This window comes from Pseudomonas sp. DR 5-09 (assembly GCF_001655595.1).
In the GTDB taxonomy this organism is placed as follows: Bacteria; Pseudomonadota; Gammaproteobacteria; order Pseudomonadales; family Pseudomonadaceae; genus Aquipseudomonas; species Aquipseudomonas pharyngis.
On sequence record NZ_CP011566.1, the window covers coordinates 2,802,210 to 2,913,730 of the forward strand.

Annotated in this window: 114 protein-coding genes, 1 tRNA gene and 6 pseudogenes (1 of these 121 only partly in view); 52 read left to right on the forward strand and 69 right to left on the reverse strand. The window is 59.3% G+C overall.

All coding sequences use genetic code 11. From position 1 onward, the window contains the following. The first annotated feature begins 4 nt into the window (after window positions 1-4). From PDR5_RS12385 to PDR5_RS12450, 16 genes and pseudogenes are all read left to right on the forward strand, one after another. Window positions 5-892: an HpcH/HpaI aldolase/citrate lyase family protein gene (locus tag PDR5_RS12385; protein WP_064595776.1), complete on the forward strand. Its 888-nt coding sequence runs from the start codon at window positions 5-7 to the stop codon at window positions 890-892. A gap of 15 nt (window positions 893-907) precedes the next feature. Beyond that, complete coding sequence (locus PDR5_RS12390; protein WP_064595778.1) at window positions 908-1,309, forward strand: ParB N-terminal domain-containing protein; 402 nt, start codon at window positions 908-910, stop codon at window positions 1,307-1,309. A gap of 160 nt (window positions 1,310-1,469) precedes the next feature. Continuing rightward, the gene (locus PDR5_RS12395; RefSeq protein WP_064595780.1) at window positions 1,470-3,674 is read left to right on the forward strand and encodes a TonB-dependent receptor; all 2,205 of its coding nucleotides are present in this window, start codon (window positions 1,470-1,472) and stop codon (window positions 3,672-3,674) included. Between the two features lie 89 nt (window positions 3,675-3,763). Continuing rightward, a complete protein-coding gene (locus PDR5_RS12400) occupies window positions 3,764-4,135 on the forward strand; it encodes a hypothetical protein (RefSeq protein WP_064595782.1) in 372 nt (123 codons plus the stop codon). 11 nt (window positions 4,136-4,146) lie between these two features. Beyond that, window positions 4,147-4,278, forward strand: a pseudogene (locus tag PDR5_RS30490) (dioxygenase family protein); the annotation flags it as partial. Window positions 4,279-4,291: 13 nt separating this feature from the next. Continuing rightward, window positions 4,292-4,384 (forward strand): annotated as a pseudogene (locus PDR5_RS30135) (PAAR domain-containing protein); the annotation flags it as partial. A gap of 182 nt (window positions 4,385-4,566) precedes the next feature. Beyond that, on the forward strand, window positions 4,567-5,619 hold the full coding sequence (locus PDR5_RS12405) for an isopenicillin N synthase family dioxygenase (RefSeq protein WP_064595784.1): 1,053 nt from the start codon (window positions 4,567-4,569) through the stop codon (window positions 5,617-5,619). Window positions 5,620-5,661: 42 nt separating this feature from the next. Further along, window positions 5,662-6,471, forward strand: coding sequence for a MetQ/NlpA family ABC transporter substrate-binding protein (locus PDR5_RS12410; RefSeq protein WP_039771213.1), 810 nt, complete (start codon window positions 5,662-5,664; stop codon window positions 6,469-6,471). Next, the gene (locus PDR5_RS12415) at window positions 6,468-7,268 is read left to right on the forward strand and encodes a methionine ABC transporter ATP-binding protein (RefSeq protein WP_082934397.1); all 801 of its coding nucleotides are present in this window, start codon (window positions 6,468-6,470) and stop codon (window positions 7,266-7,268) included. Before PDR5_RS12410 ends, PDR5_RS12415 begins: the two co-directional genes overlap by 4 nt. After that, complete coding sequence (locus tag PDR5_RS12420) at window positions 7,265-7,936, forward strand: methionine ABC transporter permease (RefSeq protein WP_064595786.1); 672 nt, start codon at window positions 7,265-7,267, stop codon at window positions 7,934-7,936. Before PDR5_RS12415 ends, PDR5_RS12420 begins: the two co-directional genes overlap by 4 nt. An 8-nt stretch (window positions 7,937-7,944) precedes the next feature. Further along, the gene (locus tag PDR5_RS12425; protein WP_064595788.1) at window positions 7,945-9,501 is read left to right on the forward strand and encodes a sugar ABC transporter ATP-binding protein; all 1,557 of its coding nucleotides are present in this window, start codon (window positions 7,945-7,947) and stop codon (window positions 9,499-9,501) included. Further along, window positions 9,494-10,519: an ABC transporter permease gene (locus PDR5_RS12430; protein WP_064595790.1), complete on the forward strand. Its 1,026-nt coding sequence runs from the start codon at window positions 9,494-9,496 to the stop codon at window positions 10,517-10,519. The genes PDR5_RS12425 and PDR5_RS12430 overlap by 8 nt, the downstream gene beginning before the upstream one ends. Before the next feature lie 31 nt (window positions 10,520-10,550). Continuing rightward, the gene (locus tag PDR5_RS12435; RefSeq protein WP_064595792.1) at window positions 10,551-11,606 is read left to right on the forward strand and encodes a substrate-binding domain-containing protein; all 1,056 of its coding nucleotides are present in this window, start codon (window positions 10,551-10,553) and stop codon (window positions 11,604-11,606) included. A gap of 9 nt (window positions 11,607-11,615) precedes the next feature. Continuing rightward, a complete protein-coding gene (locus PDR5_RS12440; protein WP_064595794.1) occupies window positions 11,616-12,281 on the forward strand; it encodes a sulfite oxidase-like oxidoreductase in 666 nt (221 codons plus the stop codon). A gap of 387 nt (window positions 12,282-12,668) precedes the next feature. After that, window positions 12,669-15,056 (forward strand): TonB-dependent receptor plug domain-containing protein, encoded by a 2,388-nt coding sequence (locus PDR5_RS12445; protein WP_064595796.1) that lies wholly within the window; start codon window positions 12,669-12,671, stop codon window positions 15,054-15,056. A gap of 42 nt (window positions 15,057-15,098) precedes the next feature. Continuing rightward, window positions 15,099-16,562 (forward strand): APC family permease, encoded by a 1,464-nt coding sequence (locus tag PDR5_RS12450; RefSeq protein ID WP_237233833.1) that lies wholly within the window; start codon window positions 15,099-15,101, stop codon window positions 16,560-16,562. Window positions 16,563-16,626: 64 nt separating this feature from the next. On the opposite strand, the gene PDR5_RS12455 is transcribed toward PDR5_RS12450, so the two are convergent. Beyond that, a complete protein-coding gene (locus PDR5_RS12455; protein WP_064595798.1) occupies window positions 16,627-17,088 on the reverse strand; it encodes a DUF3574 domain-containing protein in 462 nt (153 codons plus the stop codon). 390 nt (window positions 17,089-17,478) lie between these two features. Here PDR5_RS12455 and PDR5_RS30140 point away from each other — a divergent pair, with 390 nt between their 5' ends. After that, window positions 17,479-17,988: a hypothetical protein gene (locus PDR5_RS30140; RefSeq protein WP_082934398.1), complete on the forward strand. Its 510-nt coding sequence runs from the start codon at window positions 17,479-17,481 to the stop codon at window positions 17,986-17,988. A 69-nt stretch (window positions 17,989-18,057) separates the two neighbouring features. Here the strand turns inward: PDR5_RS30140 and PDR5_RS12465 are convergent, their stop codons facing one another. Further along, window positions 18,058-18,648 carry a helix-turn-helix domain-containing protein gene (locus tag PDR5_RS12465; RefSeq protein WP_165369529.1) on the reverse strand — a complete coding sequence of 197 codons (591 nt, stop codon included), beginning with the start codon at window positions 18,646-18,648 and terminating at the stop codon, window positions 18,058-18,060. Between the two features lie 53 nt (window positions 18,649-18,701). Further along, window positions 18,702-18,863: a hypothetical protein gene (locus PDR5_RS29855; protein ID WP_170928274.1), complete on the reverse strand. Its 162-nt coding sequence runs from the start codon at window positions 18,861-18,863 to the stop codon at window positions 18,702-18,704. Window positions 18,864-19,197: 334 nt separating this feature from the next. On the opposite strand from PDR5_RS29855, the gene PDR5_RS12470 reads away from it, so the two are divergent. Continuing rightward, window positions 19,198-19,860, forward strand: coding sequence for a hypothetical protein (locus PDR5_RS12470; protein WP_156669326.1), 663 nt, complete (start codon window positions 19,198-19,200; stop codon window positions 19,858-19,860). Between the two features lie 114 nt (window positions 19,861-19,974). On the opposite strand, the gene PDR5_RS12475 is transcribed toward PDR5_RS12470, so the two are convergent. Then, the gene (locus PDR5_RS12475) at window positions 19,975-20,220 is read right to left on the reverse strand and encodes a hypothetical protein (protein WP_039773074.1); all 246 of its coding nucleotides are present in this window, start codon (window positions 20,218-20,220) and stop codon (window positions 19,975-19,977) included. A 163-nt stretch (window positions 20,221-20,383) separates the two neighbouring features. Between PDR5_RS12475 and PDR5_RS12480 the strand changes: the two genes are divergently transcribed. From PDR5_RS12480 to PDR5_RS12490, 3 genes are all read left to right on the forward strand, one after another. Then, window positions 20,384-21,031 (forward strand): hypothetical protein, encoded by a 648-nt coding sequence (locus tag PDR5_RS12480; protein ID WP_064595804.1) that lies wholly within the window; start codon window positions 20,384-20,386, stop codon window positions 21,029-21,031. An 86-nt stretch (window positions 21,032-21,117) separates the two neighbouring features. Continuing rightward, window positions 21,118-21,459: a hypothetical protein gene (locus PDR5_RS12485; RefSeq protein WP_064595806.1), complete on the forward strand. Its 342-nt coding sequence runs from the start codon at window positions 21,118-21,120 to the stop codon at window positions 21,457-21,459. 153 nt (window positions 21,460-21,612) lie between these two features. Further along, a complete protein-coding gene (locus PDR5_RS12490; RefSeq protein ID WP_064595808.1) occupies window positions 21,613-22,005 on the forward strand; it encodes a DUF1801 domain-containing protein in 393 nt (130 codons plus the stop codon). Between the two features lie 51 nt (window positions 22,006-22,056). Here the strand turns inward: PDR5_RS12490 and PDR5_RS12495 are convergent. The 3 genes from PDR5_RS12495 to PDR5_RS12505 form a co-directional block, all read right to left on the reverse strand. Then, window positions 22,057-22,131, reverse strand: a tRNA-Gln gene (locus tag PDR5_RS12495). A 229-nt stretch (window positions 22,132-22,360) separates the two neighbouring features. After that, the gene (locus tag PDR5_RS12500) at window positions 22,361-22,567 is read right to left on the reverse strand and encodes a hypothetical protein (RefSeq protein ID WP_064595811.1); all 207 of its coding nucleotides are present in this window, start codon (window positions 22,565-22,567) and stop codon (window positions 22,361-22,363) included. Window positions 22,568-22,706: 139 nt separating this feature from the next. Further along, the gene (locus PDR5_RS12505; protein ID WP_064595813.1) at window positions 22,707-24,044 is read right to left on the reverse strand and encodes a 2-hydroxycarboxylate transporter family protein; all 1,338 of its coding nucleotides are present in this window, start codon (window positions 24,042-24,044) and stop codon (window positions 22,707-22,709) included. Window positions 24,045-24,175: 131 nt separating this feature from the next. Here PDR5_RS12505 and PDR5_RS12510 point away from each other — a divergent pair, with 131 nt between their 5' ends. Next, the gene (locus PDR5_RS12510; protein ID WP_039773187.1) at window positions 24,176-25,093 is read left to right on the forward strand and encodes a LysR substrate-binding domain-containing protein; all 918 of its coding nucleotides are present in this window, start codon (window positions 24,176-24,178) and stop codon (window positions 25,091-25,093) included. 37 nt (window positions 25,094-25,130) lie between these two features. Here PDR5_RS12510 and leuD read toward each other — a convergent pair whose 3' ends face one another. From leuD to PDR5_RS12525, 3 genes are all read right to left on the reverse strand, one after another. Next, window positions 25,131-25,739, reverse strand: a complete 609-nt coding sequence (gene leuD / locus PDR5_RS12515) for a 3-isopropylmalate dehydratase small subunit (RefSeq protein WP_064595815.1) — start codon at window positions 25,737-25,739, stop codon at window positions 25,131-25,133. A 3-nt stretch (window positions 25,740-25,742) separates the two neighbouring features. Continuing rightward, window positions 25,743-27,164, reverse strand: coding sequence for a 3-isopropylmalate dehydratase large subunit (leuC, locus tag PDR5_RS12520; protein ID WP_064595817.1), 1,422 nt, complete (start codon window positions 27,162-27,164; stop codon window positions 25,743-25,745). 122 nt (window positions 27,165-27,286) lie between these two features. Then, window positions 27,287-27,703: a RidA family protein gene (locus PDR5_RS12525; RefSeq protein ID WP_064595819.1), complete on the reverse strand. Its 417-nt coding sequence runs from the start codon at window positions 27,701-27,703 to the stop codon at window positions 27,287-27,289. Between the two features lie 134 nt (window positions 27,704-27,837). Here PDR5_RS12525 and PDR5_RS12530 point away from each other — a divergent pair, with 134 nt between their 5' ends. Further along, the gene (locus PDR5_RS12530; RefSeq protein ID WP_064595820.1) at window positions 27,838-28,800 is read left to right on the forward strand and encodes a LysR family transcriptional regulator; all 963 of its coding nucleotides are present in this window, start codon (window positions 27,838-27,840) and stop codon (window positions 28,798-28,800) included. 12 nt (window positions 28,801-28,812) lie between these two features. Here PDR5_RS12530 and PDR5_RS12535 read toward each other — a convergent pair whose 3' ends face one another. Genes PDR5_RS12535 through PDR5_RS12550 form a run of 4 tightly spaced genes read right to left on the reverse strand, consistent with a single transcriptional unit; the run spans window position 28,813 to window position 30,442 of the window. Then, window positions 28,813-29,220: a RidA family protein gene (locus tag PDR5_RS12535; RefSeq protein ID WP_064595822.1), complete on the reverse strand. Its 408-nt coding sequence runs from the start codon at window positions 29,218-29,220 to the stop codon at window positions 28,813-28,815. Between the two features lie 31 nt (window positions 29,221-29,251). Then, window positions 29,252-29,629: a hypothetical protein gene (locus tag PDR5_RS12540; RefSeq protein WP_156669327.1), complete on the reverse strand. Its 378-nt coding sequence runs from the start codon at window positions 29,627-29,629 to the stop codon at window positions 29,252-29,254. Beyond that, on the reverse strand, window positions 29,626-30,132 hold the full coding sequence (locus PDR5_RS12545) for a PaaI family thioesterase (protein ID WP_064595826.1): 507 nt from the start codon (window positions 30,130-30,132) through the stop codon (window positions 29,626-29,628). The genes PDR5_RS12540 and PDR5_RS12545 overlap by 4 nt, the downstream gene beginning before the upstream one ends. A gap of 55 nt (window positions 30,133-30,187) precedes the next feature. Beyond that, window positions 30,188-30,442, reverse strand: coding sequence for a FecR/PupR family sigma factor regulator (locus PDR5_RS12550; protein ID WP_064595828.1), 255 nt, complete (start codon window positions 30,440-30,442; stop codon window positions 30,188-30,190). Window positions 30,443-30,666: 224 nt separating this feature from the next. On the opposite strand from PDR5_RS12550, the gene PDR5_RS12555 reads away from it, so the two are divergent. After that, window positions 30,667-32,577 carry a tyrosine-protein phosphatase gene (locus PDR5_RS12555; protein WP_064595830.1) on the forward strand — a complete coding sequence of 637 codons (1,911 nt, stop codon included), beginning with the start codon at window positions 30,667-30,669 and terminating at the stop codon, window positions 32,575-32,577. Window positions 32,578-32,622: 45 nt separating this feature from the next. Here the strand turns inward: PDR5_RS12555 and PDR5_RS12560 are convergent, their stop codons facing one another. The 3 genes from PDR5_RS12560 to PDR5_RS12570 all read right to left on the reverse strand — a co-directional run bounded on the left by PDR5_RS12560 (window position 32,623) and on the right by PDR5_RS12570 (window position 36,103). Next, the gene (locus tag PDR5_RS12560; RefSeq protein WP_373874499.1) at window positions 32,623-33,543 is read right to left on the reverse strand and encodes an AraC family transcriptional regulator; all 921 of its coding nucleotides are present in this window, start codon (window positions 33,541-33,543) and stop codon (window positions 32,623-32,625) included. Between the two features lie 172 nt (window positions 33,544-33,715). After that, window positions 33,716-35,392, reverse strand: coding sequence for an MFS transporter (locus tag PDR5_RS12565; protein WP_064595834.1), 1,677 nt, complete (start codon window positions 35,390-35,392; stop codon window positions 33,716-33,718). Window positions 35,393-35,719: 327 nt separating this feature from the next. Continuing rightward, complete coding sequence (locus tag PDR5_RS12570) at window positions 35,720-36,103, reverse strand: DUF6124 family protein (protein WP_064595836.1); 384 nt, start codon at window positions 36,101-36,103, stop codon at window positions 35,720-35,722. A 460-nt stretch (window positions 36,104-36,563) separates the two neighbouring features. Here PDR5_RS12570 and PDR5_RS12575 point away from each other — a divergent pair, with 460 nt between their 5' ends. The 3 genes from PDR5_RS12575 (at window position 36,564) to PDR5_RS12585 (ending at window position 38,205) form a co-directional block, all read left to right on the forward strand. Then, on the forward strand, window positions 36,564-36,995 hold the full coding sequence (locus PDR5_RS12575) for a hypothetical protein (protein WP_064595842.1): 432 nt from the start codon (window positions 36,564-36,566) through the stop codon (window positions 36,993-36,995). Further along, on the forward strand, window positions 36,992-37,723 hold the full coding sequence (locus tag PDR5_RS12580) for a DUF72 domain-containing protein (RefSeq protein WP_064595844.1): 732 nt from the start codon (window positions 36,992-36,994) through the stop codon (window positions 37,721-37,723). Before PDR5_RS12575 ends, PDR5_RS12580 begins: the two co-directional genes overlap by 4 nt. Before the next feature lie 101 nt (window positions 37,724-37,824). Beyond that, the gene (locus tag PDR5_RS12585) at window positions 37,825-38,205 is read left to right on the forward strand and encodes a RidA family protein (protein ID WP_064595845.1); all 381 of its coding nucleotides are present in this window, start codon (window positions 37,825-37,827) and stop codon (window positions 38,203-38,205) included. Window positions 38,206-38,362: 157 nt separating this feature from the next. Here PDR5_RS12585 and PDR5_RS12590 read toward each other — a convergent pair whose 3' ends face one another. Continuing rightward, window positions 38,363-38,842 (reverse strand): hypothetical protein, encoded by a 480-nt coding sequence (locus PDR5_RS12590; RefSeq protein WP_064595846.1) that lies wholly within the window; start codon window positions 38,840-38,842, stop codon window positions 38,363-38,365. A 233-nt stretch (window positions 38,843-39,075) separates the two neighbouring features. Here PDR5_RS12590 and PDR5_RS12595 point away from each other — a divergent pair, with 233 nt between their 5' ends. Continuing rightward, window positions 39,076-41,064, forward strand: coding sequence for a peptidase U32 family protein (locus tag PDR5_RS12595; protein ID WP_064595847.1), 1,989 nt, complete (start codon window positions 39,076-39,078; stop codon window positions 41,062-41,064). Window positions 41,065-41,124: 60 nt separating this feature from the next. On the opposite strand, the gene PDR5_RS12600 is transcribed toward PDR5_RS12595, so the two are convergent. Further along, window positions 41,125-42,435, reverse strand: a complete 1,311-nt coding sequence (locus PDR5_RS12600) for an MFS transporter (RefSeq protein WP_064595848.1) — start codon at window positions 42,433-42,435, stop codon at window positions 41,125-41,127. A 355-nt stretch (window positions 42,436-42,790) separates the two neighbouring features. Here PDR5_RS12600 and PDR5_RS12605 point away from each other — a divergent pair, with 355 nt between their 5' ends. Then, on the forward strand, window positions 42,791-43,816 hold the full coding sequence (locus tag PDR5_RS12605; protein WP_064595849.1) for a GlxA family transcriptional regulator: 1,026 nt from the start codon (window positions 42,791-42,793) through the stop codon (window positions 43,814-43,816). Between the two features lie 21 nt (window positions 43,817-43,837). On the opposite strand, the gene PDR5_RS12610 is transcribed toward PDR5_RS12605, so the two are convergent. Both PDR5_RS12610 and PDR5_RS12615 read right to left on the reverse strand, forming a co-directional pair. Further along, entirely contained in the window at window positions 43,838-44,902 is a 1,065-nt protein-coding gene (locus PDR5_RS12610; protein WP_064595850.1) for an alpha/beta fold hydrolase, read from the reverse strand. 210 nt (window positions 44,903-45,112) lie between these two features. Further along, complete coding sequence (locus PDR5_RS12615; protein WP_041475233.1) at window positions 45,113-45,307, reverse strand: PLDc N-terminal domain-containing protein; 195 nt, start codon at window positions 45,305-45,307, stop codon at window positions 45,113-45,115. A gap of 167 nt (window positions 45,308-45,474) precedes the next feature. Here PDR5_RS12615 and PDR5_RS12620 point away from each other — a divergent pair, with 167 nt between their 5' ends. Both PDR5_RS12620 and PDR5_RS12625 read left to right on the forward strand, forming a co-directional pair. After that, a complete protein-coding gene (locus PDR5_RS12620; protein WP_064595851.1) occupies window positions 45,475-46,311 on the forward strand; it encodes an AraC family transcriptional regulator in 837 nt (278 codons plus the stop codon). Between the two features lie 52 nt (window positions 46,312-46,363). After that, the gene (locus tag PDR5_RS12625; protein WP_064595853.1) at window positions 46,364-46,960 is read left to right on the forward strand and encodes a LysE family translocator; all 597 of its coding nucleotides are present in this window, start codon (window positions 46,364-46,366) and stop codon (window positions 46,958-46,960) included. A gap of 13 nt (window positions 46,961-46,973) precedes the next feature. On the opposite strand, the gene PDR5_RS12630 is transcribed toward PDR5_RS12625, so the two are convergent. Further along, window positions 46,974-48,284, reverse strand: coding sequence for a PBS lyase (locus tag PDR5_RS12630; protein ID WP_237233835.1), 1,311 nt, complete (start codon window positions 48,282-48,284; stop codon window positions 46,974-46,976). Between the two features lie 245 nt (window positions 48,285-48,529). Between PDR5_RS12630 and PDR5_RS12635 the strand changes: the two genes are divergently transcribed. From PDR5_RS12635 to PDR5_RS12645, 3 genes are all read left to right on the forward strand, one after another. Further along, window positions 48,530-49,237 (forward strand): class I SAM-dependent methyltransferase, encoded by a 708-nt coding sequence (locus PDR5_RS12635; protein WP_064595856.1) that lies wholly within the window; start codon window positions 48,530-48,532, stop codon window positions 49,235-49,237. A gap of 115 nt (window positions 49,238-49,352) precedes the next feature. Next, a complete protein-coding gene (locus PDR5_RS12640; RefSeq protein ID WP_064595859.1) occupies window positions 49,353-50,048 on the forward strand; it encodes a tRNA (adenine(22)-N(1))-methyltransferase in 696 nt (231 codons plus the stop codon). A 54-nt stretch (window positions 50,049-50,102) separates the two neighbouring features. Then, window positions 50,103-50,267: a DUF2986 domain-containing protein gene (locus PDR5_RS12645; protein WP_064595861.1), complete on the forward strand. Its 165-nt coding sequence runs from the start codon at window positions 50,103-50,105 to the stop codon at window positions 50,265-50,267. A gap of 27 nt (window positions 50,268-50,294) precedes the next feature. Here PDR5_RS12645 and PDR5_RS12650 read toward each other — a convergent pair whose 3' ends face one another. The 6 genes from PDR5_RS12650 to PDR5_RS12675 all read right to left on the reverse strand — a co-directional run bounded on the left by PDR5_RS12650 (window position 50,295) and on the right by PDR5_RS12675 (window position 55,569). Further along, window positions 50,295-52,673, reverse strand: a complete 2,379-nt coding sequence (locus PDR5_RS12650; protein WP_064595864.1) for a DUF3772 domain-containing protein — start codon at window positions 52,671-52,673, stop codon at window positions 50,295-50,297. Window positions 52,674-52,790: 117 nt separating this feature from the next. Then, window positions 52,791-53,480 (reverse strand): arsenical resistance protein ArsH, encoded by a 690-nt coding sequence (arsH, locus tag PDR5_RS12655; RefSeq protein ID WP_064595868.1) that lies wholly within the window; start codon window positions 53,478-53,480, stop codon window positions 52,791-52,793. An 11-nt stretch (window positions 53,481-53,491) separates the two neighbouring features. After that, complete coding sequence (locus PDR5_RS12660; RefSeq protein WP_064595871.1) at window positions 53,492-53,962, reverse strand: arsenate reductase ArsC; 471 nt, start codon at window positions 53,960-53,962, stop codon at window positions 53,492-53,494. Between the two features lie 9 nt (window positions 53,963-53,971). After that, entirely contained in the window at window positions 53,972-54,319 is a 348-nt protein-coding gene (locus PDR5_RS12665) for a metalloregulator ArsR/SmtB family transcription factor (RefSeq protein ID WP_064595873.1), read from the reverse strand. A gap of 118 nt (window positions 54,320-54,437) precedes the next feature. Then, a complete protein-coding gene (locus tag PDR5_RS12670) occupies window positions 54,438-55,058 on the reverse strand; it encodes a LysE family translocator (protein WP_064595875.1) in 621 nt (206 codons plus the stop codon). A 43-nt stretch (window positions 55,059-55,101) separates the two neighbouring features. Continuing rightward, window positions 55,102-55,569, reverse strand: a complete 468-nt coding sequence (locus PDR5_RS12675) for a metallophosphoesterase family protein (RefSeq protein ID WP_064595878.1) — start codon at window positions 55,567-55,569, stop codon at window positions 55,102-55,104. 181 nt (window positions 55,570-55,750) lie between these two features. On the opposite strand from PDR5_RS12675, the gene PDR5_RS12680 reads away from it, so the two are divergent. After that, complete coding sequence (locus PDR5_RS12680) at window positions 55,751-59,893, forward strand: hypothetical protein (RefSeq protein ID WP_064595881.1); 4,143 nt, start codon at window positions 55,751-55,753, stop codon at window positions 59,891-59,893. A 185-nt stretch (window positions 59,894-60,078) separates the two neighbouring features. Here PDR5_RS12680 and PDR5_RS30495 read toward each other — a convergent pair. Further along, window positions 60,079-60,174 (reverse strand): annotated as a pseudogene (locus tag PDR5_RS30495) (DUF6124 family protein); the annotation flags it as partial. A gap of 10 nt (window positions 60,175-60,184) precedes the next feature. Next, window positions 60,185-60,286, reverse strand: a pseudogene (locus PDR5_RS29285) (metallophosphoesterase family protein); the annotation flags it as partial. Window positions 60,287-60,558: 272 nt separating this feature from the next. Between PDR5_RS29285 and PDR5_RS12690 the strand changes: the two are divergent. The 3 genes from PDR5_RS12690 to PDR5_RS12700 all read left to right on the forward strand — a co-directional run bounded on the left by PDR5_RS12690 (window position 60,559) and on the right by PDR5_RS12700 (window position 64,732). Then, on the forward strand, window positions 60,559-62,091 hold the full coding sequence (locus tag PDR5_RS12690) for a hypothetical protein (RefSeq protein WP_064595887.1): 1,533 nt from the start codon (window positions 60,559-60,561) through the stop codon (window positions 62,089-62,091). Between the two features lie 360 nt (window positions 62,092-62,451). Beyond that, on the forward strand, window positions 62,452-63,027 hold the full coding sequence (locus PDR5_RS12695; protein ID WP_064595891.1) for a hypothetical protein: 576 nt from the start codon (window positions 62,452-62,454) through the stop codon (window positions 63,025-63,027). Window positions 63,028-63,409: 382 nt separating this feature from the next. Then, window positions 63,410-64,732 carry a hypothetical protein gene (locus PDR5_RS12700; protein WP_064595894.1) on the forward strand — a complete coding sequence of 441 codons (1,323 nt, stop codon included), beginning with the start codon at window positions 63,410-63,412 and terminating at the stop codon, window positions 64,730-64,732. Window positions 64,733-65,040: 308 nt separating this feature from the next. On the opposite strand, the gene PDR5_RS12705 is transcribed toward PDR5_RS12700, so the two are convergent. The 5 genes from PDR5_RS12705 to PDR5_RS12725 all read right to left on the reverse strand — a co-directional run bounded on the left by PDR5_RS12705 (window position 65,041) and on the right by PDR5_RS12725 (window position 68,448). Next, window positions 65,041-65,403: a DUF6124 family protein gene (locus PDR5_RS12705; RefSeq protein WP_064595897.1), complete on the reverse strand. Its 363-nt coding sequence runs from the start codon at window positions 65,401-65,403 to the stop codon at window positions 65,041-65,043. Window positions 65,404-65,855: 452 nt separating this feature from the next. Beyond that, window positions 65,856-66,773, reverse strand: coding sequence for an AraC family transcriptional regulator (locus tag PDR5_RS12710; protein ID WP_064595900.1), 918 nt, complete (start codon window positions 66,771-66,773; stop codon window positions 65,856-65,858). An 81-nt stretch (window positions 66,774-66,854) separates the two neighbouring features. After that, the gene (locus PDR5_RS12715; protein ID WP_039773158.1) at window positions 66,855-67,112 is read right to left on the reverse strand and encodes an Atu4866 domain-containing protein; all 258 of its coding nucleotides are present in this window, start codon (window positions 67,110-67,112) and stop codon (window positions 66,855-66,857) included. Window positions 67,113-67,131: 19 nt separating this feature from the next. Next, a complete protein-coding gene (locus tag PDR5_RS12720; protein ID WP_064595903.1) occupies window positions 67,132-67,506 on the reverse strand; it encodes a hypothetical protein in 375 nt (124 codons plus the stop codon). Window positions 67,507-67,683: 177 nt separating this feature from the next. Next, on the reverse strand, window positions 67,684-68,448 hold the full coding sequence (locus PDR5_RS12725; protein ID WP_039773162.1) for an SDR family NAD(P)-dependent oxidoreductase: 765 nt from the start codon (window positions 68,446-68,448) through the stop codon (window positions 67,684-67,686). Window positions 68,449-68,734: 286 nt separating this feature from the next. Between PDR5_RS12725 and PDR5_RS12730 the strand changes: the two genes are divergently transcribed. Both PDR5_RS12730 and PDR5_RS12735 read left to right on the forward strand, forming a co-directional pair. After that, the gene (locus tag PDR5_RS12730; protein ID WP_064595906.1) at window positions 68,735-69,679 is read left to right on the forward strand and encodes a helix-turn-helix domain-containing protein; all 945 of its coding nucleotides are present in this window, start codon (window positions 68,735-68,737) and stop codon (window positions 69,677-69,679) included. Between the two features lie 181 nt (window positions 69,680-69,860). Further along, a complete protein-coding gene (locus tag PDR5_RS12735; protein WP_064595909.1) occupies window positions 69,861-70,595 on the forward strand; it encodes an SDR family oxidoreductase in 735 nt (244 codons plus the stop codon). 119 nt (window positions 70,596-70,714) lie between these two features. On the opposite strand, the gene PDR5_RS29290 is transcribed toward PDR5_RS12735, so the two are convergent. Together PDR5_RS29290 and PDR5_RS12740 are read right to left on the reverse strand one after the other, a co-directional pair. Beyond that, window positions 70,715-71,275, reverse strand: a complete 561-nt coding sequence (locus PDR5_RS29290; RefSeq protein WP_082934399.1) for a hypothetical protein — start codon at window positions 71,273-71,275, stop codon at window positions 70,715-70,717. 211 nt (window positions 71,276-71,486) lie between these two features. After that, entirely contained in the window at window positions 71,487-72,404 is a 918-nt protein-coding gene (locus PDR5_RS12740) for a bifunctional helix-turn-helix transcriptional regulator/GNAT family N-acetyltransferase (protein WP_064595912.1), read from the reverse strand. A 151-nt stretch (window positions 72,405-72,555) separates the two neighbouring features. Between PDR5_RS12740 and PDR5_RS12745 the strand changes: the two genes are divergently transcribed. After that, entirely contained in the window at window positions 72,556-72,921 is a 366-nt protein-coding gene (locus PDR5_RS12745) for a hypothetical protein (protein WP_156669369.1), read from the forward strand. Here the strand turns inward: PDR5_RS12745 and PDR5_RS12750 are convergent. The 7 genes and pseudogenes from PDR5_RS12750 to PDR5_RS12780 all read right to left on the reverse strand — a co-directional run bounded on the left by PDR5_RS12750 (window position 72,911) and on the right by PDR5_RS12780 (window position 76,023). Next, entirely contained in the window at window positions 72,911-73,414 is a 504-nt protein-coding gene (locus tag PDR5_RS12750) for a GNAT family N-acetyltransferase (protein WP_064595917.1), read from the reverse strand. The two genes, PDR5_RS12745 and PDR5_RS12750, sit on opposite strands and share 11 nt — an antisense overlap. A 35-nt stretch (window positions 73,415-73,449) precedes the next feature. Next, a pseudogene (locus PDR5_RS12755) lies at window positions 73,450-73,994 on the reverse strand (phytanoyl-CoA dioxygenase family protein). Between the two features lie 7 nt (window positions 73,995-74,001). Then, on the reverse strand, window positions 74,002-74,403 hold the full coding sequence (locus PDR5_RS12760; RefSeq protein ID WP_064595921.1) for a hypothetical protein: 402 nt from the start codon (window positions 74,401-74,403) through the stop codon (window positions 74,002-74,004). A gap of 25 nt (window positions 74,404-74,428) precedes the next feature. Next, on the reverse strand, window positions 74,429-74,752 hold the full coding sequence (locus PDR5_RS12765) for a gamma-glutamylcyclotransferase family protein (RefSeq protein WP_082934400.1): 324 nt from the start codon (window positions 74,750-74,752) through the stop codon (window positions 74,429-74,431). A 274-nt stretch (window positions 74,753-75,026) separates the two neighbouring features. Then, complete coding sequence (locus PDR5_RS12770; RefSeq protein ID WP_064595926.1) at window positions 75,027-75,458, reverse strand: bleomycin resistance protein; 432 nt, start codon at window positions 75,456-75,458, stop codon at window positions 75,027-75,029. Between the two features lie 47 nt (window positions 75,459-75,505). Continuing rightward, window positions 75,506-75,832 carry a low molecular weight protein tyrosine phosphatase family protein gene (locus PDR5_RS12775; RefSeq protein ID WP_064595929.1) on the reverse strand — a complete coding sequence of 109 codons (327 nt, stop codon included), beginning with the start codon at window positions 75,830-75,832 and terminating at the stop codon, window positions 75,506-75,508. Beyond that, window positions 75,829-76,023: a hypothetical protein gene (locus PDR5_RS12780; RefSeq protein WP_064595932.1), complete on the reverse strand. Its 195-nt coding sequence runs from the start codon at window positions 76,021-76,023 to the stop codon at window positions 75,829-75,831. The genes PDR5_RS12775 and PDR5_RS12780 overlap by 4 nt, the downstream gene beginning before the upstream one ends. 194 nt (window positions 76,024-76,217) lie before the next feature. On the opposite strand from PDR5_RS12780, the gene PDR5_RS12785 reads away from it, so the two are divergent. Next, on the forward strand, window positions 76,218-76,664 hold the full coding sequence (locus PDR5_RS12785; RefSeq protein WP_064595936.1) for an anti-virulence regulator CigR family protein: 447 nt from the start codon (window positions 76,218-76,220) through the stop codon (window positions 76,662-76,664). 79 nt (window positions 76,665-76,743) lie between these two features. Here the strand turns inward: PDR5_RS12785 and PDR5_RS12790 are convergent, their stop codons facing one another. The 10 genes from PDR5_RS12790 to PDR5_RS12835 form a co-directional block, all read right to left on the reverse strand. Next, complete coding sequence (locus PDR5_RS12790; RefSeq protein WP_064595939.1) at window positions 76,744-77,043, reverse strand: hypothetical protein; 300 nt, start codon at window positions 77,041-77,043, stop codon at window positions 76,744-76,746. A 138-nt stretch (window positions 77,044-77,181) separates the two neighbouring features. Further along, entirely contained in the window at window positions 77,182-78,261 is a 1,080-nt protein-coding gene (locus PDR5_RS12795; RefSeq protein WP_442963855.1) for an NAD(P)/FAD-dependent oxidoreductase, read from the reverse strand. 90 nt (window positions 78,262-78,351) lie between these two features. Further along, window positions 78,352-79,110 carry a sulfite exporter TauE/SafE family protein gene (locus PDR5_RS12800; protein ID WP_064595945.1) on the reverse strand — a complete coding sequence of 253 codons (759 nt, stop codon included), beginning with the start codon at window positions 79,108-79,110 and terminating at the stop codon, window positions 78,352-78,354. Between the two features lie 250 nt (window positions 79,111-79,360). Further along, window positions 79,361-80,551 (reverse strand): MFS transporter, encoded by a 1,191-nt coding sequence (locus PDR5_RS12805; RefSeq protein ID WP_237233838.1) that lies wholly within the window; start codon window positions 80,549-80,551, stop codon window positions 79,361-79,363. Between the two features lie 151 nt (window positions 80,552-80,702). After that, window positions 80,703-81,062: a c-type cytochrome gene (locus PDR5_RS12810; protein WP_143492923.1), complete on the reverse strand. Its 360-nt coding sequence runs from the start codon at window positions 81,060-81,062 to the stop codon at window positions 80,703-80,705. Window positions 81,063-81,206: 144 nt separating this feature from the next. Then, complete coding sequence (locus tag PDR5_RS12815) at window positions 81,207-82,136, reverse strand: LysR family transcriptional regulator (protein ID WP_064595951.1); 930 nt, start codon at window positions 82,134-82,136, stop codon at window positions 81,207-81,209. Between the two features lie 36 nt (window positions 82,137-82,172). Next, entirely contained in the window at window positions 82,173-83,147 is a 975-nt protein-coding gene (locus tag PDR5_RS12820) for a quinone oxidoreductase family protein (RefSeq protein WP_064595954.1), read from the reverse strand. 309 nt (window positions 83,148-83,456) lie between these two features. Next, window positions 83,457-83,816, reverse strand: a complete 360-nt coding sequence (locus tag PDR5_RS12825; protein WP_064595957.1) for a DUF6124 family protein — start codon at window positions 83,814-83,816, stop codon at window positions 83,457-83,459. 357 nt (window positions 83,817-84,173) lie between these two features. Beyond that, complete coding sequence (locus PDR5_RS12830) at window positions 84,174-84,530, reverse strand: DUF7079 family protein (protein ID WP_064595960.1); 357 nt, start codon at window positions 84,528-84,530, stop codon at window positions 84,174-84,176. Window positions 84,531-84,751: 221 nt separating this feature from the next. Next, complete coding sequence (locus tag PDR5_RS12835) at window positions 84,752-84,970, reverse strand: hypothetical protein (RefSeq protein WP_011333849.1); 219 nt, start codon at window positions 84,968-84,970, stop codon at window positions 84,752-84,754. Between the two features lie 354 nt (window positions 84,971-85,324). Between PDR5_RS12835 and PDR5_RS12840 the strand changes: the two genes are divergently transcribed. From PDR5_RS12840 to PDR5_RS29985, 4 genes are all read left to right on the forward strand, one after another. Continuing rightward, window positions 85,325-86,545: an SIR2 family protein gene (locus PDR5_RS12840; RefSeq protein ID WP_064595963.1), complete on the forward strand. Its 1,221-nt coding sequence runs from the start codon at window positions 85,325-85,327 to the stop codon at window positions 86,543-86,545. Then, window positions 86,545-88,416: an ATP-binding protein gene (locus tag PDR5_RS12845; RefSeq protein WP_064595966.1), complete on the forward strand. Its 1,872-nt coding sequence runs from the start codon at window positions 86,545-86,547 to the stop codon at window positions 88,414-88,416. The genes PDR5_RS12840 and PDR5_RS12845 overlap by 1 nt, the downstream gene beginning before the upstream one ends. Before the next feature lie 9 nt (window positions 88,417-88,425). Continuing rightward, a complete protein-coding gene (locus PDR5_RS29295) occupies window positions 88,426-88,635 on the forward strand; it encodes a KTSC domain-containing protein (protein ID WP_082934401.1) in 210 nt (69 codons plus the stop codon). 544 nt (window positions 88,636-89,179) lie between these two features. Further along, window positions 89,180-89,563 (forward strand): hypothetical protein, encoded by a 384-nt coding sequence (locus PDR5_RS29985; RefSeq protein WP_218188774.1) that lies wholly within the window; start codon window positions 89,180-89,182, stop codon window positions 89,561-89,563. A gap of 110 nt (window positions 89,564-89,673) precedes the next feature. On the opposite strand, the gene phnE is transcribed toward PDR5_RS29985, so the two are convergent. From phnE to PDR5_RS12875, 5 genes are all read right to left on the reverse strand, one after another. Continuing rightward, window positions 89,674-90,441, reverse strand: a complete 768-nt coding sequence (gene phnE, locus PDR5_RS12855) for a phosphonate ABC transporter, permease protein PhnE (RefSeq protein WP_064595972.1) — start codon at window positions 90,439-90,441, stop codon at window positions 89,674-89,676. Beyond that, a complete protein-coding gene (locus PDR5_RS12860; protein WP_064595975.1) occupies window positions 90,438-91,265 on the reverse strand; it encodes a PhnE/PtxC family ABC transporter permease in 828 nt (275 codons plus the stop codon). The genes phnE and PDR5_RS12860 overlap by 4 nt, the downstream gene beginning before the upstream one ends. Continuing rightward, window positions 91,259-92,056 carry a phosphonate ABC transporter ATP-binding protein gene (locus PDR5_RS12865; protein WP_064595979.1) on the reverse strand — a complete coding sequence of 266 codons (798 nt, stop codon included), beginning with the start codon at window positions 92,054-92,056 and terminating at the stop codon, window positions 91,259-91,261. The genes PDR5_RS12860 and PDR5_RS12865 overlap by 7 nt, the downstream gene beginning before the upstream one ends. Then, window positions 92,053-92,904, reverse strand: a complete 852-nt coding sequence (locus PDR5_RS12870; protein ID WP_007955223.1) for a putative selenate ABC transporter substrate-binding protein — start codon at window positions 92,902-92,904, stop codon at window positions 92,053-92,055. Before PDR5_RS12870 ends, PDR5_RS12865 begins: the two co-directional genes overlap by 4 nt. 109 nt (window positions 92,905-93,013) lie before the next feature. Then, the gene (locus PDR5_RS12875) at window positions 93,014-93,853 is read right to left on the reverse strand and encodes a type 1 glutamine amidotransferase domain-containing protein (protein ID WP_064595981.1); all 840 of its coding nucleotides are present in this window, start codon (window positions 93,851-93,853) and stop codon (window positions 93,014-93,016) included. A gap of 101 nt (window positions 93,854-93,954) precedes the next feature. On the opposite strand from PDR5_RS12875, the gene PDR5_RS12880 reads away from it, so the two are divergent. After that, window positions 93,955-94,881 carry a LysR family transcriptional regulator gene (locus tag PDR5_RS12880; protein WP_064595984.1) on the forward strand — a complete coding sequence of 309 codons (927 nt, stop codon included), beginning with the start codon at window positions 93,955-93,957 and terminating at the stop codon, window positions 94,879-94,881. A 6-nt stretch (window positions 94,882-94,887) separates the two neighbouring features. Here PDR5_RS12880 and PDR5_RS12885 read toward each other — a convergent pair whose 3' ends face one another. Both PDR5_RS12885 and PDR5_RS12890 read right to left on the reverse strand, forming a co-directional pair. Then, the gene (locus tag PDR5_RS12885; RefSeq protein ID WP_064595987.1) at window positions 94,888-95,880 is read right to left on the reverse strand and encodes a zinc-binding dehydrogenase; all 993 of its coding nucleotides are present in this window, start codon (window positions 95,878-95,880) and stop codon (window positions 94,888-94,890) included. A gap of 116 nt (window positions 95,881-95,996) precedes the next feature. Further along, window positions 95,997-96,893, reverse strand: a complete 897-nt coding sequence (locus tag PDR5_RS12890; RefSeq protein WP_064595990.1) for a LysR family transcriptional regulator — start codon at window positions 96,891-96,893, stop codon at window positions 95,997-95,999. A 164-nt stretch (window positions 96,894-97,057) separates the two neighbouring features. Between PDR5_RS12890 and PDR5_RS12895 the strand changes: the two genes are divergently transcribed. Then, complete coding sequence (locus PDR5_RS12895; RefSeq protein WP_011333861.1) at window positions 97,058-97,807, forward strand: SDR family NAD(P)-dependent oxidoreductase; 750 nt, start codon at window positions 97,058-97,060, stop codon at window positions 97,805-97,807. 11 nt (window positions 97,808-97,818) lie between these two features. On the opposite strand, the gene PDR5_RS12900 is transcribed toward PDR5_RS12895, so the two are convergent. After that, window positions 97,819-98,490 (reverse strand): paraquat-inducible protein A, encoded by a 672-nt coding sequence (locus PDR5_RS12900; protein ID WP_064381884.1) that lies wholly within the window; start codon window positions 98,488-98,490, stop codon window positions 97,819-97,821. Then, a complete protein-coding gene (locus PDR5_RS12905; protein ID WP_011333863.1) occupies window positions 98,487-99,083 on the reverse strand; it encodes a paraquat-inducible protein A in 597 nt (198 codons plus the stop codon). The genes PDR5_RS12900 and PDR5_RS12905 overlap by 4 nt, the downstream gene beginning before the upstream one ends. A 158-nt stretch (window positions 99,084-99,241) precedes the next feature. On the opposite strand from PDR5_RS12905, the pseudogene PDR5_RS30150 reads away from it, so the two are divergent. Further along, window positions 99,242-99,433, forward strand: a pseudogene (locus PDR5_RS30150) (hypothetical protein); the annotation flags it as partial. A gap of 155 nt (window positions 99,434-99,588) precedes the next feature. On the opposite strand, the gene gstA reads toward PDR5_RS30150, so the two are convergent. Then, window positions 99,589-100,203 (reverse strand): glutathione transferase GstA, encoded by a 615-nt coding sequence (gstA, locus tag PDR5_RS12915; protein ID WP_064595996.1) that lies wholly within the window; start codon window positions 100,201-100,203, stop codon window positions 99,589-99,591. A gap of 108 nt (window positions 100,204-100,311) precedes the next feature. Here gstA and PDR5_RS12920 point away from each other — a divergent pair, with 108 nt between their 5' ends. Beyond that, a complete protein-coding gene (locus PDR5_RS12920; protein WP_064595999.1) occupies window positions 100,312-101,214 on the forward strand; it encodes a transcriptional regulator GcvA in 903 nt (300 codons plus the stop codon). A gap of 123 nt (window positions 101,215-101,337) precedes the next feature. Continuing rightward, a complete protein-coding gene (locus tag PDR5_RS12925) occupies window positions 101,338-101,763 on the forward strand; it encodes a cupin domain-containing protein (protein WP_064596002.1) in 426 nt (141 codons plus the stop codon). Between the two features lie 93 nt (window positions 101,764-101,856). On the opposite strand, the gene PDR5_RS12930 is transcribed toward PDR5_RS12925, so the two are convergent. Then, window positions 101,857-102,261, reverse strand: a complete 405-nt coding sequence (locus PDR5_RS12930; protein ID WP_064596005.1) for a response regulator transcription factor — start codon at window positions 102,259-102,261, stop codon at window positions 101,857-101,859. Then, entirely contained in the window at window positions 102,258-103,250 is a 993-nt protein-coding gene (locus PDR5_RS12935) for a response regulator (RefSeq protein ID WP_064596008.1), read from the reverse strand. Before PDR5_RS12935 ends, PDR5_RS12930 begins: the two co-directional genes overlap by 4 nt. 261 nt (window positions 103,251-103,511) lie before the next feature. Between PDR5_RS12935 and PDR5_RS12940 the strand changes: the two genes are divergently transcribed. Beyond that, window positions 103,512-108,653, forward strand: a complete 5,142-nt coding sequence (locus tag PDR5_RS12940) for a trifunctional serine/threonine-protein kinase/ATP-binding protein/sensor histidine kinase (RefSeq protein WP_237233840.1) — start codon at window positions 103,512-103,514, stop codon at window positions 108,651-108,653. Window positions 108,654-108,710: 57 nt separating this feature from the next. On the opposite strand, the gene PDR5_RS12945 is transcribed toward PDR5_RS12940, so the two are convergent. The 3 genes from PDR5_RS12945 to PDR5_RS12955 form a co-directional block, all read right to left on the reverse strand. Then, complete coding sequence (locus tag PDR5_RS12945; protein WP_064596011.1) at window positions 108,711-109,190, reverse strand: helix-turn-helix domain-containing protein; 480 nt, start codon at window positions 109,188-109,190, stop codon at window positions 108,711-108,713. Window positions 109,191-109,301: 111 nt separating this feature from the next. Further along, complete coding sequence (locus tag PDR5_RS12950; RefSeq protein WP_064596014.1) at window positions 109,302-110,414, reverse strand: alkene reductase; 1,113 nt, start codon at window positions 110,412-110,414, stop codon at window positions 109,302-109,304. A gap of 148 nt (window positions 110,415-110,562) precedes the next feature. Then, window positions 110,563-111,521: the 3' end of a xanthine dehydrogenase family protein molybdopterin-binding subunit gene (locus tag PDR5_RS12955; RefSeq protein WP_064596017.1), read on the reverse strand. Its footprint extends 1,279 nt past the window's final position; only the last 959 of its 2,238 coding nucleotides appear in the window; its start codon lies off the right edge, out of view; its stop codon occupies window positions 110,563-110,565.

Below are 111,521 nucleotides of genomic sequence, written 5' to 3' on the forward strand. Positions count from 1 at the left end.
CCCGATGACTGTTCGTCACAGCACCAACGCTACGCTTCCCATCAGCTACCTGTTCGTTCCCGGCAACCGCCCGGAGCGTTTTTCCAAAGCGGTCGAAGCCGGGCCGGACGCGATCATTCTCGACCTCGAAGATGCCGTTCATCCGAACAGCAAAGCCGTGGCCCGGGCGGCGATCTGGGCCTGGCAACAGAGCACGCCTGAAACCGCCTGCCGGCGTTACATCCGGCTGAACAGCGTCGGCAGTTCGCTGTTTCGCCAGGACATGACGTGGCTGGGCGATATGCGCTACCCCGAGCGCTGCGCGGGGATTTTCCTGCCCAAGGCCGAATGCCCGCAGAGCCTGTCCCATGTCGTCGGGCGCCTGCTGGAATGGAACCCAGAGCTGCAGATCGTCGCCATCATCGAGACCGCCAAGGGCTTGCATCAGGTCGAGGCGATTGCGGCGATTCCCGGGTTGGCGCGGCTGGCATTCGGTTCGCTGGATTTTTCCCTGGACATCGATTGCAGCCAGATTCCCGAAGCGTTTCTGTTCGCCCGCAATCGCATCGTGCTGGCTTCGCGGGTGGCCGGGTTACCGGCGCCGATCGATGGCGTGACCCCGGCCATCAGCGACATGGAGGTGGTCGAGCGCGACTCGCGTTACGCCCGGTCGCTGGGGTTCGGCGCCAAGCTGTGTATCCATCCTTCGCAAATCACCACGGTGCAGAAAGCCTTCCTGCCCAACGCCCGCCAACTGGCGTGGGCGGATCGGGTCCTGAGCGCGGTGGCCGGGGGCAGTCACGCGGTGCAGGTCGACGGCGAAATGGTCGATCTGCCGCTCATCGAACAGGCCCAGCGCCTGCGGGACATGGCCAGCCAGTACGCGCTGCTCGCCAACGCGGATGCCTGCTGAAACCGGGGGTGAAGCATGGGACATGGTTACCAGATTGCCTTGCGTGCGCTGTGCGACGTGCGGCAATCCGAGCAGGTCGATCCGCTCAACGTGCAACGTCTGCGCGAGGCGATCATCCAGGCCGGGCATTGGCTGGAACCGATCATCGTCGAGCGTTCCCGGGGCATCGTGATGGACGGCAACCACCGGTTCAACGCAGCGCGGGCACTGGGGTTGAAACGCGTGCCGTGCATCCAGCTCGACTACGCCGACCCACGGGTTTGTGTGCGCCACTGGCAAACCGGACAAGCGTTCGAAGTTGCGCAGATTTTCACCACCATCGAGCGTGGCGAATTGTTCCCGTACAAGACCACCCGCCACGCGTTCGACCCCGCGCTGCCGTTGGTCTCCATCCCGCTGCACTGCCTGTATGACTGACCGGCGTCGGAGGGTGGGTTTCACTGTCCCATCCTCCGGCGTTTTCCCCTGCGGGCGATCCGCGCAAAAAAATATTCGGCCACGCTGATACTTTTTCGATTGTCGACTGGCAAATAGGAGTCATTACCATTTTCAGCCATTCGAGAAGGACCCAATCGTCATGTCTGTTGCACGCCGACCCTGCAGTGAACGCGCCCTCACACTGGCCATTCGCACCGCGATGCTGAGTTCTATCCTGGCCGCAGGAAGCGCCACTGCCTGGGCAGCAGACCCCAAGCAACCCGAGCAACAGGACGCCGCCGCCACCGAAGGGCTGACGCTGGACACCACCAACGTCAACGCCCGTTACAACGGCGCAACCGCATTGCCGGAAGTCCTCGCCGGCGGGCAGGTCGCCCGAGGCGCAAGGCTGGGGATGATGGGCAACAAAGACGTGATGGACACGCCGTTCAGCGTGACCAGCTACACCGCCAAAACCCTCGCGGATCTGCAAACGGTCACCGTGGCTGATGCACTGGAGCGCGACCCATCGGTGCGCTCGACCGGGCAGACCGGTGGGATCGTCGATTCGTTTTTCATCCGGGGATTTGCGATAGGCGAGGGCAACCTCGGCGAGCTGGCCTATGACGGTGTGTACGGCGTTGCGCCCAACTATCGCGTGTTCACCGAATACGCCGAGCGCGTCGAAGTGCTCAAGGGTCCAGGCGCGCTGATGTACGGGATTTCGCCCAACAGTGGCGTCGGCGGCGTGATCAACATCGTACCCAAACGGCCGCTGGCCGAAGACCTGACCCGCTTCACCGGCAGTTACGCGTCGGACTCGCAAGTGGGCGGGCACCTGGACATCAGTCGGCGTTTCGGTGACGAAAACCAGTTCGGCGTACGTTTCAATGGCAGCCTCCAGGGCGGCGACACTGCGGTGGATGATCAGGAGAGGGACCTCAACATCGGTGCCATCGCCCTCGACTACCAGGGCGAGCGCTTGCGTCTGAACCTGGATTTCATCAGCCAGAAAGAGAGCTTCGAGGCGGCGTCGCGCCCGTTCACCATCGCACCGGGCGTCGAGATTCCATCGGCGCCCAACGGCCGCACCAACCTGCCGCAGGACTGGGGCTGGTCGGACACCAAGGAGCAGTCGGCCTTGCTCGGCGGCGAGTACGACCTCAACGATAATCTGACGGTATTCGCCCACGCCGGCGGTGGCCGCTCCGACGTCAAGCGCATGTCCGACCAGGTGCCGCGAATCCTCAACGACGCCGGCGACACCAGCAACATCCCCGGCTACTACAAATTCAACGTCGACCGTTCGACGGCCGATGTGGGCATGCGTGCGCTGTTCGCCACCGGCCCGGTCACCCACACGACCACGATCATGGCGACCCGTTATCAGGACGAGTTGTCCCGTGGCATCAACAACGGCACAGAGATCCGCTCGAACATCTACCACCCGGTGGATGTGCCGAAGCAGTACATCAATTCGCCGAAAGTGCTGCGCGTTTCCGAATCGGAACTGTCCGGCATCGCGTTGACCGACACCCTGGGCTTTCTCGATGACCGGATCCAGTTGACCCTCGGCGTGCGCCGTCAGGACATCGAATCGCGTAACTACAACGCTTCGGGTGCGGTCAGCTCCCGTTACGACGACAACGCGACGACGCCGTTGGCAGGCGTGGTGGTCAAACCGTGGGAAGACGTTTCGCTGTACTACAACTACGTCGAAGGCCTGAGCAAAGGTGATATCGCTCCGGGCACTGCAGCAAACTCCGGCGAAACCTTCGCACCCTACAAGTCCAAGCAGCACGAAATCGGCGTGAAGTACGAACACGGCACGTTCATGACCACCCTGGCGCTGTTCCAGATCGAGAAGCCGAGCGGCGAAATCGGCGCCGGCAACGTGTTCTCGGTGCAAGCCGAACAACGTAACCGTGGTGTCGAGCTGAGCATGTTCGGTGAAGTCGCGCCGGGCACCCGCCTGATGGGCGGCGTGACCTTGCTCGATGGCGAACTGACGGATTCGGCCACCGCCGCCAACCGTGGCAACAAACCGGTGGGCGTGCCGGATGTCCAGGCCAACCTCTGGGCCGAGTGGGATACACCGTGGGTCGAAGGTTTCACCCTGACCGGCGGCGCGATCTACACCGACAGCCAATACGTCAATCAGGCCAACACCCAGGAACTGCCTTCCTGGACCCGCATCGACGCCGGCGCTCGCTACGCCACCAAGATCGAAGGTCGGCCAACGACATTCCGCGCCACGGTGCAGAACGTGTTTGATCGCGAGTACTGGTCGGGTGTGGCGTCCTATGGCGCGTTCTCCCCGGGCTACCCACGCACGTTGCAGTTGTCGGCGACCGTCGACTTCTGATCCGGGGGCGCACTGTCGGGTGCGCCTTCTTCTATATAGAGCTACGCACAGCGGTTGATCATAGAGCCTTCAAGGAAAGGAGTATTCGAATGTTAACCAGCCCGGCATCGACTTCCTCTGGTACGCCATTGCCGATCCCGAAAGTCCAGCGAGCCTTCGATTTTGAGCGCAGCACCAACGAGCATATCCGTGAGCTGCTGCATTATTACGGGCTGCGCACCAGCCTGATCCGGATCAAGGTGATCGATGCCTTGCTGGTTGCCACACGGGAAGGACGCGCCGTTGGCGGGCGCGGGGTGCATGGGTATCTGCAGGCATTTGTCAGGGGCATTCAGTTCATCAGCGTCAGGGAAGTGCTCAAGCGTTTGTGCGAGGAGGGCGTCATCGTGTTTCAGCCCGACAAAAGCTACCGTTTCACCGGCGAGGCCTATGCGATGCTGGAGCAGCATGCCGATCGCTGAGTGATCGGGTGTGCCGGCCAGATCAAACCACCTGTTCGCAGGTGGTTTTTTCGTTGGGGGCCGTCAATTCTGATTCGCGCAAACACGGTCAGCGCCCGGCTCATATTCACTTCTTCATTTCCGCACCGGGGCAGCAGCACCTATACCACCTATACCGTCGATGGCACGCCCATTGCGCTGGGTGGGATGAAAACTGCGTGTGGGGCGGCGCTTATCGCCAGCGGCCCGAAAGGCGTGGTGGTCAGCTGAGTCCCGTAGTCAGACAGACCTAAGCTAATGCAAAAAAGATATTTGTTCGGTTTTTTTAATATCGTTTAGTTTTGTTTCATAGACGAACCAAAAGCATCAAACCGACAGACCCCCGATTGCCATGACGGCACACGCTGAATCGATCACGGACTCTTCAGGTTTGATTCACACGGGAGTGAATCATGCCGCACACCTCAGACATCACCGCATTACCCATCCTCGACCTGTCCCAGCTCGACGGTACGCCGTCGCAACGCCAGGCATTTCTTGATGACTTGCGCCATGCCGCCCGCGATGTGGGTTTTTTCTACCTGACCGGCCATGGCATCGACGCCGGCCTGCTCGATCAAGTGCAGGACCACGCGCGCCAGTTCTTCGCCTTGCCTGACAGCGAGAAAACCGCTGTCGGCATGATCAATTCGCCGCACTTTCGCGGCTACAACCGCGCCGCTTCCGAGATCACCCGTGGCCAGCCCGATCAGCGTGAGCAATTCGATCTGGGCGCCGAGCGTGAGGTCTTGCCGTTGAACGCCGACAGTCCGTTGTGGGCGCGGCTGCAAGGGCCGAATCAATGGCCTAAGGCGTTGCCGCAACTCAAGCCGCTGTTGCTCGACTGGCAGCAGGCGATGACCCAAATGTCGCTGCGCCTGCTGCGCGCATTCGCTCAGGCGCTGTCCTTGCCGGAAGACGCTTTTGACCGGTTGTACGGCGACAAACCCAACGAACACATCAAGCTGATGCGCTATCCGGGGCAAGCCTCGACGGCGAGCAATCAGGGCGTCGGCGCGCACAAGGATTCGGGTTTTCTCAGCTTCCTGCTGCAAGACCAGCAGGCCGGTCTGCAAGTGGAAATCGAAGAGGGGCGCTGGATCGATGCGCTGCCTCGGGACAACACCTTGGTGGTGAACATCGGCGAATTGCTGGAGCTGGCCACCAACGGTTATCTGCGCGCCACGGTGCATCGTGTGGTGTCGCCGCCGGTGGGCAGCGAGCGCTTGTCCATCGCGTTTTTCCTCGGCGCGCAACTGGATGCAGTGGTGCCGCTTTATCCCTTGCCGACGGCGCTGTTGCGTGAGGCGCGCGGCCCGGCGAGTGATCCGCTCAATCCGTTGTTCCGTGATGTCGGCTGGAATTACCTGAAGGGCCGACTGCGCTCCCATCCCGATGTCGCGCAGCGCTTTTACGCCGACGCGTCGAACACCCAGACACCGCTGCGCAAGACCGCCAACGCCTGATCCATCACTCGTAAAAGGATTTTTCCCATGTTGAAAACAGCAGTGTTGAAAAAAGCAGGCCTGACCCTGGCCGTCCTCGGCGCGCTGGTGACTTCGTTCAGTGCTCAAGCGCTGGAGCCATTGCGCGTTGCCGCCGACCCGGTGCCCCACGCGCAGATTCTGGCGTACATCCAGAAACTCGATCCGCAGCTCAACCTCAAGGTGATCGAAATCCCGCAGGGCGTGAACTCCAACGAACTGCTGGTGCACGGCGATGTGGACGCCAACTACTTCCAGCATCTGCCGTACCTGCAATCCCAGGAAAAGGCTCTCGGCGAAAAACTCGCGGTGGCCGCCACGGTGCACATCGAGCCGTTGGGGATTTACTCCCATCGCCACAAAACCTTCGCCCAGGTGCCGGACAAAGGCACGGTCGCGGTGCCGAACAATGTCACCAACCTGAGCCGCGCGCTGTACCTGTTGCAGGACAACGGCCTGATCAAGCTCAAGCCTGGTTTCAATGACCCGGCGGCCGATCAGGCAACGCCCAAGGACATCGCCGAAAACCCGAAACAGCTGAAGATCCTCGAAATCGAATCGCCGCAATTGCCTCGTGCGCTGGATGACGTGGACCTGGCAGTAATCAACGGCAACTACGCGCTGGAAGCGGGGCTGGTGCCGGCCAGGGATGCGCTGGGGCTGGAGAAGGCCGAACATAACCCGTACGCCAACATTCTGGTGACCACGCCGAAACTGGAAAACGATCCGCGCATTCAGCAGCTGGCCAAGGACCTGACTTCGCCGCAAGTCGCCAAATACATCGCCGAGAACTTCAAGGGCTCGGTGATCCCGGTGGCGGATGCCAAGCCATGATCGTCGTCGAGCAGTTGAGCAAGACCTATCCGTCAGCGTCGGCTCCGGCGCTGGATCAGGTGTCGCTGAGCATTCCCGATGGCGCGATCTACGGGATTCTCGGGCGCAGCGGCGCGGGTAAATCGACGCTGCTGCGTTGCCTCAATCTGCTCGAACGCCCGGATGCCGGGCGGATTCTGCTGGACGGCGAAGACCTCACGGCGCTGTCCGACCGTGAGTTGCGCCGCCAGCGTCAGCGCATCGGCATGATCTTTCAGGGCTTCAACCTGCTGCATTCGCGCAACGTGTTCGACAACGTCGCGGTGCCGCTGGAAATCGCCAGGGTTGCCAAGCCACAGCGTCATGAACGGGTTCGCGAGCTGCTGAATCTGGTGGGGCTGGGCGACAAGGCCGAAGCCTTTCCATCGCAACTGTCCGGCGGGCAGAAACAGCGGGTGGGCATTGCGCGGGCCCTGGCGGCACGGCCGGCGTACCTGCTGTCGGACGAAGCCACCAGCGCCCTCGACCCGGAAACCACCGCGTCGATTCTGGAGCTGTTGCGCGACATCAACCGCCAGCTCGGTTTGACCATCGTCCTGATCACCCACGAGCTGGACGTGGTCAAGTCGATCTGCGATCACGCCGCGTCCATGGCCAACGGAAAACTGGTGGAGGCGGGGCCAGTCGCTCGATTGCTGGCCGATCCACAGTCCGCCCTCGGCGCTTCCCTGCGGCCTAGTTGCGGCTTGCCGCTGGGGCATGACGCGCCCGGTTTGAGTTTTCTGCGGCAATACGGCGTACGGGCGGCCCACTCATGAACCGCGTAATCGACTGGAATGAAATCCTGCAACTGGTGCTCAACGCTACCGGCGAAACCCTGTACATGGTGCTGCTCGCTGGGCTGTTCACCTTGCTGATCGGTTTGCCGCTGGGGGTGTTGCTGTTCATCAGCCGTCGTCAGGGTCTTTACCCGTTGCCGAGGCTCAATCAGGCCTTGGGCGCGTTGATCAACCTCGGTCGTTCGCTGCCGTTCGTGGTGATGCTGATTGCCCTGATCCCGCTGACCCGGCTGGTGGTCGGCACTACGTTGGGCAGCACTGCCGCCGTGGTGCCGATCACCATCGGCGCCTTTCCGTTTTTTGCGCGGATCGTCGAGAACGCTTTGGACGAAGTCGAAAAGGGCCGGATCGAAGCGATCCTCGCCATGGGCGGTGACATCCGCCACGTGATTTTCAAAGTGCTGTTGCCCGAAGCGCTGCCGGCCTTGCTGGCGGGCGTCACCCTGACGCTGGTGATGCTGATCGGTTTTTCTTCCATGGCCGGGGTGATCGGGGGCGGTGGACTGGGCGATCTGGCGATCCGCTACGGCTATCAACGATTCAACAATGAAGTGATGGTTGCCACCGTCGTGGTGTTGGTCATCCTCGTCCAGGGTGTGCAAAGCCTGGGCGATCGACTGGTGCGTTCGCTGGCTCATCGACGTTAAGGAATTTTATGGGTGCGCCTGTCGCCGTGGTCTCCGAGCCACTGATTCGTGTACGTGAACTGAGCAAGACCTTTGACTCGAACCGGGCGCTGGACCGGGTCAGCCTGGATATTTTTCCCGCCGAAGTGGTGGCGCTGCTCGGCGCCAACGGTGCGGGCAAATCGACGCTGGTGAAAATCCTCGCCGGCAGCCAGACCCATGATGGCGGCGAGATCTGGATCGATGGCCAGCCCCGGCATTTCAGTTCGCCGCTGTCGGCGCGCCGTTTCGGCATCGTCGCGGTTCATCAGCAGATCAATGAAGGCATCGCGCCCGGCTTGAGCGTGGCGGAAAACCTGCTGCTCGATGAACTGTGCCGCCCAGACGCCGACTTCTGGCTCAATCGCAGACGCCTGCTGGAGCGCGCCGCGAGCATCGCCGCTGGCCTCGGGCTGGTGCTGCCGCTGGAGCAGCCGATCGAACACCTCGGCCAGGCCGAGCGGCAATTGGTGGTGCTGGCCCGCGCCTTTGCCCTGCAACCGCGCCTGCTGATTCTCGACGAGCCCACGGCGGCCCTGTCGGATGCCGAGGCGCAGCGTCTGTTCGGGCTGATCGACAGCTTGCGCAGCCGTGGCGTGGCGATTCTGTACATCTCTCATCGGCTGTCCGATCTGCAACGGGTGGCCGACCGCGCCGTGGTCTTGCGTGACGGGCAACTGGCGGGTGAGTTCAGTGCCCGGCAATTGCCCGAGGCGTTGGAGGCGATGCTTGGTCAGGCGCTGGAGGCTCACGTCTACACACCGCGAGCGGCGGGGCGCGAAGTGCTGAAACTGCGCGGCGTAAAAGTACTGCCGCGCACCCGTGCCTTTGATTTGTCCTTGCACGAAAACGAAGTGGTGGTGCTAACCGGATTGCTCGGCGCCGGTAAAAGCGAAATCGCCGAAGTGCTGTTCGGGCTGCGCAAACCGTTGTCCGGCTCTCTGCAACTGGATGGCATCGAGTGGCAACCGGGCTCCCCACGCCAGGCAATCCAGAATGGCGTGTTCTTCGCCGCCGAAGATCGCGCGAGCCAATCGCTGGTGGCGGATTTTTCATTGCGCCGAACCCTGACCTTGCCGTTCCTCGAACGCTTCACCCGTGGCGGTTTCATCCGCAACCGTGCCGAAGCGGCGGCGGTGGAGGCGCAAGTCTCGGCGCTGGGAATCAAGACCGCCGGCATCGATGTGCCGATGAGCGCGTTGTCCGGCGGCAATCAGCAGAAAGTCGTGCTCGGTCGCTGGCTGCTCGGCGAGGGCAGGGTGCTGATCCTCGACGAGCCGTTTCAGGGCGTCGATGTGCGTGCCCGGCGCGAGATCGGCCAACTGCTGCGCGACAGCGCCGCTGGCCGCGCCACGCTGGTGATCTGCTCGGATGTCGATGAAGCGCTGGAGATCGCCGACCGGATTCTGCTGGTGCGCGATCACGCGGTGGTGGCCGAGTACCCGCGTGCCGGGCTGGATCGCGCCACTCTGGTCGCAGGGCTGGCCGGCAGCGATCCGCAAAATTCTGTTGTTCACGCCGCGCCAAGGAGTAGAGCGAGTGCCTGATTCGAGTTCCCTGTTGTCATCCGCCCTGGCGCCGTCCGAGCGATTCGTGCAAGCGCTGATCCGCTATGGTCTGCTGTGGGTGCTGGCGTTGATCGTGGTGTTTTTCAGTGTGGCGGAACCGGCATTCCTGCGGGTCGGCAATTTGTTCAGCATCTTGCAGTCAGTGTCGATTGTCGCGCTGCTGGCGTTGGGCGTGACGCTGACCATGGCCGTGGGCGGGCTGGATTTGTCGATCGGCGCGGTGGCGGCCATGAGCCTGATGATCGCCAGTTACGTGATGGTGGTGCTCGGCTGGGGCGCGGTGCCGGCGGTGTTGATCAGCCTCGCGGGTGGTGCGCTGGTCGGGCTGCTCAACGGCTGGCTGATCGTGAAGATGCGCGTGCCGGACATTCTCGCCACGCTCGGCAGCATGTTCCTGGTGATCGGCGTGCAACTGATCCCCACGGGTGGACGCTCGATTGCGGTGGGCATGACCCTGCCCAACGGCGACGAAGCCGAAGGATCGTTCAGTGCGTTGTTTCTGGCGCTGGGCCGTGGACGGCTGTGGGACATCGTGCCGATTCCGGTGTTGATCACGGCGGTGGTCGCGGTGGCGGTGTGGCTGTTTCTCGAACGCACGCGCATCGGCCGGTTGTTCTATGCGATTGGCGGCAACGAGCAGGCGGCGCGTCTGGCCGGTGCGCCGGTGCAGCGCTTCAAGTTGCTGGCTTATGTGCTTTCGGCGCTGCTCGCATCGCTGGGCGGCTTGCTGCTGGCGGCGCGATTGGGGCGCGGCGATGTCAGCTCCGGCAACGGTCTGGTGCTCGATGCGCTGGGCGCTGCGCTGATCGGTTTTGCCGTGCTCGGGGCGAAGAAGCCCAATGCGTTCGGCACGCTGGTCGGCGCGCTGCTGGTGGCCTCGTTGCTCAACGGCCTGACCATGCTCAACGCGCCGTATTACGCGCAGGATTTCGTCAAGGGACTGGTGCTGGTGCTGGCCCTGATGTTCACCTTCGGCCTCGCGCATCGGGCGCGCTGAGCCGGTTCATTGAAGCTTCAAGGAAAGATCCATGCACGGTTCAATCAAACAGTTCGCACGTCATTGCCTCGCCGGGGCGCTGCTCTCGGCGCTGGCCTTCAATGCCCAGGCCAAGGCCTTGCCCGGTGCGCCGGCGCCGTTCGATAAAGGTCAGGTACAAATCGCGCTGGTGGGCTATCTGTTCTCCGGGGATTTCCCTGAAGCCTATCTGCGCGGCGTGGAGAAACAGACCGAAGCGCTGGGCGCCAACCTGCGGGTGTTCGACGCGCGGCAACAGGCGGCGAGCCAGGGCGAGATGATCGATCAGGCCGCCGATCTCGGTGTCGACGGGATCATCGTGCAACTGGGGCTGGCGGAAACCCTCAAAGGGCCGATTGAGCGGGCGCTGGCCAAAGGCATCAAGGTCGTCGCATTCGACGTCGACCTGAACACGCCACAGGTGACCCAGGTCGAGCAGGATCACCACGCACTGGCGCGGCTGGCACTCGATCAAGCGCTCAAGGACAACGGCACCCGCTTCGACGCCGGGTATGTCTACATCAGCGGCTTCACGCCGATGGAGCGCCGCGACGAGATCTGGAGCCAGGTCAAGGCGAGCAATCCGGGGATCATCGAGAAGGCGCGCTTCGGCACGCTCAATCCGCCGATTGCCAACTCGGTGGCCGATCAGGCCAGCGCCGTGCTGCGGGCCAATCCGGGGATCAGCGTGATTTTTGCGCCGTTCGACGAGTTTGCCAAAGGCGCGAAGATCGCCGTCGATGAGGCCGGTCTGAGCCGCAAGGTGAAGATCTACAGCGCCGACATCTCCACCGCCGACATCCAGATCATGAAAGAACCGGACAGCGCCTGGGCCGCCACCGCTGCGGTCAACCCGCAAGTGGCCGGGGCGATCAGCGTGCGCAGTCTGGCGATGCTGATTGCCGGGGAAAATCCGGGGCACAAGGTGCTGGTGCCGCCGACTCTCATTACCCGTCAGCAACTGCTGGATCTGGACGTGAAAAACGTGCGCGACCTCGGGCAAAAACTGCCGGCCTTCGGTGACACCGCCAATGTCGCGCGGGCACCGTGGATTCCCGTGGCGAACTGAGGAACCGACATGCACGACAAGGCTGCGCGTCTGCGCAAGAGCCGTTCGCCGAAAGCCGATGTGGCGCTGGGCGAACGGCTGCCGCCGGGGCAGGTGCTCACGGAGCGTTTCCCGATCCTGCACGAAGGCGAGGTGCCGGCGTATGACCTGGCGACGTGGTCGCTACGCCTGTTCGGCACTTTGGCCAACCCGGTCGAGCTGACCTACGCCGATCTGCAAGCGCTGCCACAACGCTCGTTGCAATGCGACATTCATTGCGTGACACGCTGGTCGAAGTTCGACACCCGCTGGAGCGGCGTGCACCTGCAAGACCTGTTGCAGGCCCTGGACATCCGGCCGACATCGTCCTTCGTCATGGCTCACGCCGATCACGATTACCAGACCAACCTTCGTCTCGATGACCTGCTGCACCCGCGCAGCCTGCTGGCCACCCATTACGACGGTCAGCCGCTGACCGCGCAGCATGGCTGGCCGCTGCGGCTGGTGGTGGCGGGGCGATACTTCTGGAAAAGCGCGAAATGGCTGCGCGGGCTCGAGTTCACCGATCAGGAACAACCGGGCTTCTGGGAGCGCAACGGTTTTCACTTGCACGCCGATCCGTTCATTGAACAGCGTTTCAGCGGCGATGCGCTGGACATTGCCGAAGATGCCTGGCGGGAAAAGGACTTCGACTGACGGCCTCTAACTTCGCACCGAAAAAACACAGATTAATAATGCTCTCTACAACAACGTGGAGTGTGTTTTTGTGCGTGATTAGTTATTGGTTAGTTGGGTATTCATGTTGTTGCGCAAACACAAGTGTTGCTCAGGCAACACTCCGTTCGTCGGGCATAACCTAAGCGTTATTGGTTCTTTTGCGGCAGAGGACCGCTCGTCTAGCATCGGTAAACAGGGGGTTCTACTAACTTTGGGGTTCTTGCGCTCTAACAGTCGATAGTTGTTCAACACACTTCGCTGCCTTTCTGAATATCAAAACTACAGCAGAAATTGCCGTGCACCGATTGCCGACACTTCATGATTCGGCGGCGGCCGGTTATTAACTGCGATTCAAGGAGCTGTCGCATGATTCACCGTTCGCGTTCATTACTCGCCATCGCTGTTGTCAGTGCAATCTGGCAACTTCCTGCGCAAGCCGAAGAGTCTTCCGCGCGCGTCGACGATGACACACGGCTGGGTACCGTGCTGGTCACCGGCACCCGGGGCACTGCTCGTACAGTGCTGGATTCGCCGGTGCCGGTGGATGTGCTGACCGCCGAGGACCTGAAGACCGCCGGCGCCAGTGGCGGCGAGCTGGGCCAGGCGTTGCAGACGCTGTTGCCGTCGTTCAGTTTTCCGCGCCAGTCCAACTCCGGCGGCGCCGACCACGTGCGCGCCGCGCAGCTGCGCGGGATGAGCCCGGATCAGGTGCTGGTGCTGGTCAACGGCAAGCGCCGGCACACCTCGGCGGTGGTCAACGACTCATCGAAAATCGGGCGCGGCACGGCGCCGGTGGACTTCAACTCGATCCCGATCAGCGCGATCAAACGCATTGAAGTGCTGCGCGACGGCGCCGGCGCGCAGTATGGCTCGGACGCGATTGCCGGGGTGATTAACATCATCCTCGACGACGCCCCCGAAGGCGGCGAAGTCTCCACCAGCTACGGCGCCTACCACACCCACCAGGACGCCATCGGCAAAACCACCACCGACGGCCAGAACAGCGTGACCACCGCCAAGATCGGTACGCGGCTGGGCGAGGAGGGCGGTTTCATTCGTGGCGGCACCGAGTACAAGGATCGCAATCCGACCAACCGCGCCGGCTACGACGGTTTTGCCGACACCCCGGGCCAGCGCAACTACGTGATGGGTGACGGCGTGGCGCGGGACGTCAACGCCTGGTTCAACGGTGAATTGCCGTTGGCTGGCGGCAAGGCCTACAGCTTCGGCACCTACAACGAACGCCACACCACCGGCGCCGAGTTCTATCGCTACCCGTCCGAGCAGCCGCAGTTCTATCCCAACGGCTACTTGCCGCAATCGCTGGGCGACAATACCGACATCTCCGCCACCGCCGGCTACAAAGGCCTGATCGGCGACGACTGGGATTTCGACAGCAGCGTCACCCACGGGCGCAACCGCTTCGAGTCGGCGACCCGTCGCACCCTTAACGTCAGCCTCGGCGCGGACTCGCCGACCCGTTTCGACACCGGCGATTACGAGCTGCGCCAGACCACCACCAACCTGGATTTCAGCCGCGAATTGCGCCTCGGCGGCCGCTCGTTCGTGCTGGCGCTGGGCGGCGAATATCGCTACGAAAACTACCTGACCTTCGCCGGGGACGAGGCCTCCTGGATTGGCTCCGGGGCCGATGGCGCCAACGGCTTGCGCCCGAGTGAAGAGTCGGATCTGGATCGCAACGTGTTCGGCACCTACGCCGAATTGTCCGGTGATCTCACCGAGCGTTTCTTCGTCGATGCCGCCACGCGCTGGGAACATTACGACGATGCGGGCAGCAAACTCACCGGCAAGCTCAGCGGTCGCTACAAACTGACCGATCAATGGGCGTTGCGCGGTGCGGTGTCGAACAACTTCCGCGCGCCGTCGCTGGCCCAGAGCGGCTTCCAGAACACCACCAGCAACTTCGGCGATGGCGGCACGCTCACCGACATCCGCGTGCTGTCGGTGAACGATCCGATTGCCCGTGCCCTGGGCGCGGAAAAACTCGACCCGGAAACCTCGAAGAACTTCAGCCTTGGCCTGACGTTCCAGTTGAACGAACGCTTCGATGCGTCGCTCGACGTGTTCCGCATCGACGTCAAAGACCGCATCACCCTGTCGCAGCGAATCGGCAGCGACGCGCTGGAAAGCTACATCAACGATAACTTCGGCGTGCCGGGCGTACACGATGTCAACTTCTTCACCAACGCCGCCGACACCCGCACTGACGGCGCCGAACTGGTGCTCAACTACCATCAGCCGTTCTACGACGGGCAACTGGCCCTGACCACCGCGTACACCTACAACCACACCAAGGTCACCAGCACCAAGGGCACGCCGTCGCAGCTGACCGCCTTAGGGATCGGCAATGACGCGCTGGTCGGCGTCGAGGAACGCAACACCCTGACCGACGCCGCACCCAAGGATCGCTTCGTGTTTTCCGCCAACTGGACCAGCGAACACTGGGGCCTGCTCGGGCGTCTGACCCGTCAGGGCGAGACCACCCGGGTGTTCGATTTCGGCGACTCGCAGCCTGAGCAAACCTACGGCGCGGTATGGCAACTGGACGCCGAGGTAACCTATAAATTCACCCCGAAATTCAGCATCGCTCTGGGCGGCAACAACCTGACCGACAACTACCCGGAACGCTCCGGCTCGGCCATCAACTACGGCGGCAACCTGCCGTACGACGTGCTGTCGCCGATCGGCACCAACGGCGCGTATTACTACGCCACCGCCACCTACGGCTTCTGAGTCTTTTCCGCCATGGATGGCGGATCATCAGCGGGAACCTTCATGACTCAAACCAATGGCCCCAAGCGGCACCTGCCGGTGTTCCAGGCATTGCTGATCACGCTGGGCATGGTCATCACTACCGACATTCTCAAAACCGCGCCGACCGTTGCCTTGAACGTCGGGCCGGAACATTTCTATTGGGTCTGGGTGCTCGGCGGATTGGCGTCAATGGCCGGGGCCTTGTGCTTTGCCGAGATGGCCACCGCGTTCCCGCATCCGGGCGGTGACTATCATTTCCTGCGCACCGCTTATGGCGAGCGCATGGGGTTCCTGTTTGCCTGGTCGCGATTCTCGGTGATGCACACCGGGTGGATCGCGTTGTCGGCGTTCATGTTTGCCGACTACTTCAATGCGGTCGTGCCGTTGGGGCATTACGGATCGGGGCTGTTTGCCGGTGCGATCATTGCCGCGTTGGTGCTGTTGAATCTGACGGGCAAGCACGTTGGTTTCATCACCCAGACGGTGTTGGTCGGGTTGCTTGCCGTGGGCTTTTTGAGCATTGCCAGCGCCGGTGTGTGGCTGGTGTGGCAGGGCGTTGAGCCGCTTGCACCGAGTGCGCCGGCCACGCCTGAGCACACCGGCGCGGCGGGGTTTTCTGCGGCGATGATTTTTGTGTTCCTGGCCTTCGGCGGCTGGAGTGATGCGGCGACGTTATCGGCCGAAGTGCGCGACGGTCGACGCGGCATTTTCATTGCCATGCTCGGTGCGCTGGCGGTGCTGATGGCGATCTATCTGGCGCTGAACTGGGCGTTCGTCCAAGGGCTGGGATTCGAAGGCCTGGCGGCGAGCAACGCGCCGGCGGTGGAACTGTTGAACCGCGCTTTCGGTGCCCCCGGTGTTTTGCTGATCCTGCTGATGGTCGGCATCGCGGCCATCGCCACCATCAACTCGACCTTGCTGGTCGGCGCCCGCACCACCTACGCCGCCGCCCGCGATGTGCCGCAACTGCGCCGCTTCGGTGAATGGGACGAGCGTGACGGTGTACCGCGCAAGGCGTTGCTGGCGGAGGGGGCGGTCGCGTTGTTGCTGGTGTTGTTTGGCAGTTTTACCCAGAGCGGTTTCAACACCATGGTCGAGTACCTGACACCGGTGTACTGGTTGTTTTTGAGCTTGAGCAGCCTGGCGTTGATCATTCTGCGGCGGCGTTTCCCCGAGATCCCCCGGCCGGTCAGGGTGCCGTTTTATCCGGTTTTGCCGCTGCTGTTTTTTGGCTTGTGCGTTTACATGTTGTATTCCAGCGTTACGGTGGTTGGTTTTGGCGCTTTTCTGGGGATTGGGGTGTTGCTGGTGGGGGCTGTGCTTTTGGCAGTGGTGGGGCGACTGACGCCAGGCCCTCATCGGAACGCCGCCCGCCCATCCCTCTCCCGGAGGGAGAGGGGGCCGACCGAGGTGACTTGCGAGATACATCGACCTGAGAGAACGAGTCGATTACGGATTCAGAAGGGCAGGTTCAGGTCGACGTAGTACTGAAGCATCCCGCGTCCGGTTCCCTCTCCCCCCGGGAGAGGGCTAGGGTGAGGGCAGGCGATCAGAAGGACACCGCCGCCGGCTGAGATAACCGTAGCACCGACAAATCCCCGGTAATCCGCTTGTAAGCCAAACGAATCGCCTCAATGTCACTCTCACGTTTCGCGCTGCTCTCGTGCAGGATCACAATCACCTTGGTCGCCAGCCGCTCGGGCACTTTCGCGTCGTGGTCCTTCCACTGCCCATACGCATCGAACACGCTGAACCCGTCCGGGAACCGCGTCGTCACTTCCTGATCGAGAAACTCGCGCCAGCGCGCCGGGCTCACCACACCTTTCTTGCCTTCCAGCGGCCCCACCGAGAAGTACAACTCGGTGCGCACCCACTGCGCCTGCGCCGGTCGCGTGGCATCGCCTTGCAGGGTCGAACTGACGGGATCCTTGGTATGCACGGAAACCGGAGGAGGGCTGGCACACCCGGCGACCGCCAGGAACAGTGCTGCCAGTACTAAACGTTGCGGCATGGAACTTCCTTATTGTTAAGAACTGTCCCGAATTATAGAAGGGACGGTTAATAGCAATAAAAGATTAAAAAGTGGATCGCTCCTGAACTAATGGAATAAGCAAGCAAAGTGAAAATAATGCCCGTTGGTTAGAACGATTATTTCTTTAAGTTATTTGCTTGGTGTTGGATCGAATATCCATGACATTCAAAAACCTGCTCCCGCATTTGCCGGATCTGTCATGGCGTCTACTCTGCTGCTGCAACGGTTCAAGTCGCACGGAACGCTGCACTTGAAGCGTTTGAACAGCACTTTTTGCTGCTCGATGGACAGCTTGTTGCGGATTTTTCAATCCTTAGAATCCGCTCCATCAACTTCTCATCCAGTTCTTAATCCTCTGGGAGCTACACCATGATGAACGCCATGCAGATGCAAATGCCGATGAACGCCAACATGCCGATGATGCCGATGACGGGCATGCCGATGATGATGGCGACCATGAGCTGCGACATGATGGACGACGGCATGATGTGCAAGATGATGCCGGCCGCTGGCATGGACATGGCCATGTTCAAGAACAGCGCGCAAATGATGCAGATGATGATGGACTGCGGCATGCCGATGATGATGCATTGCGGCAACATGAGCATGATGTGCATGTCCCCGGCGGCCATGGCCATGCCGATGATGAACATGATGATGCCGATGCCGATGATGGGCATGCCGATGCCATCGATGAAGTGCGTGATGGAATGCACCCTGATGGCCGACTGCATGATGTGCAAAATCATGCCGATGCCGGGCATGAACATGGACATGATGAAAAACTGCTGCGCCCTGATGATGAAGATGATGAACGACTGCAGCATGCCAATGATGATGAGCTGCAACGGCATGCCGATGATGTGCTGCACCTGCTGACTTTCGCCAGCGCATGAAAAAGCCCGACCGGGGAATTCCCGGTCGGGCTTTTTCATGTCTGTCTGTTTTTCAGTCCAGGCGTTCGGGGTAGGTCACCACCAGGTACGCCACCGCTTCACTGTCGGCGGGATTGCGGTAGCGGTGGGGCTGGTCGGCGTAAAACAGGATCGAGTCGCCTGTCGACAGCAGATAGCGCTCGTCGTTGACGCTGATCTCCAGCACGCCCTGGGCCACCACCAGGTTTTCCTGCACGCCCGGGCCATGGCCTTCGGATTGATCCTCGCCCAGCGGGCTCAGGCGCAGTTCATAGAATTCCGACTGGCGCGCCACATCAAAGGGAAACAGCGCACGGCTGACAAAGGCACCGCTGGCGCTGACCAGCCGCTTGCTCTGGCTCGCCGACAACACGGCTACGCCTTCAAACGCGCGATGTTCGAGAAACGCCGCCACCGACACCTTCAAACCCTTGGCGATTTTGCACAGCACCTTGATCGACGGCACGCTGCGCCCGGATTCGATTTGCGCCAGCATTGCCCGGCTCACGCCGCACTGGCGGGCGAGGGCATCGAGCGACAGATGCCGCTTGCCGCGCAGCCGTTGCAGGTTCTGCGCGACGCGTTCACAGATCGGGTCTTCTTCCAGGGATTCGAGATTGTTCATGTCCAGCACAGGTTCATCGGCGCTCGCCAGAAAGCGCGAGGGTTCACGCGCGTTCACGCTTGACGCGTCTCGCTGGAACGAGCGGCCTGCACCCACTGCCAAGCCTGATAACCGGCATTGCGCGCATACATTTCCCACATCAGCCGGGCCTGTTGCTGGGCGTGGCGGCGTTTGCGGTAGACGGCGAAGTCGATCAGGTTGTCAGTTGGTTTCATGGCGCACTTCACTGTGTTCAATGACGGGATGAGGTGAGAGTACGCCGAGATTTTTATAACGATAAATACTGATTGTTTATTTATTAATGCTTTCTGGTTATTTGATCGGTTCGCCGATTTTTCTTTGTCATCGGCGGTAAGGGGGCGATACATACTCGGCTTCTTTTCTGCGAATTTGGCAAATCGAATTTTAGGTTGGTCTTCGCGCAGGTGACGGATAGCGTCTGTGTTTTGAAATTCAGAGATGGTCTTGATGCCCCCCTTACTTCGTCGAGCCTGGCGCTTTCTGCGCGGAGCCAAAGCCACTGCCTACGTTTTGCTGATGCTGGGCCCAATGTTTATCAAACCCTTGGCATTTGTGAGAGTGCCTCATGAGGCTCAGCCGATCTATGCAAAACTGCCAGGCCTTTGGGGAACGCCCCTGTTGGTGGCCGGCGTGGCTGCGGCGACTATCCGGTCGTTTTACCAGTGGGTGTTCTGGCGTGAAATGAACAAGTCCGATCCTTCCAGTCCAGCGGCCGACTTGCTGCTCATGCTGCACAATACCGAGGGACGCTATTTCTGGTTTGCGTTCGTTTTTTCCGCAGTATTGGTTTATGCCCTGGCCGGCCTGCGCTGGAGCTATCACTTCGGGGCTATCTCGTTCATACGCAGATGGCGTCCCAATCTGAGCAATCCACCGCTGAAATACTTCGTCGTCACCACTGCAGCGTGGGGGCTGTGGCTGAGTCTCTACAGTGCTGTCGTTGTGTATGGCTTGTGGCAGTGGAAGGCTCAAGTTGACCTTGCGATGCTCTTGAATCAATACGTTGAACAGCATCAAACCGGAGTGCTCGTGACATTGCTCGGTATAGGCGTAGCCATGAGGCTCGCCGGGCGCAATGGCGAGCTCGGCATGAAGGCTCTGTATGGCGGATCCAAGTGGCTGAGCATGGCCGTGAGTCTGGTCGCTATCTGTGCGTTGTTGCTATTGGCATTCCTATTGTCGAGCATCTGACGTTCCCTTGGGGTGCATCAGCGAACCTCAGGCCAGGATATTTACGAAAGCGGGGACTGTGGAGCCTGCGCAAAACAAAGGGCCGGCGAGGACCGGGTCGAGGTTGTCCGCGTGTCATCGAGCGGGCGCTAGCCAGGTGTTAAGCACACGTCGATCCAGTTCTTCCCAGTCCGCCATGCCCAAAACGCGCGTGGTGTTCAGGCCGCGTAAATAGCCGCGCAGTTGATAGGCGACGGCCCGCACTGATTCGGAATCGGCAACGTTCTGGCCCAGGACCGTTTCGTATTCGACAAGGTATTCCGCCACGCGGTCGCGGAATTCGGGCACGACGGCATCGCGGATCAGATCAAAGGTTCGCACGGGTAATCCTCATCTGTTTTCGTTGTGATTGAGTGTGCCGCAGTCTGCACGCCGCGCAACTATCGGTTCAAGTAATAGTGACCATCAAGAAACGCAAGTTCTGCTTTGACGCCGATGGGCGGAAAATCGCCTCCATCGAACACGCCGCTGAAGGAATTGCGCGATGAAGACTTTGAACCGACTGGCTGTAGTCGCCCTGCTGATGGGCGGGGTGGCCGCTACCGTAGCCCCGGCTTACGCCGACGACGCCAAGTCGTGCCATTTTCTGCCCGTCGCCGCCAGCAGCGCCGCGCTGCAGCACTCGCAAACCGTCGGTGTGCTGTACAGCGAAAACACTCTGGACAACCTGCAATACCTCGAGCGTTACCACGACGTGGCGGTGAACGGAGCCAAGAATGCGCTCGATGCGCGGATCCGTGACGCCTTCGTCGACAGCTCCGACCCGGAACTGGCCATCGACTGGCTGATGAGTTCGCTGCAACAACAGTTTCTCTCGGTGACCGTCTACGACAGCCTCGATGCGCTGGTGCAGGCTCATCCGGACGTGGTGGTGATGCTCGACACCCACAACCGTCTGCTGACCCAACGCAACAGCCAGGTCGAAGCGCGGTTCGCCGCACGCTTCTACGACGCCAACCTGCAATACATCGGCAAGGCCGAGGGCGCGGTGGAGAAGCAACTGCCGTCAGTGTGGGTACACAACAAGGCAGCGCCCGAAATCGCTGCCGGGATCGAACAGCAACGCGATCTGCAATTGAGTGCCTTGAAGCAGTTCGATGACTCGCTCAAAGCCCTGGTGAGTGCAGGCTGAACACCTAAAGCAAAAACGGCAACGGCAGTGCCCGTGACACTGAACGTTGCCGAAGAACCGAACCTATTATTTTCAGGATTTTATCCATGCGTGCCTTATTTATCCCTGCCATGGCTTCTGCCAGTTTGTTGCTGACCGCTTGCGCCTCTGCGCCGAACGATCCGACGCTGACCTTGCAGACGCACAAGACGCCCGCCCAGTACGCCGAATGCGTGGTGCCGAAACTGCAGGGCAGTGCGCTGAAGCCGACCGTGTCGCAGACCCAGCGCAGCTACCGGATCGTGGTGCCAAGCAAAGTCGCAGCGGACAACGTGCTGGAGGCTTACAAGGCACAGGACGGTGGGAAGGTCTTTTTGTATGAGCGCCACTTGCTGGCGTCGAGTTTCATGCCGTCGAGTTTTGAACGGGCTGCCCAGGAGTGCCTGTAACGCCTGACGGTTAACGCTTTTGACGATGCTCCTTTGGTTGGCCGCAACCAACCAATTCCTTTGCCCCGCACCTTGCGGGGCTTTTTTTGCCCGGCGTTTGGCGCAGTCGGCGCTACGCTGGATAGCGGAAAAGGTTTTCGGGAGTACAAGAACATGAAGAAGGACAGCAGCGGCGCGGCGACCGAGAATCCCTCTGTGCTGATCGACGCAAGAATCAAGGAACTAAACGACTGGCGCGGCCAGAAGCTGGCCGAGATCCGCGCGATCATTCATGAAGCGGACCCGGAGGTCGTCGAAGAGTGGAAGTGGCGCGGCGTTCCGGTCTGGTCGCACAACGGCATCATCTGCACCGGGGAAACCTACAAGGCCGTGGTGAAAATGACCTTCGCCAAAGGCGCGGCGCTGGAGGATCCGTCGGGACTGTTCAACGCCAGCCTGGAGGGCAATACCCGGCGGGCGATCGATGTTCACGAAGACGACAAAATAGATGCAAAGGCTCTGAAAACGCTGGTGCGTTCGGCGATTACGTTGAATTCAAAGAAGTGATTTGCCGTTGAGGCGGAGGTGAAGCGAAGGAGGGTGAAACGAGGAAAAAAATGGCAGGGGCGGCTGGATTCGAACCAACGCATGGCAGGATCAAAACCTGCTGCCTTACCGCTTGGCGACGCCCCTGTAGCTATTGGTTTCAGTCCCGGGAGGACCTCTGCAATAGTGGGCGGCACTTTACCAGCGCTCTTGCGTTCTGTGAACCCCTGAAACAAATAAATTTCAGGGAAAACAGCTACTTATTTCCCGGACGGTATCGCCGATCAGGTTTTTCGGGCTTTTCAGCGATTGCCATGAAAACCGGCGCGACCGCTGTAGCCCGAAAACCTGGCCAAGACCTGCCTCGATGAACCGATCAGTTGCCGTCTGCAACCTTGCGTTCGATTTCGTCGACCTTGCGTTGCAACTCTTCAGCGTCCTGCTCCTTGGTGCGGGTCGACGAGGGCGTTATGACCTCATCCACGCCGCGGGTCTTGTCGTCCGGGTCCTCAAGATCGCGTTTCACCACATCGACCGGTTTGCCGGACGTATCCGTGGGTGGGGCTTTGCTGTTGTTGTTCATGGCGTTGACCTCCGTTGGGTTAAACGTTGGATGCAGCGCTCTGGCGCGAGTTCGAGTTTTTTAGCGGCAACCGTGCGGAAAACTGCGCAGCCGGGTTGATGAACCGCCGGTAGCTCACCGGCAACAAGCCGATATTTGTTCAGGCGACAAAACCCAGCAACAGCGTCGCCAGAATCACCGTCGAGGCGCCGCCGATCCGGGTGGAGATCTGCGCAAAGGGCATCAGTGACATCCGGTTCGAGGCCGACAGGATCGCGACGTCGCCGGTGCCGCCCAGACCGCTGTGGCAGCAGGTCACGATGGCCGATTCGATGGGGTACATCTTCATCAGGTTGCCGATGAAAAAACCGGCGACGGTCATCGACACCACGACGCTGAGGCACACCAGCACATAGCCGATCGAGAACACCTTCACCACGCTGTCGAGCGGTACATACAGCATGCCCAGGCCAATCATTACCGGCCAGATGAAAGCGGCGGAAACCAGTTTGTAGAAAGACTGCGCGCCTTTTTCCAGTTTCTCCGGCAACACGCGCACGTATTTGAACAGCACCGCCGCGAGAATCATCATCACCGGCCCCGGAATCCCGACGACCTTTTCCAGCAGGCCACCGAGGACGAAGAAAGTGCAGATCACCAGCACCCCGGCGCCCATGACCCGCAGGTCGATGCTGGTGCCGGTTTCTTCCTTGACCTTGAATTTGTCGTTCTCGGCCCGGGCCCGGATCAGCGCCCCTTCACCGTTGATGGCCGGGCGTTTCAGCGCCAGCCGTGCCAGGTAACCGGCGCAGATGATCGCTGCAATGTTGCCGACCACGGCCGCCGGGACCAGTTGCGCGACGTAGATGTCCGGCGTGCCGCCGAGGATCGCCGAGTAGGCCAGGGACAGCGGCAGGATGCCTTCGCCGATGCCGCCGCCAATGATCGGTACGATGATGAAAAAGAACGTGTGGTAGACGCTGTAGCCGGCAAGCTTGCCGACAATCAGCCCGCTCGCGACGGCGGCCAGGGTGCCGGCCAGCAAGGGGATGAACATGCGGATCATGCCCTGGACCAGAATGAAGCGGCTCATGCCCAGGATGCTGCCGACCACCAGGCTGGCGATCACGAAGTACAGGAAGTTGGCTTCCTTCATCAGCATTTTGGTGGCGTCGATCGTCGGTGCGCCGAAGAAGCCGTAGAACACCAGCACCGACGGCAACATCAGGCACAGGATCGCGCCGCCACCGATTTCCCGCAGGATCGGCAGACGCGAGCCCATCTGGCCGAAGAACACGCCCATGGTCATGATCACGGCCAGTCCGCCGATCATGTTCTTCGGCAGAAAGCCGAGGTGGGCCGACAGAAACACGATCACGGCGATGCCGAGGAAGATCGGCAGCGGGATCACGCCGATCTCATAGCTGCGCAGGCGCTGGATGAAGCCGCCGGCGCGCGGGCCGTCGACATTCAGGGATTGCTCAAGGGAGTCGCTCATGACGCATGTCCTCATGTTTGTTTTTATCGAGGATTGACGGGAAACCACGGTGCACCGGGCTCGGGTGGCTAGGCGGTGATTCGATGGTATCCTTCGCAAAATGCGTGATAAACAGCGGAAGCATGCGGCCTATGAACACGAATCGTGACCAATTTCCCTTGCCCGAAGACCTCAAGGTGTTCCTCACCGTCATCCGCAAGAACAGCTTTGCCAGCGCCGCCGATGAGCTGGGCTTTTCACCGGCCTACGTCAGCAAACGCATCTCGGTGCTGGAAACCACGCTAGCGACCAAGCTGTTGCACCGCACCACCCGGCGCATCGCGCTGACCGACGATGGCGAGCGGGTGCGGATCTGGGCGGAGAAACTGCTGGGGGATTTCGATCAGTTTCTCGGCGAGATTTCCCAGGCCCGGCACCAGCCGGCGGGGTCGCTGCACATTTGCAGCAGCTTCGGTTTCGGCCGCAATCATGTGGCGCCGGCGATCAGTCAGTTATCCCGGGCTTGCCCGAAACTCGACATTCGGCTGGACGTGTTCGACCGGGTGGTCGATCTGGTAGGCGAGGGCTTCGATCTGGAAATCCTCGTCGGCGATGACCTGCCGGGCCAGCATCTGGCGCGCAAACTGGTGAGCAACCGGCGCGTGCTGTGCGCCACGCCGGAATACCTCGAACGCCGGGGCACGCCGCAGTCCCTCGAAGACCTGAAAGACCACGATTGTCTGGTGCTCAAGGAGCGCAACAACGCGTTCGGTATCTGGACCCTGAGCAAGGACGGACAGGAAGAAACGGTGCGAGTGAATGGTCCGTTGTCCTCCAACAGTGGCGAGATCGTGCTGGAGTGGGCCTTGAGCGGCGGCGGGATTCTGTTGCGCTCGATGTGGGACGTCAAACCGATGCTCGAGCAGGGCAGGCTGGTGCAGGTACTGGACGGCTACACCCAGAGCGCCAACGTCTGGGCGGTCTATCCGACCCGGCTCAGCGAGTCGGCGAAATTGCGGGTGTGCGTGGAGTTTCTGGAAGAGTACTTCCGCGATTTGTCCGTGGAATGAAAACGGGTGGTTCAATGAACCGCCCGTTTTTTTGCCATCAACCCAGCCAGGGATTGTCCGCCAGATGCCGTGTCTCGAAGGCGCGGATCTGCTCGGTGCGTTGCAGCGTGGTGCCGATGGCGTCCAGTCCCAGCAGCAGCGATTGTTTGCGCAACTGATCGATCTCGAAGCCGATCAGCGTGCCGTCCGCCAGCTCGATGGTTTGCTGCGCCAGGTTGACGCTGATTCGCGCGGTCGCCGGGACATTGATCGCTTCTGCCACCTGCCTGAACTGCGCGTCGTCCAGCTGAATCGCCAACACGCCATTACGCTGGCAGTTGTCGTAGAAAATCCCGGCGAACGTGGTGCCGATCAAGGCCCGGATCCCCACTTGCTTCAAGCCCCACACCGCGTGTTCGCGGCTGGAACCGCATCCGAAATTGGGGCCGGTCACCAGAAACGCCGCGTCCTGCCAGGCCGGCTGGTTGAGCACGAATTCCGGGTTGGGTTCGCCGGAGGCGAGAAAGCGCAGATCGAAGAACAGCCCGCGATCCAGCCCCTGACGATCGATGCCCTTGAGAAACTGCTTGGGCATGATCACGTCGGTGTCGATGTTGGACGCAAGAAACGGTGCGGCGCTGCCGCTGACGGTGTCGAAAGGTTGCATGGTTCAAGCCTCCAGCGCGACGTTGCGCACGTCAGTCAAATGGCCGGTGATGGCGGCGGCGGCGACCATCGCCGGGCTCATCAGGTGGGTGCGCGCACCGGCGCCCTGACGGCCTTCGAAGTTGCGATTGGTGCTGGACGCACAGCGATCCCCCGGCGCGAGCACGTCGTCGTTCATCGCCAGGCACATCGAGCAGCCTGATTGCCGCCATTCGAAACCGGCGTCGAGAAAAATCTGCGCCAGGCCTTCGTCCTCGGCCTGATTGCGCACCAGGGTCGAGCCGGGAACGATCATCGCCCGCACGTGGGGCGCCACACGCTTGCCGCGCACCACCCGGGCGACGTCACGCAAATCTTCGATCCGCGCATTGGTGCAGGAGCCGATGAAGGCATGGCTGATCGTCACTTCGTTCAGGGGCATGCCGGGTGTCAGGCCCATGTAGTCGAGGGCGCGCTGCAGGCCCTGACGCAGGATCGGATCGGGCTGGGTGGCCGGGTCCGGCACGTGCCCTTTGATCGGCGCGGCCTGATCAGGGCTGGTGCCCCAGGTCACCATCGGCTCCAGCGCGGCGACATCGAGGATGACTTCGCGATCGAACACCGCGCCCTCGTCGCTGTGCAGGGTTTTCCAGCGCTCGACAGCTTCTTCCCAGAGCTTGCCCTTAGGCGCACGCGGTTTGCCTTGCAGGTAGGCGAACACCTTGTCGTCCGGCGCCATGAACGCGCCCCGGGCACCGGCCTCGACGGCCATGTTGCAGATAGTCATGCGCGCCTCGACGCTGAGGGCGCTGATGGCCGGGCCGGTGAATTCGATGGCGTAACCGGTGGCACCAGACGCACCGATCTTCTCGATCAGCACCATGATGATGTCCTTGGACGTGACACCTGCGCCCAGCTCACCGTTGACCGTCACCCGCAGGGTTTTCAGGCGTTTGTAGACCAAGGTCTGCGTCGCCAGCAGGTGTTCGATTTCCGAAGTGCCGATGCCGAAACCGAAGGCGCCCAGTGCGCCGTAAGTGGTGGTGTGGCTGTCACCGGCCGCGACCACCATGCCCGGCAGAATGAAACCCTGTTCCGGCGCCACGACGTGCTCGATGCCCTGGCGCTTGTCCAGCACATCGAACAGCTCGATGCCGAAGTCGCGGCAGTTTTCTTCGAAGTACGACACCTGCCGCGCGCCCCCGGCGTCGGGCATGGTCGCGATGCGTTTCGGTGCGGTGGGGTTCACATGATCGACCACCGCCAGCGTCGCCCCGGGCCGCCACACCGTGCGCCCGGCCTCGCGCAGGCCGCTGAAGGCCTGCGGGCTGGTGTACTCGTTGGCGACCTGGCGGTCGATGTAAAGCAGCACATGGCCCTGATCGTCGAGGGTACAGACGGTGTGACTGTCGATGTGCTTCTGGTACAGCGTTCTCGGGCTGGGCATGGCTTGCGCTCTTTTCTGTCCGGGGCAAAAACAACATGAGGACAGCATATTGATCGCGGAAATGGCATCAAGAGCGCTTCAGTGAAGCTGTTGAACACGAATTGTGAGCAATTGCCGCAAGCCTACGCCCGTGTCTCCTCCGGCAACCTGGCAATCACCTTGATCTCGAACTGAAACCCGTACAGCCACGTCACGCCGACCGCCGTAATGGTCGGGTGCGGCGCCTCGCCCCAGAACTCGGGCACCACTTCCCAGATGGTTTCGAAGGTCGATTGCGGGTCGACCATGAACACCGTCACGTCCACCACGTCGTCGAAGCTGCCACCGGCCGCGCCGAGAATGGCGTTGAGGTTGGTGAAGGCCAGTCGCACCTGTTGTTGCAGATCCGGCTCCGGCGAGCCGTCCTCAAGGCTGCCTACCTGGCCTGAGACAAACAGAAAACCGTTGGAACGAACCGCCGGGGAATAACGGTTGCGCTCGTAAAGCGCATGGCGTCCGGGCGGGAAAACCACGTCGCGTTTTGGCTGGGCGTTAGTCATGGGGAGTCTCCTTCAATGGGTTGAAAACCTGCGATGGAGAAACTGTAGGGTCTTGCCTCGGCGCGATAAACGCGCAATCTTGGCGTTCACTGTTTGCAAATCCCAAACAATCGAGCCGCTATCAGAGGTGGGATATGGACCGTTTTGACGCGATGCAAGCCTTCGCCAGGGTGGTGGAGGCGGGCAGTTTCACCAAGGCCGCCGAAACCCTGCACATGAGCAAGACCACAGTGACCCAGCTCATTCAGCAACTGGAGGCGCGGCTGCGGGTCAAGTTGCTCAACCGCACCACGCGCAAGGTCAACGCCACGGCGGACGGCTCGGCCTATTACGAGCGGGTGATCAAGCTGCTGGCGGACATGGACGACGCCGAAACCAGCCTGCCTGGCGCGGCGGCGCAGCCCAAGGGGCGCTTGCGGGTCGATGTGCCCAGCCCCTTGGCCAATCTGATTCTGGTGCCGGCGCTGCCCGAGTTTTACGCGCGTTACCCGGAGATCCAGATCGACATGGGCGTCAGCGACCGGATCGTCGACATCATCGATGAAAACGTCGATTGCGTTATCCGTGGCGGCGAGCTGCGGGATCAGTCGCTGATGGCCCGGAAGGTGGCGGATCTTCAACTTGGCGTGTACGCCGCTCCGAGTTATCTGGCCCGCTCCGGCACCCCGATGCATCCCCGGGAACTGGAAGACAGCCATCACCGCGTAGTCGGTTTCCTCTGGGCGCGTACCGGCAAGCCGGTGCCGTACGCCCTGCACAACGAGCACGAAGACTTGCAGATCAAGGGGCGTCACGTGCTGGCGGTCGATGATGGCAACGCCTATCTGTCGGCGGGCCTCGCAGGGCTGGGCGTGTTGTGGTTGCCCAGGTACATGTCCAGAGCACACGAGGCGAGCGGTGATCTGGTGCCGCTGTTTGAAGACTGGCGCCTCGATCCGATGCCGCTCTACGTCGCGTACCCGCCAAACCGCCACATCAGCCGCAAGTTGCGGGTGTTCATCGACTGGATCGCCGAAGTGATGGCCCGCCACGCACCGGTCATGGATCGCTCAGGTTGGCCAGCAGAAGGTCGGGTTCATCGTTCAACAACAGGGTGAGCGGGAATGGCGTTACCCAGAGGTAGCGCGCCTGCGCACCGCCACGCATTTGATTTCCACCAGCAGCCCCGGATGGGCCAGTTCGCTGACGCCGATGCAGGTCCAGGCGCAGAAGCCTCTGGGGAATACGCGGTTTTTCACATCGCGAAACACCGGCATGTGTTGGCTCATGTCGACGTGATAGGTAGTCATCTCCACCACATCGTCGAAGCTGCAGCCACCGGCCTTCAGCACTTCGGCGAGGTTTTCCCAGGCGCGGATGAATTGTTGCTCGGGGTGTTCGATGACCTTCAAGTCAGCCGTCCGGCCCACCTGACCTGCGCAGTAAAGCGTGTCGCCGACCAGAACCGCCGGGGCGTAACCGGCGCGTTCGACGATGGTTTTCATGGAGTCGGGGATGATGATTTTGCGATCGGGCATGGCCGGGGCTCCAGGTAAACGGTAAGTCGGGTCACTTCGCGCGAAAGTACCGGATCAGGTTGATCGATTGCGTGAATACCGCATATACCACTGCTGCGATCATTAGCCCGGCGATGACCAGGGCAATAGTATTGACACCTGTGATGAGCAGAATGTAGATCGACAACGCGAGTATCAACACGACAAAACTGGCAAGCGTCTGTTTGAAGTACGCCAGCAGCAGCGGCACGACGATCACTGCCAGAGAGTGAAAGGCCACCCCAAACCAGATGTCGATAATCATCTGATCAAAATCACCGCCCGCTTGTGCCAGGGCCAGCAAATACGAATTCGTCAGCCACTCCAGCTTGCCAACCACCATCACGCTGATCGCGATAATCACCACAATGTTTATTGCTCGGTTACTCATTGATCTTCATTCCGTCCATGCGCCGCCGCTGCCAACTGCTCGGTATCCACCCGCACGAATACCGAATCACCCACCGCCGTCAGCACTTCCCCGGCGTAGACCTCGCAGATCACCCGGGTCTTGCGCCCGACTTCACCTTCGACTTTTGCCTTCAATGTCAGCGGCACGCCCATTGGCGTTGGTTTGATGAACTTGATGCCGAGGTTGCCGGTGACGCAGTTGATGCGCGGCAGGCTTTCGGGTTCGCGTTGCTCGGTTCGATAGTGGTAGGCCATCGCGGTCCAGTTGGAATGGCAGTCCACCAGCATCGCGATCAAACCGCCGTAGACCAGTTCCGGCCAGCCGCAGTATTTGGCCTCGGGCACATGCTCGGCCATGACGTGTACGCCGTCTTCGTGCCAGAAGCTTTTGATGTGCAGCCCGTGGGGGTTGTGGCTGCCGCAGCCGAAGCAGACGCCCTCGGGGGCGGCGGTGTCTTGCAGGGAAATGTCGGGGGTGGCCATGCCGGAATCATCCTTAAACTGTAAGCCGAACCCCGCGGATTCTAACCCCGAATGCTCAACGTGAGGATTGCTCCTTTTGCGTGGGCCGTTGTGGATCGGTCAGCAGTTTTTTGCGAGTCGTCGGGTGGTTCGGCAATTGCTCACTGATGTCCCAGATTTCCAGCATTTTCGCGTATTCAAAGGCGTGGCGCGGGCTTTGCTGAATCCACTGCTGGAACGCGTGGCGTTCGTCAGGTGTGCAATCGTCCTCCTGCAGGCGCAGGCACCAGTGCGCTGCCTGGTTCAGGATTTCTTCGTCTGCGTCGGTCATTGACGGCTTCCACGATGGCTGGGGAGGGCATTTTACGTTGCCGCTTGCAAAAAAAACGTCAAAGCACCTTGAGTATTTAAACGGTCAGTGAACGTTCAACGGACAAAAAACGCTGCCGATGTACAGATCGCGCCGTGATTTCCGGGCTTCGTCGCTTTGTCATATTCCCTCACATTTCAATGCAGATAGTGGGCAGCCCAACCTGTTTCCAGTGAGGCTGCCCCGTGTTTCAACGTCTTGTTTGTTCGCTGTCCGTGCTGAGTCTGTCCATTGCTGCCGCCCAGGCGGCTGACCTCGATACCCCGCGCCTGGCAGGCATCGACAACTTCCGGGATATCGCCGGCACCACCACCGCCTATTCCACGGCCCATGACGGCACAATGCGCGCCGGTGTGTTCTACCGCTCCAATGCCCTGACGCCGACGGCGGCGGACCTGGCGACCCTCAACGGTCTGGGGATCAAGTCGGTGTACGACCTGCGCACGCCCAGCGAAATTGCCAGCACGCCGGACACGATGCCAAGCGGTGCGACCTACCAGAATATCGACATCATCGGCAGCACCACCTCCGGCGCGAACATCACCACGGTCTCGTTCAAAAGCGCGGCCGATGCGATTGCGATGATGCAGGAAACCAACCGCGCGTTTGTCAGCGATGCCGGCATGCGTGGTCAGTTCGGTGTGCTGTTCAATGAACTGGCCGGTGTCGACGGCGCCGCGCTGTTCCATTGCACCGCCGGCAAGGACCGCACCGGCTGGACCGCTGCCGTTCTGTTGAGCATCGCCGGCGTCGATAACGCCACGATCATGAGCAATTACCTGGCGACCAACGACTACACCGCCGAACGGGTCGCCAAGACCCTGGCGATGATGCCGCCGAGCATGGCCGCGATCTACGCGCCGCTGCTGGGCGTCGAAGCCAGTTACCTGCAAGCGGGGCTGGATCAGGTGACCGCGCAATACGGCAGCATGGACAACTACCTCAAGCAGGGGCTGGGTCTGTCCCAGGAAACCATTTATGTACTGCGCGGCAAAATGGTCGAGTACAACAGCCTGCCCGGCCAGGCAGGGCTGATCGGCAACGCCGCGGCCGGTGCGCAACTGTTGCAGGAGTTACAGAACAGCAGCCTGTCGGGCACCTACAGCGCTTACAACTACTACCTGCAATCGGCCATCGACGCCGGCACCCTCGGCGGTGTCGAGTCCACGGTCGGCGGCCAGGTGCACGCCGATGCGGCCAGTTACCTGCTGCGTCAGAACGCAATGATCGAGCAAGCCGCCGCGCCGTTCGCCAGCGGCACCGACCTCAAGGTCGGCCAGTACCAGTTGTGGAGCACCGCGCTCGTCGGTTATCTGGGCACCGACGGTTCGGCCCATGCGCAAAGCAGCAATGAACACAGCCAGGGCCTGATGGTCGGCGTCACCCAGCGCTTCTCCGAACAGCTCAGCGCCCGTGGCGGGATCGGTTACAGCAAAGGCTCGGTGGGTGGCGCGGGCGGCGAGGTCGATACCGATTTCACGTTCTTCAACCTTGGCGCCCGTTATGGCTTCACCAACCTGGAACGTGGCCTGTTTGTCGATGCCAACATCAGCGCCGGTTATATCGACTACGACAGCAAACGCGACCTCGGTGGCGGCCTCGGTTCGGCGAAGGGCGATACTCACGGCAATCTCAGCGGCGCCACATTGGCGCTGGGGTATCGCGTGCCGCTGAACACTGTGATTCTGGAGCCAAGCCTTGGCGTGCGCGTCAGCCGTCTGGACCTGTCAGGCTTCCAGGAGAAGGGCAGCGAACTGGCCCTCAATGTCGATGACATTCAGGAAACCCGCCGCAGTGCGGTGGCCAATCTCGACGTCTCGTTTGCCCCGATGCCCATGGGCGCGTGGCAACTGGTGCCAGGCGTTCGGGTTGGTTACGAGCGTGTGCTGGGCGATCATCAGGTCGACAGCGAAGGGCATCTACTGGGGCTGGATATCGAGCAGCGCGCGGCGTTCGACAACCGCGATCAGTTCAGTGGCGGCGCCAACCTGATGGCCAACCTCGGTGCCCTGAGTCTGGGTGCCGAAGTCGGTGCCAGCGGTGGCGGCGACAGCCACGGTTTCAGCGGCGGGCTCAAGGCCAGTTATCAGTTCTAAAAACTGTGGGGGCGAGCCTGCTCGCTCCCACAATGGTCTGCTGTGCTAACGCAGTCCCTTTCGCACATCAGCCGGGCTCACGCCGTAGGCACTCTGGAAGTACTGGCTGAACCGGCCGACATTGCTGAAGCCCAATCGCAGCGCCACTTCGGTCACCGAGGCAGGAGTGCCCTGGCGCAATGTTTCGTAAGCACGCTCCAGCCGCACCTGCCGCTGATACCCGACAATCGACGTCCCGGCAAACCGCCGAAAACCCTCTTGCAGCGCGCGCAGGCTGACGTTGGCCAGCCGCGCCAGATCCGTGCCACTGACCTGAATCTCGGGATGCGCCTGAATGTAATCGATCGCCTGCCGCACATGCCTCGGCGCAATCAACGCCTCTGGACGACGCAGGGCCTGGCTGAAGTTGTGCGGCCAGGCCTCCAATACCGCGTCCACCAGCATCTCCCGCAGCCGTGACGGCATCAGCGAACCGGCGTTCAGCAGCCGATCGAACTCGGTGCCGGTGGCCAGATCAATCAGCGCGCGAATGCCCTGAAACGCCGGGCTGTTCAGATCCACCCTCGGCTCGAAATGCAGCTTGTGCACGATCGGTTTGCCCAGCAGGGTCGACAGCCGTTCGGTGAGCGCCGCACGGCTGATCGACATGCCGTGCTGGGCATGATTGTCGATAAAACGCATCGAACGCAGCTCAGCCTTGTCGATGGCCAGCCCCACATCGCACAGCCCGACAGATTCATGGTTGAAAACGATCTTGCCGGCGGTGGGAATGACGAAGGTGATTTCATCGAACGGCTCGGGGAAGGCGACCGTGAAATCGCCCCGGTAATGCATGCGCCGGAAACTCACGCCTTCGTACCGCCCGTAAACGCCGCCAATGATGATGTCTTTGGGCGGCGGTGGTGTGTCGCCATAACGGTTGCCGAACATTCGCGAGAACAGGGCGCCGAAGTCGTCACTGGCCATGTTGTCGGATCGCAGGATGAGGGTCTGGCGTGTCGGGCTTGAGTACACCGGGAGGGTCACCTTGGTGGTCGGGGCATCGGGGCGCGACGACGTTACCAAGGGAGAATGACGCCGATGTGACAACGCTCGATGCTGTGCGTGAAAGTCACGCACAGCATCGAGCGAAGCGGGGTCAGGTGTGATGGATGTCCCGATCCTTGGTTTCAGGCATGAAGAAGATCCCGAGAATCGCCGTCATCACCGCAATCACGATCGGATACCACAAGCCGTAGTAGATGTCCCCGGTGGCCGCGACCATCGCAAACGCCACGGTCGGCAGGAACCCGCCGAACCAGCCGTTGCCGATGTGATACGGCAGCGACATCGAGGTGTAGCGGATGCGCGCCGGGAACAGCTCGACCAGCCACGCGGCAATCGGACCGTAGACCATGGTCACGTAGATCACCAGAACGGTCAGCAGGAGCAGCACCATCGGGTAATTGGTCTTGGCCGGGTCGGCTTTTTCCGGGTAACCGGCTTCTTTCAGCGCGGCGCCGAGGCTGGCGGTGAAGGCGTCGTTACGGGTCTTGAAGTCAGCGGCCGGCAGGGTCGTGCCTTCGAAGCTTTCGATGACTTTGTCGCCGATACGCACCTGGGCCACGGTGCCCGGTTCCGCCAGCACGTTTTCGTACGGGATCGCGCGTTTGGCCAGGATGGTTTTCGCCAGATCGCACGAGCTGGTGAATTTGGCCTTGCCCACCGGATCGAACTGGAACGAGCACTGGTCGGGGTTGGCGATCACCTTGACCGGGTTTTTCTCCTGGGCCACGAACACGTCGGGGTTACCGTACTGGGTTAGCGCATGGAAGATCGGGAAGTAGGTCACCGCCGCCAGAATGCACCCGGCCATGATGATGCCCTTGCGCCCGATGCGGTCGGACAGGCTGCCGAAAATCACGAAGAACGGCGTACCGATCAGCAGCGAACCGGCGATCAGCAGGTTCGCGGTCTGCGGGTCGATCTTCAGGGTTTGCAGCAGGAAAAACAGCGCGTAGAACTGCCCGGTGTACCAGACCACCGCTTGGCCGGCGGTGCCGCCGAGCAGGGCCATGATCACGATTTTCAGGTTGTCCCAGCGGGCGAAGGATTCAGTCAGCGGGGCTTTCGACGACTTGCCTTCTTCTTTCATTTTCTTGAACACCGGCGACTCGTTCAGTTGCAGCCGGATGTACACCGAGACCGCCAGCAGCAGGATCGACAGCAGAAACGGAATCCGCCAGCCCCAGGCCTCGAACGCTTCGGTGCCCAGCGCGGTACGGCAAGCGAGGATCACCAGCAACGACATAAACAGGCCCAGGGTCGCGGTGGTCTGAATCCATGACGTGAAATAACCGCGTTTGCCCTTCGGCGCATGCTCGGCCACATACGTCGCCGCACCGCCGTACTCACCGCCCAGCGCCAGGCCTTGCAGCAAGCGCAGGGTAATCAGAATGATCGGCGCCGCGACCCCGATGGTCGCGTAACCGGGCAGGAACCCCACAATCGCCGTCGACACACCCATGATCACAATGGTGATCAGAAACGTGTGCTTGCGCCCGATCATGTCGCCCAGCCGCCCGAACACAATCGCCCCGAACGGCCGGACCGCAAAGCCTGCGGCGAAGGCGAGCAGGGCGAAGATGAACGCCGTGGTCTCGTTCACCCCGGCAAAGAAGTGCTTGGCGATGATCGCCGCCAGGGAGCCGTAGAGGTAAAAGTCGTACCACTCGAACACCGTGCCGAGCGACGACGCAAAGATGACCTTGCGTTCCTCCCGGCTGACGCTGTGGTGCGGGGCACTGCCTGTGGACATGCTGTCGAGTACTGCCATGGGTGTTCTCCGTCGTGCTTGTTTTTGTAGGCCGGAGCACTTCATCAACGTCGCGTACCCAAGGCCTGTGGCGGATGCCGGTTCAGGTATTTCGTGGAGCGTGCACAGAATCACCGCCCCGCGCGGGAGGGCGGGGTTTCATTGAGCATAATTGGGTTCTGTTGGATGTCCACCCGACGAGATTTGGGGGGCCGGATACTCACCGGCGCATGACCTGTGGGAGCTGGCCTGCCAGCGATGAGGCCGATCTATTCAACACGGATGTTGTCTGATCGCACGTCATCGCTGGCAGGCCAGCTCCCACAGGATTTGGCGATGCTCGGCGGATTATTCCGTTGGCACGACGTTATCCAGCACTTGATTCACCGCCAGTTCCGCCAGCATCACGATCTGTGCGATGCCTTGTGCGGTTTTGCGGTGGGGGCCTTCGAGGGCGTCGACGAGGTTGTTGAGCATGACGTTGGCCGAGCCGAGAGTTTCGACGGCGTCGGCGAGCAGGGATTCGGTGTTGCTGGCCGGGTTGGCCTGGTAGAGGCGGTTGGGGACGTAGGGCGCGGCCATGATGTAGGGGGCGGGCGGGCCGAGGTAGTAGTTGAGGGCGCGTTCGGCGGCTTCGTTGAATTTTTTGGAGTCAGGGCATTCGTAGGGGGATGTTGGATTGGTGATGCTGTCCGGTGCGGTAACCGGGGGATTTGGCGTTATTTTGAACATGGGATGTCATCCTTCTATAAGGCCGCATCCATTTCGCTGCTAAACGAAGGGGGTGGCGGCTGTGTGCGAGTTAGCAGACCGGTAGACATCCCCAAAACCCGGCGCACCCGAAGGTGCCAAGCACACAGCCACCATCAAGTGCAGGCGACCGCCTGACTGATGAGACTCGTACAACCGGGGAATATCTGCCGGGCTGCTAAACCCGATCACTGGAAATCAGTGACCCGATCCAAGTTACCGGCCGACCCCAAGGCGCACAAGCCGGCGGATTCTGGCGTAGCGGTAGGCTCTGGCGCAAGGATTTGTAGGCATCCGGAAGCATTCCGACATGTCTTTAAACGGCGTGATTCAAACCTGTTTATCAATCATCGCCCGACGAGGAGAAACCTGACGCGTTAAGCCCCAAAACCATTCGTCGCCAGCCCCGCACTCATCACGCCGCCCCTCGCTCAAAAGCTGCATGACCAAAACCATCAACGCCGAAGACTTGCACATCGACCTGCATCCGCTGAACGAATCAGCGCTGTTCAAATGGCTGCTCGCCAGTTTCCTGATGGGCAAACGCATCCAGGCCGACATCGCCGCCGAAGCCTACCGAGTGATCGTTGAACGACACCAGCGCGATACGCCGCGCAAACTCGGCCATTGCACCCACCGCGAACTGGTGCGGATGCTCGGCCAGGCGCATTACGTGCGTTACGACGAAACCACCGCCGAACGCTTGCTGGCCCTGGCCGCCAGACTGAATGACGAATATGCCGGGCGGGTAATGAACATGGTCGAGGCGAGCGCCGACCGCCAGGACTTCGAAAAGCGTTTGCAAGCCTTCGACGGCATTGGCCCGAAAACCGTGGAAATCTTCATGCGTGAAGCGGGCAAGGTGCTGTTTTGAGTGCGTGGTCTATCTTCATCGGTTGCGCCGGCTGGAGCCTGCCCCGGCAGCATTGGCCAGCCTTCCCGGAGCAGGGCACTCATCTGCAACGTTACGCCGCGCTGCTCAATGGCGTGGAAATCAACAGCTCCTTCTACCGTCCGCACAAACTGCAAACCTATGCCCGTTGGGCCGAGTCGGTGGCGGACGGATTTCGCTTCTGCGTGAAGATACCGAAATCGATCAGCCATGAGCGACGCCTGCGGGACTGTGAACCTGAGCTCGACGCCTTTCTCGAGCAGTGTTCGGGACTGGGTGATCGCCTGGGTTGCCTGCTGCTGCAGTTGCCACCGTCGCTGGTGTTTGACGAAGCGGTTGCCGAGGCGTTTTTTATCGGCTTGCGCCAGCGTTATTCCGGAGCCGTGGTGTTGGAGCCGCGCCACGAATCCTGGGCCGCCGCCGAACTGTTGTTGATGGCGTATCGCATCGCGCAAGCGGTGGTCGATCCCTCGCGAATCAGCACCGACACGGCTCCGTGCGGCTGGCCGGGCGTGCGCTACTGGCGGCTGCACGGTTCGCCACGGATTTATCACAGCCCCTACGACTCGGCGTATCTGGAAACGCTCGCCGGCGATTTGCAGGTGGCGGCTGTCGACGGCGTCGACACCTGGTGCATTTTCGACAACACCGCCAGCGGCGCGGCACTCGGCAATGCGCTGGAACTGCGGCGGATACTGGCGCAGGGCTGACACACCGCGTCGGGACTTCCCACCGCCGATCGGGTCTGTAAACTGGCCGCCCGAAACGGCGCGCGATGGCGCCGTCCTCACTGCCAGCGAAGGACTTTCCCATGGCCAACCAAGACATCACTTACACCCCGGACCCGGATGCAGACTCGATCTCTTCGGACGTGACCGAATTCAACGGCATCCTGATGTCGACCCAGATTCCGACCCGTGCCGACGGCAGCCTGGAACTGGGCGACATCATCGCGCAAAGCGAATGCACGTTGCAGGCGCTGAAAGTGGCGCTGGAAAAGGCCGGCAGCTCAATGGATCGCGTGTTGCACCTGACCATTTATCTGACCGATATGGCTGATCGCGCTGCGTTCAACGAGGTGTACAAGCGCTACTTCGCCAAGTCATGGCCGGTGCGTGCGGCGGTGGGCGTGGCGGCGCTGGCGGTTGAGGGGATGAAGGTGGAAGTGACTGCGATGGCCGCCAAGGCCTGACTTCAGCACAGCTGCTCCCCGCAGGAGCAGGTGTTCCAAGTCAGTCATTCATTGCTGCTGTATTGTGCCGGCGTTTTTACGGGCAAACTTCCCTACAGACCAGCGCAGCCAATACGGCCGCTCCGAGCCTGGCTGCGCTTCGAACTTTCTATTAAGGCTATTTATCGTCCAGTGGGCCGGTGGCATTTAGAAAAAGTTGTGCGTTTTTCACATGGTATTCGACGCCTTCATAAATAACATACATTTCAAAATTCGCTTCAATAGTGTTGCTGATCCTGTCTCTTTTGAACGTAACCTTACCCTTAAAACCCGACACATTATAAAAGCCTGCTGTTAGGTGGCCCGATACAACGCCAGTACCTTCGCGCTCTATTCTGTATGTACCGTCTTCCAGCGTTTTGGGGATTATGAGCCCGAGCTGTACGTGTTCCTCAGTTGGCAGGCTACGACCCAGGACACTTAAAAATTCTGGAACTAACGAAGCATAGATGAATGTGCCAGCTGAAAACTTTTCCCCTACGCCCGGAATGGGTGGACTGAACGTTGCCTCGCAATAATTGTTCATTACTGAATGTGCATCACCGGCCGTCATGTCTTTTTCATTAATATTTAATGCTTTGTAAATTTCAGTGTTCATTATCGAAATCCTTTTTGATGAATCGAAAATGGAAAAGGCACTGCAATACGCTGGAATACCTGGCGAAAAGAGTGCTTCATATAAGCCGACCCAACAACTGACAGAACTTACAGTTATGCCATTGCCGAAACTGTGCTAGTGACTTTATGCATCACATCGCCCCATGGGTGCCGGTCAGGCCGTTCGCAGGTACAATGCGCGCCTCGACCGTGACAGCCTGACTAAAAAAACATATGTCCTTGCCCAAACATCACCTGGAACTGCTCAGCCCCGCCCGTGACGTGGCCATCGCCCGCGAGGCCATCCTGCATGGCGCCGACGCGGTCTACATCGGCGGCCCGAGCTTCGGCGCGCGCCACAACGCGTGCAACGAGGTGAGCGAAATCGCCGAACTGGTGGAATTTGCCCGTCGCTATCACGCGCGCATCTTCACCACCATCAACACCATCCTGCACGACAACGAACTGGAGCCGGCGCGCAAGCTGATCCATCAGTTGTACGACGCCGGCGTCGATGCGCTGATCGTTCAGGACCTGGGCGTGATGGAGCTGGACATTCCACCCATCGAGCTGCACGCCAGCACCCAGACCGACATCCGTACCCTCGAGCGGGCCAAGTTCCTCGATCAGGCCGGTTTCTCGCAACTGGTTCTGGCCCGTGAACTGAACCTCAAGGAAATCCGCGCGATCGCCGATGAAACCGATGCCGCCATCGAGTTCTTCATTCACGGCGCGTTGTGTGTGGCGTTCTCCGGTCAGTGCAACATTTCCCACGCGCAGACCGGGCGCAGTGCCAACCGTGGCGACTGCTCCCAGGCCTGCCGTCTGCCGTACACCCTCAAAGACGAGAAGGGTGGCGTGATCGCCTACGAAAAACACCTGTTGTCGATGAAAGACAACAACCAGAGCGCCAACATCCGCGCACTGGTCGAGGCCGGTGTGCGTTCGTTCAAGATCGAAGGTCGCTACAAGGACATGGGTTATGTGAAGAACATCACCGCCTATTACCGCCAGCGCCTCGACGACGTGCTCAACGACCGCCCGGACCTGGCTCGCGCTTCCAGCGGCCGCACCGCGCATTTCTTCATGCCGGACCCGGAAAAGACCTTCCACCGGGGCAGCACCGACTACTTCGTCAGCGAGCGCAAGATCGACATCGGTGCGTTCGATTCGCCGACCTTCACCGGTCTGGCGGTGGGCGTGGTCGAGAAAGTCGGCAAGCGTGACATGCAGGTCATCACCCACGAGCCGCTGTCCAACGGCGACGGCCTCAACGTGCTGGTCAAGCGCGAAGTGGTGGGGTTCCGCGCCAACATCGCCGAAGCCAGGGGCGAGTTCGAGGAAGAAGGCGAGAAGCGCTACCGCTACCGCGTCGAGCCGAACGAAATGCCGGAAGGCCTGTACAAGCTGCGCCCGAACCACCCACTGAACCGCAACCTCGACCACAACTGGCAGCAGGCCTTGCTCAAGACCTCTGCAGAGCGTCGTATTGGCGTGAGCTGGCTGGCGAAGTTGCGTGAAGAGCGTCTGGAACTGACCGTGACCAGCGAAGAGGGCATCAGCGCCAGCGTCGCGCTGGAAGGCCCATTCGGCGTCGCCAACAAACCGGAACAGGCGCTGGAGACCTTGCACGACCTGCTTGGCCAGCTCGGCACCACCGAGTACCACGCGACCTCGATCAAACTGGATGCGCCGCAAGCGTTCTTCATCCCGAACTCGCAGCTCAAGTCGTTGCGCCGTGAAGTGATTGAAGCGCTGACCGCCGCCCGCGTTGCCGCCCACCCGCGCGGTTCGCGCAAGGCCGAGACCACGCCACCGCCGGTGTATCCGGAGGCGCATCTGTCGTTCCTGGCCAACGTCTACAACCAGAAGGCTCGCGACTTCTACCACCGTCACGGCGTGAAGCTGATCGACGCCGCGTACGAGGCCCACGAAGAGGCGGGCGAAGTGCCGGTGATGATCACCAAGCACTGCCTGCGGTTCTCCTTCAACCTGTGCCCGAAACAGGCCAAAGGCGTGACCGGCGTGAAGACCAAAGTCGCGCCGATGCAGCTGATTCACGGCGACGAAGTGCTGACCCTGAAGTTCGACTGCAAACCGTGCGAGATGCACGTGATCGGCAAGATGAAGGGCCACATCCTGAACCTGCCGCAGCCGGGCAGTGTGGTGGGGCATATCAGCCCTGAGGATCTGATGAAAACGATCCCGCGCGCGCCGCACTGATTAGCAGGCAATAAAAAACCGGTGACGAAAGTCACCGGTTTTTTTATGCCTGCCAGAAACTCAACTGGCTTCGTAGCGCGATCCTGTCTGCGGCGCCGCTTCGCCGCTCAACGCATCGACCATCGGCGGATGGTCCTGCGCCGCCTGACGCAGATCCTCGGTCACCCGCAGCTCTGCACCGGTCGGCGAGAAGGTCGCTGCCGCCGCAAACGGCGCCGGATTGGCCGGCACCGGACGCTTGCCGCGACGCCAGAAGAAGAACGTCACCATGCTCAGATTGACCAGCGCGAAGGCCCAGAACAAGCCGGTTTCGCCGTGAGCGTTCATCGCTGGCGAGATCAGCAGCGGGCTCATCGCCGAGCCCAGCGAATTGATCAGCAGCATGCCCTGAATCATCGGCACTAGGGTTGCCACCGGCGCCCGGTCGGCAGCGTGGCTGACCGCAACCGGGTACAACGCGAACACGCCGCCGCCCAGCAGGAACAGCATCGCCGCGAGCATGGCCGAGGACAGCGGCACCAGTACAATCACCAACGACAGCACCGTGCACGCGGCGCAGAGCACGGTCAGCACCTGCAGGCGATCCTTGCGGTCGGACCAGCGCCCGACAGGGTATTGCAGCAGCATCGCGCCGAGGATCGTCCAGGCCATCATGCTGCCGACTTCGCCGACGTTCAGACCGATGCGTTGCAGGTACAGCGGCAGCAGGGTGTAGATCGCCGCGATGGTGACGCCGGAGCCGAAGCACCCGACCAGTCCGGTGGGCGACACACCCAGCAGCGCCCGTGGCTTGAGCGGTTCGACCTGTTCAAGCAGCGGTGAAACCCGCGGCAGGATCACGATCGGCAGCACCGACAGGGTCGCGAGCATGCCGGCGACCATGAACGGCGCGGTGTCGCCCAGCCCGGTGATTTTTCCCAAAAACGCCTGACCCAGCACGCCGGCGCCGTAGAGAACGATCATGTACAACGCGAGCAGACGGCCGCGAATCTTCGCGTCACCGGCCAGCAGGAGCCAGCTCTCGATCACCAGAAACACGCCGACCGTGGCCCAGCCGTTGATCAGGCGCAGGACGACCCAGCCCCAGGTGTCATAAAACAGCCCTTGCAGCAGGATGGTCGCGGCGATGAGCGAGGCGAAGCTGCTGTAGGCGCGGATATGGCCGATGCGCAGGATCAGCCGATCGTTGAAGATCGCGCCCAGGGTCAGGCCGATGAAATAGGCCGAGGACACGATGCCGATCATCGTCGCCGATTCGCCGGCAGCGCCCAGGCGCAGGGTGGTCAAAGAAGACAGAAAGCCGTTGCCCAGGGCAACAATGAATAGCCCGAGCAGGGGCGCCAGCGCCATGGCCAGCAAACGCGGTGTCATAAAAACCTCAAGTGATCGAACAGCGGAACGTGCGCCTCTGCGCATGCGAGTGCCAAGCCGAAGTGTGTTGAAGACAAACGACCGCCGAACGGGCAGGACGATTGAGCCTGGCGCACTGGGTGAAAGTGGCCGGCTGTTCAAACCTGAGGGTTGTCATGGCTGCGGGCAGGCGCCGTTCGGGCGACTGCAAGAGGAGGCGCGATTTTAAGCCTTGTGTGGCGTTTGCCAAGGTGCCGGGCCTGCGACGTTGGGACGCAGGCTCGCTGGTATCAGCAGCGATCGCACTGACGTGCTTGCGTCGTTCGCGAGTAATTTGCTGCGGCGCCAGTTAGCATGGCGGCATAACAACGAAACGATGGGCCCCACCTTGATCGAACGACGCCAATTCAGCGGTGGCATGAAGGGCAAGAACCTTCGCTACCTGAACGAGCCCGCCAGCGGGCCGGGACGCATGACCCGCACCGGGTTTGTGCTGCTGGAGCATTTTTCCCTGCCGGCCTTCACCCAGGCGCTGGACACCCTTGTCACCGCCAATCTGCTGCGCCCCGGTCTGTTTTCCACGCGCACCTTCGGCCTCAGCGACGGTGAAGTGATCAGCGACCTGGGGCTGGTGATTCGCCCGGACTCGCGCCTGGAAACCAGTGTGTTGCAGGAACTGGATCTGCTGGTGATCTGCGGCGGTTACCGCACGGAATTGAAGGCGAGCGATGAGCTCATCAACCTGCTGAAAATGGCCGCCGAGGCTGGCGTGATACTGGCCGGGTTGTGGAACGGCGCGTGGTTCCTGGGCCGGGCAGGGGTGCTGGAAGGCTATCGCTGTGCGATTCACCCGGAGCATCGGCCGGCGCTGGCGGAGATTTCCAAGGCGACCCAGGTCAGCAGCGAACCCTACGTAATCGACCGCGACCGGTTGACCGCGTCCAGTCCGTCTGGCGCGTTCCACATGGCCCTGGATTGGATCAAGGGCCTGCACGACAAGGCGCTGGTCGAAGGCATCGAAGACATTCTGGCGTTCGAGGAATCGCGTTACCGGCGGATCAAACCGACCGAGAACCTCTGCGTCAGCGCGCCGTTGCGTGAAGTGGTGAAGCTGATGGACGCCAATCTGGAGGAACCGCTGGAGCTGGAACAACTGGCGGTGTATGCCGGGCGTTCCCGGCGTCAACTGGAGCGGCTGTTCAAGGAACAACTGGGCACCACGCCGCAGCGTTATTACATGGAACTGCGCATCACCGAGGCTCGGCGCCTGCTGCAACACACCGAGCTGTCCCAAGTGGACGTGCTGGTGGCCTGCGGATTCGTTTCGCCGAGTCATTTCAGCAAGTGCTACAGCGCCTATTTCGGTTATCGCCCGTCCAAAGAAAAACGGCTCGTCAAATGACGAGCCGTTTGGCGTGCCGCTTCAGAGGTGATCGGCGTCGATGATCGCCTGAGCGAAGGCTTTCGGGTCTTCCTGCGGCAGGTTGTGACCGACGCCGCCGTCGATCAGGCGGAACTGGTATTTGCCGGTGAAGCGCTTGGCGTAGTCCTCGGGGGCCGGGTGCGGGGCGCCGTTGGCATCGCCTTCCAAGGTAATGGTCGGCACGCTGATCGAAGGCGCGGTGGCGAGTTTCTGTTCCAGCGCATCGTACTGTTTTTCACCCTGCACCAGGCCCAGACGCCAGCGGTAGTTGAACACGGTGATCGCGACGTGATCCGGGTTCTGCAACGCCTTGGCGCTGCGGTCGAAGGTGGCGTCGTCGAACGCCCATTTCGGTGACGCCAGTTGCCAGATCAGCTTGGCGAAATCATGGGTGTTCTTGGTGTAACCCGCCTCACCACGGTCAGTGGCGAAGTAGAACTGATACCACCATTGCAGTTCGGCCTTGGGCGGCAGCGGATTCTTGCCGGCGGCCTGATTGCCGATCAGGTAACCGCTGACCGAGACCAGCGCCTTGACCCGCTCCGGCCACAGCGCCGAAACGATGTCTGCCGATCGCGCGCCCCAGTCGTAGCCGCCGAGCACGGCTTGCTTGATCTTCAGCGCATCCATGAAATCGATCACGTCACTGGCCAGCGCCGCCGGCTGACCGTTGCGCACGGTCTTGTCGGACAGGAAATGCGTGTCGCCATAACCCCGGGCGTACGGCATCAGCACCCGATAACCCTTGGCCGCCAGCAGCGGCGCGACGTCGTCGTAGCTGTGAATGTCATACGGCCAGCCGTGCAGCAGAATCACCACCGGGCCATTGGCCGGGCCGGTTTCGGCGTAGGCCACGTCCAATACGCCGGCCTTCACGTGCTTGAGCGGGCCGAATGGCAGGTCAGCCGTGACGCTGGCGGCTGCGGTCTTGATCGGCTCGGGGGCTGCGGTTTGCGCTTGAGCGAAGGCGCCAAACTGCAGCAGCGCAGTGGCGAGAAGCGACAGGCCCAGCAGACGGCGACGGTTTTTCCCGGTGGTGACGGTAGCGTGTGGTGCGTGCTTCATGGCAAGTCTCCTTATGATCGGCGAGGGCCGGGTTCTGGCTGAACCCTTCGAATCTGGAGCCCATTAAAGACTGGCCACGTATCTGCGCTGTTTCCGTTTTCGTCATCTGATGCCCAGGCATGTATCCGGGCGGCATTCGTACACACTGGGATACAAACCAGCGGCCAACAAAAAGCCCCGAATGTTCGGGGCTCTTGCTTGCCTTGGGCTTCAGGCCTGCGTGACGTGCTTGGGCCCGGCCAGCGCCCAGGCGATCAGCCCGAACAGCGGCACAAACACGATCAATACGATCCAGACACCTTTGTTGCTGGCTTTCCCCTCACTCTTGCGCACCCGGTTGATCGCCCACAATTCGATGAGCAAAAGCACGACGGCCAGTACGATCCACGTGGTTTCAATTTGCATGAGCTACCTCCTGATGGTCTTTGGCTTAGGCGGGCCGTGACACTCAGGGTTCATTAAATTTGCTGAATGGCCTGCCTGGCTCACGTGCACAAATGTTCTAAACCCATCGGCAAAGTCGCGGTAACGTAGACGTCCTTGACGAACAACCACTGCCTTCGGAGCCTTGCGTGGACAAACGCAACTGGATCGACTTGTCTCAGGATGCCGACACCGGGATCGAGTCGATTCGTGCCCATTTCCAGGGGCATGCCTACGATCCGCACTGGCATGACAGCTTTCTGGTGGGCGTCACCGAGCAGGGCGTGCAGCAGTTTCATTGCCGGCGCGTGCGCCATCTGAGTACGCCGGGCAAGATTTTCATGCTGGAACCGGGTGAGATCCACGACGGGCACGCGCCGACGGAGGAGGGTTTCACCTATTCCATGCTCTACCTCGACCCGCACTGGCTGGAGCGCGAATTGCGCGTGCTGTTCGAGCATGCGCCGGACAACAGCCAGCTCGGGTTCACCGATACCCTGAGCCAGGATTCGCGCCTGTCCACGGCCATCAATCAGGCCTTCAACGCCCTGCATCAAGGCGACTTGCGCATCGTGCGCCAGACCGCCATCGACACCTTGCTCGGTGCGCTGACGTCCCACCTCGACTGGCGCAAGCGCCAGCCGTTCGATCCGCGCCTGCCATGGGTGGCCCAGGTGGCGCGGGATTATCTGCATGGGCACGCCTTCGAGGACATCGGACTGGACGACCTGGCCCAGGCATGCGGGGTCGATCGCTTTCGTCTGACCCGTGCATTCAAGGCCGCTTTCGGACTGGCGCCGCATGCGTATCTGATTCAGTTGCGCCTGGCCCGCGCCCGCCAGTTGCTGGCGCGCGGCGAAACACCCGCCACCGTCGCCAGCGCCCTCGGTTTCGCCGATCAAAGCCATCTCGGGCGCTGGTTTCGCCGTGCCTATCACCTGACGCCGGCGGACTACCGCAAGCGCTGCTCAAACCTTCCAGACTGAACCCCCGCGCAACCGCGACCATGGCCTCCTGTTTTGATTCGGGAGTCCTGTCATGGAATCGTTGCTGCCTTTTCTGCTGTTTTCCTTCGTCGCCTCGATCACCCCGGGGCCGACCAATATTCTGGTGATGAGCCACAGTTCGCGGCGCGGTCTGACGGCCACCGTGCCGATCATTTTCGGCGCGTGTGTGTCGGCGGCGCTGGTGGTGTTGGTGGTCGGACTCGGCGTGGGGGAAACCTTGCTCCGTTATCCGCGAGTACAGCAGGCCATGGCTTGGGCCGGGGTGTTGTGGCTGAGCTGGCTGGCGTGGCAGATCTTTCGCAGCACACCGCCATCGTTGGAGTCTTCAACGTCGAGTGACGAAGGCTTCAACGTATTCGGCGCCGCCGGCCTGCAATTGATCAATCCCAAGGTGTGGATGATGGCCGTGGCGGTGGTGAGTGTGTTTGGCGGCAACGGCGACGACAGCGCGCGGATGCTGCTGTTGTCGGCGGTTTTTCTAATGGTCTGCCTGCCGTGCATGACGGCGTGGGCACTGCTGGGCGTGGGCAGTGCGCGGTTCTTTGGATCGCCACGGGCATTGCGGCGCATGAATGCCGGGCTGGCGTTTTTGTTGTTGCTGTCGGCCTGGTTGGCGGTGTTGGTGTAGATCGGTTCAGATATCAGTCGGTAAAGAGCGCAACCCTGTCACTCTGGATAAGGCCGCTGGCGGCCAGCGCTCTGAGCCGTTGCACCAACGCGTTGCGCTGGTCTTTTGAGGTGACCGGGTCGACCGCCTGATACTGACGATCGCACCAGAGATCCACCTGCCGCAGCCAGAATGTCTCGATCACGGGTTCTGCTTCCAGCCGTTTCAACAGATAGGCGACCTGCTGCCAACTCGACATCAAGTGCAAGATCGCCCGGCTGCGTTGCGGGGGCAGGTCATGCCATTCGCAATCCAGTTTCGCGGCGACCCCGGCATTCAGCGCGGCCCAGGGCTGCTTGTCTGTTAGCGCGTAGGCGGCGAGGTACACTTTTTCCGAAGAATCACCCAACGCCCCGAGCATCAGCGGCAGATCTTCGTCGCCCAGCAGGCGAACCGCAGCCTGCCGCACAGAGGGATAGATCGAGCTCAGCGCTTCAGTAAGCCAGTGCTTCTGGAGTCTGATTTCCAGCTCGGCAGCCAGGCCCAGTACGCCAAGCCATTCGCGTTTGCGGGTGGGGAAATCCTGACTGAGTCGCTGCGCCAGTACCTCAGGTGCATCGACGCCGTGACGAGGTGCAGCCCAACGCGCCAGGCTGCGGATCGAGGGCGAAGGATCGAGTAAAGCCATCCGCAACAGTTGGCCTGGATCATCAGACAAGGGAAGGAGCGCGCGGAGTATGTTGACACGCACCTTGGCACCCGGCCGCGACAGGGCCTCAATCAGCAAAGGCGAGGCCTGCGCTGGCGATAGATCCTGACAGACCGACACCGCAGCTAGCCTTACAGTCAGCTCCCGATGGGCCAGGGCGCTACGCAGGAGTCTCTCCGGGTCGAAATCCGTTTCCAGCAGCAAACTGAACAGGTAGCGCGCGGCTTTGCCTTGCCGCGTGAGAAAGTTTGCGAAAACCTCATCGCGGATTTCCGGTGATTGAAGAACAGTGCGTGCGGCGGTGTAGGTGGGAGCATGGTCAACCCGCTGCCGCGCCGCCAGCGCCATGATCGAGTCCAGCGCATACAGCAAGGCAGGCGCCTGAGCGGGGTTCAGGTAGTTGTTCAGCCCGGACAGCGCCAGATCGCGAATCTGCGGCACCCAATCGTTGAGTCGTTCTATCAGGGCTACAAGCGCTTCTGGAGAACAGTCGCGAATGAGTTCTCTCACGGCGACTTCGCGAACGAAGCCATTGGAGTGGTTGCTCAGCTCTATCCATGTACCGCTGCCATTGGCACTTGCTAGCAGTTCCAATGCTTCGTTGCGCCGATACTCCGCCCATGTGTACTCGGTCACGGGTTTGTTCCTGAGCCGGTCCCACCAGTCCTTTGGAGATGTCACGCATTGATCCTTTCTGTAGTCGCCCGGGTGCAGGGTTGCCACTTTACTGATTTTGCGGTCGCAGGCGTAACTGTCATTTCGTTCCTGCACGGCACAGGATGCCTTCCGCATTCCCGACAGGAATGCACCGCATAAAATCAATGAATTTCTATTATCAATTCTCGTGACGTAGGGTGCTTCAAGGACACGGAGAAACTACCTTGAACGCTTCCTCTACTGAAAAATTCGACACCTCCCGCGCCAATGAATATGGCAAGCAGAGCCGCATTGCGCTGGCGGGCTATGACGCTTGCCATGACCTTGCCGCGTGCATGCTGGCGGCTAGCCTGGGTAATGCCGGTTCGGCGCGGATTCTGGCAGTTGGAGCAGGCGGGACAGCTCAGGAAATAGTCGCGATGGGAAATCTAGAGCCAGGTTGGCGATTCATGGCGGTTGACCCTTCCGAGCCGATGCTGGCGGCGGCGACCGAGCAGTTGCGGTCGCATGACTTGCTGGCGCGAACGGATCTGCATCTCGGGCCGGTCGATGATTTGCCTGCCGATGAGTCATACGACGCCGCTACGGTGATCGGGGTTCTGCATCATCTGGAAGGCGATGAGGCCAAGCGAGTGCTTCTGCAATCCATTCGGGCACGTTTAAAACCGGGTGCTCCGCTGATCGTGGCCGGCAATCACTACGCCTATGCGAGCCAACCGTTGCTACTGGAAGCGTGGGGACAGCGCTGGCGCCAGAACGGGGCCAGCGCCGATGAGGTGAAGGCCAAACTGGGGAAAATTCTTCAGGGCGCCGATCCTCCGCATTCCGAAGCGGCGGTTCAAAAGCTCTTGCATGAAGCCGGGTTCGGCGAGGCCACCCGGTTTTTCAGCAGTCTGTTCTGGGGCGCGTGGTTGACGCGTCGAGTGCGTTGATCCGGGGCCAGCGACGAATCCGACCACACGCATTTGAAATCCCAGCCGTTGCCCCCCAGAATCGCGCCCCGATCCGGCCACCAGCGCCGGGCGTTCAGAGTGAAAGGGGTTGCGGTTGAACGAACAGACATTGTCCATGCGCCTGGAGCGGGTGGCGGCGCAGGTGCCCGCCGGTGCGCGGCTGGCCGATATCGGCTCGGATCACGGTTACCTGCCAGTGGCCCTGATGCGCCGTGGCGCGATCGCGGCGGCGGTGGCGGGCGAGATGGCCGAGACGCCGTTCCGTTCGGCGCAACGCACCGTGCGCGACAACGATCTTGAGCAGCAGATCACCGTGCGCCTGGCCAATGGCTTGATGGCCGTCGAACCGGAAGACGGGATCACGGCAATTACCGTGTGTGGCATGGGCGGTGAAACCATCCGCGACATCCTCGAAGCCGGCAAGGCGCGCCTGAGCGGTCGCGAACGCCTGATCCTGCAACCCAACGGCGGCGAGCAACCGCTGCGCCAATGGCTGATGGACAACGACTATCGAATCCTCTGTGAGGAAATCCTTCGGGAGAACCGCTTCGACTACGAAATCATCGTGGCCGAGTGGGGCGGGCCGGTTTCCTATACCGCCGAGGAGTTGTACTTCGGGCCGCTGCAGTTGCAGGCGCGCAGTCCGGCGTTTGTCAGTAAGTGGCAGCACCGGCTGCGGCACAAGCAGCAGACGCTGGCGCACTTTGGACGGGCTCGGCATGCCGTTTGTGAACACAAGGTGCAGGAGCTGACGCAGCAGGTGCGCTGGATTACTGACGTGCTGGGGTGAAGCAGGCCCAACGCTGATATCATCCAACAACTTTCAAGCAGGCCAAAAAACACCATGAACCGTCAGAAAAAACTGCAACAGCTCTTCAAGGAAAAATCCAGAAAGGCCAACGCCAAACTGGCACCCAAGAGCAACAAACCGAAGTACATCAGCAAGGCTGATCGCCTGAAGCTCGAGGCGCAAGCGGCTCCAGAGTCGATTGAAACCCCTGAGGCCTGATCAGGCAGGCGCGCAGCAGGTTTTACCTCAGGTACTCGACGGCTTCGCCAGCTCGATTCCCGCCGCCCCCAGCCGCTTGAGAATCTCGAACAGCAAATCACTCTTGGTCGTCCCGACAATCCTCGGGCTCGCCACATACCCGGTCACCGTCAACGTAATCCCGTCCGGCGTCAGCTTGCTGAAGCGCACGAATGGTGCCGGTTTTTCGAGGATGGTTTCGTGTTCCTTGTAGGTGTCGAAGAGCAGGTTCTGCACCTGTTCGGGGTCGATATCCAGCGGGAACATCAGCTCCAGCGTCGCCACGCCCTGGGCGCTGCCGCCGAGGGTGACGTTGCGCAGGTTCTGCGAGATCAGTTGCGAGTTGGGCACGATCACGATCGAGCGGTCGCTGAGCTGGATCTCGGTGGCGCGCACGTTGATCCGGCGGATGTCGCCCTCGACGCCGCTGATGCTGATCAGGTCGCCGACCTTGACCGGGCGCTCGGTGAGCAGGATCAGCCCGGAGACGAAGTTCTTCACGATCTCCTGCAAACCGAAGCCGATGCCCACCGACAGGGCGCTGACGATCCACGCCAGGTTGGTCCATTGCACACCCAGCGATGACAACGTCAGCAGAATCACCACCGCATAACCGATGTTGGAAAACAGCGTGCTGAGCGAGGCGCACATGCCCGGGTCCATGTCGGTCTTGGGCAGGAACTCGTTGTCGAGCCAGCGGCGCAGGGCGCGGATCAGGTAGATGCCGATCAGCAGCGCCAGCACCGCGTTGAGCAAATGGCCGGGGACGATGTTCAGTTTGCGCAGACCGGCGCCGCCGAGGATCGTGCCGATGTTGGTCGCCAGCTGGCCAAGGGTGGTGCCGATCCCGCCGACGAACAGAGTGATGACCGCCAGCAGCAACAGCGCGGCTCGACCGAAACCGGCCAGCAGCGTTGAGGCCTGCTCAAGGCGTCGGTCGCCGACCCCCAGCAGCTGTTTCAGCGCCTTGCCGCTGGAATGGCGGGGTGAGAAGAAATACTCGCAGCTGTCCTTGAGCAACTGCATCAGCAGGTAAAACCCGGAAAACACGATAAACGCCCACACCAGTTCATAGGTGATGAACCGCGCCAGCGATACGTAACCCGTGAGCAGGGCGCCGAACGACAGCACCATCGCCAGGGTGGCAACGGTGTAAACCACCCCGGCGAAGGTGTTGCCCGCCACTTGGCTGTCTCCGGCTGCGGCCAGTGTTTTGCGCACCCTGCCGACGCGCATCAGCAGCGTGGTGACGATACCGAGCACCGCCAGCGCAATGATGCCCCGGCCTGCGAGCACAATCTGACTGCTCATGCCGGCGGCATTGCTGACTTGCACCGCCGTCACCAGCACCAGCAGCGTCGCGGCGAGAATCCGCGCGTAGGGACGCAGCGCGAGCGCCACCGGGTCAGCCACCGCCGGCAGTCGCCAGGACGGGTGCTCGGTCGAGAGCAACGCGCGGCTGAGCCCTGTGATCAGCACGCAGGCATAAACCACTTTCCCGAACTCATCGGAAAATGTCGCCAGCATCGGCGGCAACGGCACGTGACGGGTGCAGGCGTAATAGAGCAGTTGCAGGGCGATGGCGGTGGTCGCGAGAGTCGCCAGCGCCGAGGCGAACGCCAGCGAACTGCGGCGCAGTCGACCCTCCGGCATGCGGTGAATGCACACCCACGCCAGCCAGCGGTCGGCCAGCCGCCGGCCCAGCGTCCAGACGACGAAGGCCAGCACCACCAAGAGGGCGGTGTAAAAGCGCTGACCCGGTTGCCAGGCTTCGGCGCCGGTCTGTTGCACCTGTTCGACGAAAGAGCGCAGACGCTGGCGGTCATCCGCCGACGGATTGACAAGGGGAGCCCAGAAGCCAGGATTCAGAATGCTGTGGGTGCTGAGCGTCAATTCGCTTTCGAGCAACGTGCGGCGGATACCGGCGATCTGGGTGATCAGCTCCGTGGCGTTTTGCTTGAGGGTGGCAAGGTTCTTCAGCGCCGTATCGACTTTGGTTTTCTGCTCGATCAACGTCGCCCGCTGCGCCGCGATATCGGCTTGTTCGGCAGCGACCGCTTCGGCCGGCGCGGCCCCCAGTACGCCCAGTTGCACGGTCAGTTGCGCCTGCTGCGGCAACAGCGAGGCCGACAGCCGATCGATGTCCAGAATGAACGTCTGCACCCGGTCCTGGGGGCCTTCGAGCTGGTTGTAATTGTTGGCGGACGAGATCTGCTGCTTGAGGCCGTCGAGGCGCAGTTGAAGGGCTTGCAGATCGCTTTGCGTGACGCCGGGGAGCGGGGCGCCGACATCGGGCGTGCCGGGCAGGTCGGCGGCCGACACCATCGAGACACCCGGACAGAGCAGCGTCAGGGTGATGAACATCAATGACTTCAATGCATTACGCATGGGAATGGGCGGTTCCGGTTGATCACACAAACATTGAGGTTAGGTGATGGGGCCGGAGGGCGCGGAAAAGTTTCGGTGACCCGGGCGACGGGCCACCGTTCGCGGCGTTGCGGTTATTCAGATCGAGCGCTGATTGACCCGCTGCATCAATTCCTCCGCCGATTCCTTGCGCTCGGAATAACGATCCACCAGATCCGGCCGATCACGCAGCAACAGCGTGAACTTCACCAACTCTTCCATCACGTCCACCACCCGGTCGTACAGCGCCGAGGGTTTCATGCGGTTGCCTTCGTCGAATTCCAGATAAGCCTTGGGCACCGACGACTGATTGGGGATGGTGAACATGCGCATCCAGCGGCCCAGCACGCGCAGTTGATTGACCACGTTAAAGGACTGCGAACCGCCGCAGACCTGCATTACCGCCAGGGTCTTGCCCTGGGTCGGACGCACCGCGCCGAGGGCCAGCGGCACCCAGTCGATCTGCGCCTTGAACACCGCCGACATCGCGCCGTGGCGTTCCGGTGAGCACCAGACCTGGCCTTCCGACCATTGCATCAGCTCAAGCAGTTCCTGGACTTTCGGGTGATCGCCCGGCGCATCGTCCGGCAGCGGCAGGCCGGAAGGATTGAAGATCCGCGTCTCGGCACCGAAGTGCTCCAGCAGGCGGGCGGCTTCTTCGACCAGCAAACGGCTGAAGGAGCGCGGGCGGGTCGAACCGTACAGCAGCAGGATGCGCGGCTTGTGCGCGCCTTCGTCACGCGTGGTTGTTTGAACCAGTGAAGGATCGAGGTTGGGCAAATCGGTCATGTCGGCTCCGGTTACAGCGTGCTGATGCGGTCGAGCTCGCGCTTGAGGGCATCACGGTCAAGTTGGGCGAAGGGCAGGGCGAGGAAGGCCCGGCAGCGGGTTTCGATTCGGGCGAGGGTGGCGCGGAAGGCGGCATCGATGGTCCGTTCATCGCCGACCACATCCGATGGATCTTCCAGCCCCCAATGAGTTTTAAGGGCCGGGCCGAAGTACACCGGGCAGGCCTCACCGGCGGCCTTGTCGCAGACGGTGATGACGATATCCGGCGGGTTGTCCTCGAAGGCCTCGTTGCCCTTGCTGCTCAACCCGGCGATGGAAATGCCGGCCGCCTGCAACGTGGTCAGGCTGCGCGGCAGCACCTGGCCCTTGGGGAAGCTGCCGGCGCTGACTGCTTCGAAACCGGCCGGCGCCAGATGGTTGAACATCGCCTCCGACAGGATGCTGCGGCAGCTGTTGGCGGTGCACATGAATAGAACTCGCATTTTCGATCCTCAGCAGCAGGCAGACGTATTGAGCGGGCGATCGCCCATGGCCGCCAGCCGTGCGCTGTTTTCTTCCAGCCAGGCGGTGTTGGCGGCCAATGTGGTTTCAAGCAGCGTGCGAATCCATGTCGGCAAATCAGGGTTTAGCCGGTAATAAACCCACTGGCCCTGACGGCGATCCAGCAATAGACCGCAGGTGCGCAATTGCGCGAGATGGCGGGAGATTTTCGGTTGACTGTCGTCCAGCGCGCAGACCAGTTCGCAGACACACAACTCACCTTCACGGGTGATCAGCAGCGTGGCCCGGGCGCGGGTTTCGTCGGCAAGGCATTTGAAAACGGAGGCGGGGGTGAGCATGACGATGCCTTCAGTACATATGGTTGTCCGAATATACGGATATCCATATGTAATGGGCAAGCCTCGAGTTTGATGGAGGTGGCAGCTCTCGACCGAAGATTTGTTTAGCGCAGGCGCTTCAACGCTTGCTGAACGCCAACCGCGCAGCAAACAACACGAAAATCATCCCGGTGGTGCGATCCATCCAGCGAATCACCTTTTCCCGCCGCAGAAAACCGGACAGTGGCTGCGTCGCACCAATCAACACCAGCGACCAGATCAGCCCGAGCACCACATGAATGCTCACCAGCCCGAATGTCCACGGCACCAGCGGCTGACCTTGCGGAATGAACTGCGGCAGAAACGACACGTAGAAAATCCCGATCTTCGGATTCAGCACGTTCCCCAGCATGCCCTTGAAAAACCAGTTCGCCCCCGGCTTGCCGTCGGCTTCGGCCGGTGCCAGCGAGCGGCGAGGGCGCAGCAGCATGTTCAACCCCAGCCACGCCAGATACGCCGCGCCGCAATACTTCAACAGGTTGTAGGCCAGCTCCGACACCGCAATCAACGCCCCCAACCCAAACGCCACCGCTGCGCCCCACAACAGACAACCGGCATTGATCCCCAACGCTGCACGCAACGCCTGCTGCTTGCCTTCGACGGTGGCGGTGCGCAGCACCAGCGCGGTGTCGAGACCGGGCGTCAGGGTCAACAGCGTGGCGGCGAGGGTGAAGGCGAGGAGGTTGTCGGCGATGGACATGGCGCGTGGGTTCCCGGTTCTGGATGCGGGAACGGTAGCGGTTTCAGGCGGGGGTATCCAGCAGGGAAATCAGGCGCGGTTCGATGCGGTCGGGTTGTATCTCGAGGATCGCCAGCGTCACCGGCAATTTGAAACGCCGAGGGCCGGCGCTGCCGGGGTTCACGTAAAGACGGTCATCGCGCCATTCGATGCGGGGTTTGTGGGAGTGGCCGGTGATGATGAGCTTGATGCCCGGATCGAGATCGGCTGGGACATCGGCGATGTCGTGGACGAGGAGGGTTGGCCAACCGTTGAGGGTGAAGGTCAGGAGGTCGGGGAGGTTTTCGGCCCACGGGCTGTTGAGATCGTTGTTGCCGCGCACGGCGTGGACCGGGGCGATTTTGGCCAGTTGGGCGAGGATGTCCGGGTTGCCGATGTCGCCGGCGTGGATGATCTGGTCACAGCCCTGGAGCGCGGCGAGGGCTTCGGGGCGGAGGAGGTTGTGGGTGTCGGAGATTAGGGCGGTTTTCATGGGAGGCTCTCCGTTGAAGGCTTGGGTCTGAATGGCTGGTTTCGGTCATAGTCGGTCATTTAGGAGAGCCATGAAACGACCCAAATGGGTCAACGAAGCTGGCCAATATCGCCTAGAGTCAACTTTTTAGATAACAGTACAATATTTATAGGATCCGAAATTATCAGATGGAGCAGCACGTATGCCAACGATCGACTTCACCAACATTCGCAGCGCTCCAAAAAGCAAAAATGACAGCTTTGAAGCTTTGGCTGTGCAGCTTTTCCGCTTCAGTTGCGATGCTCCCGAGGGCTCAAGCTTCTACAGCCTCCGGGGTGATGGTGGAGACGGTGGTGTTGAGGCGTATTTCCGCTCACCAAATGGAGACGTGTTGGGAGTACAGGCAAAGTATTTTTTCCAGCTTGGTGCCAAAGAACTTGGGCAAATAACAAAGTCGGTCACAGCGGCCCGCCTGAACCATCCAACCCTTTCAGAATACTGGATCTATATTCCGTTCGATCTAACTGGAAGAGTCGCGGGAGGCGCGCGCGGGCAGGGTGAGGTCGAGCGATTTGAGAGTTGGAAGGAGGAGCTAGAGCAGCGAACCGAAGCTGAAGGTCAGCGCGTCAATGTCACTTTGTGTAGCGCTACAGTGATGCGTGAACAGCTCCAGCGCTTGGATACGCATGGAGGCATCCGTCGTTACTGGTTTGACGATTCTGTACTTACACCGATTCAGGTTCAGCAATGCCTTGACCAGGCTCGTGAGTTTGCTGGTCCGCGGTACATGGGCCAATTAGACGTGGTGACCGATGCCCATGACATCCTGGATTTCTTCGGTAGCACTGCTGATTTTTCAAACTGGCGACGCCAGACATTTTCCCCAATCCTAAGCGAGCTAAGATCACTGCGCGGGCGCACGGATGACGTTTTCGATCACTTCGGCAAGGACAAAAAAGCAGAAGCAGAGAAATTGCTTGAACAACTGTCGTCACAGTTAGCTGAGGTTCGGCAGGTCGAGAAGCCGGAGCAGTCAGTCACCCAAGCTTTGAAAACGGTTATTCAGCTACAACCCATTTTGCTCCTAGCAAAGGAGAGTCAAGAGGCGGCGTTTGCTCAGCAACATGGTGCCGAAAGTGATACCCCTAGTTTTCGGCAATTCAATGCTGAGTACATGTGCGCTTTTCCCGCCGGGGCTATGGACGCGGCAAGAAAGCTTTTTCAGCTCAATCAATCCGTGGAAAAGACTCTAACCTGCCCCCAAATGAGCGTTTCAGAGGGCAACTCGTTGCTTCTCGTCGGACCGGCAGGTGTCGGAAAAACCCACGCAATAGTCAGCGCGGCCTATCGGCGTTTCGCAGAAGGTGCTCTGTCCCTCGTGGTGTTTGGAGACGATTTTGATGGTGGCGAGCCTTGGGAGACCATTCGAAGCAAGCTTGGTTTTGGTGCTCAAATTGGACGTGATGATCTGTTCCAGTGTTTGAGCACGTCCGCCGAGCACTCAGGCCTACCGTTCGTTATCTTTATTGATGCGCTGAATGAAAGTCGTGCTGCTGCCCGTTGGAAGGCAAAGCTACCCGAACTGATCCAGCAGTGTAAGCCATACCCTGGCGTAAAAATTTGCGTATCTGCTCGTGATACTTATAAAGACCTGGTTACTGATTCCAGATTTCCAGGCTATGCATTTGAGCACCGAGGGTTTAACGGGCAAGGAGTCGAAGCACTCCAAGCGTTCGCTGATTTTTATGGGCTTAATTCAGAAATCACTCCTCTTTTCTCGGAGGAGTTGAGCAATCCGTTATTCCTCCATTTGGCATGCAAAACCTTGCAGGAGGAGGGTTGCGATACGCTCGATGTATCTTTGCCAGGTTTTTCTGCCTTGCTCGAACGGCACCTCAAACATAGCAACGTCGCGGTCAAAGAGCGACTAGGCTATTCAAGTCCGAAAAATTTGGTCCGCCAATCGATGCTGAGTCTGGCGCAAAGGCTCACGAGTGCATCAGCAAGTGATCGGCTTTGGGAATCCTGCGCTGCCGGCCTCCGTGACGTAGTGGGTCCGGAACTCACACCTGAAGTATTCATTCGAGAGCTTCAGCGTGAAGGTCTAGTCATACTCACTGAAGGAACCGATGACACTTGGACGGTTAGGCTTGGATACGAACGATATGGCGACGTCCTTCGAGCCATTGCGCTGGTAGATGGTCACACACATGAGTCTGGTGAACTCGATGTGAAAAAGTTCGGCGCCAGCTTGGCCTCGCTTCCGTCTGGGGACAGAGGCTTGTTGGAAGTGCTCGCGGCGGTACTTCCCGAGAAAACGGGAATTGAAATCGTAAATCCCGATATTGGATTGAACGCGGAGCTAGCCAACCGACTGTTCGTGCACGGATTAGCGTGGCGCTCTAGCAAAAGTTTCGAAAATAACGGACTGGAAGACGAAATCTTTGCTGCACTGAAGCTGCCGGGACTTTGGGAGGACTTATACGAAGTCTTTGTAAAAGTCAGTTTGGTGCCTAACCATCGTCTTAACGCAGAGCTATGGCTGGATAACTTCTTGACACGTCAGCCGTTGGTAAATAGGGATGTTTACCTATCACGTGCAGCGTTCAAGTCATACGATAATAATGGCGCGGTCAAGTCCCTGCTGAATGCTTCTCTGACCGCTGACATTATGCGATGGCCAAGTGAAAGCCGACGATTAGCTACCATTGTTCTTGGGTGGCTGACGTCTTGCGCGGACCGTCGCGTTCGCGATCAAGCATCGAAAGGGCTGGTGCGTTTGATAGTGGCTGACCCTCCGCTTGCATCTGGATTTGCGAGAAATTTCCTGGCGTCCGATGATGATTACATTCTTGAGAGTGTGACTGAGGCCATATATAGCGCATGTTTGATCGCGCGCGCGGAGCGTCCCGCATTCATTCCAGCCCTTCGTGTACTGGTCTCTTACGGATACGACCGAGCAAATGTGATCATTCGGGATTCGATTCGGATGCTCGCGGAGTTACTCAAAGATCACGGTATCGATGAGCCGTTGAGAGAGCGGTTGGGGTGTTTTCCGAGTAAAAGTCCGGTCATACAAGCATGGCCGACGCTCGTGGATGCCAAGCCACTTCTCGATCTGAAGCATCTTCCCTCAGATATGAAGCTTTGGGGCTCAAACATTGGGCCTGATTTTTGGCGGTATCAGGTGGAGGGGAAGGTCTCAGAGTTTGATCTAAAGGCTGCTTCGGTAACGAAGGAAAACATTGCCTGCTGGATTATGGTCGAGACCTTGAGACTCGGGTTTCCTGGCTACAAGGAAGGAGCACTGAATTATGACAGAGCCTTAAATAGTGAGTTTGGCTCTGGCCGTGCCCGAGCGGGCTATGCCGAACGGCTGGGCAAAAAATACTACTGGATCTCACTCCATCGATTGCTCGGGGTCCTTTCAGATCACATTCAGCCATGTGCGTCATATCAGGGCACTGTGCCTGGACCAGATCATTACTGGTCAGTAGATGTGCGAAAGCGTGATTTAACCGACATGAGAGATGTGATCTCCGAGAGGATCTATCCCGACAGCATCCTGCGCCGGCGCGAGTACACTTTTCCTTCTCATGAAAGCGATGTAAAAAAATGGGTAAAGACAGATGATTTCGCGAAAAACGAGACCCGCTTATCTTGCACAGATTCCAACGCTGTAGTGTGGATCGCACTACAGCGTAATGAAGCCGCCAACGATTTGGGTGAAGATGATGCGTGGACAACGCCGTATCTCTCATTTGATGTTTTCTACACGTCGGTATTAGCTGATGAAGAGGTTTTTGGTGCGACATCCTACGATCGCATCGACCGAGCTTTCTCTGATCATGCGAGCTGTTACAGAAGCTTTTTAGGGGAGTACCCGAACGGCACCGCTTTCAATCAGTTTGTGGAGGAAGGAACGACCAACACCCACTGTGATGGGATGGCACGCACAATGGTGACACTGAGCAGGGGCCGCGAATGGGAGTATGAGTTTACATCTGAGACTGATCTGCCAAGTCTAGATGTGCCGTGCCAAGATATTGTTAAGACATTGGGGCTCAAATGGGACCAGCAACGTGGATGGCTCGATGAGTCTGGTTCCCTCATTGCTTTCACCTCAGGTCCCTACCGCAACAATGCGTTGTTCATACGCAAATCGGCACTGGATTCATTCTTGGAAGAAACAGGGAAGAGCCTGCTTTATAGGCGATTCGCGAATCGTGGTTATATTGATCATCGAGGGCACACTGGCTCACAAGTCGACCTTCGTACCTACCTTAAATACATTCCAAAAGATGGCTTTGTGGTGGTGCATGAGGAGTCGGAGTTGTTCGAGTAATGGCTCATTTGTTGGCGTTGTCCTACGGCGAAGGCCAGAGTTTGAAGGACAATTTGAATGGACTCTGATTTCTAGACGCTTTTGACAGGCTGCTTTTGGCCGAAAGCTGCCCATTCCCCATGGCAGCTTTGGCCAGTGCTCATTCCCTCTGCCGTTGCGTTTTATCCGCCCGCAGATGGCAGCGTTTAGCTCTTCAACTCAACATGATCCAATGCCTGATTCACCGCCAACTCACTCAACATCACCAAATGCGCAATCCCGACTGCGGTCTTGCGACGGGAAAGAAAAGGGGATGTCCGGGTTGCCGATGTCGCCGGCGTGGATGATCTGGTCACAGCCCTGAAGCGCAGCGAGGGCTTCGGGGCGGAGGAGATTGTAGGTGTCGGAGATCAGGGCGGTTTTCTTGGGGGGCTCACCGTTGGTGGTTCGGGTGGGATCGGCTACTTTTGGCCAAAAGTGGCTGTTGCAGATGTCTCCAGATTGCTCTTCCGTGCTCAGTAGCCAGCTCACTGGCATCCACTGTCACGGGGCATGCTTAGAGCGACTTTAGTCGCTGTCGAAAACGAAAATTAATGCAGGTAGTATACAGTGGCCTTGTGCCATTTTTTTACCAAGGCTGCGCTATACCTCTACTTCTCCCCGCTACCCTGGAACGGTGACACGCAATGGATGCCAGCATTCAGAAGATTGAACTCTACGGCCATGCCCTCGAAACACCACAGAGCAAGCTTGATACAAATCTGATCAGGCAAGCATTCTTGAAGATTGCCTCGACGTGGTCGCGGAAAATCAATGCCGGCTTCTACGACCTGTTTTCCAACCTGGATAGCCTCTATGAAGACGGCGACGATCTGGCACATGAGATCCGCTCCCAGGCGATAGGTCAAAGTATCAAACTCACCGTGGCCCACGGAATCTACGATATCGACGAAGAACGCTTCTATGACGCGTTCATGCAGCGCTACGATTCATGGGATGAAGACTTCGGCGTATTGGCCGAGCAATACGAGGCCATCGTCGAGCGCTCTGCCGAGCTGGATGCGCATCGCACCAATCGACGCCGTGGGCGCCGCCAATGGGTCGGCTACGGTACAGAGAAGGCGGTGTACGATGCCGACGCGAAAAACCTGATGTCCAACATTGGTCATGGTGTATTCAACCTGATGGCCAAAGGGGTCAGCGCACTCGGCGACTCGTTCAAGAAAGATGAGATTTTCAAGAGTCCGGCAACGGTCAAAGCTTTCGCGGACGGTGCCAGCAATATCGTCAATGCAGCCTATTTGGCGACGCTCGATGCAATCAATGCCGATTCTCCCGGAAAGCTGCATGCTTACTCGAAGGACGAAATCAGAAAATCCCAGGCGATCACCGAAAATATTGAAAAAGGCCTGATACCCGACGATGCCTTGCTTCCGTCGGCGATCAAGGCGATCAGTGCTTATCCCTACAACGAACGGATCTACCCGATCCTGCTGCGCAAGTTCGGCGGTGATCAAGGGCGGCTGGACGGTGTCGTGGAGTACTTCGGTATGGGCGGGCTGCTCAAGGAAAAACAAGCGCTGATCCAGGAACAATTGCGCCAGAGTGACCTCAGCACAGTAGAAAGTTTCAATGCCAGTCGCCACGATATCGAGCGCTATGCGCAATTCATCTGTTATGAACGTTTCGACGAAGACTGTGAGCGAGTGATCGAGAAAATCGTGGCGCGCGAAACGCAGGCAAACTCGCCGTCTGGTGTTACACCCGCACTACCAGACGCAGCAACGCACAGTATCAGCGGGTTGAACGTGGCGACCGCCACCCAAGGTTTCAGGTCCAATGCCGACCACAAATTCTACGTGGCGCCGGACTTGCCGGCGAAGAAGATTTTGACATTTGAATCCAAAAACGCGTTGAACATTGCCAAGGACAAAGTGGCTTTCTACTTTGACGAAACCGTGTTCGGCTCTGGCGACAAGGGCGTATTGGTTGATCTTGAATACGTCTATGTGCACCTGCAATTCAAGGAGTCTCATCGCGTGGCACTTGCTGATATCGCCGACGTTAGCATCAGCGGTCTGATGAATAAAAAGCTGACAATAGCCAAACGTGACGGAACGAGGGTGGATGTGGTCCTGACCCAAAGCAACAAGGGCGCGACCAGTCTGAGCGAGGCAATTTTGGAGATGGTGCGGTTAAAAGGGGCGACGGGGAACTGATTTATCAGGTCGATAAACTTGTTGGCATGATGTTTTTGACACTATGAGGTAGCGGCTGTATGCGGCACCTCGTAAAACAGTTTATAGGACCAGAAAGGGAACCAGAAATGGCCTCGGAAAAGAGGACTGATTGATTTTCTAAGAAAAAATAAGTCCCGTTTTTTCGTTCTCTGAACAGGAACGCAGAAAAGGCTTTTCCTCGCCAAAGAGCTGGACATCCTACCCGCACGATGGATATCGCGCCTCTTTGAATGAGCAGTTGTGAAAAAAGTCGCCCAGTTGCACCGAAAGACTCGCCGTAAACGCGCGCCGGGAAGTAAACGTCACTGATTTTAACGTCAACACAACGAGGGAACGAAGATGGTCCAGCCTTGGCTTCACAACGCAGAGCAAGCATCCACATTATTGCCTAACGGCAAACGCCTTTTCCAAGCTTACGCCGTGTTGCTCAACTTCGCGTGGCAGAACGACTGGACTGGAGCCTGCCATGACAGCTCTGCGATCTTGTTCATGGTGCTCAGTGAAATGGGTTTTTCGCCAAAAATCGTTACTGGTGAGGTCAAGGCATCAGCAGGCACCTTTGACCATTCGTGGGTTGAATTGGATGGGAAAATTTATGACGTGGCCGTTGGTTTCCCTGGCGAGGAAGGGCATCACGTTGGGCCATCAGTATTTGCATCATTGAATCTGGATACGGGCGCGCCTACGGAGCTGCTGTATGGCGTCCGCTCCCCCAACGGCCTAGACGATGTTGGTCTGTTCGTGGCCGCGTCCAACCTGGAGCAATATTCCGCTGCGCAGCCAGGTGGCTCAACGATTTGGGATATCACGCCCCATGTTGGTGCCGCGTGTGGTGTGAAATTGCGCAAGTCAGACTTGCGTAGGAAGTACGGAAAAGTGACTCGCTTGGTGCGAGGTCAAGAAACTTCGATTTGATCACGGAAAAAGGGCGCATACGGGCGCCCTTTGTACCCGATGCCGGTGACTGGAACTCCCTGTTTTCGCGGGGGAGACGGAGTGACCGCTTACGGCCAATATTCGCCCTTCGTGAAGAGCTGAGTTAGACTGCGGATCCAATCGGTATATGCCGCATAACTAAATTTTGAATATTGTTGTGCTATTCATTCGCAATACAGTCTTTTTGACAGGAAAATATTTCTCATGCACGCAATGATTTCCTCTGATGAAAAATTAGCCAAGAGTTAAAACCACAAGCGGTTTGAACGTAGTCTGAATTCAGATGCGGTTTCTGGCGCGTTCGATGTAAGTTTAAAACGCAATTTTTGACATAAAATCAGCAGTATCTCAAGGAAGTGACATGATTGATTTCGAACATATGCGCGGATCAGGTGAATTTAAAAAGCATGCATTGCCTTACCTGCTTGGTGCCACTAAGCGCTTCTTTGGTGGGTCGGTAAAATTTGACCACAACCCTATCAATACAATAAAGCATCAATACGGCATCGATATACTCGAAAACAAAAAAAGAGGGGTCTATATCGTTAACAGTACCTGCGCAATCGTACTGGGACGAGTACTTGATGGAAAAACCGTAGTGGCTGCCTTCTCACTACAAATTACTAACACCATCTTTACCGGGCTTGAAAGATTGCTTAACGTGTTTGAAGGTGTCCTCGCTATTACGCTCAGCCATAGCGTGAAAGAGAAATTCTCCCTAAAGCCCCATCAATTTGGCGACGAATTACTAGAATTGACAATATCTAAGTTTTTTAGCAGGGGGCACTACGACTACCGGAAATTCAAACAATTAGTTGAACTCTTTCATAAGCTTGCAAACTCACGATTCGAGGGTCGCAATTTTACTACTGGACTTGTTTTAACACGATCATTTTACGCATATGCCAACAAGCGAGAGCATACTAGGGCCGGAACCCTGCTACCCCTTAGAGAGGTGCGAAAGCTTTCCCCAATCGACCCTATAGATAAACGCTTCTGGTACCTAGCAGACGGTCAAACGTCCTATTTTCTCGCTAACTCATCATTAGAGGTTGCAAACGCGTTCCTCGCAAACTCTAGCAGACAAGCGCTGGCATCATTTGTAGATGACTACACGTTGAGCAAAACTATCAAGGGTGGAGACGCGCTATTCCGAGTCACTAGTCAATCCGAATACTCCATTACCGGTTCCGAAGGTATTGAATTTAATTTCAAAGAGGGGCAGTGGCGAATCCGGAGTCTCACACAAATAGCGAACCTAATAAGGTCAACGCTTAAAGTTAAGGAGGAGTTTGTCCAAAGTCTTCTTTATTATGTGTTTTACTTGGCTCGCCGTAGACTGAGCTCAATCATATGGGTTCCCTTGGATGCCACCAAATTTGACGATTTATTATTGTCACAGAACTCGCTCACTACTGCTCCTTTTTCCTTGCTTGATGAAAAGCACACTCAAACACTTATTAGACTTCTTTCCAGTGACGGAGCGTCTATTTTTCATACGGATGGTACCCTTCTATCCTATGGTTCCGTTATTGATATTTCGAAGGTCGCCATAAACGGTGTAAAAGGGACTGGTGAATCAGTAGCATCTATACTTGCAAAAAATGGACTATCTATAAAGGTATCTCAAGATGGCACAGTTAAAATGTACTCTGCAAACAACACCAATCCCCTTATAATTTAATATTATTTAGATTTGAGGCTTCCAGGCTGCATGCTAGATCGCTTGAGCTCATAGAGTGCTCTTGGCAACTTAGAATTGGTGGATTTCGCTAGTACCTGAAGCCAATTTTGCTGAAAGCATCCAAAACCAAGTGATTTTGCTAAACAGAAGAAGTGGCTGCCACCCCCCATGAGGGTGGCAGCATTAAGTGCTAAGCAGCCAGCAGCGAGCGTCCACTACTTGTCGAGAGCTGCCATTTCCCATGGCAGCTTTGATCAACGCTCACTACCTCTGTCGTTGCGTTCTATCCGCCCACAGAGGGCAAACGCTTAGCTCCTCACCTCAACATGATCCAACGCCTGATTCACCGCCAACTCACTCAACATCACCAACTGCGCAATCCCGATCGCGGTCTTGCGATGAGCAGGCTCCAGCGTGGCCGCAAAGTTGTTGAGCATCTCGCTGGCCGATCCCAATGACTCACTGGCATTGGCCAGCAGGGATTCGGTGTCGTAGGCCGGGTTGGCCAAGTACATGGGGTCGTGTTTGTGGTGGCTGCCCATGATCCGTTGCTGCGGAGTGAGGTAGTGATCGAGGGCGCGTTCGGCGGCTTCGTTGAGGGTTCGGGAGTCGGGGAATTTGTAGGGCGAAACCGGATCGGTTTCTGGTGGGTTGGGTGTTGGTTTGAACATGGATGAATCCTCTAGCGCGATTACCAAAAGGAACCATCACCCTTCGCTACCAAACGTTGGGTGGCGGCCATACGCGGGTTGGTAGACCGGTCGCACTAGAACCCGGCGCCCACGAATGAGCCCCACGCATGACCACCATGAAATCCGAGCCCCGAGAAAGGGCTGCACACGGTGACGCCATGAGTCTAGAACGAAGCGGGCTACCAAACCCGATCACTGTTTTTCAGTGACCCGGAAACGATAAAACCCGCGTCCCAGACGCACAAGCCGGCGGATTCTGGCGTAGTCGTAGGTAATGACGCAAGGCGTTGTAGCCTTGAGGAAGTAACGCTGAGTGTCTTTAAACAGCAAAGGCCAAAGCCCTTAAACAACCTCCGATGGTTCCTTCAATAACCGGTGTATTGGATCTTTCCCCGGCGCTCTGCTGCCCTGGACTGGCTCCGGCTAGGAATTCAAGCAGGATTCCGAACCCGGCTGGCATCTCTGGAGGGCGGGCACCCGAACTGGCGACTGTATTCCCGGCTGAATTGCGACGGGCTTTCGTAGCCCACTCGATAACAGGCGCTCGCCACATCCAGACCTTCGCCGAGCAACAGCCGGCGGGCTTCCTGCAGGCGCAGTTGTTTCTGATACTGCAGCGGACTCATGGCTGTCACCGCCTTGAAGCGATGATGCAATGTGGAGTTGCCCAAGTTGGCGACCCGGGCGAGTTCTTCGATGCGCAAGGGTTGGGTGTAGTGGTTGTTCAACCAGTCGATTGCCCGTGTTACTCGCCGTGTTTGCGAGTCGCCGAGGGCAAGCTCATACAGACGACGGCCGTGCACACCCCGCAGGAGGCGGTAATACAACTCGCGAAGGGCGAGCGGTGCCAGCATGCCGATGTCTTTCGGTGTTTCCAGCAGCCGGACCAGCCGCAGCATTGTTTCCAGCAGGGGTACATCGACTTTCTCGAGGAAAAGGCCAAGCTCCGGCTCGTCCGGGACGCCCGCCGGCGGAGCGTCGGCGATGACCTGAGCGATTTCCGTGGGCTCGAAATCAAACCGGATACACAGGTAGGGCGCCTCCGGGCTGGCTATCAGCACGCGACCGGACACCGGAAGGGTGACCGAAACCACCAGGTAGCTGAGCGGGTCGTACAGGTAGTGGTCGTCACTCAGGCCGATTTCCTTTTGTCCTTGCACGATCAGGCAAAGTGCCGGTTTGTGCACGGTATGGATCAGCTCCGAAGGTGAATCGAAACGGATGACATGCAGGGGAGCTATGGCGGTCTCATAGATCCCGGGTGTGGTAAAGCGTTGCGTCAGCAGGCGAACCAGTTCGTCACGGTAGACCGCTGTGTTTTGAAGGATGAAAGCATCGCTCTGTTCCATTTCAAGGCTCTCACAAGTGTTCATGAGCGTCTGCCTGAAGGTTTTCAGGCAGACGATATTCACCCGACATCATCAAAGTACTCATTGCCGATAGAGGATCATTCCGGCGTGATACAGCACGTCGTCATGAAAGTGGCCATCAGCGGTGAAGCCGGTGTCGTCCCAGTACTGGATGTAATCACCGACCAGTTCGTAGCGGCCCTGATAGGCGCTCTTGTTTTTACCACGGGCCTCGTCGTAACGACCAGTCGTCAGAAGCTCATGACGGATGAATCCATCCGCGGTGACCCACATGCCTGCGTAACGATGGTCCTGAGTGGTTTTTTTGGCATCTTTCATCACTTTTCCCCTCGGATGTTCAGACTGAGCCGATACGGCCCAAAGCCGTGCGATCAGAGCCGTTTTCGGCAACGCGAAAACCCGGAGTGCGATCACTGCCACCTTCAGTTACGCGCATGCCGGGTGTACGGTCCGAACCATCTGCGGCAACGCGGAACCCAGGAGTGCGATCACTGCCACCTTCAGTTACGCGCATGCCGGGCGTACGGTCCGAACCATCTGCGGCAACGCGGAACCCGGGAGTGCGATCACTGCCGCCTTCAGTTACGCGCATGCCTGGAGTTCGATCAGCACCGTCAGCGGCCAGGTACAGGCTGGTCGAGGAAAGGTTGATCGCGCAGGCCACCATCGCGCCGATCACCAGTGAAAGGGAAAGCCGTTTTGCGTTTTTCATTGTTCAGTCCTCATTGACGTTGTTCATCTGAGCGGCCTGCCGTGGCCTGTGTCTGCATCCGTTGCGTGCTTTCAGATTACGTAGCCGGGCGCAGCGGTGTTAGGACGAAACTGCCGCAGATTTGCCTGATCCTCTCGGGCTGGTCGGGCATGTCGTGCGGCGCGTTTGTGCTGCGGCTCAGCCGGCCGTGACAGTCATGCCGCCGTCGGCCATGACCACCGAACCGACCATGAAGCTGGCCCGGTCCGAGGCGATGAACGCGACCACTTCGGCGATTTCTTCCGGTTGGGCGGCGCGGCCGATCGGCGCCGCTTCGCCATGTTGGGCGAGAAAGGCAGGGCCATCGTCGACCACATTGTTGAGGATATTGGTCACCACATCGCCGACACCGACAGCATTGACGCGGATGCCGTGGCCAATGACTTCAAGCGCCAGGGTGCGCGTCAGTTGGGCCAGCGCGCCTTTGGAGGCGGTGTAGGCGGCAATGGTGGGGAAGGCGAAATAGGAAGCGTAGGACGCGATGTTGACGATCGATCCGGACTTGTTGGGCATCATCGCTTTGACCGCCTCCCGGCTATGCAAAAAGGCCGCCGTGGCGTTGACCGCCTGAATGCGTTCCCAGTCTTCGCGGGTCATGTCGATGACCAGTTTGTTAATGATGATGCCGGCGTTGTTGACCAGAATGTCCAGCCGTCCGAATTGCTCGACGGCCAGGGCGACCGCGCGTTCGGCTGCCCCGTCCTGAGTGATGTCGGCCACCAGGGGGATCAGGCCGGGGCGGGCCAGTGCTTCCACCTCAGGGTTTATATCTTCAGCAATGACCTGGGCGCCGCGGGCATGCAGCAGCAGTGCGATGGCCTTGCCGATGCCACTGGCCGCGCCAGTGACCAGAGCGACTTTACCGGCCACTTCGTTTGGGGTGCTGTTCTTGAAGTCGGTCATGATGTTCTCCAGCGTTTTTGATCGAGTAGGGATAAGCCGTGTTGGCGCCGGCGAGGCGCTTTCATCGGCGACGGGCCTACTGTCTCGCAGCGAGGCAAAGTCGGCTTTCGTGAGATTGCCCATGCTGTCGGGGTTTTGCGCTGAATGTCAGTGAGGGAGGTTCGGCGCTCGATTCAACCCACGGGAAAAGCCCGATATCATCGAGCCGGTCTCCGTGACACGGCGTGCGGGCAAGCATCGGAGACCTGTCTGGCTTCGCACAGCCGAATCTGAAAAGGACGAGTTCATGGCAAATACCGGGCGTACCTCCCAGGACGCGTTGTCGACAACCTCTCGAGACTTGCGCATCAACGGCGAGTCGATGGGTGAGTTCCTGCCAGGCGAACCCCAGGCGTTACCCTCGCGTCCGGAAATCACGGACGTGGTGATTCAGCTGTTTACCCATCGCAGCGTTACTGAGCCCATTCTCGTGCCTGCAGTGGTGGAACCGCTGCTCGTTCTGGTTCTGGCCGGGGCGGCGACGGTAGAGGAGCGTGCATTGGGGGGCGAGTGGGAAGCTGCCGAGGTCAGTGCCGGCGATTTTTTCCTCACCAGTTCCGATGAGCCGTATGAAATGCGCTGGCAGACACACGGAGGCGATACCTTCGAAGTCATGCATCTTTATCTGGGGCTGCCGCTGATCGAGCAAGCGTCTCGAGAGCTGTCGGGCCAGCAAGCCGGGCCTGTGCGTTTGCGTGATGTTTCAGGGGCACGGGACGGGCGCGTCGCGTTTGTCATGGAGCAGTTGCGCACCGAATTGCTTCTGGAACGCTCGCCCAGCGCGCTTTTCGCCCGCTCTCTGGCGCAGGCGCTGGCCGTGCATCTGGTGCGCAGCTATCTTGCTGAAAGCCAGCCCGGGCGTCGGGTCAACGCCTTGCAAGCCTACAAGTTGCGCAAAGTCACCGACGCCATGCGCGCGCATCTGAGCGCTGAATTCAGCCTGGCAACACTGGCCAACCTTGCCGAGCTGAGCGATTACCACTTCAGTCGCCTGTTCAAGCGGGCGACGGGACTTTCGCCATCGCAGTACTTCATTCGCTTGCGCATGGCTCGCGCGCGGCACCTGTTGTTGGAAACCCGCCTTAGCATCATCGACGTCGGGCTGGAGGTCGGCTACTCAAGCCCCAGTCACTTCTCGCAGGTCTTTCGTCGTGAAGTGGGCGTGACGCCCAGCGAGTTCCGTGGAGCGTGAGCGGCGCTTCATTACAAAATTTGCAGGCGATGCACACAGACACGAATAGGCAAAAGTTGCGCAGGTTTCGGCACGCGCCGACCAGGCCCGTGCCCTTAATCTTTTCGACGTACCCCGCAGCAACGAACGCGTCTTCAGCGGTCGGTGCTGAACCTCAATGCAGACAGCAGGAGCTACGGATATGTCGAACATTCAAAACAAAGTCGTCCTGATTACCGGTGCAAGCAGCGGTATTGGCGAAGCGGCCGCCAGGTTGATCGCCGCCAAAGGTGCGCATGTGGTCCTCGGTGCCCGCCGTACCGAGCGTCTGGACAAACTGGTCAGCGAGATCCAGGCCGAAGGTGGTTCAGCAAGTGCCTGTGCACTGGACGTTACGGATCTGCAATCGATGCACGCCTTCGTGGCGTTCGCCAAGACGCAACATGGCAAGGTCGACGTGATCATCAACAACGCGGGCGTGATGCCGTTGTCTCCCTTGGCCTCGTTGAAGGTCAACGAATGGAACCAGATGCTCGATGTCAACGTTCGCGGCGTATTGCACGGTATTGCCGCTGTCCTGCCGGACATGCAGGCGCAGGGGTTCGGTCAGGTCATCAATATCTCGTCGATCGGTGGCCTCGCGGTTTCTCCGACCGCTGCGGTGTACTGCGCGACCAAATTCGCGGTCAGGGCTATCTCGGATGGTCTGCGCCAGGAAACGGACAAGATCCGCGTCACCGTGGTGTGCCCGGGTGTGGTCGAGTCCGAACTGGCCGATACGATTTCCGATGATGTGGCCCGCGAGGAAATGAAAGCCTTCCGCCGTGTGGCGCTCAATGCAGACGCCATTGCGCGAGCGCTCGCCTATGCCATCGAACAGCCCGACGATGTCGATGTGAGTGAGATCGTGGTTCGTCCGACCGCCAGTCCGCACTGAGCCGTTCCGGGCGCAATCACCCGTGGTTTGTGCCCCGTTCTGCCTGGCTATAAAGACTAGAAAAAGGGGACTGATTTATTTTCTACTTTCTGAAAAAAACAGTCCCCCTCGGTTTTATGTCAGAGCGTTACGCATTGACTTTTTTGAAGGAAGTCTTTTAGAGCAGCCTGGTAAATAGCTAACGGTCGTTTGTCAGCCTCAAACAAGGCAAATGGAATCAAGACCAGATGTGAGAATGTCGTGGCGTTTATTGAGTAGGTTTTTTGCCTGCAAAAGCCATGTTCATTGTTTAGCGTGAAATCAAACTTGAACAGATTTTCCCTTGTGCACCAGCTAGGAATCAAACCAAGACTCAAACCGGTTAAATACTCTTGTCCGCAAGCACCACCAAACGTGAACTCTGAGACTTTTATCTCTAACGTAGGGAGAGGCGAATTTGTCGGCTTGGAGCTGACGTCTTTTGCATCTGGAATGGTTTTTTGTGTCGCTGCGTATGTGTCCTTGCCAAAGCGACTAACTTTCAATGGAGAGTCCATTTCGTAACTGTAGCTGGAGATGATTTCTGCGTTGTCGGCTCCAACGTGTTGGTTGATTGTGGGCTGCGACGAATATGAAGTGCAGCCAGAGAACAGCATTGCAATGCTAATAACAGTAAATCCATTCGCTATTAATCGATGCATGCTCGGTTTTCATCCCGGTTATTCATTGTCTAGGGTTCTGTCGTTCGACACCTTGGCTAAATTCAAGCGCCTCGTCTATCGTCATTTTGCTTGATGCAGTGCTTCGGTTGGCCACTGCGCTGGGGCTCAAAAGACTATTCGGCAATTCCTTCCGCCGAAAGCCGACGCCATTGTCCTGCCTGACTACAACGACTCACAGCGGGTGTAGACCTTACAACTCAATCGCCCACGTCTGACTCACCAGCTCCTTGCCGAAGCTGTGAATCGGCTCTTCCTCGACCAACTCAAACCCCGCCCGCTGGTATAACCGGCGGGCATCCACCAGATTGCTGGTGGTCCACAGGATCATCTTTTTGTAGCCGACATCCCGGGCAAAACGCAGGCATTCCTCGATCAGCCGATTACCGATCCCCAAACCCCGCGCACTGGCATCCACGTAGAGCATGCGCAGTTTCGCGGTGGTTTCGTCGTGACGGATGACGAACACCGAACCCACCACCTTGCCGTCCTTCTCCGCAATCCAGCAGCGCTCGCCGGTTGGGTCGAATTCGCGCAGGTATTTGGCGACGACCTCTGACACCAGCGCTTCGAACTCTGAATTCCAGCCGTATTCACGGCTGTAGATCGCGGTCTGCTGATGCACCACCAGACCCATGTCACCGGGCTGCGGATCGCGCAGCAGGTAGGTCGTCGACTGGCCGCCCTCGAGCAGCGTCTGGATCTGCTTCATGGAGGCGATCAGTTGCAGTTGCTGCGGTTCGGACAGGCGTTCGAGCAGGGTGATGACTTCTTGCCGAGAGGCTTGTTCCAGCGGCGCGAGGATCTCGCGGCCGAGGTCGGTGATGTGCAACTGACTGGCGCGGGCGTCGGTGGTGGAGGGGGCTTTCTGGATCAGACCCTTTTTGTCGAAACCGCTGATGAGCCGGCTCATGTAGCCCGCGTCGAGGCCGAGCATCTGGCGCAGGTCGGTGCTGGTCAGATCGCCCTGGGACGCGAGTTCGTAGAGGATGCGCAGCTCGGTCAGCGAGTAGTCGCTTTGCAGCAAGTGTTCCTGCAACACGCCGATCTGATGGGTGTAGAAACGGTTGAACTGCCGGACGATGTCGGCGCGGTCGGTGATCGTGGACATGGCGTGATGCTCATATGTTTGCTTTAGGCAACTATATAGTTGCCTTAGGCAAGCAAGTCAAATGAATTGCTTGGTTCCATCGGCGCCTCGTATTCTCCCCGGCAAGGAACGTACCTCTCACAAGGAAAGCCCAATGGAATCGCCTGAAATCGTGGAAATTGCTTTTTCGCAAGTCGCTGCACGTTTGCACAAGCGCCGTTTCGCGGTCGCCAACAACGCTCAAGGGCTTTCAGGTGCAGGCACGATTTTTTATTACGAAGTTGACGGCAACGCCATTTCCAGCACCTACCAGGGCGGCCGGATTCGCATCGGCAATCAAGTCGGGCGCGTGACCGGACCGGATACTTTCGAGCTGCTTTTTCAGTGCCTGACGCAGGATGGCGAGCTGCTTGCCGGTTGGTCCCGTGGCACGGTCGGCGTCGATCACGCCGGGCGCACCACGCTGGCCTTTGTGTGGGGCTGGCTGTCGGGGGCCACGGGAGGAGGGGAATCGAGTTACGTAGAGCTTACGGCTTAGCCGTCATACCGAGCAAACGCATGCCCATATCGATGGTGCGGCTCTCGAACCCGAACTCCACGTACATTCGTGCCGCGCGTTCGTTGAATGACCAGACCGACAATCTCAGTTCCTGAGCGTCGTGTTCGACGGCCCAATCTTTGGCCAATTGCATCAGTTGGCGGCCGATACCTTCGCCCCAGAAGCTTTCTGCGACGCACACCGAACCGATACGCACGATGTTCATGGGTTGCATCAGCGGACTGGAGCTGGCCGAGAGGCTCGCAGCAATGAAGCCTGCGGCCTGCTGACCGACGTGTGCAATGAAGACAACCTGACCTGGCTGGTCGAGGTAGTTCATCCAGTGCGGCAAATCACGGGCGAAGTCCTCGGTGGAGGCGGTGTAGATGTCGGGGCGGGCTGCGTGGTGGACGGCGTTGAGCACCTGGCCCAGTTCGCAGATGGTCAATGCATCTTCAAGGGTGGCGATTCTGTACTGCGTGGTTTCGTCCATGGGGTGTCACATTCCTTAAGTGTCGGGTGGCTGCTTCAGTTCAGGGGCTTGAAGACGAAGTCTGCCGGATCGAACCGCTCAGTCGTGTCCATTCGTATGTTTCTGAGGTTCACCGTTTCCAGGTGTTTTGCAAAGAGCGAGTCGGAAAAAAGGTGATCAACAGCGTGCGACGGCGTGCGCCGCTGGCGTTCAGGCTGCCGGCGTGGATCACGTCGGCATCGAAGATCAGGATGTCGGCCACGTTGCCCGTCAGTTGCACGGATCGGGACTCGTCAGTGAAATCGAACGGGGGCTCGTCCAGGGCAGGGCGATGACTGCCGGTGACAATGCGGGTTGCACCGTTTTCCAGGCCGTAGTCGTCGAGGTATACCAGCGCGTTAACGGTGTCGCCGGGGCGTTGCGCGGACAAGTCGCGGTGCAACTGTTGGTGGCCGCCATTGGCGAGCGGTTCGCGACTCTCGACCTGAGAGAGGAAGAAGCGCTCGCCGATTAACTCGCCCACCACGGTCAGCCACGTGTGCGGAACCGCTCCAAAGAGCATTTCGTAGCCTTTGCTATGGAGTGGTTCGCGGCTCGTCATGGCTTCATCAGTCTCCCTTTTTACAATCAGAGCGAGTATTGCCGATCGTGATCAAGCCGACGCGGACCTCGGTATCGCTGCCGTAACCCCAAGACAATCGGTTCCCGTAACTCACCAGATCGTAGATTTCGCTTTCGCCAAGTAGCTGATCATCGCGATTGTCGTACAAACGGAAAAACGCGGGAGATTCCCAGCGGACGAACCATTGAGTTTCGAAGGGGGCGTCTGGAGGCGCCTGCGGGTGAAGGAAGTTGGGTAGTAACCAGAAAGGTCTGAAAGTTTGCACCCTGAAGCAGCCATCGGGGCTGATATGAGCTGCGTAGTCAGGCTTCGCCAACGCCTTCTCCCACCACTCGGAAGCACCCCATAGCCCAAAACAAAACACTAGGCCGGCCAGGAAGATTTTCATCCGCCGAGAAAAGGCCGAAGGCCGACTATTTGAGCGCGTAGACATAGGCATCCATTGCCGTCCCGTCATCCAGCTTCACCTTGGTCAACACCCGCTGATACTCAGCCCCTTCAAACTCATCCAGCGCCGCCCAGTGTTCGTGGAAATTCTCGGAAGCGAACACATAGCCTTCGATCACATCGCCATCCTCGGCAATCACCAGACCGGGAAAACCCATCGCCGCGCCCCAGCCGGCCTGCGACAGACGTCCCTTCAGCGAAGCGGCCTGCCACGTGCCGCCGATGTTCAGCATCACATGCTCATTCGGCCGACCAGGGCCCAGGGTTCCATAAACGAAGAGACGTTCCACGATTGCTCCTGCCAGTCAAAAAAGGGAGGGATCCTGACGTATCAACGATGTGCAGGCAACACCGCGATCAGTTCTGCGTCGAGCGGGTTAGAAACCCGTCGATCAACGCCACCACCTGTTGCTGGATCACCTCACGGGAACGAGCGCCGCTGTCCGCACAGATGATGCCGTCGCCGGACGAATCCTCTTCGAGCAGGGGGAATGGCCGGCGACTGCAATTCGCCCCTTCGAGGCCGTGCCAAATTGCCGGTTTTCATTTTTTTATCGTCCTTGATCAAATCGGGCAAACGGGACGTTCGCCCAGACGTTCTACCAGTCTTACGAGATAGCCGTCCGGATCCTGAACCAGAAATTCACGCTGGCCGACTTCGACGTCGTCAGCGCGATACCAGGTGTCTTTGCGGGTTTTATAAAGTGGAATCTGGGCGGCGCCCAGTCTTTCGATGATGGGAGCAACCGCCTCAACGTCGATCTGCAGATTGACGCCTCTTCCGAAGGGCTTGCTCAGTTCCGCCGTCAGCCACTGGCCTGCATTCGGATCTACCTGCTCAAGCATGACTTGAGCGCCATTCAGGTCGAGGTAGGCGAAGCCATCTTCAGGGCGTTGATAAGCGATGGTGAAGCCGAGGCAGGAGACCCAGAAAGCGAGGCTGGCCTGCAGATCCGTGACCATCAATTCTGGAACCAGTTTGTTCCGCTCAAACATGGGGTGAACTCCTTTTCATTCGGTACGTTGCCAGGAGGTACATAGGGTCAAGTTGCCAGGTAGGGTTTCACCGACTCTTGAAGAAGGTCTACCAGCTCGGGATCCATGTACTGATAGTCATCCGGAATATCCAGCGAGTGAATCCGCTTGTGCTCAAGCAGCCGGGCGTACTCGGCCCGCAGACGGTTCAGGTGTTTGGTTTCCATCACAAAAATGAAATCGGCCCAGCGTATATCCGCTGGGCCGACGGTTTTGCGTGCATTGGGGCTGGTGCCCGCGGAGCGGACATTGAAGACGGGGCGGCGACGCCAGACTTCTTCGGCCGTCGGGCTGCGCCATTGGTTGCGACTGCAAATGAACAGAAGGTTCGTCACGCTTCATCCAACAATTGGCGGGTTGAGCGAACGGGATAGCTCATGCCGAGTTGGCGAGCCCTAACCAGTTTGGTGGACCGGATGTACATCAGCTTCCAGTTTTTTTCCGGCTTGAACGTCTGCGGGCGAACCGCTTTGTCACTGCCGTGTTTACGGGCCTGGGTACGTCTCCAGGCGCGAGTTCTTTTCATGGTCTGTCCTCGTGAATACCGGGTTCAGCAGCCGCGGTAATACGAGTCGGACGTATGGTAAGCGCGAATCGGGGAGCACCGAAAGCTGCACGCATCGAAAATCGTCACAAACCGCGATGACAGGGCCATCTCTCCATGCCTGTAAAAAAAACTGACTAGAATCCAAACACACCCATTCATTCAAGGAACGACCCATGTCCGGTTTACGCACGTTGATTGCGACCACGACCTGTATTGCGCTGCTGTGCAGTTCGGTGACCGCGCTGGCCGATCCTGGTAACGGAAAGGGGCAGGGCAAAGGCAATCCGCATAACAGCCAGGATCATGGCAATCAGGGGAAAAAAGGCGGGGGCGGTTATCAGGGGCATGGCCCGAGTATCGATCGCGGCGGGGTGATCGGGATTGTGGACGGCTATCGTGGCTACTGGACCCCGGGCCCGGCGTTGCCGCCCGGCATTCAGAAGAACCTGGCGCGGGGCAAACCGCTGCCGCCCGGGATTGCGAAGAAGCTCGATGGTCGACTGGTCGGCAGGCTGCCGCACTACGACGGCTACGAATGGCAGCAGGTCGGCACCGATCTGATCCTGGTCGCGCTGGCTACAGGGCTGATTTATGAAGTGCTGAATGGCGCCTTTGATTGAAAAATAGATCTGTCCCCATATGAAAAAGCCCGGCGGATAAGGCCGGGCTTTCGTCGGGTACTGCGGTAAAACCCAGCATTCAGACGTTACGACTTTCGATCAGACGGTCAGAACCACCTTCGGCAACTGCATCACTGAACAGCGGGTCGGTTTCAGTCGCGGCAACGGCATCACTGAACAGCGGGTCGGTTTCGGTTGCGGCTACGGCATCGCTGAAAAGCGGATCGGTTTCGGTCGCAGCTACAGCATCGCTGAACAGTGGGTCGGTTTGAGTCGCAGCGGCAACCGCATCGCTGAACAGTGGATCGGTTTCAGTCGCCGCAAAAGCGTTCAAGGCGAAGAGCGAGAAGGCGATGCCGAGGATAGTTTGGCGTTTCATGGTTCTGTACTCCGTGTGCAGTGGGTTGGTATGGAGCAGATCCTACGCTTTGGATTTGATATGAGAACTTCATTGAATTAATGGTTGTTATTGATGCGGTCAATGGGAGTGCTCGGCCCGGCCACCGCGGGCTTGTTCTTACGTCTTGAAAAAACGGTCAGGCCGGCATGGCGCCAGGGCAGGTGAAACCTGATCGTCGATCAGCTCGTCACTGACCAGGCGGCCTGCGACTGCCGCGAGTGTGACACCAGGGTGCATCGTACAAACGTACATTGCGCCGATCCCGGGCAGATAACCGATGATGGGCACGCCGTCCGCAGGCATGGGCCTGAGCCCGATACACGCCAATTCCGGCTCAATGGAAATGATGCCCGCCAACTCGTTGCGGATGGCCGCCGCGGTTCGTTGCGCTATGGCTTGCGAGTGGTTCTCCAGGGAGTTGTCCAGATAGTCTTCCGCCGCCAGCAAGATCCCTTGCGAATCCTGTCTGACTTCCATCTCAGGACTGGAGATCAGGGTATTCACCCGATCGGGTTGCATCCTGTAGCGGATGAAAACAGCGGGCGAGGCCTCGATCGGAAGGGATAGGTTCAGAGTTTCAGTCAGTTGCCTGATGGCCGTTCCTGCGGCCAATACGACCAAGTCAGCTTCGATGGCACCCGTTGCGGTTTCGACGCCAGTCACCGTTGCATCGCGGAGGGTAAAACCCTGCACTCGGGTATGCACCAGTACCGTCGCTCCAAGAGCCTGAGCACCGGCGATCAACGCATGGGTGGCTTGCACGGCGTCCAATGCGCCTTCCTGTGGATTGTAAAAGGCTTGTCGAGGGGGATTTTTGAGGTTCGGCTCAAGGTCGAGAATTTGTGCTTGAGTGAGCAGGTTGGCTGACGCTTCCAGGTCTGTGCCGGGCGGATAACTCAGGGCGCCCGTCCAATGAATCTTCAGGTCCGGCAGTTCCGCTTCGAGCCGGTGATACTCCTGGATTGCCGCAGCGCGCAGTTGCGCAATGGGATCGGGCCCACTGTGCGACGTGTTGATCCACGCAAACGAGCGCCCGGTCACGCCGCTCGCGACCTCACCGGCCTCGATCACAGTGACCTGCGCACCTTTGCAAGCCAGGTGATAAGCGACGGACGCACCCACGATGCCGGCACCGATGACAATCACACGCCTTGCACTCTCTGTTTTCAAATCAACCTCCAGGTTGTCGATTCGCAATGGTATGAAGCCTATTTCATCCGTCCAGCATTCGGATCAATCGGTTGCCGTGCCGGCGTTCAAATAACCCCGGCCCGGCCTGAACTTCGTTCAGGCCATGTATCCCCCGACTCCATCCCACAACAACTTCAATGCCGTGACCACCAGCAAGCCATAACAGGCGCGGTACATCTGGCGTTGATCAAGTCGGGCGTGCAATCGCCAACCCAGCCAGACGCCGCAGGGTACAGCGAGCAAGCTGACGAGCATCAGTGTCAGCACGTTGCCGGTAGGTTTAGCCAGCAGCAGCCATGGCACTGCCTTGAGGAGATTGCCCACGGTGAAAAACAGGCTGGTCGTTCCGGCATACATCTGCTTGCTCAGCCCCAGCGGCAGCAGATAGATCGCCAGTGGCGGCCCGCCGGAATGCGCCACCATCGTCGTGATACCCGAAGTAATGCCGGCAGCCACGGCTTTGGGTGAGGAGCGCGGCCGCACTCGCACTTCTCCGCCCGCCTTGAACCACAAACCGACAAACAACAGCGTGATCGCCGCCATGACGATGGCGATGGCGCGGTGGTCCAGCACCCGGAAAAGCAAATAGCCGGCGCCGATGCCGACGATCAAACCTGGTACCAACAACTTCAGGTCGGGTTTTGACCAAGTGGAAGGCTTCCAGTAGCGCAGGCTGAACAGATCCATGGCGACGAACAATGGCGCCAGCAGCCCGCCAGCCGTGATCGGGTCCATCACCAGCGACAACAGCGGAATCCCGACAATCGCAAAGCCGCCGCCGAACGCGCCCTTCATGAAGCAGATCAGGAACACGCCGGCGAAGGTGACGAGGAGGGTGGTGACGGTCAGATCCACGGCGTGTGCTCACTTCATTTCGGGCGGGGAGTGGCCTTAATTTCGCTCACGGTCTGCAGGATGAACAGTTACAGTTTCGAGGCCGATCCACGGACCAGTTGCCAACTGGATCGAATGGGGGCCTTGGGCAAAGTTCGGTTTGGGGAGATAGGGGCATATGCGGCTTGAAGACATCCTGACCGAAGACCTTTACGTGGTGTTCTGCGGAATCAATCCGGGTTTATTGGCGGCAGCGGGTATCCGGCATCCATCACTTTGCAACCGAAACCATGATCGACTCCAGTCCGGGATGGTTATTTTTATAAAAAAGTTCGGAGTCTGCCGCATCTTCAAGGAAAAACCAGATGGACTTCGAAAGTGCTGCATGAAACAAGACAAACAGGAAAATTGCGCAGTAAACCAATAGCAAACCATGGGTGCCGAACTGCGTCATCGTTGTTCCCATCATCATATAAGAGGCCGAATTTGCGAGTTGGCCGACAATAAGTGTGGCGGCCATTAATCTGATACGAACTCCAGACGGCACCGAGACAGTTCTCTTATCCATCCCAATCAGTGAAAGCGAGGCACTGGAAGCTCCTGCAATAAAGAGGCATGGAGCCAGTTGCCAGACTTCGACAGAGAGAGCCGCTGTGACGAGGGAGGCGGTTAATAAAGTCCAGAGTCCAATATATTTGTTTCGCTGGTTGTGTCTTCTGGCAACAAGCGGGCTCAAAAATAACAGGCCACCGATTGCGCCTCCCGCAAATATGGCGTTGAACAGGCCGACACTGCTTTCAGCGAGATTATGGGTGTGAATTTGAATTGGAACCAGCATGGGTACTGTGGCAGTAACAGCCAGGCTCAACATGAAACCAGCAACAGTCAGGAATCTTTCAGGTGGAAGAATTAATTTAAGTCTAATTCCCAAAAACATTTCCCGAACTCGTTGTGCCGGCGATTTTATCTGTGTCGAGTCGGATTTGACGCTGTGCGGTAATACGAACGCTAACCCCATTGCGAACACACCCACAATGGCTGCAAAGAGAAGTGAGGCTTGTGGGGAAGACAATCCAATGACAACGCCCGCCAGGAGCGGGCCAATAACGCGACTTATGGTTACGATGATGCGCCGGATGCGAAAGGCATGTTCTATTCGAACTTTTTCTACGGTTTCAGCCGGATAAACACCGAAAAGAGATTGAACGACGCCGAAAGCCGCGACCGCAAGGATGTCAATTATCAGCAGAGCCTCTATCGAATACGAAGCGGAAACAGACACGTAGCGCAGGATGCCGGTCAACGCAATGGCGATACAGCCTATCCTTAGAGCGGTGCTGCGTCGCATGACTTCGACGCGGGAAGCCAAAAACAGTATGGAAATGACGGCGGCAAGGGCCAGCCCCGTTTCATAGGTTGCCAGCTCCAACAAGCTTCCACGCTGAACGATAATAAGGGGCACGGTTGCATTCCAACAGCTGAGATATATCCATATTAAAGCTTCAAGGCAAAGATACTTTCTAAATATGCTCAAGCCATATGTCCTTTGATTGCACGCAGAAATGGGGACGGATCTATTTTTTCACCACCGGATAATAGATTCGTCGCCATTTTTATCTGTTCGTATGGGAAATCACACCGCTCATATATTGGTGCAAGTCGCGAAAATCGTTAACGCTCCAGGCGTGCGGCGGGATCTTCACGCCATTCTCCCGCAAGGTCTTTGGAATCAAATCCCCGTTGGGGCGAAGTATCACCGAGGACACAATAACGCCCGGATAATCACTCAGTCGCTTCTTGAAAGCTGTGGTTGTCAGGTCAGGCGTTGGCGGATTGCTTTTCCTGGCCAACGGCCCGGTGCCCTTGATGTCGGCTCCGTGGCACACGGCGCATCGCTGGGAGTAGAGGGCTTTTCCATTGGCAGTATCGGCGAGCGATAGCGCCGTTTGGGTGAGGGCAAAGAAGCCTGACATGGCGATGAGGAATGTTTTGAATCTCAGGCGTCCCGGTGTGGACACGCCTGCACAAAAAGCCCTAGTCATGTAAATCCGCACTTTTTCCTCCATGAATGCACGTCGATTCCGAGGCCGGCACGATATCCCATCGCGGCTGGTAAATCAGCGGGGCAGAGTCATCCAAGGCGCACCCTCGGCAAAAGCTCCCTCGATCCAGTCCTTGAACGCCGTAGTCGTCGCCGTGTTCAACCGCGCCGACGGCCGCACCAGATAAACCCCCGTGTCGGCATCCAGTTGCCACTCGGGAAGCACCCGCACCAGGCGCCCCTCGCGCAGGTCTTTGGTCACCAGCCAGTCGCCGCCGGCCAGAATCCCCACGCCCATGCGCGCGGCACACAGCTGCGCTTCGTTGTCGTTGCTGACCAGTCGGCTGCGGATTTTCAGAGTGTGTTTCTCGTCGCCACGGGTCAGTCGCCATTCGGGATACGAATGCAACCCGGTAAACCCCAGGCAATGATGATCGGCGAGATCCACCGGCGTTTTCGGCTCGCCGTGCTGTTGAAGATAGGAGGGCGCGGCACACAGGATTCGGCGGTGATCGCAAAGCTTTTTCGCCACCAGCCGATTGTCTGCCAGCTCGCCGATGCGGATCGCCGCGTCGAAACCCTCGGCGACGATATCGACAAAGCGCTCGGCATATTCAACTTCCAGCGCCACGTTCGGATGGGCCAGGGCGAACGCCGAAACGATATCGCCCAGCCACAGCCGCCCCATGGCGGCCGGCAGGGCGATGCGCAAACGCCCGCGAACCTCGGCGGCGCCCTCGCGCGCATCCTGCTCCGCTTCGGCGATCAGGCTGACCGCATGCCCGAACCGCGCCACCAGCCGTTGTCCCTCATCGGTGAAACGCAATTGCCGGGTGGTGCGCTCGATCAGCCGCACCCCCAGCCGCGACTCCAGCGCGCTGAGTCGTTTCGACAGCACCGAGGGATGGCGCTGCAAGGTCCGGCTCGCCGCCGCAAACGAGCCGTGCTCGGCCAGGGCCAGCAGGGTGGCGACTTCATCGGCCTGACGGCTATCGAACAGATCCATGCAACGACAACCCTCGTGGATGACCCGAAAAAAGACTCAAGGCACCAGCACAACCGCCCCCGGCAAACCGCCCCGGTGCAGATCGGCATGAGCCCGGGCGGCGTCCGCCAGCGGATAACGACGCCCGACATTGGGCTGGATGATACCGGCGTCAATCGCTTGCAACACGTCCTTTGCGCGCTGCTGGTATTCCTCCGGCGTGGCGGTGTGAGCGGCGAGGGACGGTCGGGTCAGGAACAACGAACCCTTGGCATTCAAGGTGCTGATCTCGACCGGCGCCGGCGCCCCCGACGCCATGCCGAACGACACCAGCAACCCGCGCGGACGCAGGCAATTCAACGACGCCTCGAAAGACACCCGGCCAATCGGGTCGTACACCACATCCACTTTCTTGCCCTGGGTGAGGTCGACCACCGCGTCGGCCAGCGTCGCCGCCTCGAACACCAACACCTCATCACAACCCGCCAACCGGGCCCGCTCGACACTCTCGGCGCTGGACACCACACCAATCACCAACGCCCCCAAATGCTTCGCCCACGGCACCATGATCTGCCCCAACGCACCGGCCGCGCCGTAGATCAGCACCGCCGAACCCGGCCCGACCGGGTAAGTGGACTTGAGCAAATACTGCGCGGTAATACCCTTGAACAGCACCGCCGCCGCGTCCTCGAAACTCAGGCTGTCGGGGATTTTCACCAGCCGATTGGCCGGGTAGAGACGGGCGCTGGCATAGGCGCCGATGGGGCCCGTGGCATAGGCGACCCGGTCGCCGACGGCCACGTTCGTCACATCGGCACCTACCGCCACAACTCGCCCGGCACCCTCAAGCCCCAACCCGGAAGGCAACGCCAACGGCGCGGCACCGGAACGTTGGCTCAAGTCGAGCGGGTTGACGCCAATGGCGAACTGCTCAAGCCAGACCTCGCCGGGGCCGGGTGTTTGCGCGGTGGATTGCTCCAGCTGAATGGCTTGAGGCTCACCGGTTTGACGGATGACGGCGCTGGTGACCATGTTGAATGCTCCCTTACGTTGATCGTGGGGAGAGTCTAAAGGCCTGCGTTTGGGGCACTAGTTGGGTTTATTGCAGTTCATATGTGCATTCAATGCAGCAATTGGATCAAGGCCTCGCGGTTCGAATTCAACGCCCTTTACTGAAACGCAAACAGCCCGGGCCGACGCCCTTCGTCGTTAACGAGGGTGTCGGCCCGGGCTGTTTTGCATTCCATAACCTCTTGAGCCGCGCTTTTCCTGCAGCAGCGGGAGACTCAACAAATCGCGTTATGGAAGCCGCCACGAACGGCTACTACAGCCATCGCCGGGTTACGCGACCTCGACGTGATCCAGCGCCTGATTCACCGCCAACTCCGCAATCATCACGATCTGCGCAATACCGATCGCCGTCTTGCGATGAGACGGATCGAGCGTGGCCGCGAAATTACTCAGCATCTCACTGGCTGCACCGAGGTTTTCGCTGGCATTGGCCAGCAGGCATTCGGTGTTGAATTTCGGATTGGCCAGGTACATCCGCTCGAGCTCGTTCAAGGACGACATGATCCCGGCGGCGGGGAAGAGGTAGTGATCCAACGCGCGCTCGGCGGCGTCGTGGAGTTTTTTGGAGTTGGGGGATTCGTAGGGAGAAGTGGGGTCGGTTTCGGGTGGGTTGGGTGTTGGTTTGATCATGATGTATCTCCTGGAAAGCAATCTAGGAGCCATCACCCTTCGCTACCAAACGTAAGGTGGTGGCCATGCTCAGGTTGGTAGACCGGTCCAGGAACCCGGCGCTTCCGAAGAAGCCCTGCGCACGGCCACCATAAAAAAGCAGAGACGAGAACGATCCCTGCAAAGAGGTGGCGCTATGCGCCTGGAAATACCGGGCTACCAAACCCGATCACTGATTTTCAGTGACCCCAGAACGATAAAAGCCGCATGCCAGGCGCACAAGCCGGCGGATTCTGGCGTAGTCGTAGGCAATGACGCAAGGCGTTGTAGCCTTGGGGAAGTTACGGCGGGTTGCTTTAAACGAGCCTGTTTAAGCGCTCATAGCCTGGAGGAAATCTCCTTCCAGATGTAGCCGTAGTTGTATTGCAGCCAGCGAACCAACGCCTTATCAAACTGCCTGCGAAACCAGCTGTTCTCCCTCGCTGCCAACCTTTCCTCGATCATTACCCTGAGCGAGTCCGGATCAAAGCCAGTCCATACCGGAGGCACAGCGGCCACAAGGTTGGTGAAGCACACCGGCGCGACCTCTGAATAAAGGATTTCGTAGAGCACGTCAGGATCGATGCCTCTGACCTCCGCCGCTAGATAATCGTACTCGACCGGTAAATCGTTGAAAGGCCAGGAGAGTGCAGCTCTGACGTCGGTCAGTTGAGGCTCAGTCAGAAGATGTCCCAAAACCAAAACTCCTTTAGTTCGCCACTGAGTGGATGAGGACAAGGGACGGGGATATTTCTGAAAAATAGTACTGGGCTTTATTGGCAAAAAGGGAATGGGGGGATTTTCAGGGTTTCGGAAAATGCGGGATTTATGCGAGCCATTAGCAGTGGACGAGAGCGCTTGGCACGGAACCAAGCGCTCAGGGTAGGGCGGGGCACTTGCGGCTCCACCCTCATGTTTCAGTTTTTGCTGGCGTTCAGCTTGCGCAGTTCTTCGTAGGTCGCCGACTGGACGAACCAGAAGCCGGAAATGATGCACCAGCACAGGGTGCCGGCCACGAAGATACCCAGCGCCGGCAAGAACCCACTGGTGAAAATCGCGACGATAGCGACCAGCCAAATGAATGCCAGAGAGAGATAGAGGACGGTGTTGTTGACGCTGATGACGAAGTCTTTCACGGGGCATATTCCTTGCGGGATGTAGAAAAATTCCCCCTCTCCGGGGGGAGGCGCAAGCATGCTATCACAGTGCCTTCATTGGCCAAGAGAAGGGGTTCATCTTGTGAAAATAAATTCGTCCCCTATTTTCTCGTGTTGTTGCGACTGAAACGCTTCTGCTGAATGGCCCGAAAACCGTTCCCCCGTTCATACATGTCACTGACATGGCATTTCGCTATAAAAGCGCTAGTATCAATGCAAGCTAGCCTGCAAGGTTCAGTCACTGCACGCAGGGAAACATCAGGCGGGATGCCATGTTAAGCCCCTCTGATTTGGGAATAATTGAAGTATTTATATCAGAGAGGTAATGGTTGGATGGAAGGAGTTCATGATCCTGTTAGGCACTTAAAATATCTTCGTCAATCCTTGTCGCAAGATAATGAGTCCATTGGCTTCTTTCTATCAGCAGGCTGTCCTCTATCAGTTAGTATGCCGACTGATGAATGGCCATTAATTCCTGATGTGGCGAATCTTACAAGATTTATTAATGACCATCTTACTGGTGACGCTCATTATCAAGTTCTTTTGGCCGAATTGGTTAAGGCAGAAAGAAACTCCGAAAATATAGAGGATATTTTAAGCTTTTTAAGAAGCCTTTCGGCTGTGTCAAAGGGCGGAGATGTCAGAGGCTTGAGCGAGGAGTCGTTATTAGAGCTAGAGAGGAAAATTTGCAAAATTATTGTTAAAAAAATTGATGTGTTACTTCCAAATCAAGATACGCCATATCATCAATTGTGTAAGTGGATTCGCTCCATTGATAGAAAAACTCCCGTCGAGATTTTTACCACAAATTACGATTTGTTGATGGAGCAGTCTCTGGAAGATCTGGAGATTGAGTATTTTGACGGATTCGTGGGTGCCCGGAGATCTTTTTTTGATTTGAGGGCGTTGGAGGATAATCTAATACCAATTCACTGGACTAGACTTTGGAAGATTCACGGGTCAATTAATTGGTATAAAGTGGATGCGGCTAATCAAAAAAAGGTCTATCGATCTTCTGAGATAAAAGAGGATGCATCTCACCTGATATATCCTTCGCATCTGAAGTATGAAGAAAGTCGGAAGATGCCCTATCTTGCGCTAATTGATCAGCTAAATCGTTTTATTCGGAAAAAATCGTCATTGCTAATTATGTCTGGCTATTCATTTAATGACGGTCATTTAAATGACGCCATAGTAAATGCTCTAAAAGCTAATCCTACTGCGATGGTCCTTGCTCTGATGTATGGGGATTTTGAGGAGTCGCTTTCTGCCACGGAGCAGAAAGAACGATATCCAGAAGCGTATCGCCTAGCAAAAAATCAGCATAATCTAAATGTCTGGACCTTCAATAAAGCGATCATAGGCACTAACATAGGTCGGTGGGCTTTGTTTCCAGAAAGTGATGATTCTGATGTTGACATAAAAGCGTTTGTTACGTCTTCTACATCTGGTGACGAATCAGGTCGAACAGTTAGCTCTGTCAAGCTGGGTGATTTTTCTGTATTTACAAGTTTCCTTAAAAGAATAATTGGTTCGGCTCAAGGAGGCAGTTAATGGCTAGTAAGGAAACATATCTGGGTGACGTTCAAGATGTGAATGGGACGGCGGTTAGTATTTCCTTATCCAAACAGTCTCTTACAGGTTTTATATACATAGATGGCCAAGGATATAGAGTAGGGCAAATCGGAAGCTTTGTGAGGATACCTATAGGGTTTTCCGATTTGTTCGGAATTGTTAGCCAGGTTGGCGCTAGTGCTATTCCGGAGAACAAGACGAATAGCGACGCTCAAAGTAATCGTTGGATGAGAATTCAACTTGTCGGAGAGGGGCAGCGCAACGGATCATTCCAAAGAGGTTTGTCGCAATACCCTACTATTGGAGATGAGGTTCATTTAGTTTCGGAAAAGGAACTAAAGGCAATTTATGGTCGGCCTGAAAAGCCTTATTTTGTAAAGCTTGGACATGTTTCAAATGCAGAGTCAATTCCTGCTCTTGTAGATATAAATAAGCTTATTACCCGGCATTCTGCTGTCGTGGGCACTACAGGGTCAGGAAAATCAACAACCATAGCAAGCATTATGAATGCCTTGTCCGATAATTCAAGATATCCGTCCGCCCGAATTATTATGCTCGATTTGCATGGAGAATATGGGTCAGCTCTAAGTGATAAGGCTGACATTTTTAAGATAAGCTCAATCAAATCATCTAAAGCTAAAGAGAACGAACTGCAAATTCCCTTTTGGGCATTGAATTTTGACGAGCTCTGCGAGATAAGTTTTGGTGAGTTTAGCAACGAAAAAGAAAAAAATATTGTTATGGAGAGAGTCCATAAATTGAAGGTGGATTCGGTTGCGAAGCACCCTAAGGCTGGTGCTTCTTTGGACTCAATAAGTGTGGATTCCCCCATACCTTTTAGTATTCATCATCTTTGGTATGAGCTTTTTGTCGAAACATTTGCAACGTACTACAAAGGGCGTCCAGGTAAACCGATGGATAATCTCGCCTACGAGCTTGATGCTAAAGGGAACGAATTAAAGGGGAATCCTTCAATAGGTATTCCACCAATATTCAAAAATGTTGTTAACGAGGCTGGCGAGGAAAAAATAAATTATCTGCCGAGTTCGCTGAATATCGGTAAAAACGTTTTGCTACTTGGCACAAAACTTCGAATCCCTAGGTATGATTTTATATTTCGCCCGGGTGATTGGATGCCTGAGGAGGATGGTCGTGTGACGAGCGACTTGGATAAGCTCCTTGAAAGTTGGATTGGTGGAAAGGCTGTTTCAATTTTGGATTTGTCTGGTGTTCCTCCAGATATTTTGCAAACTACTATAGGTGCCGTGCTTAGGATATTATATGAAGCTCTTTTCTGGGCGAGAAACTTATCTCAGGGTGGCAGGCATCGCCCGTTGTTAATTGTGATGGAAGAGGCTCATATATATCTAAATGATAGCGCCAAAGGTATGGCTTCGAAAATTGTACAACGAATTGTAAAGGAAGGGCGAAAGTATGGCATTGGGGCAATGATCGTAAGCCAACGCCCATCAGAAATTGATCCTACAGTTCTTTCTCAATGTGGAACTTTTTTTGCCCTCCGGCTAGCCAATTCAACAGATCGCGCGCACATCACCTCGGCGCTGTCTGATAATTTAGATGGATTAACTAGCATGCTTCCAATTTTGAGGACCGGAGAAGCTATCATTTTAGGTGAGGCGGTAAAGCTTCCTATGAGAACGTCTATTCAAGCACCTCCAAAGAATCGAAGACCTGATAGTCAAGATCCTGTTGTATATGATGAGTTGCCAATGGATGAATCGCTTGCTCCGGGTGGCTGGGGTATAAAGATGGAGGATAGTCCTAACTATGAAGAATTGGTAGAGACATGGCGTGCTCAAAACCCAAGAATTGAAAAAGTAAAACCATAGGGGAAAGTTATGGAACGAGTTTCTGTGTCATCTTCGAACGTAGAATCAGTGGGCTATGATGAAGATAGTGAGACTTTAGAGGTAGAGTTTAAGAATGGTACGCTCTATCAGTATTTTGATGTGCCGAAAAGTATCTTCATTGGCTTGATAGGTGCCGATTCAGTTGGGGGGTATCTTGCCGAAAATGTTAAAGGCGTTTTCAGATATTCCCGAGCCTGAAGAGAACCCGAAAATAAAAGAAAGAGGGGCGGATTTACTATTCTAAGTAAGATAAGTTAGCCCCTCTGCCTATATTTCGGTTCGGTTGAGAATCCAGTAATTTTATAGTCATGTGGCTTGAAATCTCGAATAATTGGAGGGTTGCAGAGTTATAAATAAGTGTAAGTGCTTGGTAGGTTGCTAAGTTTTTATCAAGTAAAGGTGCAATGTTCTGGAGTGTGGATTTGTTTTGTTGTTCTAATTAATTCTACAGTCGAAAAATATGAGTATATGTAGTCGATGTGGTAATTCAATAGACTTTCGATATGTAAACGGTAGATGCGTACCGATACATTCACAGGGCGGATGTATCCATCCAGGTAATTCGAAGGTTTTTGACTATTCAGGTTATACGATTAGTTCAGAAAGTAATTGCTTTTGTACGAGCTGTCCAGTATGTAAAGGGGAAGTTTACTTCATTCGGCACAATGGTGGTTCAGTCTGGATTGATCCTCCACTAGGACCTCCATGGTTTAAGCATGCATGTTTCGAGCCTGATGCAAGCGTGCAGAACGCTCTGTTCTCCATTGGTGAAGGTCAGTTCAGTCCTGTTGGTGATGAGATTATAGGTGTCGTCAAAGCTTGCAATGTTGATGGGTTAAAAATTTATACCAATATAACAATTGAGACGGGGAGGTCGAAGTCTATCAATTTGAGAATAAAAAATAATGCGGGTTTTCTCTTGGGTAAGTTATGTGTTTATGAGCCTGCTTTTGGTCGCATATGGCCACTGGATGAGCCATCGTACGTGTTTGGTACTGATAAGTGGGTTAATAGAAAGATGAAAGTTCTGGCGAAGAAGGATTTGGTTATCTGTTTGAAGTGTAAGAAAAAAGTGAAGGAGCAAGATTTGAAGCGGCATATGATAAAGGTGCATGGGTTCTTTTGATGATTTTTTATTCGTATGTTTTTTTGGATTTTTCGTCACCTATTGCTTCATTTTCAATAGGCAAAACCTCTTTTGCTATGTAGGGGCAGTTCAAAGGGAAATGGAAATATTTAGGCCTTAACCCACCGCCCCCGACCCCAACCACTCAACCAATCCACCCCCCACACCAAAATCAGCATAGCCAAAATCACCGTCCCCGCCTGCGCCTCCTGAAACAAACTCAAGCTCACATACAACATCTGCCCCAACCCCCCAGCCCCGACAAACCCCAGCACGCTGGCCATCCGGATATTGTTCTCCCACCGATACAAACAATACGCCAGCAACTGCGGCGCCAGGTTCGGCAGCGTGCCGTAGCAGAACGCCAAAACCGGATTCCCTCCCTGCAACCGAATCGCATCCGCCGGTTCCGGCGGTGTGTTCTCCAGCGCCTCAGCAAACAACCGCCCCAACACGCCCGTGGTGTGCAGGGCCAGGGCCAGTGTCCCGGCATTCGGCCCAAGCCCAGCCGCCAGCACCATCAACGCAGCCCACACCAATTCAGGAATCGCGCGCAGTGCATTGAGCACCAGACGCGCGGCACTCTGAAAAAACCAGCCAAATCGGCCGGCGGCGGGAAGGGCCAATAACAGGCCCAGCACAGCGGCGAGCAGGGTGCCGAGGGCCGACATCGCGAGGGTTTCCATCGATCCGCGCAGGATGGCTGTCAGGTAGTCAGCGCTAAGGTCCGGGCTGAGAAAGCGCGCCACATACAGGCCCATCTGTTTCAGGCTGTTAGGGCTGCCGAGTTCTTCAAGATCAAGGCCTAGATAGGCAAATGAGGCAATGACGGCCGCAACAATGGCGAGTATCAGCAACGGATTGATCAGGCGTTTCATGCCAACCTCCAGCGCAGCAGGCGGCTGAGTTGGTCGGCGGCGAGGACGAGGAGGAGGAAGGTGAGGAGCATGCTGGCGACTTCGCCGCCGGCGAACATGCGGATCGACAGGTCGATCTGTTGGCCGAGGCCGCCGGCGCCGACGAAGCCCATGACCACCGAGGCGCGGATGGCGCATTCCCAGCGGTAGACGGTGTAGGAGAGCAGTTCCGCCGCGACGTTGGGCAGTACGCCGTAGGCGAAACTGGCGAGGCGGCCGCTGCCGGCCTGGAGCAGGGCGTGGGCCGGGCGTTGGTCGGTGGATTCGTAGATTTCGGCGTAGACCTTGCCGAGCATGCCGCTGTAGGTGATGGCGATGGCCAGCACGCCCGCCGCCGGGCCGAGGCCGACGGCGCGCACGAACAGCAGGGCCCAGACGATTTCCGGCACGCTGCGCAGGAAGATCAGCAGCCCGCGCACCGGCCAGCGCAGCAGTCGGCCCAACAGGCTCGGGCGGCCGCTGCGGGAGGCAGCGGTCAGCGACAGGGCGCGGCTGGCGAGCAGGCTGGCCGGCACCGCCAACAACAGCGCCAGGGCCATGCCGGCGGTGGCGATGGCCAGGGTTTGCAGGGTGGCTTTGAGCAGTAATTGCAAAAACTCGTGGTCATGGGCCGGAGGCCAGAACATCGACACGAAGCGGCCCATTTCACTCTGGCTGTCGGCGTGAAACAGCACGCCCAGATCGAGTTCGCTGAGCTGGATGCCGGGCCAGAGCAAGGCAATCGCCAGTACGGTCAGCAGCAACCGGGGCAAAGCGGCGGGGTCGCGGGTGTCGGCGCTCAGCATCGCGGAATCTGCACAACCAGCGGCGCCACGGCGGGCGCCGGGGATTGCAGTTGTTCGTTGGCGTAGAGGGTGTCGAGCATGTCGCGGCTGACTTGCGCGGACGGGCAGTCGAACAGGATTTGCCCTTCGCGCAAACCGATGATCCGGGGGAAGTGCGCCAGCGCCAGTTCCACCGCGTGCAGGCTCGCCACCAGCGTGACGTTGTGCTCGCGAGCATGGCGCGACAGGATCGACAGCGTGTGCCCGGCCAGCACCGGGTCCATCGCCGAGACCGGTTCGTCGGCCAGCAACACCTCCGGCGCCTGATACAGCACGCGGGCAATGCCGACCCGCTGCAATTGCCCGCCGGACAGTTGCTGGCATTGGCTGAAAAGTTTGTCGGCCAGATCCAGTTTTGCCAGGGCTGCGCGGGCGCCGGGCACGTCGAGCGGGTGCAGCAGGTTGATCAGGCTTTTGCCCAAGCTCCATTGGCCGAGTTTGCCAGCCAGCACCGCCGTCACCACCCGTTGCCGTGGCGGCAGGGGCGGCGCCTGATGCACCAGGCCGATGCGCGCACGCAGGCGTTGCCGTTGGCGGGCGGACAAGTGCCAGGCGCGCTCGCCCAGCACTTCGATGTCGCCGCTGCTGGGGCGAATGGCGGTCGCCAGCAGGTTCAGCAGGCTGGATTTGCCGGCGCCGGACGGGCCGATGATCGCCACCTGCTCGCCGGCCTCGATCTGCAAATCCACGCCGCGCAAGGCCTCCACGCCATTGGTGTGGTGCAGAAAAGCCTGTTTGAGGCGCAGCGTCATTTCAGCAAGTCGGCGGCGCGGGCGGCTTCCTCGATGCCTTTGTAATTGTCCGGGCTGGTTTCGATGAAGCGACTGGCGGCCTGCAGGTCGAGGATTTTCTTGTGCTCGGGGTTGGCCGGGTCGAGGTCGAGGAAGGCTTTTTTGATCTTCGCCGCCAGCGCCGGGTCGAGGGTGCCGCGCACGGTCCAGTTGTAATCGAAGTAGGCCGGGGTGGTGGCGAAAACCTTGACCTTGTTGGTGTCGACCTTGCCGGCGTCCACCAATTTCTGCCAGACGCTGGCGTTCAGCACGCCGGCGTCGACCTTGCCGGCCTGCACCCAGGCGACGGTGGCGTCGTGGGCGCCGGAGTAGCCGACGCGGCTGAAATAGCTTTCCGGTTTGATGCCGTCCTTGAGCATGAAATAGCGTGGCATCAGGCTGCCGGAGGTCGACGACACGGAGCCGAAGGCGAAGGTCTTGCCCTTGAGGTCGGCGAGGCTTTTCACATTCGGGTCGGCGGTGATGAATTTGCTGGTGAACTGCGCATCTTGCTCACGCTGCACCAGCGGAATGGCGTTGCCGGTTTTCAGCCGCGCCTGAACGAAGGTGAAACCGCCGAGCCACGCCAGGTCGAGGCGGTCAGTGGCCAACGCTTCGACCACCGCCGGGTAATCCGCCACGGGGACGAACTGCACGTCCATGCCCAATTGCTGTTGCAGGTACTTGCCCAGCGGCTCGAACTTGCGCAGCAACTCGGTCGGGGCTTCATCGGGAATCGCGCTGACCTTCAACACCTCCGCGGCTTGCGCCAGCACGGCGGACAGGGACAGGGCCAAACCAGCGGTCAGTGCCAGGGTTCGCTTGAGCATGGAATTCTCCGTTTCGTGGGCATCAAGGTCGATGCACCCGTCGATGGGCAATCATCGTCGGGTGCAACGTCAGGTTAGACGAAACGGTGAAAGTGCGAGGGCGCCGAGATCACTTCAAGCGGTCAACGAGGGTCTTGCCCACGGCCAGGGCCGACGCCGGGTTCTGTCCGGTGACCAGTTCGCGATCAACCACTACGTGGCTGGCCCACGGCGCCGTGTTACTGCTGAAAACACCGCCAGCCTTTTCCAGTGCCGTCTGCGGATAGAACTTCATCGCGCCGCCGTTCAACAGGCCTTTGGCGATTTCTTCTTCCTGATTGCTGATGACCGTGAACTTATAGCCGGCATACGTCCAGTTGTTTGTCGTGGTGGCTTTGCCGGTTTCCAGTTGGCGGGTGAATGCGGTCGGATCCGTCAGGGTCGACAGCAGTGCAATCGGGCCGTGGCACACCAGCGCTGTGGTTTTGCCTGTTTGATGGAAGTTGTTCAGCAGTTTGCCCAGCGCCTGGCTGTGCAGCAGATCCTGCATCGGTGCGTGGCCACCCGGAATGTAGACGGCATCGAAATGCTCGTAACCGACTTGCTCGACCCGCGACAGGCTGATGACCGGCGATTCACCGGGCGAGGTGATCTTCAGTTTTTCCAGCAGCGCCTTGTGGGTCTGCAAGGCTGCCACGTCATTGTTGAAATACATCTTGTCGTCGGAGGAGCGATCCAGCGTTGGCGCCTTGCCGGTCGGGGTGGCGAAGGTCACGGTGTGGCCGGCATCGAGCAGCAGCTTGACCGGTTGCATCAGTTCGTTGAGGTAGAAACCGGTGCTGAAGACCTTGCCGTCCTTCAGATCGAGATGGTCGGAGTCCGACAGCACCACCAGCACATTGGCCGCCTGGGCGTTCAACGCGGCAACGGAGAGAGACAAGGCGAGAGCAAGACGTGTGATTGAGCGCATGGCGATTCCTGAACGTGGAAGAAAGTGCGGCTCACTGTATTGATGCTCATGGCGGCGATAAACTCGCGCCACAGCAAAGCATTTGTTCTCTGGAGATCAAGATGAGTCGCCGATTCGATTATCTGGCCGACGTCGAAGTGTTCGTCACGGTGGTGGAGAAGGGGTCGCTGAGCGCCGGTGCAGTGTTTCTCGCAACCACGCCGTCGGTGGTCAGCCGGGCGATTTCGCGGCTGGAGGCGCGCCTGGGTGTGCAGTTGCTGCGGCGCACCACGCGGCGCCTGAGTCTGACCGATGCCGGGGTGTTGTATCTGGAGCAGTCGCGGGCGGCATTCGGCCTGATCGACGACGCCGAGCGCACGATTCAGGGACAGGACGGCGAACTCAGCGGCCGCGTGCGCCTCAGCGTGCCGACCACTTACGGCCACTATCGTTTGCCGGCCATGCTCGCCCGTTTCACCCGGCAGCATCCGCAAGTGCGCGTTGAGTTGAGCATCAGCAATCGTAATGTCGATCTGGTGGCCGAAGGCTTCGACCTGGCTATTCGGCTGGGCGCGTTGCCGGACAGCGGGCTGATCGGTCGCAAGCTGGAAGACGCGGGTTTATGTGTGGTGGCCGCGCCGGATTATCTGCGACGGGCCGGAACACCGCAGCGCGTCGACGATTTGCAACGGCATGCGTGCCTGCCGTTCGTGATGCCCAGCACCGGGCGCGTCGGGCCGTGGCTGTTCCGTGAGCAGGGCAAAGACCGCGAATGGTTGCCCAGCGCCAATATTCAGGTGTCCGACGATGTGCTGGGGATTGTGTCGCTGGCGGAGCAGGGGCTGGGCATCTGCCAGACCTATGACTTCATTGTCCGCGAACGGATCGAAAGCGGGCGACTGGTGCGCCTGCTTGAACAGTCGGGCGGGCGCTCCCGACCGTTCTCGGTGATCTATCCGCCGCACCGGCAGCTGTCGGCTTCGGCGCGGGCACTGATTGATTGTCTGACCCGGGAGGTCAGTCAAGGCGCTGGGGAAGGCCTCGACTGACGCGATTCAAACGACGGGCAGACGCGTCACCCATTTCCCGCCACCCGCGCCGTCCTTCAGGGCGCGCAAGGCCTGGGGCAATTCATCGAAGTTGAACATCTGCAGCGCCGGGCCGATCAGGCTGCCGTCGAGCAGCGCTTGCAGCAACTGCTCGCCGTTGCGGCGCAAGGTCTGGCGATCGTGCAGGCTGGCGTGGACGTGGAAGCTGTTCAATGCCACTTCATGCAGCGAAATCGCGGTGGTGAACGCCGGCAGCGGCGCGCTTTCCTGACGATCCTGAATGCACACCAGATGGCCGTTGTAGCCCAGCAGGTCGGCCATTTTCGCCGCGTGAGCGCCGCTGACCGTGTCGAATACGGCGTGCAAACGACGTTCGCCGAGGCTGGCTGCGAGTGCGGTTTGCCAGTCCGGTTCGCGGTAATCGAATACGCCGACTACGCCCAGGGCCTTGAGCTTTTCATGATGCGCGCCGGACGCGGTCGCCCAGACCCGCCATCCGCGTTGTACCGCCAGTTGCACCAGCAGCAGGCCGACCGCGCCGCCGGCGCCGATCACCAGCACATCGGCCGCGCCATTCGCGGGGACTTTTTCCACGGCTTGCCACGCGGTCAGTCCGGGGCAGGGCAGTGACGCCGCCGCGGCATCATCGAGCGCGGCGGGCACCGACAGCACGGTGGCGGCGTCGAGCAGGCAGTACTCGGCGAAGCTGCCATCGTTCGCCAGTGATTGGTGATACGCCACGCGACTGCCGGGTTGCAGTGTCACGCCGGCGCCGGCCGCGACCACCACACCCATGCCGTCGACACCCGGCACACGGCCGGTGCTCCAGGCGGGATGGCCCCACTCGATGATCTTCCAGTCCACCGGGTTCAAGGCGATGGCGCGGTTGGCCACCAGCACTTGCCCGGGGCCGGGTTGCCGGAGAGGTTTGCGGGTCAGTGTCAGGCCATCCAGCCCTTGGCCGGACGTCCAGGCCCAGGCAGCGTAGTCGGTTTGCATTGTGCGGTTTCCCATGACTGTCAATGGCCGCCAGTATCGGTGGCAACGTGCATTAGAAGAACAGGCCCTGGGTCAAAGGTGTTTTGCGTAAAAGTCAGCAATGCTCCCGCAGCACCTCAATCGACCTGCGCAAACCGCTCCACCAGCCAATCAATGAACACCCGCACCCGATTGCTCAAATGCCGGTTCGGCGGGTACAGCACATGAAACGGATACGCTGGCGGACGCCAGTCCTCGAGGATCGGCACCAGTTCGCCGCGCTCGATGGCGGTCCTGACCGTGTAGCTGAAGGTGTGGATGATCCCCAGTCCGGCGAGCCCGGCCGCCAGGTGCGCGTTGCTCTCGTTGACACTGATCAGGCCTTTGCCTTCGATCTGATGGCGTTCGCCGTTGCGCTGGAAGTTCGACGGCAGGATGCGCCCGGTGGAGGCCGAGCGGTAGGCGATCAGCTGATGGCTGGCCAGTTCAAGCGGGTGGTTCGGGGTGCCGTGGCGTTGCAGATAGTCGGGCGTGGCGCAGGTGGTCCAGGACACTTCGCCGAGGCGGCGTACGGCCAGGGTTTGTTCGGTCAGCGGGCCGCCGCGAATCACGCAGTCCACCCGTTCGCTGATCAGGTCCACCGGGCGGTCGCTGACGCCCAGATCAACCTGGATGTCCGGATAGCGTTCGAAGAACTTCGGCAGTTCGGGGATCACCAGCATCGTCGCGGTCGAGCCGCCGATGTCCACGCGAATCTTGCCGCGCGGCAGGCCTTGCGCCTGGCTGAAGCCTTGGTCGATGTCGTCCAGTTGATGCAGCAGTTGTTGGGTCAATTGGTAGTAGGAGGCGCCGTCAGCGGTGACGGTGAGGCGGCGGGTGGTGCGTTGCAGCAGGCGCACGCCGAGGTGGTTTTCCAGTTGGCCGATCAGTTTGCTGACCGTGGTTTTCGGCAGGTTCAGCGAATCGGCGGCTTTGGTGAAAGAACCGCTTTCCACGACGCGGGCGAAGGTGCGGATCGCCATTAACTGGTTCATTGATTCGGGCTCAGTGGATTGGACACGGCTGAGTATTGTGCATGTCTGTGCACAAACAAAACCGATTTTGCGGGTTTTTCAATTCAATCGATCGGCCTAAAGTCGCTTCCAACGGCTCACCTACGACCCGTCACCTACCTCGAAACGGTTACTGGAGATTCATCATGAGCAACAGACTTGAAGGCAAAATCGCACTGATCACTGGCGGCACTACCGGCATCGGCCTGGCCTCGGCGCAGGAATTCGTCGCCCAGGGCGCCACGGTATTCATCACCGGCCGCCGTCAGGCCGAACTGGACAAAGCGGTCGCCGCCATCGGCCCACGGGCCATCGGCATCCAGGGCGATGTGGCGAAGCTGGAGGATCTGGATCGCATCTACAGCGAGATTTCCGCCAAGGCCGGGCACCTCGACATCCTGTTCGCCAACGCCGGCGGCGGGGACATGCTGCCGCTGGGCTCGATCACCGAAGAGCACTTCGACCGGATTTTCGACGCCAACGTGAAGGGCACGCTGTTTACCGTGCAGAAGGCCTTGCCGCTGCTGCGCGATGGCGCCTCGATTCTGCTGACCTCGTCGACCACGTCGGTGCAGGGCACGGAGAACTTCAGCGTCTACAGCGCGAGTAAAGCGGCGGTGCGCAACTTCGCCCGCTCATGGTTGCTGGACCTGAAACCACGGCGCATCCGCGTCAACGCCATCAGCCCTGGCCCGGTGCGCACGCCAGGTCTGGCAGGGCTGGTGCCGGCGGAACACACCCAGGGGCTGTTCGATCAACTGGCGTCTATCGTGCCGATCGGGCGTCTCGGCGAGCCGAGCGAGATTGCCAAGGCCGCGCTGTTCCTGGCCTCGGATGACAGCAGCTTCGTCAACGGCATCGAGTTGTTCGTCGACGGTGGCACCGCGCAGATCTGATCCGATCTGATTTAAACCGCTTGATGCCCCGGCACTTGTTCAGTCGAGTGCCGGGGTTTTTCCGTTTCTTCGTCCGGCGCGTTATCCCAGATTAGGCGCGGGTCGAAACTCATGGCGGAGAGCATGGTGAACACGACCACCAGGCCGAAGAACAGAATCCCTACGCGCGGCTCAATATCCCCCAGCGCCTGGAATTTCACCAGCGCCGCCACCAGCGCGACCACCAGCACATCGAGCATCGACCAATAGCCGATCAGCTCGACGAAGCGGTACAGCTTCGAACGCTCCTTGCGCGCCCAATGGCTGTCCCGTTGCACGGTGACCAGCAGCAAGGTCAGCGCCACGAATTTCACCCCCGGCACGGCGATGCTGGCGACGAAGATGATGACGGCGATGTCCCACGCACCGTGTTCCCAGAACTCCAGCACGCCGCTCATGATGGTGCTGTCGGCGCCGCTGCCGAGCAGGGTGGTGTTCATCACCGGCAGCAGATTGGCCGGCACGTAAAACGCCAGCGCGGCGAACATGTAGGCCCAGGTGCGGGTCAGCGAGTTGGTCTTGCGCCGGTGCAGCGGCGCATCGCAGCGCGGGCATTGGTGCGGTTCGCCGGTCATGTCGCAGGCCAGTCCGCAGCTGTGGCACAGGCAGAGGTTAAGTTCGCTGGCAGTCGGTGGCCGTTTCATAGGATGTCCCACAGTTCACGCACGTCGCGCCCGGCGATGCGGATCAGCAACAGGCTGAGCACGGCCAGGGCAAACAGGCCGATGCCGGGAATGACGTCGAGCATGCCCGCCAGTTTGAACACCGCCACCATCGCGCCGAGCAGGCAGACTTCGAGCATGCTCCACGGCCGCAGTGTTTCCAGCCAGCGCATGCACAGCTTGAACCCCGGCGAACGGCGCGAGGCGAGGGCGAAGCTCAAGACCCAGATCAACAGAACCAACTGGAAGGCCGGGGCGATGATGATCGAGATCGCCGCGACCATTGCCATGAAGGTGATCGGCCCCTGACTCAGGGCCAGCACCGAGTCCCACAGGGTCGCGCTGTTTTTCAGGCCCTTCATGCTGATGCTCATCACCGGGTAGAAATTGGCGAACAGCCACAGCATCGCCGCGGTGAAACTCAGGGCCAGCCGTTGCTCCACGCTTAGGTTGTTGTAGCGCTGGAGCACGGCGCCGCAGCGCACGCAGAGGGTCTTCTGGTGTTTGGCCAGCACGACTTTTTCGTACACGCAGTCGCAATGCTCGCAGATGATCAGTTGATCGGTGCTGGCCATGGGGCGCTCGACGGGAGGAGGGCTTGAACCCTCTTCACTATAGAAGCGCTGGGGCATTCGGCAACCGGGGTGCCATTCGTCCAGCAGGGGGCACTAACCCGCACGCGCTTGTTTCACACGTTCAGGTACCCCTATCCCGCAGCAGAACGGAGAACCCCATGGATATTGATGAAAATGCACCCGGTAACCAGTCACAGCAGGCTGTGACCCGCACGACCGACAACGAAACCGGCCATGATCCGCGCAAAGACGAGTCGCCAGTCCCCTTGCCGCCGGACGATGAAGCGCCACTGGAAGAAGACATGAGCGATGTGGCGGCCAACAATTCGGTGGGTTCTGAGCATCCGCAGGACGGCAACGGCTCGGGAAGCGCCGACGCCAACCCGCAGAGCACCGCCAAGGATGATGAGGACCGAGAAGCGCGGGGCCTGCCGGCGAGCGATCCGGAGTCGGGTGCCTGACTGCGCGCCGGCTCATTTAAGGGCGTTCAGCGCAATCGGTCGTGTCAGAGCAGCGGTTGCGTGGCTTCCTCTGCCGCGATGGCAGCCCGCACACTGGGCCGCTCGGCGATGCGCGACATGTAGCTCGCCAGCGCTGGCCAGTCTTCGATAGCGATACTGAATGTCGGCAACCACTTCAGCACGGTGAACAGATAGGCATCCGCTACGCTGAAGGCCTGCATCAGAAACGGCTGGGTGGCGAGGAGGCGGTTCAGGTAATTCAGACGCTTGAACAGCTTGTGTTTGAAGATCGTTTTGGTGGTTTCCGGGATTTCGCTGCTGAACAACGGTGCGCTGCCCCCATGAATTTCCGAGCTGATGAAGTTCAGATATTCCTGCAGGCGCGAGCGTTCCCAGCTGCCATTGGCCGGGGCCAGTGCATGGCCGGGCACGAGGTCGGCGAGGTATTGCAGAATGGCCGGGCCTTCGGTCAGCACTTCACCGTTGTCCAGCATCAGTGCGGCCACATAACCCTTAGGGTTGATCTGGCGAAAGTCCCGGCCGTCGGCGGTTTGCTTGGTCTGGTTGTTGACCCGGATCAGTTCGAACGGCAGGTTCAGTTCGCGCAATACGATGTGCGGCGCCAGTGAACAGGTCATGGGGGCGAAGTACAGTTTCATGAGAGCTCCTTGCAAATGGAGCCTCAGAATCCGCCATCGCCGCTCGACTTCGCAAAGGACAAATCCGGTGCTAGCGTATGACAAATTCTCATGGACTGAAGAGGTCATATGCTGCCCCGACTGCCATCGCTCAATGGATTGCGCGCCTTCGAATGTGCCGCCCGGCACATGAGCTTCACCCGCGCCGCCGAAGAACTGAACGTCACGCAAACTGCGATCAGCCATCAGATCCGTCGCCTCGAGGATGAACTCGGCGTGCGTCTGTTCATGCGTTTGAAAGACGGTTTGGCATTGACCGATGAGGGCAATGCTTACTTGCCCGGCATCCGCTCGGCGTTTCTTGAATTGCGTTACTCGACTGAAAAGCTGCTGGAATCCAGCAACAACAGCGTCCTGACCATCAGCACGCTGGTGTCGGTGGCGTCGAAATGGTTGTTGCCGCGCCTGCCATCGTTTCGCGAGGCGCATCCGCAGATTGATGTGCGGATCAGCGCCTCCACCGAGCGGGTGGACTTTCGCAAGGGTGGCATCGATGCGGCGATCCGCTACGGCGACGGGAACTGGCCGGGGCTGCGGGCCGACTGGTTGATGGCCGACGAGATCTTTCCGGTGTGCAGCCCGCGCTTGCTGACCGGCGACAAGCCGTTGAATACGCCGGTGGACCTGGCCCATCACCCTTTGCTGCAAGTCAGCGGCGTGACCGCCAATGACTGGAGCGACTGGCTGCATGCGGCAGGCCAGCCACCGCTGACGGCCAATGGCCCGCGATTGACCTTCGACCTGGCGATGATGGCGGTGCAGGCGGCGATTGACGGGCAGGGCGTGAGCATCGGTCGCTCGACCTATGTCGATGACGATCTGCGCGCGGGCAGGCTGGTGGCGCCGTTTGATTTGCGCTTGAAATCCGCTTCCGGCTTCTACCTCGTCACGCCCCACGATCAGGCCGAATCGAAAAAGATCGTGGCGTTCAAAGGCTGGCTATCGCAGGTGCTGGCCAAACCCTTTGTATAAGCGTGTATCCATCGCGCCGCCGTACACAAACGGGTAACAAACCCCGTCATCAGGACACATCCCGCATACAGGCCTCGCCCAAAGTAGGTGCCAACACACCACGACTGCCAAGAGGACAACACCATGCGCCGCACACTTCTGATGACCGCTGCCGCCGTACTCGTTTCGCTGACCGGCCTCGCCCACGCGGCGGAAACCCCATCCGCCGCCCCGGCGAAGAACTGGCAACAAGGCCTGAGCCGTACCGATCTGGTCCGTCAGGATCTGGGTACTGCAGATCGCGAGGTGATCCAGGCTCGCGTCGATTTCGAACCGGGCGTCACGTCGCCCAACCATGCGCATCCGGGTGTGGAAGTGGCTTACGTGATCAGCGGCACCTTCGAGTATCGGCTCGAAGGCCAGGCGCCGGTGACGCTCAAGGCGGGTGATTCGCTGTTCATTCCGGCGGGCGTGGCGCATATCGCGAAGAACGTCGGCAACGAGAAGGGCTCGGAACTGGCGACCTACATCGTCAAGAAGGGCGAGCCGCTGCTGATTCTCAAGCAATAACGAACAGCGCCGACAAAAAAAGGCCTGCCGATGTGGCAGGCCTTCTTGCGTCTGGCGTGCAGCCAAAGTCGTGGGTCGCGGCGAACGACCGTTTCAACTGTCGTTTTCGAGTGCCGACTCCACGGCCCTGAGCAGCACATCACCGGAGAACGGCTTGCCCAGGCAGGCGAAGGCGTTGTAGCGACGGGTCTCGGCCAGGGCGGCGTCGTCCCAATGGGCGGACATGCAAATGACCGGGAATTTCCTGTCTCGGGACGCCAGCGCCTGCATCACCTCGATCCCTGACAAACCGTGCATTTTCAGGTCCAGCAGCAGGCACGCAATGTCCTCGAAATGTTCCAGCGCCAGGAAATCCTCGCCACCGCTGTATAACCGAGCGTGGTAACCGGCGGAGCGCAGCAGGTTGGCGAGGCTTTTACGTACGGAAGCATCGTCGTCGACGATGCAGACGATAACCGCGCTGACAGTGAGCGCGGGCGACTCGGTGTCCTGACTCATGAAGGGTTCTGCACGCCGGACGGTGGCGGCGCGCTGATCAGGCCATACAGCTCGACGAGCCCGACCAGCGAGCGCGTCTGCATTTTCACCATGATGTGTTTGCGATGAACCTTGGCCGTCACTTCACTGGTGCCCAGCCTGTTGGCGATGTGCTTGTTGGACAGACCCGCAACGATCAACGGCAATACTTCACGCTCCCGTGGCGTCAGCAGGGCGGCTCGCTGGCGCACGCTCTGGACCCGCTGCCACTGCTGGAAATCAACCGCTGCGCGCTGGCGGGTCGCTTGCAGGATGGCCAGCAACTGGTCGTCGTCGAACGGCTTGGTCAGAAACTCGACGGCGCCCGCTTTCATCGCTTGTACCGACATCGGGATGGTGCCGTAACCGGTCATGAAAATGACCGGCCATGGATGTCCTCGCTCGCCGAGTGTCGACTGCAGCTGCAGACCGGTGGCCTCCGGCAGGCTGACGTCGAGCAACAGGCAGGCGGGTCCGGCCTCGAGATCAGCGCCAAGCAGTTCTTCAGCCGAATTGAAGATCCGGTGGGGCACGCCTTCGGCCCGCAGCAGGCGGCTGAGTGACGTGCGCACGGAAGCCTCGTCGTCCACGATGAACACCGGCACGCTGTCCGGATCAATCGCAGGCTGAACCTCTGTTGCAGGGACGCTCGCAGCGACCGGGTGGAACGGGGGCAGGGAAGGGGCACTGTCTTTCAATAATCGGTAACCTCGGCGCGGGACCGTCTGGATGATCTCATTCTCTCCAAATAACTTGCGCAGCGATGAGATCTGCACTTGAAGATTGTTTTCCTCGACGACGGTATCGGGCCAGACCTGGGTGAGCAATTCATCTTTGCTGACGATCCGGCCATCGGCCTGCATCAACACCGACAGCAGTTCGAACGCCCGTCCTCCCACGCGCAGCGGCCGCCCGTCAAGAAAGGCTTCACGCCGCTCCAGGGAAATAGTCGCTTGGCCGAGTCGGATCATACGGTTCTCTGCGTGGTGTCGAGGGAGTGGCACAGGGCGCCGGTTCATCAGGACGACACGCTAGGCGACGACCTCGCACAATGCAATTATCCCGAGGGATAAGGCCGGTGGTTTTTCAATCTCTGCAACCGGTCGGGACAGGCGCTCGACGGCCATGATGGTGCCGGATGCGGACATGGGCGTCACGACGAAACCTCGGCGCCAGAGCCTTGCGTATACTCCTGCGCCAGGCCTGAAACGAATAATGAGCGGTGACAGCGAATGCCCGGCAGACTTTCCTCCTCTCCAGCCCTCTGCAACCCGGATGTCGTGCCGGATGACGCCTGGCTGGAGGGCTGTGCATTCGAGCTGCTGCGCCGGGAAAACGACCTGACCTGGTTCACCATCCACGATCCTCGGTCGGACTCCCGCTGGCTGGCCGCTCGCGCACCGATCCAGCGTCCTGACGTGGGCAAGCGTCTGGAACGGGACTTTCATCTGCGTCCTGATTCAGCCTGGGCCATCCGTCCCGTCGCCTTCATCCGTTCGGCAGAAGGGCCGTTGCTGGTCTACCCCGAGACGGGCGTGGCCCTGTCTGATCTGCTCGGTCAGCCTGGCCTGCCGCCGGGCCGCTTGCTTGCCATCGCGGTCGCGGCGGCCCATGCGCTGGTCAATGCCGGGAAGGCCGGCGCACGACAGTCCAATCTGTTGCCCTGGCACTTGCGGGTGGGCGCCGATGATTCGGTGAGCCTTCTGGGTTATCACACCGACGAGCAGGCGGGCGCCGTCGCCGAGCTTCCTGCGCTGGAGCACTGGCCCTACCTGGCCCCCGAGCAGGTTCGGCGCGATGGCGCCGGTTTCGATGAGCGCAGCAATGTCTACGCGCTGTCGAGCATTCTTTATCACGCCTTGACCGGCCAGCCGCCCCTGACGGCGCGCGACCCTTCGCACTGGCGGCATGTGCATGCCGCGGTCCAGCCGGCATCGCCGGCCGTGCACGTCGCCGACCTGCCGGAAGGCCTCTGTCGCGTGTTGCTCAAAGGCCTGGCCAAGGAGCCGGGCGCTCGCTATCAGAGCATGGAGTCGATGGCCACTGACCTTGTCTGGTGCCATCAGCAATGGCTGGAGCATGGCCATGTGAAGGCTTTCAGGCTGGGCACCTTCGATGCACTGCCATCCGTTGCTGACGACCCGGTGCTGTTTGGTCGGGAGGCGGAGCGCGCACAACTGCTCGAGCAGATCAGTCAGGTGCGCAGCGACGGTATCGCCCGCGTGCTGTGGGTGGGCGGTACACCGGGGGCGGGCAAGTCAACCCTGATCCATCAGGGCGTGCGGCCGTTGGTTCCCGGCTATTGGGCCAGCGGCAAGATCAACCTGTTGCAGCAGGAAATCCCCAATGCGCCGCTGGCGGAAATCTTTCGCTCGCTGATGACTCAGTTGCTGGGCAAACCCGCACTGGAACTGCAAACCCTCGGCGCGCAACTGATTGAACGGCTCAAGGGGCGCGGCAAGATCCTGGTGGATCTGGCCCCCGAGGCCGAACTGGTGATCGGTGCCACGCCGGAACTACCCAACATGCCCGCCCGGCATGCGCTTGAACGGGTCAATCGCACGCTGCTCGATGCGCTGGACGTGTTTGCTCAGCCCGGGCGACCGCTGGTGCTTTTCGTGGATGACGTGCAGTGGGCGGACGATTCGACGCTTGCGTTTCTGCGCGCTTTCTTCGCCCGGCCACCGCGGCATCTGGTACTGATCCTGGCGTACCGGGACAGTGGGTCGAAGGCCTTTGCGCGGGAGGACGCCATACTCGACGTGCTGCGCGGCGAACAGGCATTGCCCGGTATTCACATCACGCTGGGCGCCTTGTCGGTGTCCGCCGTCGCGCAACTGCTGGCCGCAGAACTGGACACCGATCCCGCCAGCATTGAAGTGCTCGCCCAGGTCGTGCATTTGAAAACGGCCGGCAATCCGCTGTTCGTCAGTCAGGTGTTGCGGGCGCTGATCGATGAGCGTCTGGTGCGTTTCGACGCGGCGGCGGATCGCTGGGTCTGGAACCAGAGCGATGTGGACAGCTATCGCTATGCCGACAACGTCGCGGAGTTGATGGTACAGCGACTGGACCGGCTGACACTGACCGAACGAGACGTCCTGCGCACGGCGGGTTACATCGGCGGTCGCTGTGACGAGTCGCTGCTGGGCCAGTTGTTGCCGTTTGATTCGGTGCAACTGGCGCGCGATGTACAAAGTCTGGTCGATGGGGGATTACTGCTGCGCGCCGGCACGCAACTGGTGTTCGGCCACGACCGGGTGCTTGAGGCGGCCTGTCAGCTGCCTTCGCCGGTGGGGCGTGGCAGTGAGCATGCGCGCATCGCCGCTGCCATGCTGGACCTGTGGGGCGAACAGGCCCATGAGCGCGTATTCGAGATTGCCGGTCAGATTCAGCGTGTCGACGATGCAGCACTGACGGAGCCGCAGCGCGCCGCGTTTATTGATGTCCTGGTCGAGGCTGCCGAGCGCGCGAGGGATTCGGCCGCCGTGCAACTGGCGGCGGATTATCTGCAGACGGCCGGACGCCTGCTCGGTCAGAGCGGCTGGACCCACCTCTATCCGCAAGCGTTCGCCAGCACGTGGCTGGCTGCCGAGTGCGCGATGCTGCTGGCGGATCTGGCGGGGGCCCGGGGACGTCTCGATGATTGCCTGAACCACGCGCTCACGGACGCGGACCGCGCGAAAACCTATCGCTTGCGTGCCACGTTGCGCACGCTGCACTCCGACTATGAAGGGGCGATCACCGAGGCTTTGACCGGCCTGGCGCTGCTGGGCATCACCTTGCAACGCAAACCTCCCGAGGACCATCTGACCCGGGCCTTTGCGCAGGTGCGCGACCTGATCGGCACGCGAGCGATCGCCGATCTGGTTCATTTGCCCAAGGCTGAGGATGCGCAGATCGAGGCGGCCATGGAGCTGCTCGGCACATTGATTCCTTCGTTCTTCGTCGATGACGATCTCCGCTTGCTGCACCTGGCGAAAATGGTCGAACTCACGCTCGAGCACGGCACTACGCCAAGCAGTGGCTACGGATTTGCGTGGTTTGGCGTGATGATCGCCGAGCGTTTCGGCGAATACGTGGACGGACTGGCATTTGCGCAAGTCGCCCTGAAACTGACTGACCTGCATGGCTATGAGGCCGGCCGCACAGGCACCCTGGTGGCGCTCGATCAGGTCAGCCCATGGACCCGGCCGATGGCGTATGCCCGGCAGACAGCGCTCGCGGCGTTCGAGTGCGGTCAGGCCGGGGGTGACCTGGGCATGTCCTGCTATGCCTGCAATCACATTGTTTCCGACTTGCTGTTCATGGGCGAACCCTTGCAAAAGGTGCTGGACGAACTGGAGCACGGTCTGGCCTGGGTGAGGCAGTTCAATTACGTCGATATCGAACGCATTCTGCTGGCGCAGCAGGCGTTCGCCATCGACCTGCGTGACGGTCGCCCCGTGCGGGCACTGTCTGAACTGGAGGGCGTGGAACACGACCGTTTCGGCCCCATCGATCGCGCCTGCGTTTCGCAGTCGACGTTGTTCCTGTCGTGGCTGTATTCCGGCATGTCGGCCTATTATGCAGGCGATGCGCTGTATGCCTGGCGGCGTTTCGAAGACGCCGCGACGGTGGCCTGGTCCATTCCGGCGCATATCAATCTTGCCGATTACCATCTCTTTCGCAGCCTCGCACTGGCCAGTGCGCAAGTGCCGGGTGACGTTGAGCGAAAGCTGCAAGTGCTTGAGCAGCAACGCCAGCGATTTCTTGCATGGGCCGCGCTCAATCCGGCGACGTTCCGCAACAAACTGCTGTTGATCGAGGGCGTGATCGCGCGCTTGCGCGGTCAGGACCTGATTGCCATCCGTTGCTTCGATCAATCGCAGATCGCAGCGGCCGCCGCCGGTTTCGTTCACGAACAGGCACTGGCGCACGAGCAACTGGCCGACGTCTGCATGTCCAATGAGCTGGTTTCGGGGGCTCATCACCACCTGCGTTTTGCCCGGGATTGCTACGACCTCTGGGGGGCGAGCGCCAAGGCGCGGCAACTGGAAAAACGCCATCCGTTTCTGCGCACGGAACCCGCTTCGCAACCTTCACAACCGATCAACCGGGGCCGGCTGGACCTGGAGGCGGGTATCGAGGCCGCGCGGGCACTGTCCCAGGAGGTCTTGCTGGATCGGCTGGTCGAGACCTTGATGAACCACCTGATGGTTCAGGCCGGGGCTGACCAAGGTGTGCTGATGATGGTCGCTGAAGGCGACCTGCGCCTGGCGGCCGCCGCGTCGATGGAAGCCGGCAATCTGCTGATTGCGCTGGACAGCGATCAGGCGCTCGAGGCGCTGGCGCCTGCGTCGGTGCTCAATGCAACGATGCGTACCCGTGCGCCCCTGATGCTCGACGATGTGCGGGTCGATTGCCCGGAAGCCTATGGCGCCGATCTGCGTCGGCGGCAGACCCGCTCGATGTTGTGCCTGCCGCTGCTCAGACAAGGCACGTTGATTGGTCTGGTCTATCTGGAAAACAGCCTGGTGCCCGGCCTGTTCAGTGCCGAACGGCTGACCATGCTGGAAATTCTTGCCTCCCAGGCAGCGGTGTCGCTGGAGACCGCCCGGCTGTATGCGCAATTGGTGGAAGACAACCGCCTGCGGGCGCAGATGGAAGCGGATCTGCGCAGCTCTCGCGCCGAACTGGCGCGCAACTCGCACCTCAAGGTCATGGGCGAACTTTCAGCCTCTATCGCTCACGAGATCAGTCAGCCGCTGCTTGGCATTCAGTCCAATGCCTCGGCCAGCCTGCGCTGGCTCAAGCGTGAAAAACCCGATCTGGACGAGGCGATTCAGGGCCTGGAAGACATTCGCTCGGACAGCACGCGGGCCGCCGACATTGTCCAGGCCTTGCGCGCACTGGCCAGGCAGGCGCCGCTCAAGCGCTTGCCGGTGCAGATCGACGAGTTGGTGAGTGGCGTCGTGCAACTGACGGCGACCGAACTGGCCAACCGCAACGTTGCCCTGCACACCCGACTCGAAGCGCAATGTCAGGTGTGGGTCGACTCGGTGCAGATCCAGCAGGTGGTGTACAACCTGATCACCAATGCGATGGAGGCGATCGCCGGCGCCGGGGTGCCGGATGGGCGCATCGTCATCAGCTCCACCGTCAGGGGAGGTCATGTGCGGGTGACGTTCCAGGACAACGGGCCGGGGATTGGCGTGCCTCAGCGCGAGCAGGTATTCGATGCCTTTTACACCACCAAGGGCAGCGGCATGGGAATGGGCCTGGCCATCTGCAGATCAGTGATCGGCGCACATGGCGGAACGTTGCTGATCGAGGACAGCGAGCAGGGTGCCCGACTCAGTTTCGACCTGCCGCTGGAACCGGCTGGCGCCGAATAAAAAAAGGCCGCATCAGCGGCCAAAGGGGAGGAGCGGGTAACGTCAGGTTCGGTCAGGTCAAGCGTGCGAGGGGTGGGCGCGCCCAGCGTTGTGCACGCTCCAGAGTGCAGCGTCGAGTTCGATGGCAGGCAACTGAAGCGCGATGGGCGCGCGGGCGGCGACGAAGGCACGGCGCCATTCTCGGGGCGGCATGCCTTCGAGGCGGTTGAAGGTGCGGGTGAAGTGCGAATGGTCCGAAAACCCGCATTCGTAGACGACCTCGGTGATCGGCATCGAAGTGATCAGCAGGCTTTTGGCTTTCTCGATCTTCATCCTCAGCCACCACTCCTGCGGTGAGTACCCGGTGTTCTTTTTGAACGCACGGGAAAAATGACTGCGCGAAAGATTGCAGAGGCCGGCGATCTCGCTGATGCGCGCGCTGCGGCTCAGGTCCCTGAGCATCAGTTCCTTGGCGCGACGTTCCTGCCAACTGGTCAACGATCCCAGCGGGCGCATCAGGGGGCGTGGATGGTCGGAAATCAGCGATTGCGGGCTCATGTTTGCTCTCCTTATCGTTGTGCAAAGTCTCTGCGTCGACGCCCTTTAAAGTCCTTAAACAATCCTGAAGAGTTATTAAATTCCCTCGGTCAGCCCCCTGCGGTCAGCGGGTCAGGCGTGGGTCGGGTAGTCAACGTAACCACGCTGATCGCCGCCAAAGAACGTGCTCGGGTCCGGTACGTTGAGCGTCAGGCCTTCGCGGATTCGCCGAGGCAGATCGGGGTTGGCGAGGAACGGTCGGCCAAACGCGATAATGTCGGCGCGACCGTCGGCCAGGGCCTGTTCCGCCGACTCGGGGTCGTAGCCGCCGGCGATCATCAGCACGCCATCCCAGGCATCACGCAACTGGCCGATGATCACGTCCCAGCGCGGGTCGAAATTCTCGTCCTTGACGGTGCCGACCACGGCCGGCTCGACCAGATGCAGATACGCCAGTTTCCAGCGGTTCAGCGAGCGCACGATGTAGCCGAATGTGGCTTCCGGCGATTCATCGCCCATGCCCATGAAGCGTCCCATGGGCGTCAGGCGCACGCCGACACGGTGGGCACCGACTTCGTCGACCACGGCCGCCACCACTTCCAGTAACAGGCGCGCGCGATTTTCCAGGGTGCCGCCATAACCGTCGGTGCGCTGGTTGCTGTTGCTGTTGATGAACTGGTCCAGCAGATAGCCGTTGCCGGCGTGAATTTCCACGCCATCCATCCCGGCCTTCAGCGCATTGCGTGCGGCGCGGCGGTAGTCGTTGATGATGTCGGCGATTTCCGAAGCCTGCAGTGCACGCGGCACTGGCACGTCGCCCCAGACACCGTTGCCCTCGGCATCGACGATGAAGGTCTTGCCCGGTACAGGCAATGCGCTCGGCGCCACCGGCAGTGCGTTGTCCGGTTGAAAGCTTGGGTGCGATACGCGGCCCACATGCCACAGCTGCATGAAGATCAAGCCGCCAGCCTCGTGTACCTGGCGGCTGACTTCGCGCCAGGCTTGCACCTGTTCGTCGTTGTAGATGCCAGGCGTCCACGCATAACCCTGGCCCTGACGGGAAATCTGCGTCGCCTCGGTGATGATCAGCGCGGCGCTCGCACGCTGGCGGTAGTACTCGGCGTTCATGGATGTCGGGATGTCGCCCGGTTGCCCGGCACGGGAGCGAGTCAACGGCGCCATCGCCACCCGGTGGGGAAGTGTGTAGGGGCCGAGGGCGATGGGACGGAACAGTTGTTGTGTCATGGGGGTTCTCCAGTCTTCGGAAAAGGTAGGTGGACGGTGTCGGACATTGGGTCCGACACCGGATGGCCCTACGTTAAGCGGCTGTCCGGTGCTTGATAATCCACACGCGACGCCACGCTGCATTGCGTGAAATGCAACGTGGCGCGGTTCAGGAAGGCTGTTGCGAGCGGGTCAGGGGAAGGTTGAGCCAGCGCCGTCCGGTGGCATTCGCCACGGCGTTGCCGATGGCGGCCGCCATGGGACCCTGGACGATTTCGGCGGCCCCCAGAAACGGTTGCCCCGGCTGGTCGAGCAGGTGAACGTCGACCTTTTTGGGGACTTGCGAGAAGCGCAGGATCGGGTAGCCGCTCCAGTCGTAGCTGCGGATGCCGCCGGCGTCATAGGCGACCTTTTCATACAGCGTCCAGCTGGTGGACTGCACGATCCCGCCCTCGACCTGGTTGCGCAGGCCATCGGGACTGACGATCTGCCCCACGTCCACTGCGGTGACGACGTGGTCAATCTGCACTTCGCCGGTCTGCGGATGCACCCGCAGACGCACGGCGATGGCGCAGTAGCCCATGATGTTTTTGTAGCGCGCGAAGGCGAAGCCAAGGCCTGCGCCGGGTTCGCTGCTTTTTTGCGGCCAGCCGACGGCATCGCGAACCTTTTCCACCACCGCCCGTGCCCGAGGATCGGTCAGGTGTGCCAGGCGCAGGGCAACCGGATCGACTGCGGCCTTGGCGGCCAGCTCGTCGATACAGGCTTCGATGGCGAAGACGTTAATGTGCGCCCCCAGCGAGCGCATGGCTGAAGTGCGAAACGGCATCTCGGTGACGAAGTTCATGTCGATCCGCGAGGAGGCCACGGTGTACAGCGGCACCGCGTTGCGATCGCCGTCGCCTTCGGGCTGAGCGATCGGCACCGAGGGTGCGGAAGCGAACGGCCGGGCCAGCAGGCGTGCGGGCAGCAAGCGCCCGGCGTTGACGATGCGTTCGTTGTGCGGCGTGGTCCACAGCTCATAGTTCCAGTCCTGCAGCCGACCCTGTGGGTCAAGGTTGGCTTGCACCTCGCTGATCATCGCCGAGCTGTAGGGCTCCCAGAGGTTTTCCTGCTCGCGCATCCATT

Coding starts and splice junctions, on each gene's coding strand:
- PDR5_RS12530 (WP_064595820.1), top strand. CDS start 27,838: ATGGACCGTTTTGACGCGATGCAAGCCTTCGCCAGGGTGGTGGAGGCG.
- PDR5_RS12550 (WP_064595828.1), bottom strand. CDS start 30,442: ATGACCGACGCAGACGAAGAAATCCTGAACCAGGCAGCGCACTGGTGC.
- PDR5_RS29855 (WP_170928274.1), bottom strand. CDS start 18,863: ATGAAACCAACTGACAACCTGATCGACTTCGCCGTCTACCGCAAACGC.
- PDR5_RS12900 (WP_064381884.1), bottom strand. CDS start 98,490: ATGAAACGGCCACCGACTGCCAGCGAACTTAACCTCTGCCTGTGCCAC.
- PDR5_RS12405 (WP_064595784.1), top strand. CDS start 4,567: ATGCCGCACACCTCAGACATCACCGCATTACCCATCCTCGACCTGTCC.
- PDR5_RS12435 (WP_064595792.1), top strand. CDS start 10,551: ATGCACGGTTCAATCAAACAGTTCGCACGTCATTGCCTCGCCGGGGCG.
- PDR5_RS12865 (WP_064595979.1), bottom strand. CDS start 92,056: ATGACGCTGCGCCTCAAACAGGCTTTTCTGCACCACACCAATGGCGTG.
- PDR5_RS12905 (WP_011333863.1), bottom strand. CDS start 99,083: ATGGCCAGCACCGATCAACTGATCATCTGCGAGCATTGCGACTGCGTG.
- PDR5_RS12605 (WP_064595849.1), top strand. CDS start 42,791: ATGGGCCCCACCTTGATCGAACGACGCCAATTCAGCGGTGGCATGAAG.
- arsH (WP_064595868.1), bottom strand. CDS start 53,480: ATGACCGATTTGCCCAACCTCGATCCTTCACTGGTTCAAACAACCACG.
- PDR5_RS12575 (WP_064595842.1), top strand. CDS start 36,564: ATGACCAAAACCATCAACGCCGAAGACTTGCACATCGACCTGCATCCG.
- PDR5_RS12610 (WP_064595850.1), bottom strand. CDS start 44,902: ATGAAGCACGCACCACACGCTACCGTCACCACCGGGAAAAACCGTCGC.
- PDR5_RS12485 (WP_064595806.1), top strand. CDS start 21,118: ATGCGTGCCTTATTTATCCCTGCCATGGCTTCTGCCAGTTTGTTGCTG.
- PDR5_RS12920 (WP_064595999.1), top strand. CDS start 100,312: ATGCTGCCCCGACTGCCATCGCTCAATGGATTGCGCGCCTTCGAATGT.
- PDR5_RS12730 (WP_064595906.1), top strand. CDS start 68,735: ATGGCAAATACCGGGCGTACCTCCCAGGACGCGTTGTCGACAACCTCT.
- PDR5_RS12510 (WP_039773187.1), top strand. CDS start 24,176: ATGAACACGAATCGTGACCAATTTCCCTTGCCCGAAGACCTCAAGGTG.
- PDR5_RS12945 (WP_064596011.1), bottom strand. CDS start 109,190: ATGAGCCCGCAATCGCTGATTTCCGACCATCCACGCCCCCTGATGCGC.
- PDR5_RS12660 (WP_064595871.1), bottom strand. CDS start 53,962: ATGCGAGTTCTATTCATGTGCACCGCCAACAGCTGCCGCAGCATCCTG.
- PDR5_RS12625 (WP_064595853.1), top strand. CDS start 46,364: ATGGAATCGTTGCTGCCTTTTCTGCTGTTTTCCTTCGTCGCCTCGATC.
- PDR5_RS12885 (WP_064595987.1), bottom strand. CDS start 95,880: ATGCAAACCGACTACGCTGCCTGGGCCTGGACGTCCGGCCAAGGGCTG.
- PDR5_RS29295 (WP_082934401.1), top strand. CDS start 88,426: ATGGAACGAGTTTCTGTGTCATCTTCGAACGTAGAATCAGTGGGCTAT.
- PDR5_RS12395 (WP_064595780.1), top strand. CDS start 1,470: ATGTCTGTTGCACGCCGACCCTGCAGTGAACGCGCCCTCACACTGGCC.
- PDR5_RS12505 (WP_064595813.1), bottom strand. CDS start 24,044: ATGAGCGACTCCCTTGAGCAATCCCTGAATGTCGACGGCCCGCGCGCC.
- PDR5_RS12880 (WP_064595984.1), top strand. CDS start 93,955: ATGAGTCGCCGATTCGATTATCTGGCCGACGTCGAAGTGTTCGTCACG.
- leuD (WP_064595815.1), bottom strand. CDS start 25,739: ATGCAACCTTTCGACACCGTCAGCGGCAGCGCCGCACCGTTTCTTGCG.
- PDR5_RS12690 (WP_064595887.1), top strand. CDS start 60,559: ATGGATGCCAGCATTCAGAAGATTGAACTCTACGGCCATGCCCTCGAA.
- PDR5_RS12490 (WP_064595808.1), top strand. CDS start 21,613: ATGAAGAAGGACAGCAGCGGCGCGGCGACCGAGAATCCCTCTGTGCTG.
- PDR5_RS12785 (WP_064595936.1), top strand. CDS start 76,218: ATGTCCGGTTTACGCACGTTGATTGCGACCACGACCTGTATTGCGCTG.
- leuC (WP_064595817.1), bottom strand. CDS start 27,164: ATGCCCAGCCCGAGAACGCTGTACCAGAAGCACATCGACAGTCACACC.
- PDR5_RS12615 (WP_041475233.1), bottom strand. CDS start 45,307: ATGCAAATTGAAACCACGTGGATCGTACTGGCCGTCGTGCTTTTGCTC.
- PDR5_RS12810 (WP_143492923.1), bottom strand. CDS start 81,062: ATGTCAGGCTTCTTTGCCCTCACCCAAACGGCGCTATCGCTCGCCGAT.
- PDR5_RS12425 (WP_064595788.1), top strand. CDS start 7,945: ATGGGTGCGCCTGTCGCCGTGGTCTCCGAGCCACTGATTCGTGTACGT.
- PDR5_RS12440 (WP_064595794.1), top strand. CDS start 11,616: ATGCACGACAAGGCTGCGCGTCTGCGCAAGAGCCGTTCGCCGAAAGCC.
- PDR5_RS12840 (WP_064595963.1), top strand. CDS start 85,325: ATGGAAGGAGTTCATGATCCTGTTAGGCACTTAAAATATCTTCGTCAA.
- PDR5_RS12705 (WP_064595897.1), bottom strand. CDS start 65,403: ATGTTCAAACCAACACCCAACCCACCAGAAACCGATCCGGTTTCGCCC.
- PDR5_RS12385 (WP_064595776.1), top strand. CDS start 5: ATGACTGTTCGTCACAGCACCAACGCTACGCTTCCCATCAGCTACCTG.
- PDR5_RS12445 (WP_064595796.1), top strand. CDS start 12,669: ATGATTCACCGTTCGCGTTCATTACTCGCCATCGCTGTTGTCAGTGCA.
- PDR5_RS12590 (WP_064595846.1), bottom strand. CDS start 38,842: ATGAACACTGAAATTTACAAAGCATTAAATATTAATGAAAAAGACATG.
- PDR5_RS12895 (WP_011333861.1), top strand. CDS start 97,058: ATGAGCAACAGACTTGAAGGCAAAATCGCACTGATCACTGGCGGCACT.
- PDR5_RS12890 (WP_064595990.1), bottom strand. CDS start 96,893: ATGAACCAGTTAATGGCGATCCGCACCTTCGCCCGCGTCGTGGAAAGC.
- PDR5_RS12710 (WP_064595900.1), bottom strand. CDS start 66,773: ATGGAACAGAGCGATGCTTTCATCCTTCAAAACACAGCGGTCTACCGT.
- PDR5_RS12720 (WP_064595903.1), bottom strand. CDS start 67,506: ATGAAAAACGCAAAACGGCTTTCCCTTTCACTGGTGATCGGCGCGATG.
- PDR5_RS12695 (WP_064595891.1), top strand. CDS start 62,452: ATGGTCCAGCCTTGGCTTCACAACGCAGAGCAAGCATCCACATTATTG.
- PDR5_RS12540 (WP_156669327.1), bottom strand. CDS start 29,629: ATGAGTAACCGAGCAATAAACATTGTGGTGATTATCGCGATCAGCGTG.
- PDR5_RS12930 (WP_064596005.1), bottom strand. CDS start 102,261: ATGAGTCAGGACACCGAGTCGCCCGCGCTCACTGTCAGCGCGGTTATC.
- PDR5_RS12470 (WP_156669326.1), top strand. CDS start 19,198: ATGTTTATCAAACCCTTGGCATTTGTGAGAGTGCCTCATGAGGCTCAG.
- PDR5_RS12450 (WP_237233833.1), top strand. CDS start 15,099: ATGACTCAAACCAATGGCCCCAAGCGGCACCTGCCGGTGTTCCAGGCA.
- PDR5_RS12665 (WP_064595873.1), bottom strand. CDS start 54,319: ATGCTCACCCCCGCCTCCGTTTTCAAATGCCTTGCCGACGAAACCCGC.
- PDR5_RS12825 (WP_064595957.1), bottom strand. CDS start 83,816: ATGATCAAACCAACACCCAACCCACCCGAAACCGACCCCACTTCTCCC.
- PDR5_RS12455 (WP_064595798.1), bottom strand. CDS start 17,088: ATGCCGCAACGTTTAGTACTGGCAGCACTGTTCCTGGCGGTCGCCGGG.
- PDR5_RS12815 (WP_064595951.1), bottom strand. CDS start 82,136: ATGGATCTGTTCGATAGCCGTCAGGCCGATGAAGTCGCCACCCTGCTG.
- PDR5_RS12670 (WP_064595875.1), bottom strand. CDS start 55,058: ATGTCCATCGCCGACAACCTCCTCGCCTTCACCCTCGCCGCCACGCTG.
- PDR5_RS12570 (WP_064595836.1), bottom strand. CDS start 36,103: ATGTTCAAAATAACGCCAAATCCCCCGGTTACCGCACCGGACAGCATC.
- PDR5_RS12390 (WP_064595778.1), top strand. CDS start 908: ATGGGACATGGTTACCAGATTGCCTTGCGTGCGCTGTGCGACGTGCGG.
- PDR5_RS12465 (WP_165369529.1), bottom strand. CDS start 18,648: ATGAACAATCTCGAATCCCTGGAAGAAGACCCGATCTGTGAACGCGTC.
- PDR5_RS12790 (WP_064595939.1), bottom strand. CDS start 77,043: ATGAAACGCCAAACTATCCTCGGCATCGCCTTCTCGCTCTTCGCCTTG.
- PDR5_RS12650 (WP_064595864.1), bottom strand. CDS start 52,673: ATGCGTAATGCATTGAAGTCATTGATGTTCATCACCCTGACGCTGCTC.
- PDR5_RS12535 (WP_064595822.1), bottom strand. CDS start 29,220: ATGCCCGATCGCAAAATCATCATCCCCGACTCCATGAAAACCATCGTC.
- PDR5_RS12770 (WP_064595926.1), bottom strand. CDS start 75,458: ATGTTTGAGCGGAACAAACTGGTTCCAGAATTGATGGTCACGGATCTG.
- PDR5_RS12545 (WP_064595826.1), bottom strand. CDS start 30,132: ATGGCCACCCCCGACATTTCCCTGCAAGACACCGCCGCCCCCGAGGGC.
- PDR5_RS12675 (WP_064595878.1), bottom strand. CDS start 55,569: ATGAAAACCGCCCTAATCTCCGACACCCACAACCTCCTCCGCCCCGAA.
- PDR5_RS12845 (WP_064595966.1), top strand. CDS start 86,545: ATGGCTAGTAAGGAAACATATCTGGGTGACGTTCAAGATGTGAATGGG.
- PDR5_RS12480 (WP_064595804.1), top strand. CDS start 20,384: ATGAAGACTTTGAACCGACTGGCTGTAGTCGCCCTGCTGATGGGCGGG.
- PDR5_RS12585 (WP_064595845.1), top strand. CDS start 37,825: ATGGCCAACCAAGACATCACTTACACCCCGGACCCGGATGCAGACTCG.
- PDR5_RS12525 (WP_064595819.1), bottom strand. CDS start 27,703: ATGACTAACGCCCAGCCAAAACGCGACGTGGTTTTCCCGCCCGGACGC.
- PDR5_RS12715 (WP_039773158.1), bottom strand. CDS start 67,112: ATGAAAGATGCCAAAAAAACCACTCAGGACCATCGTTACGCAGGCATG.
- phnE (WP_064595972.1), bottom strand. CDS start 90,441: ATGAAACGCCTGATCAATCCGTTGCTGATACTCGCCATTGTTGCGGCC.
- PDR5_RS12600 (WP_064595848.1), bottom strand. CDS start 42,435: ATGACACCGCGTTTGCTGGCCATGGCGCTGGCGCCCCTGCTCGGGCTA.
- PDR5_RS12875 (WP_064595981.1), bottom strand. CDS start 93,853: ATGCGCTCAATCACACGTCTTGCTCTCGCCTTGTCTCTCTCCGTTGCC.
- PDR5_RS12940 (WP_237233840.1), top strand. CDS start 103,512: ATGCCCGGCAGACTTTCCTCCTCTCCAGCCCTCTGCAACCCGGATGTC.
- PDR5_RS12750 (WP_064595917.1), bottom strand. CDS start 73,414: ATGGACGAAACCACGCAGTACAGAATCGCCACCCTTGAAGATGCATTG.
- PDR5_RS12725 (WP_039773162.1), bottom strand. CDS start 68,448: ATGACCGACTTCAAGAACAGCACCCCAAACGAAGTGGCCGGTAAAGTC.
- PDR5_RS12595 (WP_064595847.1), top strand. CDS start 39,076: ATGTCCTTGCCCAAACATCACCTGGAACTGCTCAGCCCCGCCCGTGAC.
- PDR5_RS12400 (WP_064595782.1), top strand. CDS start 3,764: ATGTTAACCAGCCCGGCATCGACTTCCTCTGGTACGCCATTGCCGATC.
- PDR5_RS12415 (WP_082934397.1), top strand. CDS start 6,468: ATGATCGTCGTCGAGCAGTTGAGCAAGACCTATCCGTCAGCGTCGGCT.
- PDR5_RS30140 (WP_082934398.1), top strand. CDS start 17,479: ATGATGAACGCCATGCAGATGCAAATGCCGATGAACGCCAACATGCCG.
- PDR5_RS29290 (WP_082934399.1), bottom strand. CDS start 71,275: ATGCATCGATTAATAGCGAATGGATTTACTGTTATTAGCATTGCAATG.
- PDR5_RS12735 (WP_064595909.1), top strand. CDS start 69,861: ATGTCGAACATTCAAAACAAAGTCGTCCTGATTACCGGTGCAAGCAGC.
- PDR5_RS12760 (WP_064595921.1), bottom strand. CDS start 74,403: ATGAAAATCTTCCTGGCCGGCCTAGTGTTTTGTTTTGGGCTATGGGGT.
- PDR5_RS12420 (WP_064595786.1), top strand. CDS start 7,265: ATGAACCGCGTAATCGACTGGAATGAAATCCTGCAACTGGTGCTCAAC.
- PDR5_RS12740 (WP_064595912.1), bottom strand. CDS start 72,404: ATGTCCACGATCACCGACCGCGCCGACATCGTCCGGCAGTTCAACCGT.
- PDR5_RS12950 (WP_064596014.1), bottom strand. CDS start 110,414: ATGACACAACAACTGTTCCGTCCCATCGCCCTCGGCCCCTACACACTT.
- PDR5_RS12870 (WP_007955223.1), bottom strand. CDS start 92,904: ATGCTCAAGCGAACCCTGGCACTGACCGCTGGTTTGGCCCTGTCCCTG.
- PDR5_RS12925 (WP_064596002.1), top strand. CDS start 101,338: ATGCGCCGCACACTTCTGATGACCGCTGCCGCCGTACTCGTTTCGCTG.
- PDR5_RS12565 (WP_064595834.1), bottom strand. CDS start 35,392: ATGGCAGTACTCGACAGCATGTCCACAGGCAGTGCCCCGCACCACAGC.
- PDR5_RS12780 (WP_064595932.1), bottom strand. CDS start 76,023: ATGAAAAGAACTCGCGCCTGGAGACGTACCCAGGCCCGTAAACACGGC.
- PDR5_RS12560 (WP_373874499.1), bottom strand. CDS start 33,543: ATGGCCAGTGACGACTTCGGCGCCCTGTTCTCGCGAATGTTCGGCAAC.
- PDR5_RS12645 (WP_064595861.1), top strand. CDS start 50,103: ATGAACCGTCAGAAAAAACTGCAACAGCTCTTCAAGGAAAAATCCAGA.
- PDR5_RS12700 (WP_064595894.1), top strand. CDS start 63,410: ATGATTGATTTCGAACATATGCGCGGATCAGGTGAATTTAAAAAGCAT.
- PDR5_RS12500 (WP_064595811.1), bottom strand. CDS start 22,567: ATGAACAACAACAGCAAAGCCCCACCCACGGATACGTCCGGCAAACCG.
- PDR5_RS12680 (WP_064595881.1), top strand. CDS start 55,751: ATGCCAACGATCGACTTCACCAACATTCGCAGCGCTCCAAAAAGCAAA.
- PDR5_RS12935 (WP_064596008.1), bottom strand. CDS start 103,250: ATGATCCGACTCGGCCAAGCGACTATTTCCCTGGAGCGGCGTGAAGCC.
- PDR5_RS12820 (WP_064595954.1), bottom strand. CDS start 83,147: ATGGTCACCAGCGCCGTCATCCGTCAAACCGGTGAGCCTCAAGCCATT.
- PDR5_RS12860 (WP_064595975.1), bottom strand. CDS start 91,265: ATGCTGAGCGCCGACACCCGCGACCCCGCCGCTTTGCCCCGGTTGCTG.
- gstA (WP_064595996.1), bottom strand. CDS start 100,203: ATGAAACTGTACTTCGCCCCCATGACCTGTTCACTGGCGCCGCACATC.